We start from the raw sequence: 95,174 nt of genomic DNA on the forward strand, positions 1-95,174 counted from the left end.
GTGCAGCTCGGCAGCGGCGCGGCTGACCGAGAAGCTGTCGGCCACCGCCACGAAATAGCGGATCTGGCGAAAGGTGAAGTTCATCTGGGCGTCCTGCCGCGTGCGATCAAGGTGAGTGCCAGCTTAACCTCGAATCGCGCCCAGACAAAAGGCGCCGTGTTGGCGCCTTTGTCATGGTTTTTCCGGCGGTTAGCGGGAGCTGGCCGCCTCGATCACCGGGATCCGGTTCACCGCCTTGCCCAGATAGGCGAGGGTGATGGTCACAATGATGCAGGTGAAGCTGAGCCACATGTAGGGCAGGTAGTCGAGGGTGGCCACTCCCAGCACCCCGGCCATGAAGATGCCGTTGTCGCTCCAGGGCACCATGCCGCAGGTGAGGGTGCCGCCAAACTCGGCGTTGCGGGAGAGGTTCTTGCGCGCCAGTCCCAGCCGGTCGTAGTTCTTGGCCATGATCTTGGGGGTCAGGATCAGCGACACATACATGGCCGAGCCGAACACGTTGGCCAGGAAGGCGGTGCCTATGGTGTGGGTAGTCAGGCTGCCGGCACCCTTGATGCGCTTCTCGAAGGCACTGGCGATCACTTCCAGGATGCCGACCTTCTCCAGCAGGCCGCCAAAGCCCAGACCGAAGATGATGACCGCCACCGAGCCCAGCATGGACTCCATGCCGCCACGGCCCAGAATGTTGTCGATGAAGTCGACGCCGGAGGTGATGGCAAACGGGCTGTAGGCGGAGTGCATGGCCTTCACCGGATCCATGTCCTGGAACAGGATGGCCCAGACAAGGCCCAGCAGGGCGCCGAAGCTGATCACCGGGAAGGCGGGCTTGCGGTTGGCCAACAGGCCCAGCACCAGCACCACGGGCACTATGGCCAGCGGGGTGATGTTGAACTGCTTGTCGAGCGCCTCCATCACCAGGTTGACCTGCTCCAGGCTGACGTTGCCGGAGTACTGCATGCCGACCACGGTGAACAGGGCGGCGGTGATGACGTAGGAGAACAGGCTGATGGGCAGCATCCCCTTGATGTGCTCCATCACGTCGACGTTGGACATGGTCGAGGCCAGCACCACGGAGTCGGAGAGCGGAGAGAGCTTGTCACCGAAGTAGACGCCGGAGAGCACGGCCCCCGCCACCAGCGGCGCGGGCACCCCCAGGCTGTGGCCTATGCCCATCATGGCGATGCCGGCGGTGGCGGCCGAGCCCCAGGAGGTACCGGTAGCCAGCGAGGTCAGCGAGCAGATGATCAGGGTCGCCAGCAGAAAGATGGACGGGTGTATCACCTTGAGGCCGAAGTAGATGATGCTGGGGACTATGCCGCCGGCAATCCAGGTGCCGACCAGGGCGCCGACGGAGACCAGGATCAGGATGGCCCCCATCCCCTTGGCGACACCGTCGACGGCTGCCTGCTCCAGGGATTTGTAATCATGGCCGAGCTTGATGCCGAGCCCCATGATGACAAACCAGGCGATGAACAGTGCCAACTGGATTGGCAGGTCGAGCACGCTGGTGAAGGAGAAGGCCAGGGCCAGGAAAATGGCCAGACAGGCAAACACCTGCGACATGCCCGGCAATCGGATGTGGTTGTGTTGGTTTTGCATAGATACTTCCTAAACTCTTGCTCGCCAAGGTCGGTCCCTCTCGTCCTGTGGATACACGTATCCCGAGGGGCCCACCCAAAAAGAGGCCGCAATCTACCACAAACCAGGGGGGACAAATCCCAACTGATTTGGCAAAAATGCAATTTTGATTGAAAAACTTACAATTTAGTTGATCTCATAACCCGTTTTTGAGTGCTCTGTCTGCCCCGATGGGACATTCGACTCCGATAGGAAAGTCCGATTGCATACTCATAAAATACAAATGATAATTGTTATCATTTATTGGAGGGGAGTGTGTCATGAGATGGATAGTGAGGGCCATGCTGCTGATCGGGCTGCTGGCCATCCTGATCTGGGGTCAGGAGAGGGAGTACGGGGTATGGAGTCTGGGCTTCTTGCTGGCCGCCTGGGTCATGTTCGAACCCAGGCTGAGACCAGCGCTGATCCTGCTGCCGGTGGCCGGCATGACCGGAGTGGCGGCCCTTGTCTGGCAGCAGCCCTGGTTATGACGAGGTGGCCGGTGCGCTCTGCACCTTTTCCAGCGCCTGTTTGAGGGAGGTGATGACGTTCTTCTCCATCTCGTTGCGCTTGGCATCGGTCAGGAAGTAGATCATGTCGACGTCGTGGCGAATATAGTGGGAGGGGAGCTGGTTCAGGGTCAGGCAGCAGAGATCGGCCATCTGGTTGGCGCTCAGTGTCTGGCTGAGCCCCTGTTTCTCAATCTCCTTGAGCACCAGATGCTCGTAGAAGTTGTGAATGTCGGTATCCAGTATCATATGCATTCCTTGGCATGACGATGGGCGGTGAGTCGTCAAAAGCATAGTCATAACAAGGGGTAAAAACAAAAGGCCCGTCACTTTCGTGATGGGCCTTTTGCAGAATGAATGGTGCGAAGAGAGGGACTCGAACCCTCACATCCGTGGGACACTAACACCTGAAGCTAGCGCGTCTACCAATTCCGCCACCTTCGCACACTGATTTTCTCCAGCTGGTTTTTAAATGCGGTTGGAGCGCATTTTCTGCGTTTTACATGCCAGAAGCATGGTGCGAAGAGAGGGACTCGAACCCTCACACCCGGGGGGCACTAACACCTGAAGCTAGCGCGTCTACCAATTCCGCCACCTTCGCACATCGGGTTATCAGTCTGGATTTACATGCTGTCTGATAAAAGCATGGTGCGAAGAGAGGGACTCGAACCCTCACACCCGGGGGGCACTAACACCTGAAGCTAGCGCGTCTACCAATTCCGCCACCTTCGCACATCGGGTTATCAGTCTGAATTTACATGCCGTCTGATAAGAGCATGTTGCAGTATGGTGCGAAGAGAGGGACTCGAACCCTCACATCCGTGGGACACTAACACCTGAAGCTAGCGCGTCTACCAATTCCGCCACCTTCGCATCACTGCGGTGGGGGATTCTATAGAGTTTTGGGGGGGCGTCAACAGCCAGAAGGTACTTTTTTCGCTGTTGACGCCCAAAGCAGCATCAAGGGGACAAAACTTCAGCAATTAGCGTCACTGGCGAGCCAGGGCGTCCCGATACATCTGCTCGTACTGGATAACCGAATCAGGCCAGTTGAAGCGGGTGTTCATGGCATTGCGCTGAACCCGGGCAAACTGCTCGGGGTCCTGCAGGTAATAGAGCAGGCTGCGGCGCATGGCATCGAGCAGTATGTTGGCGGTCGGATCGTTGAAGCAGAAGCCGGTCGCATGTGCCGGATCGGCATCCCAGTCCACCACAGTATCCTTCAGACCGCCGACCGCCCTTACCAGCGGCAGGGTACCGTAGGTCAGGCTGTACATCTGGTTGAGGCCGCATGGCTCGAACAGGGAGGGCATCAGGAAGAAGTCGGCACCGGCCTCCACCAGGTGGGCGAGCCGGTCGTCATAGGTATTGATGAAGGCGAGCCGGTCCGGGAATTGCTGGGCCAGGGTGCGCAGCTGGGTGGCGAGGGAGGGATCACCCGAGCCGACGATCACCACCTGCACCTTGTGATGCAGAAACTTGTCCAGCACCGGCAGCAGCAGATGCACGCCTTTTTGTTCGGTCAGCCGGCACACCATGCCGTAGATGGGCAGGTCCACCACCGGCAGGCCCAGCTCCTGCTGCAGGCTCTGCTTGCAGACGCCCTTGCCGGCCAGGTTGTCGACGTCATAGGTGGCCGGCAGAAAGTCGTCGAAGGCCGGATCCCAGTCCTGATAGTCGCAGCCGTTGAGGATGCCACGCAGATCCGCCGCCCGCTGCTGGAAGACGCTGGCCATGCCGTGGGCCCCCAGGTGGGTCAGCAATTCGCTGGCATAGTTGGGGCTGACCGCGTTGATCTTGTCGGCATAGAGCACCCCGCACTTGAGCAGGTTGACGTGGCCGTAGTCATAGCTGATGCGCTGTTCGTAGTCGGCAATCTCGGGCACGGCCCAGAACTGCTGGCGCTCGAATACCCCCTGGAACGCCGCGTTGTGAATGCTGATCACGCTGCGAGTGTGCTGGAAGAAGGGGTTGTGGGCATGTCGGGTTTTCAGCAGCAGCGGCAGCAGGCCGGTGTGCCAGTCGTTGCAGTGCACTATCTCGGGGGCAAAGGCGAGCTGCTCGCAGGCGTGCAGCGCGGCGGCGGCCAGGAAGGCGAAACGCTCGCCGTTGTCCGGATAGGCCTGGTTGTTTTCGGCATAGAGCTGGGGGCGATCGAAGTACTGCGGGCAATCGAGCAGGTAGACACAGACCCCTTCGAGATCCATCTGATAGATGCGATAGCCGATATCCGGCAGGCCCGGGTGGGTTGGCAACCAGCGCGAGACCAGCAGTTTGGCCTCATCCCGTCGCTTTATCGTCTTGTAGAAGGGGAGCATGATCCTGACATCATGTCCCTTCTGGGCCAAGTACAGCGGCAGGGCTCTGGCTACGTCCGCCAGGCCCCCGGTCTTCACAAGCCCCTCAACTTCCGAGGCAACGAACAGGATTTTCAGTGGGTTAATAGCCAACTCTTGCTCCCTTAGGTACCACGACGATACCGCCTTCGGACACGGTAAATCGCTCTCTGTCATGGTCCAGATTTTCACCGATCACGGTGCCGGGCGCAATTTCAACGTTCTTGTCGATGATGGCGCGGCGGATGGAGCAGCCCTCGCCAATCTTCACATCACCGAGCAGAACCGACTCGCTGATATGGCTGCAAGGGCCTATGTTGCAGCGAAAACCCAGGATGGAGCGCTGGATCTGGCTGCCCTGGATGAAGCAGCCACCGGAGATCAAGGAGTTGGCGATCTTCACCTTGCAGTCGTCGGTGTCGACGAAGGTGGCGGGCGGCAGCGGTGGATAGTGGGTATGCAGCGGCCACTTGCGGTTGTAGAGGGAGAAGGGGGCATCGTCGGCCACCAGGTCCATGTGCGCCTGCCAGTAGGAGTCCAGCGTCCCCACGTCGCGCCAGTAGACGTTGGGCTTTTCGCCCGGGATCACGTTGGTGCTGTAGTCGTAGACATAGACGGGGGCGCGCGGGAACAGGCTGGGGATGATGTCCTTGCCGAAGTCATGGCTGGAGTTCTCCTCGGCGGCGTCGCGCTTGAGTTCGCGATAGAGCGACTCGGTCTCGAAGATGTAGTTGCCCATGGAGACCAGCGCCTGGGTGGGATCGCCGGGGATGTGCTTGGGCCGCTTGGGCTTCTCCTCGAAGCCGATCATCCGGCCCTCCTGATCCACCTCGATCACCCCGAAGGCGCTCGCCTCTTCGATGGGCATGCGCAGGGCGGCGACGGTCAGAGCGGCGGCCTTCTGCTTGTGGAAGCTCACCATCTGGCTCACGTCCATCTTGTAGATGTGGTCGGAGCCGAAGATGCAGACGTGCTCGGGGTCGGAGATCTCTATGAAGCGCAGGTTCTGATAGATGGCGTCGGCCGTGCCGTCATACCAGCGTTTTCCCATCCGCATCTGGGCCGGAATGGGGTCGATGAAGCGATCCGTGATGCCGACGATATTCCAGCCCTTCTTCATGTGCAGATAGAGGGACTGGGACTTGAACTGGGTGAGCACATAGATGCGTAGGAAGTCGGCGTTGACGAAGTTGTTGAGCACGAAGTCGATCAGTCGGTAGCTGCCACCAAAGGGAACCGAGGGCTTGCTGCGGGTGGTGGTGAGTGGCTGGAGGCGAGTACCTTCGCCGCCCGCCAGGATCATGGTGAGTATGCCTGCCATCGTATTTCTCTCCCTGAATTCATACTATGAAAAGGTTTTCAGCCTGATGCAAAAAAACACCCCTAAAGGGGTGGTTTGAGGTGTGTCAATTACCTTATCAGATCCCGTATGGGGCTCTCTACCTGTTTCCGGTGACTGCTTACACTTATTTACACTTTGCTCAGATAGACCTTGAATTTGGCATCGCCACTGATCACTTCCGTCCGTTTGAAGTGCGTCTCCAGTATAGGCTGATATCGCAGAAAGGCGTTGGCAACTATGGTGAGGGTGCCCTGCTGCGACAGATGCTCCGGCGCCTTGGCCAGGAAGGTTTCGGTGGCGGCGTAGAAGGTCTTGAGACCGGCGTGGAACGGCGGGTTGGAGACGATGCGGTCAAATTTTTCCTGGATGTCGGAATAGACGTCGGACGCCCGCACCGCGCCCTGCAGACCGTTGATAGCCAGGGTACGGCGGCTGGATTCCAGCGCCAGCGCGTTGATGTCCACCATGGTGACCCTGAGTTCAGTATTGCGCTTGGCCAGCACAGAGCCGATCACCCCGGCACCGCAACCGAAATCGAGCAGCGTTCCCTGCATGGCCGGCAGGCTGGCCAGCAGCATCTGGCTGCCCAGATCCAGCTCGGATGCACTGAACACGCCGGGCAGCGCCAGCACGGTCAGCTCGGTATCGCCAGCCTGGCACTGGTAGCGGCCAAACCAGGCGTCCAGCTCGAACGGGGCCACCGGTTTGCTCAGTTCGCCGTGATAGAGGGAGCAGCGGCGTGCCGAATCGCGTTTGACCGGCTTCTCGCCATAGGGAGCCAGCAGCTTGTCGGCCCCGTTGATGCCGCCGCGGTTCTCGCCGGCGAGGAACAGCTCGGCACCGGCGTCCAGCAGCGGGGTCATCATGGCCAGCAGGTATTGGGCCTCGGCCTTGGCCTTGGGCATCAGCAGCAGCAGGGCATCGAAGCGGGGGGCGCCACCCAGCTGGTGATCGAACAGGATGGCGTCGCCCAGCGCGGCCTGCTGGCTGCGGTAATAGCAGTAATCCGTGGTAAACACGGTGAGGGAGTGGGTCAGGGTTGCCAGCTGGCGCGGATAGTCATCCTCCAGGGCGCCGCACACCAGCAGCCGCTTGCCGACAAAGAGGGCTTGGTTTCGTTCCAGCATCTGGCTGACGGCACTGATCGGGCTGCTCATCGGGTCTCTCCACGCAATTTTGGGCGGCCATTATACATAGCCGCTTTCGCCTTGACATTTATGCCGTGTTCCCGAAATATGCCCAGACACCATTTTTTGAGCAGAGATGACGCAATGCGGTTCAACGGGTTGAAACGAAAGCATAAAAAAAGCCTGACATTCGGGCCTGCCGACGTTCGCGCGTAACCTCTCATCCCTGAGCAGATTCAAACCCCGGTTGCGCACATCGTACCGGGGTTTTTTATTGCCACATTCATGAGTCAACGGAGAAGGAAATTCCATGTTCAAAGGTTCAATCGTCGCCCTGATCACCCCCTTTCGACAGGGCAAGCTGGATGAAGAGGCGTTGGCGCGTCTGGTGGAGTGGCATATCGAACAGGGTACCCACGGCATAGTGCCGGTGGGCACCACGGGCGAGAGTCCGACCCTGACCCACGATGAGCATTGCCGGGTGGTGGAGCTGGTGGTCAAGCTGGTGGCGGGCCGCATCCCGGTGATCGCCGGGGCCGGTTCCAACAACCCGGTTGAAGCCATCGAATACACCCGTTATGCCGAGCAGATGGGGGCCGATGCCACCCTGCACGTGGCCGGTTACTACAACCGTCCCAATCAGGAGGGGCTCTATCACCACTTCAAGGCGGTGCACGACGCCACCAGCAAGCCCATCATCGTCTACAACATCCCGCCGCGCGCCATCGTTGACGTGCAGCCGGCGACCCTGGCCCGCCTGGCCGAGCTGCCGCGCATCGCCGGGGTGAAGGATGCGACCGGCGATCTGGCCCGCCCCTGGGTGGAGCGCCAGCTGATCAAGAAGCCATTCGCCTGGCTCTCCGGCGAAGATGCCACCGCCGTGGCCTACAACATCGGCGGCGGTCAGGGTTGTATCTCGGTGACGGCCAACGTGGCCCCCAAGCTGGTGGCCGAGGTGCAAAACCTGGCGCTGGCCGGCCAGTGGCAAGCTGCGCGTGAACTGCAAGACAAACTCATTCCGCTGCATCAGGCGATGTTTGCCGAGCCGAGCCCGGCCGGTGCCAAGTATGCCGTCTCCCTGCTGGGCTTTTGCAGCGAGGAGTGCCGCCTGCCGGTGATGCCGCTCTCCGAGGCAACGCGTACCCGCATCCGCGAGGCGATGCACGCCTTGAATTTGTTATAAAAAATGGGCTCTGGATCGCGCTTTTGACTGGCCAGTCAATTAAAGTGCAGGCTTTGCCGATATACTCGCTTGGATACAACCAAGGATGGCAGGCATGCAGGAATGGGATCCAGAGCACTTCACCAGCTTTGAACACCTCTGTGAAGTGACACTGGCGGCAATCAGGGAAAAAACCGAAGCCGAACAGATCTATTTGTGGCTGCGCGCCCCCGAGTCGCAGCTCTACAGCTTCCAGCTCGATCAGGGACTGGTCAGCCTGACGGCCGATGCCGTCGCCCCCCTCAAGTTACCGATCCTCTTCATCGAACACGCCCTCGACAAGGGACAACTGATGGTGGAGCCGCTCGCCCAGCACAACGAGCTCTGGGAAACGGTCGAGCCACAGACGGTGCGCCTGCGCGCCTGTTTCCCGCTCAAGCGCCACAAAGGGCTGGAGGCCGTGGTCTACCTGGAGACCCGCCGCCGTATCGATCGCCTGCCCCGGCGCCAGCAACAGGGCATCCAGCTGCTGATGCACTATCTTGCCGCCGAGCTCGAGAGCCGGTTGCTGGCCAGCCAGGTCGATCTGGAGCGGGATCAGCGGCTGCACACCCAGGCCGACCTCATCCGCAGCCAGGCGCTGCAAGGCTCCTTCCTCAGCATGCTGCAGGCGCTGCACCAGGTGGGAGTCAAGCTGGCGCGTTGTGACAGTGAACACCAGCTGCTGCACGATGCGGTGGCGCTGGCTCGTCAGGAGCTGCAGTTCGACCGCATCGCCATCTTCCTGGTGGATGCCGAGTTCAAGACCATGCACGGCACCTGGGGCACCAACGAGGTGGGCGAGTTGATCGACGAGCACCACTTCATCAGCCCGATCCCTGATCACCCCACGGTGCAGGAGGCGCTGCGCCGCAAGGATTATGTGCTGGTGCTGGAGGATGCGCCGCTCTACTACGAAAAGCAGGAGGTGGGGCGTGGCTGGAATGCCATGGTCTCGCTGTGGGACGGGGCCACTCCCATCGGCTGGATCGCCGCCGACAACCTGCTGTGGCGCCGGCCGCTCAAGGCTTATCAGAGCGAGATCTTCAAGCAGTATGCCGCCATGCTCTCCCAGTTGCTGATCCGCCAGCGTACCCAGGCGGCGCTTGAACGTTTCAACCGCGAGCTGGAGCAGCGGGTCAGCGAGCGTACCATGCAGCTGGCGGAGAGCAACCGGGCGCTGGCGGAGGCCAACAAACGGCTCTCCATGCTGTCGCTGGAAGATCCCCTCACCGGCATCGCCAACCGCCGTCAGTGGGATCTCACCATGCAGCGGGAGTGGGAGTGGGCGCGCCGGCACCAGAGTCTGCTGGCGGTGCTGATGATCGACGTGGACGAGTTCAAGTCCTACAACGACCACTTCGGCCATGCCAAGGGGGATCAGTGTCTGCAGCAGGTGGCCGCCCTGCTGCAGGATGCGGAACGGCGGCGTACCAACCTGGTGGCGCGTTACGGCGGCGAAGAGTTCGTGATCCTGCTGTGCGGTCCGCAACCCGGTGAGGCGGAGCGGCTGGCGGAACAGATTCACCAGGGGCTCAGTGAATTAAAAATCCCGCATCCAGCCTCCCGAGTTGCTGATTTCATTACGGTTAGCATAGGCTTTAGCTATCTGGTTCCCTCGCTGGATGGAACATGGCAGAGCCTGACCGAACAGGCCGATCAGGCGCTCTATCATGCCAAATCGCAGGGGAGGGCGTGTACGCTAGCCTATCGGTGAGCCCATGTTGTTACGTCGTTATCCCATCTTCAACCGTCGTCTCGCTCTCGTGGCCTATGGCATTGACTATCAGCTTGCCGACCCTGCCGAATGGCCCCTGCTGGCCGCCCAGTGCCGGCTGCTGGCACAGGGGCGCCAATATCTGCTGCCTTTCACCCACGAACAGCTCGATGAGCTGCGCCCTCTGCTGTTCGATCAGGACACCATTCCACTGGTAGAGGCTTCGGCCGAACGGTTGCCCACCTCTTTTCCCGTATTGGAGCAGTGGCGCGACTACCGGCGCCGGCTGGCGGTGCACGGTGCCCAGCGCGAGCAGCGCTGGCTCAGCGCCTCCCGTCTGCTGGTGTTCTGGATGGGGGAGGAGGGGATCCGTCAGCCGACCGAACACAAGCGGATGGCCCTCGGCATCGAGAGCTGGGGGGATTTTCTGCCGCTCAAGGAGGCAGGGGTCGATTTCTTTGCCGGCGGCTTCCTGGCGCGCCCCGAGCTGGTGAACCAGCGCGCCGCCCAGCCGGACATGAAGCTGGTGCAGGAGATACTGCAGCTCATCTGCCATGAGGAGTTCTCCTTCGCCCGAGTGGCGACCCTGCTGCAGCAGGATGCCTGGCTGCCGGGGCAGCTGTTGAGCTACGTCAACGCTCCCGGTTTCGATCATGCCAGCCCCATCGTTTCGGTTAACCGGGCGCTCTCCTATCTGGGGGAGCAGGAGATCCGCAAGTTCGTGCTTATCTACGGATTGGCCAGGGTCAGTCAGCACATTCCGGAGGCCTGCACCCGCATGGCCATTGCCCGCGGCCGCTTCTGCGAGCTGATCGCCCTGAGCGCACTCGGCAAGTCCGCCGCCAGCTGGGCCTTCCTGGTGGGGCTGGTGCTGGACGGCTCGCTGCTCTCCGAACAGCTCAAGGCCCATCTGCCCAAGGACGTGAAGCGAGCGCTGGAGTCTCGTGAGGGACCGCTGTTTCATCTGTTTCAGCTGGTGAAGTGCTATGAACAGGGCGACTGGCCACTGCTGGCCCAGCTGGCGCCTACTTATAAGCTGGATCCCGCCAAGCTGACTCCCATCTATTTTCAGGCACAAATGTGGGGGCAAGCGTTTCTCGCCACCTAGGCCGTGGCGAGCGAGAGGGGCTCTGGCTAGAATGGGGGCCCTTTTTCAGACACGGATCCCGCACCATGACCCTCTCCGGCTTTCAAGGCCTGGTATTCGACCTCGACGGCACCCTGGTGGACTCCATGCCGCTGCACCTCGCCGCCTGGGCGCACACGGCCCGGGAGTTTGGCTTTCACTTCGATCCCGACTGGTTCTATGAGCTGGGTGGCATGCCGAGCCGCAAGATAGCCCTGCTGGTGGCCGAGCAGCAGCAGATCGCGCTCGATCCGCTCATCGTGACCCGTTGCAAGACTGAGCACTACGTGGCCAACCTGCACAAGGCAACCGTCTTCCCGGCCATGCAGACACTGGTCGAGCGTTACCATGGCCGCATCCCCATGGGGATAGGCACCGGTTCACCGCGGGTCAATGCCGCCGCCGTGTTGCGCAATACCGGGCTGGATCGCTACTTCTCCGTGGTGGTGACGGCCGATGATGTCGAGCTGCACAAACCCCACCCGGATACCTTCCTGCTGGTGGCCAGCAAGCTGGGGGTCGATCCGGCGGGTTGTCTGGTGTTTGAGGATACGGGGATTGGCGTACAGGCCGGTCAGGCTGCGGGTATGCAGACCTGCATGGTCAGGGAGGGCAGACCGGTCGGCTTGCAGTATTGAAGCTGCCGCATTGAATCTGGGCAGAGAGCGTCATCATGGGCGCTGAGGTAGAAAGTCCATTCCCATACGGGACTGTCATGACAAATGGGAATGGACTCGGTCACCCTCTGACGCAGCGATGGTCGCGGGGTGACATGGGCATGGCCTTACTGGTCGCTGTTGCCGCCCTGGTTGTCGTCGTAACGACCGGGTGCGCCGTGGGGGCGCGGCGCCATGGAGACGCGAGGCTTGCGAGCACGCTGGATATTGACCTGCGGCCGGCCGGAGTGCATGGCGATGGTGGAGATCTTGGCCTTGTAGACCAGCTGCTGGTTGCCATGGGCATCGGTCAGCAGCACGCTGTACTGGTCGAAACCGCTGATGGTCCCCTCCAGCTTGATGCCGCTCACCAGGAAGATGGCGACCTGACTGCGGTTTTTGCGCAACCAGTTGAGGGCAGAATCTTGCCCGTTCCCGAGGGAGAAGGCTTGCTCGATCGTGGAGTAGCTTGGGGATTCAGTTGTCATAAATTATTGTCCCGCGGAAAAAAAGTGGCGTTTGATTGTGCTAAATGGTCACTTGCTTGTCAAAGTCATTCTCACGCCCGGTCGGGGTGGTGCAACGAGAGGGCTGGTCGGCACGGGCCGCTGCTGTAATAATTGGCGGTTCTGGCCCCGTGGCGGGCCTAATGCTGGGGTTTCATCTTGCATCCGGTTTCACACCAACATCAACTCACCTATACCCATGACGCCACCGCGTGCGAAGAGTGCGACCTGCTGGTGCCGGCCACCACGCTGGCCGTGGGGGAGGCGAGCAGCTGTCCGCGCTGCGGTCATACCCTGAGCCGCCATCTGCCGGAGCAGGAGCGCAGGCCCATCGCCTACGGCTTTGCGGCCATCATCATGTTCGTGCTCTCCAACGCCTTTACCTTCATGTCCTTCTCCGCCAAGGGGGTGGGGCAGGAGATGACCTTCCTTCAGTGCATCACCACCCTGGTGGATCAGGGCTACCTGTTCCTCGGGGCCGTGCTGAGCCTGACCCTCATCGGCCTGCCGCTGGTCTATATCGGTTCCATCATGCTGGTGCTGTGGCGGGTCGACAAGGATCTGCACAGCAATGCCCTGCGCTCTCTCGGTCGGCTGCTGTGCCGGATCAAGCCCTGGCTGATGGTGGATGTCTTCCTCATCGGGGTGCTCATCTCCCTGGTCAAACTGATGGGGATGGCCGACATCAAGATGGGGTTGTCGTTCTGGGCCTTCGTCGGTTACACCCTGCTGCTGATCAAGATGATCTCGTCGCTGGACCGGATGTGGCTGTGGCAGCGGCTGTTCGGGCCGAGCGAGCCGCATGGCGTGACGGTGGATGACGACGAGGCCAGCGCCATGAGCGCCGGCCTGGTGGGTTGCCACATCTGCGGCGCGCTGAGCGAAGCCGGTGCCGACAGCTGCAAACGCTGCGGCGAGCATCTGCACAGCCGCAAGCCGGGTGGACTGAACCGTACCTGGGCGCTGCTCTTTACCTCCATCATCCTCTACGTGCCGGCCAACCTTTATCCCATCATGGATACCGTCTTCCTCGGGGATGACAGCCCCTCCACCATTCTGGGCGGGGTGCTGGTGCTGTGGGCCATGGGCTCCTATCCCATCGCGGCGGTGATCTTCTTCGCCAGCGTGGTGGTGCCGCTGGTGAAGATCCTGGCGCTGTTGTGGCTCTGTTACATGGTGCAGCGCGGGCAGGGCACCTCGCCCCTTGGCAAGCTCAAGCTTTATCGCATGACTGAATTTGTGGGGCGCTGGTCGATGATCGACGTCTTCGTGGTGGCCATCCTGGCGGGTCTGATCCGGCTCGACAACCTGATGACCATCTATCCGGGCCCTGCGGCCGTCGCTTTTGCAGGTGTGGTTCTGGTGACCATGGTGGCTGCCATGAGTTTCGATTCCCGCCTGATCTGGGATTTACAACAAGGAGAACGCGAACGTGAGTGAGCGTAAGAAGAGGTGGAAACCTGGCTCGGACTTTCTGAGCTCGGCCGCCGCAATCTGGATGGTGCCGCTGCTGGCGCTGTTCATCGGGATCTGGATGCTGTTCCAGCACTGGTATTCGCAAGGTCCCAGCTTCACCCTGACGGTGGCAACAGCCGAAGGGATAGTGGCGGGCAAGACCATGATCCGCTCCCGCGAGGTGGAGGTGGGTCGCATCGAGGCGGTGGAGCTCAGCGATGACTACAGCCACGCGGTGCTGAAGGCCCGCCTGACCAATGCCGCCGCCGGCATGCTCAAGAAGGACAGCCAGTTCTGGGTGGTCAAGCCGCGGGTGGGACGCGAAGGGGTGTCGGGCCTCGGCACCCTGCTCTCCGGCGCCTACATCGAGCTGGCCCCCGGCAAGAAGGGCAAGGCGCGCGACGAGTACGCCATGCTGGACAAGCCGCCACTGGCCTCGCAGGACGCCAAGGGGCTGCGATTATCGCTGAGCAGCCGGGATACCCGAGCACTCGGGGTGGGTTCGCCCATCAACTACCAGGGCTTCACCATAGGCCAGGTGGAAGAGGCGAAGTTCCTGCCCGAGAAGAGCGAGATGCAGTATCAGATCTTCATCAACGCCCCCTATGACGTGCTGGTGAGCAGCAACTCCCGCTTCTGGATGACCCCGGGCTTTGAGGTCTCCATGAGCAGCGAGGGGATGAAGGTGAAGATGGATTCGCTGGAGAGCCTGCTGGATGGCGGCATCACCATGGGGCTGCCCCCTGGCTGGGCACCCGGCGAGCCGGTCAAGCAGATGGACGACTTCACCCTGTTCCAGGATCAGGCCAGCGTACTGGCCGGTAGCCTGGATCAGTTCATCGACTACGTGTTCCTGTTCGAGGACAGCGTCGGCGGCCTGCACCCGGGCGCGGCGGTGGAGTATCGCGGCATTCGGGTCGGTACCGTCATCTCGGCGCCCTATCTCATCGACGAGAAAGGGGTGCAGATGTTCCAGAGCCGGCAGATCCCGGTACTGGCGCGGATCGAGGTGCAGCGTCTCTCCCATCGCTATGCCAACGCGGAGAAGGAGCAGTGGCGCGCCCTGTTCGGCAAGCAGTTCAAGGAGGGGTTGCGGGCGACGCTCAAGACCTCCAGCCTGCTGACCGGGGGCAAGGTGGTGGATCTGAACTTCTACCCCGATGCGCCCAAGTTCCAGCCCACCAAACTGGCGGGCTATCAGGTATTCCCGACCGTGCAGGCAGGGCTGGATCAGATCGAACGCAAGGTGAACCAGATCCTCGACAAGTTCGTCGACATGGACACCGCCCAGACCCTGAACCAGGTCAACCACACCCTGGCGACCCTGGATCAAACCCTGAAGAATGTCAGTGCGCTGAGTGCCAACCTGAACAAGTTCACCGGTCAGAGCGCGACCCAGCAGTTGCCGGCGTCCCTCAACGACAGCCTGAAACAGTTGCAGAGCACGCTGCAGGAGTATGATGCCAACTCCCAGACCAACCAGGATCTGCGGCAGTCGGTGCAGTCGCTCAACCAGCTGATGCGCGAGTTGCAGCCGTTGGTACATTCGCTCAACGAGCAGCCGAGCTCGTTGATTTTCGATCGGGCTCGTCCCCGTGATCCCGAGCCCAAGCGAGGTCAATGATGAAGAAACGGATGATGACGCTGGCCTTGCTAGGCCTGCTGGCGGGTTGCAGCGCGGCACCGACGCAGCTGCACTACTACTCCCTCGACGCCGAGGCGCAGCAACCGGCCCCCGTGGTGGCGCAGCCGCAGCATCAGCTGGTGCTCAAACCTGTCTCTCTGTCCGGCCAGCTGGATCGGATGAGCCTGGTCTATCAGCTGGAGGGCAAGGAGCTGCACTTCGCCGAGTACCATCGTTGGGCGGGGTCGCTGGATGCCCAGCTCGATCAGCTGACCCTGAACGGTCTCTCCAGCCGCTTGCCGGGCTGGGTGGTACGGCAGGACGGTGCCCGCAAAGGGCCGGTGCTGACCATCTCGGTGGAGCGCTTCCAGGGCCGCCACGATGGTCGCGCCGTGCTGAGCGGCCGCTGGCGCCTGCTGACCGAAGAGGGCACTGTCCTGCGTGACGTCCCCTTCCAGCAGGTGCGGGTGCTGCCTGCCGACGGCTACGGCACTCTGGTGAGCGAGCTGGGGGCTGGTTGGCAGCAACTGCTCGACCAGATTGCGTCCGAGGTGCGCAAGGGCGCCTGACGACATGTCGATGCACCGACTCAAAATGAAACGGGAGGCCTTGGCCTCCCGTTTTTTTGTATTGGGGTGGTTACCCACCGGCGAGGATCACTGCTGCACTTCGGAGATCCCTTCGACCTTGACCTCGACCCGGCGATCCGGGGCCAGGCAGACGATCAGCTCGCGCTTGGACTTGCTGGTGCAGCTGTCGCCGGTGACCGGATTGCCCTTGCCGCGCCCTTCCACGTTGACCTTGTCTGCCGGCAGCCCCTTGCCGACCAGGTAGTCGGCGACGGTCCGGGCACGCTGTTCGGAGAGCTTCTGGTTGTAGGCATCGGAACCGATGCGGTCGGTGTAGCCGATCACGGTGGCGACGCCATCCTTGGGTCTGGCCTGCTCGATCTGGCTGTAGAGGTTATCCAGCGCCTGACCACCGGCCGGCTTGAGGGTCGCCTTGTTGAAGTCGAACAGCACGTCCGAGCTCAGGGTGAACTGCTTGTCGACCATCACGGGTTCGGGGGCCGGAGCCGGCATCGGCGCCGCCACCACGGGGGCGACCTGGCCGAAGCGATAGACCACGGCGACCGCCAGCAGGCCGTTGTCGAGTTCGGCCCCGGTCTTGTCGAGCGAGTTGTCGCCGAGCGGGGTGGTGTATTGGTACTCGAGGCGGGCGGCCCAGTCACGGTTGAAGGCGTATTCCGCCCCCAGCGCCCCGACAAAGGCGGCGCCGTTGTCATTGTCGAACTGCTTGCTGTCGGTCCAGGCGTAAGCGCCACCGAGGCGGGTATAGAGATCCAGGTTGTCACTGACCGGCATGCCGATCTTCATGGTGAGCTGGGCCAGTTGGGCTTTTATCTCGTCCCGGCCGATGTCGGTGGGGATCAGCTTGTCGGTCGCCGTGTATTTGTACTTGCCGAGCCAGTCGTAACCCAGTTCGAAGCCCAGGTTCTGGTTGACCTGGTAGCCGAGGAAGGCGCCGGCGCCGACATCGTTCTTGTCCTCTTCGCTGATGGCGTAGTTGTCCTTGATATCCTGGTTGTGATCGACGCCATAGAAGTTGGACCAACCCAGCTTGGCACCGCCATACCAGGTGTTGTCCTGTCCGGCTGCCTGGGCGTTGGCCGCAAGCAAGCCTGAAACCAGCAAGGTAATCAGTGTTTTATTCATGTTGAGCCTCTGCAATTTCATATTGTTGAGGGGAGGTTGACGGGGTCGCCTCTCCTTATGGGTCGGGCTTATAGCACAGCCACAACAGAGTAAGGGTAGTCGCTTTCTCCGGGTTCTCAAGCAACTGATATAAAACATAATGTGATTTTCATCGCCGCAATTTGCCGCCGTGATTTGCGCTCTGCCGAGGGGGCGCAATAGTTAATCGAGGCGGGTCTGCAGCGAGGTGAGCATGAACATCAGGTGGATATGGCTGTGCTGGGCGTTATGGCTGGTGCAGGGCTGGGCGGCCGAGACCCTGCAGGTGGTGACCGAAGACTATGCCCCCTACAACTATCTGGAAGAGGCCGAGGTCAAGGGGCTGGGCACCGAGGTGGTGGAGGCCATGCTGGAAGAGGCCGGCTTCGAATACAGTCTGGACATCTACCCCTGGGCGCGGGCCATCTCGTTGGCGCGCAGCCGTCCCAACGTGCTCATCTACAGCATCAGCCGCTTCCCCGAGCGCGAGGCGCAGTTCCAGTGGATCGGGGTGATAGCGCGTATCGACTTCCATGTGTTCGCCCTGGCCAAGCGCGACGATATCAAGCCCTTTAGCCAGCTGTCACAGGCGCGAGCCTGGTCCATCGGCACGGTGCGCAACGACGCGCTGGAGCAGTACCTCATCAGCCGCAATTTTTCCAACCTGCAACGCAACAACAACCATGAAGCCAATCTGCTCAAACTGTTGATGGGACGCATCGATCTCTGGCCGGTGTCGCAGGAGACGGCCTACTACTATGCGCGCCAGGCGGGCTATGGGCCGTCCACCCTCAAGATAGTGCACGACATCGAGGATTTTACCGGGGGGGATCTCTACGTGGCGGCGAGTCTGAAAACCTCGCCCGAGGTGGTCAAGCGGCTGCAGGAGGCGCTGGCCACCATCAAGCAGAACGGCATCTACGACGGCATCGTGAAGCGCTATCGCTGAGTGGTGCCAGTCTGTGAGGGCTGGGCCATGTAACAAGAAGGGCCGACTGTCGTCGGCCCTTTGTCATCAGTGGGCGAGGAACTCGTACTGAGCCTCGATGAAGGCACCGGCCCGCTCGCTCAGGGCGGCGTGCACGACAGTGGTGGGGTGAACCTGATCCCAGAACATCTTGCCTTCGCAGTCGAGGGTGCTGGCGCTGCGACGCACCATGGGGCTGGCCACGGCCTGGGCCAGCAGCGGGTTGCCGGCGATGGCGAGGCGTTCCTGCGGGTTGAAGGCGGAGAGGCTGCTGTCGCTGGCGACACTGGTGGCACTGCGGGAGGCAAACGGCTTCCACACATAGCCGCCGCCGTAGCAGGCGTTCTCGGTGTCGCTCAGGCCGAAGTTCTGCGGCTCGCGCAGCATCTCGGCGAACTGCTTGTCGATCTCGAACAGCTTGACGATGCCGGTGGGGGCCAGCTGGCGTGCCAGGTTCAGCAGCAGCTGGTTGTGGTAGGCGGAGACATGGCTGGCCGCCTCGACCACCTTCTGGCTGCGGGCCGAGGGGTTCTGGCCCAGATCCGGCAGGTTGAACAGCAGAATATGCTTGGCGCCATTCAATACCATGCGGTTGGCCGCATCGCTGATGGCGTCGCGCACCCGTTTGGCATCCTGCTCGGTGTTCCAGCCATAGGCCAGGTAGTCGTTGGCACCGACCCAGAGGATCACCAGATCATCGGGTTTGAAGCTGTCCTTTTGCAGGAACTGGGTGACCTCGTAATCCAGGTTGTTGATGACCTGATACTTGGGATTCCAGGAGATCTTGTTGTAGGCCACCGCGGTGGCGCCCCCCTCCGCCTCGTTGGCGATGGTCAGCCCCGGGAACTGCCGGGTCAGCTGCTCCAGCCAGACCGGCCCGTTGGAGAAGCGGCCCTGATAGTAGGGAGGGCTGGAGGGGAGATAACCGCGCATCTTGCTGTACATCTTGCCGGTGTCGGAGAGGCTGTCGCCAAACATCACGATCCGGGAGAAGGCGGGGCGACTGTCGGCTGCCTGAACTGTCAGCGCGAAGAGTCCCAATAAACACACAAACCATTTCTTCATCTTGTTGTTCTCATTGATTGGAAGCAGGTGGTGCCTGCAGGCTGTTCCTCGATAGGCAAAGGTGCTGGGAAGCTGTTTTGCCATCTTTCAGGGTATAAGGCCGAATTTTATTTCGCAGCAGTGGGGGCTGATTAAATCGATTACGGTCACATCCCCTTCACCCAGATGGGGAGGCTTCACGTTTGTTTCACGCCCCGGCAGGCAGACTGCACCCGTACCCAATGACAGGAGCATGAAATGAACAAGGCAAGCGTAATCGGTCTGTTGACCCTGATGTCCATCTCTTCTTTCGCCATGGCGGCCTATACCGGCCCGCAGGAGCAGAACAAGGTGTCCGTCGCGCAGTTGAAGGATCTGGCCGATGACAGTTGGGCCACCCTGGAAGGGAAGCTGGTCAAGCACCTGGGCGGAGAGAACTACCTGTTCCGCGACGCCAGTGGCGAGGTGGAAGTGGAAGTGGATCAAGACGTGTGGCGTGGCACCGAAGTGGGCCCGGACGATCTGATCCGCATCCGTGGCGAGGTGGACCACAGCTGGAACAAGACCGAAGTGGAGGTGGAGAAGCTGGAGAAGGTGGGCGCCGCCCCACAGAGCAAGGGTGGTTTCATCGCCAAATAAGGGCTGACTCCGCACGCCAGACGTAACAAGGGCGCCTCCATGAGGCGCCCTTTTGCTTTGGTCTGCTTAGCCGGTGCGGGCCAGCGTGCGCTTGAACCCTTTCTCGGCCTGATTGACCTTGTAGAGATAGCGGCGGGCTTCCGCCTTGGGGTGCTGCTCGGTCAGGATCTGGTAGACCGCCTCGGGGGAGAGCTGATTGATCATGCCGGGCGCCGCCTTGCGATCGCTGGAGAAGGTGTTGAGCACCCCGCCGGCACCGCCGTTGTAGGCCGAGATGACGGCGTAGCGACGCGAGCGCGGATCCTGGATATCCCCCAGATAGACGGTCTGCAGCAGGTGCAGATAGGCGGTCCCGACGTCGATGTTGTAGGCCGGGTTGAACAGGTCCTCCCGGGTCGGCTGGCCGCTCTTGCCCTTGACCCGCACGTAGACGTCCCGCCCGGCGGTGGCCGGGATCACCTGCATCAGGCCGTAGGCGTTGGCATGGCTGACCGCATAGGGGTTGAAGCTGCTCTCGGTCTTGATCACCGCGTAGATCAGGCTCTCCGCCACCCCGTACTTGCGGGAGGCTTCCCGGATCAGGCTGGCGTACTTGTAGCCCCGTCGGTCCTCGTGGTTGGCCACCATGGGGATGTCGACGAAGAAGATGGTACGGATGCCGAGGGTGCGCTTCTTCATCGCCGTGTTGAGCAGGTAGTCGGCATAGCGCTCGGCACGCCAGTCGAAGCGGATCGGCTGGCCCTGGTTGTCCAGCACCTGACCGTAGAGGAAGGGCTCGCCGCCGGGCAGGATCTCGGCGTCGGAGTAGAGATCCACTTCCGCCGGATCGTCCGGGGTGAGCAGGGTTTCGATGATGGCGCGGCGCAGATGGGAGCGCGGGTCGATGCCGGAGACGGTCTCGACCATGATGTGGCCGCTGGAGAAGTCGATGTGGGCCCGGCTCTTGTATTGATCCGTGTATTTGACGTAGTCAAACTTGCCCGCAAACAGCGCCTCACGCCCCCAAATCTCGTTCACATTGTGGGAGAGCGCGCTAATCATGTGTTCAAAGCCGCGGATGTCCTTGCCGTTGACGAGATCGTCATCCTCGCTGCCATTGGGCTTGGGGGAGGATGAACAGGCAGAGAGAAACAGCAGGGTGCACAGCAGCCAGAAAATTCGGCCCATAGAGTCCTCAAACTGGGCGGCGGGCCGCCCGTCACTTCCGTCGTTGCCGTGAGTCGACGGGGCCGGCCTGCGCAGGCCGGCCCCGCTCACGGGTTATTTGCTGGGCGGGGTATAACCGTCGATGGCCACTTCACCCGCTTCAAACAGGTAGTTCACCATCTCTTTCTCCAGCAGCTGGCGATGCTCGAGGTTCATCATGTTCAACTTCTTCTCGTTGATCAGCATCACCTGCTTCTTCTGCCACTCAGTCCAGGCTTCCTTGCTGATATTGTCAAAAATGCGCTTGCCGAGTTCACCGGGGTAGAGCTGGAAATCGAGACCCGGGCCCTCTTTTTTCAGGCGCTGGCAAAATACGGTACGGCTCATGTTGACCTCTATGGTTGTAAGTCCGGATAGGCGAGCAGACGGGCCGTGGCGGCCGCCAGACCCACCTCTGCAGGATGGCGTAAGTTATACCAGAGTCGGTTATCCGCTTCCATGAGCAGGGGGGCTGGCGGCGCGTCGGTTTCGATCAGCATGGGCCGGATGTCTAGGTGAAAGTGGCTGAAAGTATGGCGAAAACCGGCCAGTTCGCGGGGTTCGCTGCCGGTCAGGCCGAGCCGCTGCAACAGCCCAGCCACCTCGGTGTCCGACTCCACCTGGGGGAAGCAGTAGAGCCCGCCCCAGATCCCCTGCGGCGGCCGCTTCTCCAGCAGCAGCTGATCGCCGTGGCGGATGAGCAGCATGATGCCGGTACGGGCCGGGATGCTCTTCTTGGGCTTGCTGTTGGGGTAGGCGGTGGGGTTGCCCTGCGACAGCCCCTGGCAATCCTCCCGCACCGGGCAGCGCTCGCAAGCGGGCTTGCTGCGGGTGCAGACGGTGGCCCCCATGTCCATCATGGCCTGGTTGTAGTGGGCCACCCCGAGCTTGGGGGTGAGGCGGATGGCCAGCTCCCACAGATCGTTTTCTACCTGCTTCTGGCCGGGCCAGCCGGGCAGGGCCAGCCAGCGGGTGAGTACCCGCTTCACGTTGCCATCCAGGATGGCGTGGGGCTGGCCAAGGGAGAGGGAGAGCACGGCACCCGCGGTGGAGCGGCCGATCCCCGGCAGCGCCATCACCTCCTCCAGCCGCTCCGGGAAGAGGCCGCCATGGAGGTCGCGGATCTGCTGGGCCGCCTTGTGCAGGTTGCGGGCGCGGGCGTAATAGCCGAGCCCGGTCCAGTGGTGCAGCACCTCGTCGATGGGGGCATCGGCCAGTGCCAGCACGTCGGGAAAGCGGGCCATGAAGCGCTGATAGTAGGGAATGACCGTAGCGACCTGGGTCTGCTGCAGCATGATTTCCGAGACCCAGACCCGGTAGGGGGTCTTCTCCTGTTGCCAGGGCAGGGTCTTGCGACCGTGGAGCTGATACCAGTCCAGGATCCTGGTGGCGAAGGTCACGTTATCTGAGTTGTTCACATTATGCTCATGTTATTGATTTAAAACTAAATTGACTAACGTGTAGCGGTCTTGGCGCTGATACCAGTGCAACGTCCGGTTGGCGAAGGTGGTGTTGCTCGGACTGCTCCCTTTGTTCTCATGTCATTGATTAAAAAGGGGAGCTCTCAGGCTCCCTCTTGAAATGGCGGTGGTATGCGCGGTTTAGCCGCGCCAGTCCTGCAGCGCCTTGAGGCTGGCATTCTGCCCACCTACCTGCAGGATGATGTAATCCTGGGCGATGGCGAGCAGGGTGACTCCGGGGGCGACTTCGCTCCCTTCCCGGTAGGTGCGCCCGTTCAACCTCACGGCCCGGTTGGCCGGGTTGGAGGAGAAGACGTGGGCGCCGTAGGCCAGCGGCGGTACCTGCTGGCGGAGCGCCTGCGGCAGAGCGCTGAGCGGCGTGGCCTGCAGCTCGGCCGGCACCTGCGGCGGCGCGCCCTGCTCCCGCAGCGGAGTGTTGTTGAGGGCATTGAGGATGCGCTCGGCCAGCCCCTGGCTGCTGTCGGCGGGCGCTGGTGCGGGCTGTGCATCGACCTTGGGGGTGACCACGGGTTCGGGCGGCGGCGGTGGCAGCGGCCGGGTGATCATCGGTTTGGGCTCGACCCGCACGAAGGGCGGGGTCACCACCTCCTTCACCTCCACCGTCTTCTCGATGGGGCGGTTGTTGAGCAGGTGCCAGCCATAGTTGGCGGCGGCCCCCATCACCAGCGCCAGCGGGGCCAGCAGCCACCAGATCCAGCGCCTGGGTTGTTCCTCATCCTGGCTGAACGGCAGCCCCATCGCCGGAATGTGCGGGGTGAACTGGGGCTGATCGGCCCGCCGCAGCGCCTTGAGCAGGGTGGACATCAGGAAGCCTCCTCCGACAGTGTGTTGATGGCATCGTCCTCTGCCGGATCCAGCTTGGCCGGCTTGCTGGCCCGCTGGGCGTCATCCTCCAGCTTCGGCATGGGTTCGCCGGCCATCACGTTGAGGCGCAGCAGGGTGTTGCTGCCGGCGATGCCGTCCGGCGTCAGCCCCTGCTCGCGCTGGAACTGCTGCAGCTTGGTCTTGAGCTCGGCATCGAAGCGACGGACCTTGCGATCCGGCTGCTGCAGGGCCCGGCTGAGGGCGTTGTCGAGCCACTGCACCTGGCTGGGGCCTGCGTTGTTGCCGATCAGGGTGACGCCGCCCTTGGGCATGCGCCACAGCAGGGTGTAGCTGCCACCCCAGTAATCGTTCAGCCACTGCCGGTCCACCTGCCAGCTCTGGTTGCCGATGAGCAGGTTGGCCTTGTCGGGGCCGAGGTTGACCAAGGTGGCGTAATAGGTGCCGCCGGTCTCGTCGGTCAGGCTGACGAGGGCGGGATACTGCAGGGCCTGCAGATCGGCCAGGGAGGCTTCCCCCTCCTGGCAACGCAGGCCGGCGCGCGGTGCGTTGTCGCAGGTCGCCTCTTCCAGTTCGGTCTGGTAGCCCCACACCTTGTAGAGATTCTGCATGGCGCTGTCCGGCTCCAGCGCCTGGTTGATGGCGCGGGTCAGCTGCTCCTGCTGCTCCGGGGTGTCGTCCACCTTGACCGGCACCTCCACCGTGACCACCGGGCGGGTCGGGAAGACCCCGAAGAACTGCCAGCCCCACCAGCCGGTGGCCACCAGCAAGGCGCCAACCAGCGCCACCATCAGGCCGGACTGCCAGGTGCCCTCGTCACGGATGCCGCTCACCTCGAAGGCCGCCAGGCTGATGTCGCCGTGCACTATCTTGTGGCTGCCGCGGGCGAAGGCGGCGATCAGGGCGCGGTCGCAGATGAGGTTGATGAGGCGCGGAATGCCGCCGGAGAGGCGGTGCAGGGTCTGGATCGCCTTGGGGGTAAAGATGGGCTGCACGCAGCCGGCCACCTGCAGACGAAAGCGGACATAGGCATCCACGTCCTGGCAGGAGAGCGGCAGCAGGTGGTAGCGGGCTGTGATGCGCTGGGCCAGCTGGCGCAGCAGGGGCTGGCGCAGCATCTGCTGCAGCTCGGGCTGGCCGATGAGCACCACCTGCAGCAGCTTCTTCTCGTCGGTCTCCAGGTTGGTGAGCAGGCGCAGCTGTTCCAGCACGCCGGGCAGCAGGTGCTGGGCTTCGTCCACCAGCACCACGCTGCGCTTGCCTGCCGCCAGATTGGCCAGCAGGTGATCGCGGATAAGGTCGAACAGCTGCTTGAGGCCGGCATCCTGGCCATAGCCCAGCTGGAACTCGTCGCAGATGGCCGCCAGCAGGTCCCGTTCGGTCAGGGATGGATTGAGGATGTAGGCGATCTCGGTCTCGGCCGGCAACTGCTGCAACAGGCAGCGGGAGACGGTGGTTTTGCCGGTGCCCACTTCCCCGGTCAGCAGCACGAAGCCGCCCCCATCCTGCAACCCGTAGTTGAGGTGGGCGAGGGCTTCCCCGTGCCGTTCACTCATGTAGAGGTATTTGGGATTGGGCGAGATGGAGAACGGGTGCTCCGACAGACCGAAGAACTGTGTGTACATAAGGATCCATTCCGTTGTTATGGGCGGCAGGTTAAAGCCTCCCCCAAGGGATGTCAAAGACCCGGATGCCATAAGGGGGGCCAGCGCGCACCCTGATCTCCCGGTGGGGAAATCAGGGCTGCGGCCATGGCGGCTGGCGGTGGGAAAAAGGGCCAGAAGTATCGAGGGCGGCCCCGCCAACCGGGTTCACATGGCATCGATGTCGGGCCGGGAATAGTCTCCATCGGTCAAACCGGTATAATCGGGACAGGTTTATCAAGGGAGACAGAGCTTGCAGACTTATCTGGTTGGGGGCGCGGTGCGGGATCGCCTGCTGGGATTGCCGCAGGGGGACAGGGATCACCTGGTGGTCGGGGCGACCGTGGAACAGATGCTGGCACTGGGTTTTACCCAGGTGGGCCGCGACTTTCCCGTGTTTCTGCACCCCAAGACCCAGCAGGAGTACGCGCTGGCCCGCACCGAGCGCAAACAGGGGCAGGGTTACACCGGCTTCGTCTGCCACGCCTCGCCGGAGGTGACGCTGGAGCAGGATCTGCTGCGCCGGGATCTCACCGTCAACGCCATCGCCGAAGATGAGGCGGGGCAACTGCACGATCCCTATGGCGGCATCGAGGATCTGAAGCAACGGGTGTTGCGCCATGTCTCCCCCGCCTTTGCCGAAGATCCGTTGCGCATCCTGCGGGTGGCCCGCTTCGCCGCCCGCTTCCACGCCCAGGGTTTCGTGGTGGCTCCCGAGACGCTGGCGCTGATGCGCGAGATGACCGAGGCCGGCGAGCTGGCCCACCTGACCCCTGAGCGGGTCTGGAAGGAGCTGGAGAAGGTGCTGTTGGGGCCGACCCCGCAGGTGTTCTTCGAGGTGCTGCGCGAGTGCGGCGCTCTGGCCGCCCTGTTCCCCGAGCTGGACGCCCTGTTCGGGGTGCCAGCTCCCCCCAAGTGGCACCCGGAGATCGATACCGGCATCCACACCATGATGGTGCTGGCGCAGGCCTGCCGCCTCTCCCCCGAGCTGGCGGTGCGCTTCGCGGCGCTGTGCCACGACTTTGGCAAGGGGCTGACCCCGCCGGAGTTCTGGCCGAGTCACCACGGCCACGGCCAGAAGGGCTTGCCGCTCATCCGCGATTTCTGCGAGCGGTTCCGGGTACCGAACGAGTGCCGCGATCTGGCGCTGCTGGTGAGCGACCTGCACACCCATATCCATATCGCCTTCGAGCTCAAGCCGGCGACCCTGCTCAAGGTGTTCGACAAGGCCGACGCCTGGCGCAGGCCCGAGCGCTTCGCCCAGCTGCTGGACGCCTGCCGGGCCGACTTCCACGGCCGTACCGGCTTCGAGGAGCGGGTCTATGCTGAACCCGACTATGTGGCGCAGGCGCTGGCGGCCGCCCAGGCGGTGCCGGTGAAGGAGATAGTGGCGGCCGGCTTCAAGGGGGAGGCTATTCGCGAGCAGCTGGCCAAGCGCCGGCTCGACGCCATCAGCCGGGTGCGCGACGAGTGGACCTTCCTCGAGGATTGACGAGGTATGGAGACGAGGCATGGACAAAAAGCCCGGGTCAGTGACCCGGGCTTTTTCATGGTCGCGCCGGCATGGCGGGGGGCCGCCTAGTCACCGGGGCCGAAGCGCTCATGCACCGGGTCGTAGAAGTAGGCCTGGTAGTTGAAGTCGATCCCCTTGATGTAGGGGTTTTCCAGCCGGAACAGCCGGCGGGTATTGAGGTGGGCGAAGCTGAGGGAGGGCTTGAATGCTTTCAGCCAGAGCGCCTGCAGGGAGCCGTCGCGCCAGGCGGCCTTGAGCCCCTGCTGCACCCGGTCGATGGCTTGCCGGTTGCCGTTGTGGGTGAAGAAGACCCGGGGCAGGGGGTAGTAGAGGGCCAGGCTCTCATCCATCATCAGCCCTTCCACTTCTTTGTGGTTCAGCTTTTCCTGAGGCAACTCGTTGATCCCGCGACAGAAAAGATCGAAACGGCCGCGAGCCACCATCTTGAAAAGCTGCTCGTAGCCCTCCACCTCCAGCACCTTGAAGCCGGCCCGGCGCAGGATCTCTACGTCGAGCCAGCCCTTGCCCTGGCCGATGTCGAAGCGCTTCAGCTCATCCAGGCTGGTGGCCTTGGCAACCTCATCCTTGCGGGTAGGGCTGACGAAGCAGATGCGGTAGCTGACAATGCCGATATGGATGGGGAAGCGCACGTAGTCGATGCCGCTCATGTCCCGGTCGGCGCGGTAGCTGTCCATGGCGAACAGGTTGGGGTAGTGGTTGAAGCGCAGGCTGACCCACATCCGGGCCAGGGTCATGGGGGGGGCGGCCTGCATCCGGTAGTCGCCATGGCTGGCGCGGGTCTTCTCCAGCGCCAGGCGCAGGACTTCGCGATCATAGGTGCTTCTGGGGTCGTGCTCGCTCTCCGGACTCATGTAGGTGAACAGGGTCGGGCCGGCCAGCACGGGCATGGCCGTCAGCAGGGCGAGCAGCGGGGTCCAGTGCATCATGCGCTCCTGTGAAAAGCAGAGACTCTTCTGAGTGTAGTGACTCTCCCGGCCGTGAGCGGGCAGAGCCAGGGTCAGGGTTTGCCGGTGGCGGGCTCGCCCGGTCCGAAGCGCTGGGTGAGGGGATCGTAAAGATAGGGGTGGTAATCGAAGTCGAGTCCCTGCAGCAGGGGGTTGTCCAGTCTGAACAGTTGCCGCTGGTCGAGCCTGGCAAATGCCAGCGCCGGCTGGTAGGTCTTGAGCCAGAGCGCCTGCAGTGAACCATCCTGCCAGGCCAGCTGCAGGCCGGCCCGGATCCGGTGCAGGGCCCGCTGGTTCTCCTTGTGGCTGTAGAAGAGGTGGACGAAGGGGTAGTAGAGCGCCAGGTGCTGGTCGACCGTCAGCGGCCCCAGATCCTTGTGGGTATCCAGCTCGCTCAGCAGCTCGTTGGCACCCCGGCAGAAGAGGTCAACTCGGCCGCGCACCACCAGCTTGAACAGCCGCTCGTAGCCCTCAACCTCCTGTACCTTGAAGCCGGCGGCGCGCAGTATGTCGGCATCCTGCCAGCCGCGGCCCTGGCCATGGGTGAACTGCTGCAGATCGCTGAGGGTGCGCACTCGGGCCACGGCCTGCTGCTGCTTGGGGCTGACGAAGCAGATGCGATAGCCGAGAATGCCGAGATCCACCGGGAAGCGGACATAGTCGAGGTCGTGGCTCCCCTCCGGGCGCGGGAAGCTGTCGATGGCCAGCAGGTTGGGGTAGAGGTTGTATTGCAGCACCTGACGCAGCCGGGTCCGGCTCATGGACGGGGCCGGGCGCAGTTCGTAGTCGCCGAAGCTGTCGCGGGTCTTCTCCAGGGCCAGCTGCAGCAGCTGCTGACCGTAGAGGGAACGCAAATCCCGGTCACTCTCCGGGCTGACATAGGTCACTATGTCCGCGGCCGGCAGCAGGGGAGAGAAGAGCAGACTACCGGCCAGCAGCCCCAGGATCATCGTTCTGTGGTTCATCATACCGCTCACAACTGTCACATTGAGTTGAGTGTAGCGGTTGATGGCGTCGGGACGGGCTCTCCGGCGCCGGAACCTGTGGCCTTGACCTGCCGCGCGATCGCTACCAGAACAGCTGACCCAGCAGAGGCGCCAGCAGCACTGTCACCATGCCGGCTATCATCATCACCATGCTGGAGACCACCCCCTCCTCGTTGCCCATCTGATAGGCCTTGGCGGTACCGGCGCCGTGGGCCGAGGCACCAAAGCCCGCCCCCTTGCCGAGCCGGCTGCGAATGGCCAGCAGGGTGAGCACGCTCTCCCCCACCGCCATACCAATGACCCCGGTCAGCACCACGAACAGGGCGGTGAGATCGCTCTGACCGCCGATGGCGCGGGTCGCCTCCACCGCGAAGGGGGTGGTGATGGAGCGCATCGCCAGACTGCGCTGCAGCATGTCGGAGAGATCGAGCCAGCGGGCCAGCAGCACGGTACTGCCCACCGCCATCATGACGGAGGCGACCACCCCCACCGACAGTGACAGCCAGTGGCGGCGAATGAGCCGGCGGTTCTCGTAGACCGGCACCGCGAAGGCCACGGTGGCCGGCCCCAGCAGCCAGAGCAGCCAGTGGGATTCGGCCATGTAGTCCTGATAGGGGATGTGAAACAGCATGACGACCGCCACCAGCAGGGTCGGCGCCAGCAGCAGCGGCATCAGCGGCAGGATGCGCTTCTTGCCGTAGAGCCATTTGCTGGCGTAGTAGAAGAGCAGGGTCAGGGCGAAGCAGAGCAGGCCGAGCAGGGTATCAGACATGACGACGACTCCGGCGGGCCAGTTTCAATTCGAGGCGGTAGACCCTGTCCACCACCAGTGCCGTGGTGCCGAGCACCAGGGTTGTGCTCACCAGCAGCACCACCATGATGCGCCACCCCTCCTGCAACAGCAGCTCCTGATAGTTGACCACCGCCACCACGGCGGGGACGAAGAACAGCAGCATCTCCGCCAGCAGCCAGCGGGCGCCAGCTTCAAACCACTGGGCCTTGACCACCCCGAGCAGGATGCAGGCCAGCAGCAACAGCATGCCGGTGAGGTTGGCAGGCAGCGGCAGGTGGAGGGTGCGCACCGCGGTATCGGCCAGCAGCCAGATGGCGGCCAGCAGGGCGATTTGGAAGGGAGTCTGGAACCAGCGAAGGGAGAGGGCTTTCATGATATGGGTCTTTCTGTGAACTTGCTCACAGTATAGAGATGGGTTAAACCTGCAAAAAATGAATTAAAATTATCAGAATCATGCCAAAGAGGCATGATTTGGTTTTGCCGTCTGTCAGGAGATCGCCATGGACATCCGCGCCCTGCGTTACTTTGTCGAACTGGTGCGGGAACAGAGCTTCACCCGCGCCTCCGAGAAGCTGTTCGTCACCCAGCCCACCATCAGCAAGATGATCCGCAACATGGAGGAGGAGCTGGGCCAGCCCCTGCTGAGCCGCGCGGGACGCCGCTTCACCCTAACCGACAGCGGCCGGGTGCTGTTCAACCGGGCCCAGACCATTCTGGCCGAAATGCAGCAGCTGGAGGCGGAACTCACCGATCTGCAGAGCCTGCAGTTTGGCCGGCTGGCCCTCGGCATTCCGCCCATGGTGGGTCACGTCTATGCGGATCTGATCCGCGCCTATCGCAGCCGCTACTCCAAGGTCGAGCTCTCCATCGTCGAGTACGGTGGTCGGCGCATCGAGCAGGCGGTGTTGGAAGGGGAGCTGGATCTCGCCATCACCATGCTGCCGACCAGGGAGGAGGGGGCTTTGAGCGTCCTGGAGCTGGATCAGTATCCCATTCAGGTGGTGCTGCCCGATCTGCCGCGCTGGCGGGATTGCGGCGAGATCCGGCTGGAGGCGCTGCGGGACGAGCCCTTCCTGCTCTACACCCAGGCCTTCACCCTGAGCGAGCGGCTGGAACAGGCGTGCCGGGCGGCCGGTTTCGAGCCCCAGGTGGCGGCGCGCAGCAGCCAGTGGGACTTTCTCACCGCCATGGTGCGCAGCGGCATGGGGGTCGCCTTCCTGCCCGAGCCCATCTGCCGCCGGCTGGCACCGGACGGCCTGGTGTTGAGGCCGCTGGTACCCGAGCTGAGCTGGCGACTCGGGGTGATCTGGCCGAGCGAGCGCTATCTCTCCCGCACCGCCGAGGCCTGGCTGGCGCTCTGCCGCGAGCAGGGCTGAGTCTCATCAGGGTTTGCCGAAGCGATCCGTCACCGGGTTGTAGAAGTAGTGCTGGTAATCGAAGTTGATGCCCTTGAGGAAGGGGTTTTCCAGCTTCAGCATGCGCCTCTGCTTGAGCCCGGCGAAGGCGATGGCAGGGCCGAAACTGCGGCGCCACAAGGCTTGCAGCGAACCATCCTGCCAGGCTTGCTGCAGCCCCGTCTCCACCCGCCTCATGGCCTCGCCGTTGGCGGCATTGGTATAGAAGACCCTGGGCAGCGGATAGTAGAGCAGCAGGGAGCTGTCCATCTTCAACCCCTTGATCTCCTTGTGGGTGAGCAGTTCGCTGCGCAGCTCGCTCGCCCCGCGGCACAGGAGATCGAAGCGGCCGCGAGCCACCATCTTGAACAGCATCTCGTAGCCGTCGACCTCCACCACCTTGAGGCCTGCATGGCGCAGTATCTCCACGTCCAGCCAGCCCTTGCCCTGACCGAAGCTGAAGCGACGCAACCCCTCGAGGTCGTGCACCTGTGCCATGGCCGCCTGTTGGCCTGGACTGACGAAACAGATGCGGTAGCTGACGATGCCGAGATGGACAGGAAAGCGGACATAGGCCAGCCCTTTCTCGTCCCGCGCGCTGCTGTAGCTGTCCATGGCGAACAGGTTGGTAAAGCTGTTGAGCTCCAGACTGAGCCGGACCCGAGCCTTGGTCATGGGCGGCGCTGGTTGCAGCTCATAATCGCCAAAGGTGTCGCGGGTCTTGTCGAGGGCGAGGCGGAGCAGCTCCCTGTCATAGGTCATGCGCGGGTCCTTCTCGCTCTCCGGGCTGATATAGGTAAAGCGGGTCGCCGCCAACGACGTGGAGGAGAGGAAGAGGGAGAGAAGCAGGAACAGGAGTCTATACATCCAGGCTAGGCTCTATGATTTTGTTTCATCCATTATAGTTCGGCCCCCAGCCGTTCAGGTGTGTCGGTCGCTTGCCAGCTGGCTGCCCAGCTGGCGGCAGAGGCGGCGTAGGGTCTGGTTGTCGAGGGAGGCAAAGCCGAGCAGCCACCCCTCCTGCGTCGGCGGGCCCAGGTAGAACTGGCCGAGGGGGCGCAGCCCCAGCCCCTCGGCGTTGGCGGCCTCTGTCCAGCGCGCCTCGCCGCCCGGGGGGAGCCGTACGGCGCACTGCAGGCCGGCCCCGGCGTGGATGGGGATGAGGGCGGGGCAGTGGCTGGCCAGCTCGGCCAGCAGCAGGTCGCGGCGGCTCTGATAGACCAACCTGCTCTGGCGTAGGTGGGTGGCGAAGTGGCCGGCGCGGATGAAGTCGGCGGTGACCGCCTGCAGCAGCTGGTTGCTGTGGCCGTCGACCGCGGCCCGGGCCCGGCAGAAGGACTCCATCAGCGGCCTGGGCAGCACCAGGTAGGCGAGGCGCAGCGAGCCGAACAACACCTTGCTGAAGGTGCCCACGTAGAGCACCCGCCCCTGGCCATCCAGCCCCTGCAGGGCGGGGAGCGGCCGCTGATCGTACTGGTACTCGCCGTCGTAGTCGTCTTCCAGGATCCAGGCGCCGTGCCGCTCGGCCTCGGCCAGCAGCGCCATCCGCCGCGGCAGGCTCATGGGCACGCCGAGAGGATACTGGTGGGCCGGCGTGGTGTAGATGAGCCGCGGCGCCGGGTGATCCCCCTGCGGGTTGAGCCCCTCCTCATCCACCGGCACCGGGTGCACCCGGGCGCCGGCACTCTCCATGGCGGTGCGGGCCCCGGGGTAGCCGGGGTCCTCCACCCAGACGGTATCGCCGGCATCGATCAGCAGCTGGGTCGCCAGCAGGATCCCCTGCTGGGAGCTGGTGAGGATCAGGATCTGGTCCGGCTCGCACACCACGCCGCGCGACTGCACCAGATAGCTGCTGATGGCGCCGCGCAGCGCCTCCAGCCCCTGCGGATCCCCGTAGTTCATCCAGTCGCCGGCGTGCCGGCGCCACTGCTGCTGCATCAGCCGGCCCCACAGGGCCTGGGGGAAGAGGCGGGGATCCGGCTGGCTGGAGGCAAAGGAGCGGCCCACCTCGGGCACGTCGTGGCAGGCGCCGCTGTCGGCCATCTCCTGACCACGGCGTGACAGACCGGCCGCCGACTGGGGCGGGCGCGGAGCCGGGGAGACCGCCGCCAGCGCCACGAAGCTGCCGGCCCCCACCTTGCGTACCAGATAGCCTTCCGCCTCCAGCCGGCCATAGGCCAGCTCCACCGTGCTGCGAGAGACCCCCAGATCCGCGGCCAGCATGCGGCTGGCGGGCAGCCGGCTGTGCTGGGGCAGGTGGCCGGCCAGCATGGCCGAACGCAGGGTGCGCACCAGCTGTTCGTGCAGCGGCAGATCGCTGGCTTGCTGGGTGGCAAACAGGGTGGGCAGGGCAGGCATGGGGAGCTCCCGGGCGCTAATTGGTCTGCTCATATTGGCAAAATTGGTCGGCGTGGCAAGGCCATTATGTCGCTACATTGAGGCTCAAGGTTCGGGATCCACAGCGATTGGCAATTGAGAAAGGAGTCTGCATGTCGGAATACAGCGCCACCATCAGCTGGCAGCGCGGGGCTAGCGAGCCCTTCGTCGATCAACGCTACAGCCGGGCCCACTGGTGGGAGTTCGACGGCGGCATAAGGGTGCCGGCGTCCTCATCCCCCCACGTGGTGCCGCTACCCTGGTCGGTGGCCGAGCACGTCGATCCGGAAGAGGCCTTCGTCGCGGCGATCTCCAGCTGTCACATGCTCACCTTCCTCTGGCTGGCGGCCAGGGCGGGCTATCGGGTGGAGAGCTACCGGGACGAGGCGGTGGGCATCATGGAGGCCAATGTACGCGGTCGTCAGGCCATCACCCGGGTCACCTTGCAGCCGCTGGTGCAGTTTAGCGGTGAACGTCAGCCGGATCTGGCCGCGCTTGAGCAGTTGCACCACCAGGCCCACGAGGAGTGTTTCATCGCCAACTCGGTCACCACAGTCATCACCACCCGGATCCGGGTGTGAGTACAAGGAGCGCCACTATGAGTCATGTATTGAGCAGCGGACTGGCCAGCGCCGAGCAAGCCCGCCTCTTCTTCGAGGCCCAGCTGGCCTTTCGCACCGATCCGGCGGATCTGGCCGCCGATCTGCTGGCCGGGGAAGAGCGGATCGTGGTCATCGACACCCGCTCTGCCGGTCACTACGCCGAGGGGCACATCCCCGGTGCCATCAGCTTCCCCCACGCCACCATGAACCCGGCCAGCACGGCCGCACTGGCGCGGGACAAGGTCTATGTCTGCTATTGCGACGGCATCGGCTGCAACGGCTCGACCCGTGGCGCCTGCAAACTGGCGGCGCTCGGCTTTCAGGTCAAGGAGCTGATCGGTGGCCTGCACTGGTGGCGGCAGGACGGTTTTGCGGTCGCTACTGGTAGCGAACCTGGCGTGCTACAAACGGGAGGGATTGCCTGTGGCTGCTGATATCCATCTGAACGAGTTCGACCAGCCGGTCGGAGCGCCGCTGCCCGACTGGCGGGGCGCTGAGTTTCCGCCCCGCCGCACGCTCAACGGCTGGGGCTGTCGGCTGGAACCGCTGGATCCCGAGCGTCACGGCCCCGGCCTGTGGCAGGCTTTCAGTGCCGACAACGGGGCCATGTGGACCTATCTGACCACAGGCCCTTACGCAGAGGAGGCGGATATGTTGGTCTGGCTGCGAGAGTGCGCCGCCAAGACAGACCCCCAGTTCTACACCATCTTCGACGAGCATGGCGAACAGCCGCTGGGGCTGGCCAGCTACCTGCGCATCGACCCTCTGGCGGGCAGCATAGAGGTGGGCTGGCTGCACTTTTCCCCCGCCCTGCAGCGCTCAAGGCTGGCGACGGCGGCCATGGCGCTGATGATGGCCAATGCCTTTGCCCTCGGCTACCGTCGTTACGAATGGAAGTGCAATGCCTTGAACAAGCCCTCCTGGCAGGCGGCGCTGCGGCTCGGTTTCAGTTACGAGGGGACCTTTCGCCAGAGCAGGGTGGACAAGGGGCGGACGCGCGATACCGCCTGGTTCTCGGTGATCGACCGTGAGTGGCCGGCGCTGCAGGATTGCTTTGCGCGCTGGCTGGCGTCCGACAACTTCGATGAGCGCGGCAGGCAGCGGTTGCGGTTGTCCGAACTGACCACCGCTTGTCGTGGCGATGGCCAGTTGCCGTGACAAGACAAACGAGGCCCCGCTCGCGGGGCCTCTGTCGTTTCAGGCGTTATTCATGGTGCTCGCCGATGGGGGCGGCAATCCACTTCATCAGGCGCAGCATGTCAGCGGGGGCCACGCCGACCGAGAGGCCGCGCTTGCCGCCGCTCACCAGGATCTCGTCAAACTGCATGGCCGAGTCGTCGAGCACGGTGGGCAGCAGCTTCTTCTGGGCCAGCGGGCTGATGCCACCCACCTTGTAGCCGGTCAGCTTCTCGGCCTCCGCCGGTTTCATCATCTCCACCTTCTTGAGACCGGTGGCCTTGGCCAGCTGCTTGAGGCTGCACAGGCCGGACGAGGGGACGATGGCCACCACCGCCTGCTTGTCGTGATGGGCGATCAGGGTCTTGAACACCTGGGCTTCCGGCAGGCCGAGCTGGGTCGCGGCATGCTTGCCGAAGTCGTCGTGGGCTTCGCACTCGTAGGGGTAGAGTTTGTGGGGGATCTTGAGCTTTTTCAGCAGGTTGATGGCTGGTGTCATGATGAGAGCCTTGAGTCGAAACAAGGCCAAACAGTCTGCGCCTGCCGGGCGGGTGATGCAAGCAGCCTGCATTGACAGGGATGGATAAGGGAAGAGAGACAAAAAAGCCCGGGTCAATGACCCGGGCTCTTCACTGCGGTGCGCCTCAGGAGAAGCAGATCTGCAGTACGTAGAAGATGGCGATGGCCAGGATGGCACCCGCAGGCAGGGTGATGACCCAGGAGACCACTATGTTGCGCAGCACGCCCAGGTTCAGGGCCGCGATACCGCGGGCCAGACCCACGCCCATGACAGCACCGACCAGGGTCTGGGTGGTGGAGATGGGCAGGCCGGTACCGGAGGCGATCACCACGGTGGCGGCGGTGGCCAGCTGGGCGGCGAAGCCACGGCTCGGGGTCAGGTGGGTGATGCCGGTGCCGACGGTCGCCATCACCTTCTCGCCCATGGTGGCCAGACCGATCACGATGCCGATGCCGCCGAGCGGCAGGATCCACCAGGCGATGTGGGAGCTGCCGCCGATCTCGCCGCCGGCCGCCACGATGGAGGCGACCGCGGAGAGCGGACCGATGGCGTTGGCCACGTCGTTGGAGCCGTGGGCAAAGGCCATGGCACAGGCGGTGATGATCATCAGGATGCCGAACACCTTCTCCACGTTGGCGAAGTGCATCTTGCTGTCATCCTGCGGGTTGTACTGCTGGCCACGGATGTAGATCCAGCCGGCAAAGGCCACCGCGATGGAGATGGCGACGGAGAGCAGGATACCCTCGCCATCGCTCAGGTGCAGACCGACGTGGGTCAGCCCCTTCTTGATGGTGACCAGGCAGATCACCAGCGCGGTCAGGAACATGTAGAAGGGGACGTAGCGCTTGGCGTTGTTGAGGGGATCATCGGTGTTGAAGATGAGCTTCTGCACGCTGATGAACATGAAGTAGGCGATGACGCCGGAGATGGCCGGAGTGACCACCCAGGAGCCGACGATGCCGCCGAACTTGCTCCACTGCACCGCTTCCGGGCCCACGCTCACCACGGCGAAGCCGACGATGGCGCCGATGATGGAGTGGGTGGTGGAGACGGGCCAGCCGAAGTAGGAGGCCAGGATCAACCAGGCGCCGGCGGCCAGCAGGGAGGCGATCATGCCGAGCACCAGCAGATCCGGGGTGGCGGCAAAGGCGTTGCTGTCGATGATGCCGTTGCGGATGGTGGCGGTGACTTCACCACCGGCCAGATAGGCACCGGCAAATTCAAAGATCATGGCGATGATGATCGCCTGACGGATGGTCAGGGATTTGGTGCCGACCGACGTGCCCATGGCGTTGGCCACGTCATTCGCACCAATGCCCCAGGCCATCAAAAAGCCGAACAAGGCCGCCACGAGCACCAGAGTGGTGCCGTAATTCGCGATAATGTCCATTCAGTGTTTTACCCAGTCAGTCGATTACGAACGAGCCAGCATCAGTTCCAGACGGGCGCCTACACGCTCGGCCTGATCTGCCAGGTCACCTACCCATTCGAGGATCTTGTAGAGGAACATAACGTCGATCGGATTGTATTTCTGCTCAACGGCTTGCAGCTGTTGGCGCAGCCCGATCTGCATGGTGTCAGTATCGTCCTCGATAAGATCCAGCTGGTGGATCATCTCGGCAACCATTTCAACTTCACGTCCTTTAAAGCCGGTTTCGAGCAGCTCATCGAGTTCTCCGATGGCTTTCTCGGCTTGGGCGGTCGCATCGATACAGCGTTTGAGATAGGCCATGAAATCGGCCCGCATCTCGGAGGGGAATTCCATTTTGCGGCCAAGCATGCGGCCGGAAATATCCTTGGCACGGTTGGCGATCTTGTCCTGCTGGGTCAGCAGTTCGAGCAGGTCGGTACGGGCGACCGGCAGGAACAGACCACGGGGCAGCTTCAGACGGATTTCACGCTTGAGGATGTCCGCTTCTTTCTCCAGCTGGGCAATCTGCTGCCGGATCTTCTCGGCATCTTCCCAACGGTCTTCGGCAACGGCATCAAAGAAGGGAACCAACTGCTGGGAGCACTGGTGAACCTTGACGATATGCTTCTGCAGCGGCTTGATGGGGGACTTGGCAAAAAGCCCCAAAATAGTATTTACTGGCATGGCCAAACCTGTGTCGGTGAAAAAACACTCGATACGATTTTATGAGGGGCGCATGGTAACCGAACTGCGCCATCAATAAAACCGTGAATTAATCCTGATGTATCGCAGGCATTATATCCTCGCGCTTAGCATCACGCCCCCCAAAGTTGCCTGCCAGCCCGGAATGACTATGCAAACTGAGATCGAGATAAAGTTTTTTGTCTCCCGAGATATTCGACAGCCTTTTTTCAACCTTCTGAATTCACTGGAAATTATATCCAGCTCCCAAGCCGAGCTCGGCAATGTCTATTTTGATACGCCCGCGCTGGATTTACGCCGACTGGAAATGGGATTGCGAATTCGTCGCAGCGATGATTTTGCCGAACAGACGATTAAATGTCGGGGCCAGGTGGTGGGCGGATTGCATGCCAGACCCGAATACAATGCCCCCGTCGAGGGCGATCTGCCTGCCTTGGCCGCCTTCCCCGATGCGATCTGGCCAAGCCTGGCGGTGCGCGACGGGATCCAGGGCGAGCTGGTGGCCCAGTTTCGCACCGACTTTCTGCGTCGCCACTGGCTGATCGCCTTCGAGGGGGCCGAAATCGAGCTGGCCTGGGATCAGGGGGAAATCGTCGGCGTGCTCGGCAAGAGCCCCATCGACGAGCTGGAGTTGGAGCTCAAATCTGGCGAGGCGAGCGCCCTGTTTGGCTTGGCTGAGCAGCTGGCTGGGTTGGGTGGCCTGCGCCTCGGGGCTCAGTCCAAGGCCCAGCGCGGGTATCGGCTGGCGGGGCTTGGCAAGCCGCTGGCGCTGCAGTCCCTGCCCGCGGTCACCGAGCTGAGTGCTGTAGCGCGCATCACCCTGGGTCTGCAGCACTGGCAGCACCATGAACAGTTCTGGCTGGAGCAGACGGACGCCGCGCAGCAGACGCTGGCGTTGCAGCAGCTGCGCCTGGGGATGGATCTGGTTGCCGAGGCGGCCGACCTGTTGCCGAGCCCGGCCTGGCTCGACACCCTGACCCGGCTCGGGCAGCGGCTGGCCTTGGTCGCCGGGCAGGCCGACTGGCAGCAGGCGTTGCCGGCGCTGTTTCTGCAGGCCGATTACGTGGTCCTGCAGCTGGCCATCGCCGCCTGGCTGCACCGGCAAAGGTGATCAGCCGAGCGGTGTCGCGCCTGCAATGCAAAAAAGGTGAGCCTGGCTCACCTTTTTCTTTGGTTGGCGATGGGCGCGTCGCCGGCAGGCAATCGGGGCCGGATCAGACCTGGGTGTAGACCAGCCCGGTGCTGCGCACCACGTCTTCCCCCTGACAGCGCTGTTCCAGTGCACTGGTGTCGCAGGGCTGGCCGTTGTGTTCGATGCAGAATTCGAAGCGGGTGCGGGATTTGACCGGACTGTGCTGCGGGTTGGCGGCGGTGGCCTGCCATTGCCACTGCTGCAGCACGGCGATGGCGGCATCGCTGAACTGTGGGTCGCTGCTCTCCAGCACCCGGATCTGCTCGGCCCGCCCTGCCGGGCTGATCACGTACTCGAGGGAGCTGCAGCCGGTCTGCTCCGCCAGTATGGCCTCTCTGGGGTAGCGGGACTCCATGCGGGTGAGCGGGCTCCACTGGGCGTTCACTTCCTTGAGATCGCTTAAGGGGAGGGAGGTCAGGTGGACTGTGTGGCTCTGCTGGCTGCAGCCGGTCAATGCGCACAGGGCGCCCAGCAAAAGAGTGGCTTTCATGTTCGCTTCCCTTCGTTATTGGTATTGCAGGCGGGCCGGGGCCCACCGCTCGGCAGGGCCATTAATAAAATATTCAGCCACGAATGAAAACCCTTTACCGGCAACAGGCCAGAAAAAACCGCCTTTCGGCGGCTTTCTGCTCTGATTGGCTCAGTAGTAACCCGCATCCTCCGGGTTGGGCCTGGTCTTGAAGCGGCGGTGCAGCCACATGTACTGCTCCGGCGCCTTGCGCACGGCGGCCTCGATCTCGCGGTTGGCTCGGGCCGCATCGGCCAGGTCGTCGCCGCTCGGATAGTCGGCGAGCGGCGCCCCGATATGCAGGGTGTAACCCTCGCTGGTGCGGATGTTGTAGCAGGGCAGGGTGACGGTGTTTTTCACCCGCGCCAGGGTGGCGGTGCCTGTGATGGTGGCGGCCTGTTCTACCGCGAAGTAGGGTACGAACACGCTGGCATGGCTGCCGTAGTCGTGATCCGGCGCGTACCAGAGCGCATCGCCGTTGCGCAGCGCCTTGATCATCCCCTTCACGTCCATCCGGTCAACCAGGTATTTGTTGGAGGCGCAGCGGCCGTGATACTGGGCATACTCCAGCACCGGATTGGTGTTGGGGCGATAGACGCCGACCCCGGGCCGCACCAGGCCGAAACAGCGGGCGTTGAGCTCCAGCGTCAGGAAGTGGCAGGAGAGCAGCAGCATGCCCTGACCCTTCTCCATGGCGGCGATGACGTGCTCTTCCCCTTCCACCTTCATCAGGTTGCGCATCCGCCAGTCTGGCCAGAACCAGGCCATGCCCACTTCGAAGATGGCGCAGCCCACGCTCTCGAAGTTCTGCTTGAGCAGCGTTTCGCGCTGATCCCGGCTAAGCTCGGGCATCGCCAGCTCCAGATTGCGGCGGGCAACCTTGACGCGGGATTTCAAAACCTTGCGGGCCAGGTTGCCGAGCTGGCGACCCAGCCACATCTGGCTGCGCCAAGGCAGCAGCACCAGCAGCCAGAGCAGGCTGAGGCCGAACCAGCTGGCCCAGTAACGGGGATGAAACAGGCGGGGTTCTAGACGGGGAGCATTGTCGTGGGCCATGAAAAGTCTCTTGTTCGCAATCGCCATGGGCAGGGAAGACCCGGCCGGATAAGGGGAGGCGATAAAGGCACGTGGATATCCAGAGCGGATCGTTTTACTCGCAATCGGGGGATTCTAGCCGAAAAGCGGGTCCGGGTGCGAATGGCCTCTGCCCTGGTCAGAGCTGAAAAGCACCAAGCGGCGCCCTTGCGCTTTTTTCACACCCAATAAAAGAGTGTGATAAAATCGGCGGCTGATTTTTCAGGTTTTGAGAGTCGATACAGATGAAGATCACCCTGCCCGAGTTTGAAAAAGCCCGCATTCTGGTCGTTGGCGATGTCATGTTGGACCGTTATTGGCATGGCCCCACCGGCCGGATCTCGCCCGAGGCACCGGTGCCCGTGGTCAAGGTCGAACACATTGAGGAGCGTCCGGGTGGCGCCGCCAACGTGGCGCTCAACTCCGCCGCCCTGGGGGCTCACGCCGTGCTGCTGGGTCTGACCGGTCAGGATGAGGCTGCCGATGCCCTGGCTGGCCAGATGGCCGGTGTCAAGGTCGCCTGTGATTTCGTTCGTCTGGCCGACTATCCGACCATCACCAAGCTGCGGGTGCTGTCGCGCAACCAGCAGTTGCTGCGCCTCGATTTCGAAGAGGCCTTCCACGATGTGGATGCCACCCTGCTGATGGGCAAGGTGGAGCAGGCGCTGCCGAACAGCGACGTGATGATCCTCTCCGACTACGGCAAGGGCGCCCTCAACGACGTGCCCGGCATGATCCAGCGTGCCCGCGCCGCCGGCATCCCTGTACTGGTCGATCCCAAGGGAACCGATTTCGAAAAGTACCGCGGCGCCACCCTGCTGACCCCCAACATGTCCGAGTTCGAGGCTGTGGTGGGCAAGGTGAAGAGCGAAGAGGAGCTGGTTGCCAAGGGGCTGGAGCTGGTCAAGCGCTTCGAGCTGGAGGCCCTGCTGGTCACCCGTTCCGAAAACGGCATGACCCTGATCCGCGAAGGTCAGCCCGAGCTGCATCTGCCGGCCCAGGCCCACGAGGTGTATGACGTGACCGGTGCCGGTGATACCGTCATCTCCACCCTGGCCACCTCGCTGGCCGCCGGCAAGAGCCTGGACGAGGCCTGTGCCCTGGCCAACACCGCCGCCGGCATCGTGGTCGGCAAGCTGGGGACCTCCACCGTCAGCCCGGTGGAGCTCGCCAATGCGCTCTACACCGAGCAGGAGACCGGTTTTGGCGTCATGTCCGAAGCCCAGCTCAAGATTGCCGTGCAGGCCGCCCGTCTGCGCGGTGAGAAGGTGGTGATGACCAACGGTTGCTTCGACATCCTGCACGCCGGTCACGTCTCCTACCTGGCCAATGCCGGCAAGCTGGGGGATCGCCTGATCGTGGCGGTCAACACCGACGAGTCGGTGCGTCGCCTCAAGGGGCCGGGTCGTCCGGTCAATCCGACCGAGCGCCGGATGGCTGTGCTGGCCGCGCTGGGCGCCGTGGACTGGGTGGTGCCCTTCTCCGAGGAGACCCCGCAGCGGCTGATCGCCGAGGTGCTGCCGGACCTGCTGGTCAAGGGCGGCGACTACAAGCCGGAAGAGATTGCCGGCTACGCCGAGGTGACCGCCAACGGCGGCGAGGTGCGGGTCCTCAACTTCGAGGATGGCTGCTCCACCACCGACATCATCAAGACCATCCGCGAACGCGGATAAGCGAAAACCCGGCCAAGGCCGGGTTTTTTTATGCTCTGCGGCGGGAGCTCGACGGTGATTCGAACCCGCGGAATCTCGCAGGCCAGAGATGAAAAAGGCGACCCTGGGGTCGCCTTTTTGTTGCCATCAATCGGCTCAGGATTTGCTCTTGGCCTGGCTGGCGGGCATCAGCCCCTGGTTAACGTCTTCCAGATCCTTCTGTTCAAGCGTGCCGGCGGCCTGCTTGAGGGAGAGGATGCTCAGGATGTAGTTGTAGCGGGCCTCGGAGAGCTTCTGCTTGGCCTGGTACAGCTTGCGGGTGGAGTCCAGCACATCGACTATGGTGCGGGTGCCGACCTCGTAACCCGCTTCGGTCGCCTTCAGGGCGCTGTCGGCGGAGATGACTGACTGGCCGTAGGCACGGACCGAGCCGATGCTGGCGTTCACGTTGTTGTAGGAGGAGCGCACCGTGCTCTGCACGTTGCGGAAGCTGCGCTCCAGCTGCTCGCTGGCGGCCACGTAGTTGAACTGGGACTGCTTGACCTGAGAGGTGGTCGCCCCGCCGGTGTAGAGCGGCAGCTTGAAGTTCAGACCGATGTTGGCCTGATTGGCGTTGCTCTCCGGGTTGCGGATCTCGTCCTTGTAGTCGCTGTAGGTGCTGGAGAGGCCGGCGCCCAGATCCAGGGTCGGCTCATGACCGGTCTTGGCCAGATCGATCTGCTCCTTGGCGATATCCTTGCCGATGCGGGCGCTGTGCAGTTGCAGGTTCTTGTCCAGCGCCAGCTCCAGCCACTTGTCGGAGTTGAACGGAGTCTTCTGCGGGCTGAAGCGATCTGTGTTGAGCACGTCCAGTTGACGGTGATCGATACCGGTCAGCTCGCGCAGGCTCTCGTAGCTGTTGTCCAGGGTGTTCTCGGCGTTGATCTCGTCCGCCAGCGCCTGGTCGCGCTCGGCCTCGGCCTCGTGCACGTCGGTGATGGCGGTCAGGCCCACTTCGAAGCGCTGCTGGGTCTGTTCCAGCTGACGTTCCACCGCGGCCTTGTTGGCGCGCACGAACTCCAGGGTGTCCATCGCCTTGAGCACGTTGAAATAGGCCTGGGCGGTACGCAGCATCAGGTTCTGGATCTCGAGGTTGTAGGCCACGTCGGACTGGGTGGCGCTCTTCTCGGTCAGGCTCAGGTTGACCCAGTTGCTGCGGCGGTAGATGGATTGATCCAGCGACAGGGAACCGGTGGCGTTGCTGTTGGTCTGGGTGTCACCCTTGTTCTGCAGGTAGTTCAGCCCGGCACCCAGGTTGATCTGTGGCAAGAGGGCTGCGCGGGACTCGTTGATCTTCTCGAAGGCCTGGTCGCGCTTGGCTTTGGATTCCAGCAGCTGGGTATCCTTGATCTGGGCCTGTTGGTAGATATCGAGCAGGTTTTCGGCATGGGCGCCGGCGCTGACGCCCAACAACACCATGGCTGACAAGAGTGTTCTTTTCATAGATCGTTTTAACCTTATGTATTAACCCAAAGCTGTCGCTGGATGAAGGAGGGTATTGTCATTGAGCAAGCTTGATTTCAGCTTAATCACTCTACTATAAGCAAAATTTTATGCTAACTGTCTCTTTTCCAGCGACAGGAACGTCAAGGACGAGGGTGAGTTTTCTCCCCCTCGCGCCTAGCCAAATGCCCTGTGGCTGCTAAAATCCATCCCTCTTCTCCGACGGGAGCGAGTGAATGAATGTTCATTCATGTTCCCGGATTTTATGGTCTAACCGAGCCAAGTCAAGCTGGTGGGAGTCTCGTATGTCGCAGCAAGCCTTGCCCCAAACCCGTCACTACTCTGCCGATGACGTAAAAATCATCGATAAATCATCGGGATATAACGGCTTCTTCAAGGTGAACATCTATCGCCTGCAGCACAAGTTGTTTGCGGGAGGCTGGAACGAGCCCATCGTCCGCGAGCTGTTCGAGCGTGGCCATGCCGCCGCCCTGTTGCCCTACGACCCGGTACGCGATCAGATCGTGCTGGTGGAGCAGTTTCGCATCGGCGCCATCGAGACCAGTGCCACCCCCTGGCTGCTGGAACTGGTGGCCGGCATCATAGATGAAGGGGAGACCGCTGAGGCTGTGGTGCGGCGCGAAGCGGTGGAAGAGGCGGGCATCGAGGTCGGTCGCTGCGAGCACGCCATCAGCTATCTGGTGAGCCCGGGCGGCAGCACCGAACGGATCGAGGTCTACGTGGGCGAAGTGGATGCCAGCCAGGCCGAGGGGATCCACGGTCTGGCGGAAGAGGGGGAAGACATCCGGGTGCACGTGGTGAGCCGCGAGCAGGCCTATGCCTGGCTCAAAGAGGGGCGCATCGACAACGCCGCCTCGGTCATCGCCCTGCAGTGGCTGGCTCTCAATCACGGCGAGCTGCGTGCCCGCTGGCTGGCGGAGCGCTGAGGTGGCGCTCGTTCATACCCAGGCCAAGCGTTATGTGCCTGATTTGATGTCCTTGCAGCGTACCTGCGAGGTGAACTACATGACCCTGATGAAGCTGCTGCCCCCAGGCGGCAGTGTGGGGGCGGAACGTCGTTATCAGGTGGGCAACGGCCTGCAGTTCCAGCTCACGGTGAGCGAGGAGAGCCGCTTCACCAGCCAGGTGATCCTGGCCCAGCACAACCCGGAATTACCGAGTTATTTGCAGGCCCGGATAGAGATTCGTTTGTACCATGACGTGCGGATGGCGGAAGTGTGTGCGGCGCAACAGATTTCAAGGTTGCAACCACGTTATGATTATCCCAATAAAAATATGCACCAGCGGGATGAAAAGGAGCAGGTAAACCTGTTTCTGGCCGATTGGCTAAAATTTTGTCTCAGACATGGTACCAGCCTGATAAATATCCTCTAGTTGAACTCATAAAAAGAAGCGTGATTTTGGAAACAGAGCTACCCCAGGCGCAGGACGGCAGTGTGCGCCTGTTGCAAATTACCGACACCCACCTCTTCGCGAGTGCCGAGGGGCGGCTATTGGCCGTGCGCACTGCCGAGAGCCTGGCTGCCGTGCTGGAACGGGTGCAGGCCAATGACCACCCGTTCGATCTGATCCTCGCTACCGGGGATCTCTCCCAGGATCACAGCCCGGAGTCCTACCAGCGTTTCGCCTCCATGATGGCGCCGCTGGCGCGCCCCATCTATTGGCTGCCCGGCAACCACGACGACGGCCCCTTGATGACCGAATACCTGCATGCGGCCGGCATCAGCGAGGCCAAGCAGCTGGTAGGCGAGCACTGGCAGGTGATCCTGCTGGATACCCAGGTGCGCGGCAAACCCCACGGGGTGCTGGGGGATCACCAGCTGGCGGCGCTGGATCAGGCGCTGCGCCAGCATCCCGAGCGTCATGCCCTGATCGCCCTGCACCATCAGGCGGTGCCGGTGGGCTGTGCCTGGCTCGATCAGCACAATCTCAAGAATGCCGACGACCTGTTTGCCGTGCTGGCCCGCCACCCGCAGCAGAAGACCATACTGTTCGGCCACGTCCACCAGGAGTTTGACGAGGTGCACCGCGGGGTGCGGCTGATCGCCAGCCCCTCCACCTGCATCCAGTTCAAACCGCTCTCTGATGGCTTCGCGCTGGACGAGTCCGGCCCGGGCTGGCGCTACCTCACCCTCTACCCGGATGGCCGCATCGCCAGCCAGGTATGGCGTCTGCCGGTGGGGCAGTTCGTGCCCGACCCCAATGCCACCGGTTATTGAGGAGTCGCGATGAAGCCCGTTCTCCTCTACCTGCACGGTTTCAACTCCTCGCCCGGTTCTGCCAAGGCGCAGCAGATGGCTGCCTGGGTGGCTGAGCACAGACCCGATATCGAGGTGGTGATCCCGGCCCAGCCCAACACCCCGGCGGCGGCCTGGGCGGCCATCGAGCAGACCATTGCCGATCTGCAGAGCCGTTATGGCAACGAATTCAAACTTGGCGCCGTGGGCAGCTCCCTCGGCGGCTTTATGGCGACCCGGGTCAGCGAGCGATACGGCTGCCACGCCGCCCTGATCAATCCGGCGGTGCGCCCGCACGAGCTGCTCTGCGACTACCTCGGCCCCCAGACCAACCCCTACACGGGGGAGCAGTATCAACTGCTGCCTGAACACATGGATGAGCTGCGGGCGCTGGCGGTGCCTGTGGCTGCCCCCGAGCGACTCTGGGTGCTGCAACAGCAGGAGGACGAGGTGCTCGACTACCGCAAGGCGCTGGACGAATACCGTTTTGCCCGTCTCTCGCTGGAGTGCGGCGGGGACCACGCCTTTGTGGCGTTCGAGCGCTACCCCGCCCAGATCGTCCGCTTCCTCGGGCTTTAATAATGCAACCGCCGTTGGCCGCCTTTCTGGAACAGGTGCTGGCCACGGCGCAGGCGGGTCTCACCTACTCCAAAGATCCCTTCGACATCGGCCGCTTCGAGGCGCTGCGCGCCGCCACTGTGGCGCTCATCGCCAGCCAGAGCGAGCTGGCACCACAAGCCATCGGCGACTGGATCGCCCTCGATCGCGGTTATCCCACCCCCAAGCTCGATGTGCGGGCCTTCATTCAGAACGATGCGGGCCATATCCTGCTGGTGCAGGAGCGCAGCGACGGCTACTGGACTCTGCCGGGGGGCTGGTGCGACATCGGCGATTCGCCGGCGGGGGCCGTGGTGCGCGAAGTGGTGGAGGAGACCGGCCTGGCGTGTCGGGCCGTGCAGCTGCTGGCGCTGTTCGACAAGCTCAAGCACCCCCATCCACCCCAGCTGCCCCACGCTCACAAGGCGTTCTTTCTGTGCGAGGTGACCGGTGGACAGCTGCTGGACGAAACCGATGAAACCAAAGGGGCGGGTTACTTCCCCATCGACGACTTGCCCCCGCTCTCTCGCCATCGGGTTGTGGAATCCCAGCTGCGCACCCTGTACGACCATCTTTTGCAGGGGCGGCAGGATACCCTGTTTGATTGACATCTGAGGATGTGACCCCGTCTGCAAGGAGGCAGCATGATCAAGCGCATCGGCAATACCCCCATTCAGGAGAAACACAAGGCCAGCTGTCACTGCGGCGCCGTGGTGCTGGAGCTGACCCTGCCGGATGGCGTGGTGGATCCGCGCCGTTGCGACTGTTCGCTCTGCCGGCGGCGGGGCGCCATCGTCGCCTCGGTGCCGCTCTCCGGCATCCGCATCCTGCAGGGGGAGGCGGTGCTGCGCTGCTACCAGTTCAATACCCGCACCGCCAAACACTACTTCTGCAGCATCTGCGGTATCTATACCCACCATCAGCGCCGCTCCAATCCGGCCCAGTATGGTTACAACCTCGCCTGCCTCGAAGGGATCAATCCATTCGAGCTGGGCGAGGTGCCGACGCGCGACGGCATCAACCATCCGGCGGATCGGCTGGTCTGACCGGCAGGGGCTCATCTGCTTCTGTAGCGCCCTGCATGGCTGTGATAATCTTGCCCGACCCGCCGCAGGGCGGGCCTTGAGTCCGCATTATCTCGCTTGCCAACAGGGAGCCCGCTTGTGACAACTTCAGCCCTGCCGGATCTGATCCTGGGCGCCTCTCTCTACTTTCCGCCCCTGTTCAAGGCGGTCCTGCTCGGTCTGCTGGGCTGGCTGCCGGTGCACCACCTGCTGCGTGACTGGCTCTACGGCGGGGATGTCTGGCATCCCCTGCTGATGGATCTCTCCCTGTTTATCCTCGCCGTCAGCGGCGCCCTATGGATATTGCTACATGGCTAAATCACCCCTCGCGACCCTCAAATACTTCTCTACCCTGCTGGTCTGCGCGCTGGCGCTGGCGGCGGGCTGGTGGCTGTGGAACTACTACATGCAGGGGCCCTGGACCCGGGATGGCAAGGTGCGGGCCGAGCTGGTCAGCATCACCCCCGAGGTATCGGGCAAGATCATCAAGATAGCGGTGAAGGACAACCAGCTGGTCAAGGCGGGGGAGGAGATCTTTACCCTGGATCCCGAGCCCTACCGGATTGCACTGGACAACGCCCAGGCGGCGCTGGCCAAGGCCAAATCGGATCTCGACAAGGCCGAGCACGAGGCGAGCCGGCGCAGCGGCCTGTCGCGCAGTGTCATCTCCGCCGAGGCGGTGGATGAGGCCCGCCTCAACGCCCAGGCGATGAGGGCGGCCTACCAGGTGGCTCAGGCCAATCTGGAGCAGGCCAAATGGTCGCTGGCCAAGACCCGGGTGCATGCCGCGAGCGACGGTTACATCACCAACCTGCAGACCCGGGTCGGCAACTATGCCAGCGCCGGCGTGCCGCTGGTGGCACTGGTGGACATCCACTCCTTCTACGTGCAGGGCTACTTCGAGGAGACCAAGCTCAGGCACATAGCGCCGGGCAAACCGGCCGAGGTGGTGCTCTACAGCGGGGAGCAGCGGCTGCGCGGCGAAGTGGAGAGCATAGGGCGCGCCATCCACGATCAGAGTGTGGAGGGGGCCGACAACCTGTTGCTGGACGTCAAACCCAACGTGCCCTGGGTGCGGCTGGCCCAGCGGGTGCCGGTGCGGATCAAGCTGCTGGAGGTGCCGCCTGGGTTGACGCTGATTGCAGGCACCACCTGCACCATCACCATAGGGGAGTAAGGTGGCCGCCTCGCTCTGGCGCCAGACCCCCTGGGGCAAGGCCAATGGCGGCCAGTGGCGCTACGCCCTGCGCAACAGCCTGGCCATGTGCCTGTCGCTCTGGCTGGCCTTCGTGCTGGAGCTGGACTCCCCCTACTGGGCGATGACCTCAGCCGCCGTGGTGAGCTTTCCCACCGTGGGCGGCGTCATCAGCAAGAGTCTGGGGCGGGTGGTGGGCAGTCTCATCGGCGCCATGGCGGCGGTGGTGATCACCGGCCTTGGCATCAGCGACCCCTGGCTGTTCAGTTTCCTCATCGCGCTCTGGCTGGCGCTCTGTACCTATATCTCCAACCACCATCAGAACAACGTCTCCTACGCCTTTGCGCTGGCGGGCTACACCGCCGCCATCATCGCCTTCTCCTGCGTCAACGTGACCGATCCGCAGCACATCTTCGACATCGCCCAGGCGCGGGTGAGCGAGGTGATCATCGGCATCCTCTGCGGCGGCCTGCTGATGATGATCCTGCCCAGCACCTCCGATGGCGAAACCTTGCTGCAGTCGCTGCAAAAGACCCAGGCCCGCCTGCTGGATCATGCCCAGCTGCTCTGGCTGGGGGAGACGAGCCCGGAGGTGCGCACCGCCCACGAGGGACTGATCGGCCAGATCCTCACCATGAACGTGCTGCGCATCCAGGCGGTCTGGAGTCACCACCGGCTGCGGCGACACAACAAGCTGCTCAACTTCCTGCTGCACCGCCAGCTGCGGCTCATCAGCCTCATCTCCAGCCAGCGCCGCATGCTGCACAACTGGCCGACGCAACCGGAAGGGCTGCAGGCGTTGCTGGAGCGGCTGCTGGCCGAGCTGGGCCAGCCCGGTTGCGACAAGTACCGCATCGCCCGGCTGCTGGCCCCCTTGGTGCCGACGGCGGCCAGTGACTACCGGCTGCACACCTTCTGGCGACGGCTGCGCCACTTCTGCTGGAGCTATCTGGAGTGTCAGCGCTGGCTGGATCGGCTGGCCCGTTACGACGATCAGGAGTGGCCGGCACCGCCGCGTCACTCTTCGCTCACCAGCCACACCGACACGCTGGAAGCGGCCTACAACGGCGGGCGCACCTTCCTCTGCGTGCTGCTGGGCTGCGCCTTCTGGATCCACAGCCAGTGGGATGCGGGCAGCTCTGCGCTGACCCTGCTCTCCATCTGCTGCGTGCTCTACTCGGCCACCCCGGCGCCCGCCAAGGGGGCCAACACCATGCTCAAGGCGATCCTGCTGCTCAGCCTCATCTGCTTCGCGGTCAAGTTCGGCCTGATGATCCGCCTCGACGACTTCTGGCTCTTCTGCGCCCTGCTGTTCCCCGTGCTCATCACCATGCAGCTGTTCAAGCAGCAACAGCCCAGGCAGGCGGTGTTGTGGGGCCAGCTCATCGTGCTGCTCGGCTCCTTTCTCGCCATCACCAATCCGCCGAGCTACGACTACCAGCAGTACATCAACGGCAGCCTGGGACAGGCGCTGGGGGTGATGAGTGCCGGACTGGCGTTCCAGCTGCTGCGGCCGAGCTCGGATCGGCGCAAGAGCCGCCGCCTCATCCGCTCCCTGCGCCGCCACTTCATGGATCAGCTGGAGCCGGCCCCGCGCCAGAGCGAGAGTCAGTTCGAATCGCTCATCTACCACTGCATCAGCCAGCTCAGCCAGAGTCAGGATCAGACCGCCCGCCTCTGGGTGCTGCGCTGGGGCGTGGTGCTGCTCAACTGCAGCCACATCGTCTGGCAGCTGCGCCAGTGGCGCGGCGAGGATCAGCCCCTCTATCTGGTGCGCGACAACTGCATCCGCTCTCTGCAGGGGATCCTCACCGAGCAGGGGGTGCAGCACGCCTCCCTGGATCGCACCCTGGCCGAGCTGCAGCGGATCAGCGCGGCCCTGGCCAACCACAGGGAGCCGACGGCGCGGGAGCTTGCCGGCATGGTGTGGCGGCTGCACAGCTCGCTCTCCCAGTTGCAGCAGGCGCTGCCGGTGGCGGCCGAGGCGCGCTGAACGGGCCGGCGGGGCGACTTACCCCGTCCGGATCAAGCTTTGCCGCCGCCGGGTTTGTCCAATACCCTCCCAACGAGTAAGATTCTCCCCAAACGTCAATTCGCAAGGCCCTCCATGTCTACTCAATACAATGCGGATGCCATTGAGGTCCTCAATGGCCTTGAACCGGTGCGTCGCCGCCCCGGCATGTATACCGACACCACCCGGCCCAATCACCTCGGCCAGGAGGTCATCGACAACAGCGTCGACGAGGCGCTGGCGGGTCACGCCCGTACCCTGGAGGTGACCCTGTATGAAGATCAGTCCCTCGAGGTGATCGACGACGGCCGCGGCATGCCGGTCGACATCCACCCGGAGGAAGGGGTGTGCGGGGTGGAGCTGATCCTCTGCAAGCTGCACGCGGGCGGCAAGTTCTCCAACAAGAACTACCAGTTCTCCGGCGGTCTGCACGGGGTGGGCATCTCGGTGGTGAACGCCCTCTCCGAGCGGGTCGAGGTGACAGTGCGCCGCGATGGTCAGGTCTACGACATCGCCTTCGAGAAGGGCGAGAAGGTGCAGGAGCTGACCATCACCGGCACCTGCGGGCGCCGCAACACCGGTACCCGGGTGCGCTTCTGGCCGGAAGCCCACTACTTCGATTCGCCCCGTTTCTCGGTCTCCAAGCTGGAGCACCTGCTGAAAGCCAAGGCGGTGCTCTGTCCGGGCCTCACCATCAAGTTCCTCGACAAGAACACCGGCATCAAGCTGGAGTGGTGCTATGAAGACGGCCTCAAGGATTACCTGGTCGACGCGGTCAAGCAGTTCACCTGCCTGCCGGAGCAGCCTTTCGTCGGTGCCTTCAGCACCGAGCAGTCGGCGGTGGACTGGGCCCTCTGCTGGCTGCCGGAAGGGGGCGAATGCCTCGCCGAATCCTATGTGAACCTGATCCCCACCGCCCAGGGCGGTACCCACGTCAACGGTCTGCGCCAGGGGCTGCTCGACGCCATGCGCGAGTTCTGCGAGTTCCGCAATCTGCTGCCGCGCGGGGTCAAGCTCACTCCGGAAGATATCTGGGATCGCTGCGCCTACATCCTCTCCATCAAGATGCAGGATCCGCAGTTTGCCGGCCAGACCAAGGAGCGGCTGTCGTCCCGACAGAGCTCGGCGTTTGTCTCCGGCGTGGTGAAGGATGCCTTCAGTCTTTACTTGAACAGCAACACCGAGCTCGCCGAACAGCTGGCCGAGCTCTGCATCTCCAGCGCCCAGCGCCGGATGCGCGCCGCCAAGACGGTAGTGCGCAAGAAGATAACTCAAGGCCCGGCATTGCCCGGCAAGCTCACCGACTGCGGCTGCGCCGACCCCATGCAGGGGGAGCTGTTCCTGGTGGAGGGTGACTCCGCGGGCGGCAGTGCCAAGCAGGCACGGGATCGCGAGTTCCAGGCCATCATGCCGCTGCGCGGCAAGATCCTGAACACCTGGGAGGTGGAGGCCGGTCAGGTGCTTGCCTCGCAAGAGGTGCACGATATCTCGGTAGCCATCGGGCTCGACCCGGACTCCGACGATCTCTCTGGCCTGCGTTACGGCAAGGTGTGCATCCTGGCGGATGCGGACTCGGACGGTCTGCACATCGCCACCCTGCTCTGCGCCCTGTTCGTGAAACACTTCCGCGCCCTGGTGGAGAAGGGGCACGTCTATGTGGCCATGCCGCCCCTCTACCGGATCGATATCGGCAAGGAGGTCTACTACGCCCTCGACGAGGACGAGAAGAACGGCGTGCTGCAGCGGGTCGAAGCCGAGAAGAAGAAGGGCAAGGTGATGGTGACCCGATTCAAGGGCCTGGGTGAGATGAACCCGAAACAGCTGCGGGAAACCACCATGGATCCCAACACCCGCCGCCTGGTGCAGCTCACCATGGGCGAGGAAGGGGACGAGGGGGATGAGACCCTGCAGCTGATGGACATGCTGCTGGCCAAGAAGCGCGCGAGCGATCGCCGCGAGTGGCTGGAGGAGAAGGGCAACCTCGCCATCATCTAGGTCAGCCCGCTCTCGTCATCATCCAAGCCATCGGCTGGCCCGGACAGGGCCAGCAAGCATTTAGCCGGAGTCGCCCTGTGGCGGCTCCCGAACCGAAAGAGATAATCACATGAGTGATGCTATCGAGCTCAGTCTGGACGGGGTAGAGCGCCAGCCAATGCGCACCTTTACCGAACAGGCTTACCTGAACTACTCCATGTACGTCATCATGGATCGGGCCCTGCCGCATATCGGTGACGGCCTCAAGCCCGTGCAGCGGCGCATCATCTACGCCATGAGCGAGCTGGGCCTGTCGGCCCTCTCCAAGCACAAGAAATCCGCCCGTACCGTGGGTGATGTGCTGGGTAAGTACCACCCCCACGGCGACAGCGCCTGTTACGAAGCCATGGTGCTGATGGCCCAGCCCTTCTCCTACCGCTACCCGCTGGTGGACGGTCAGGGCAACTGGGGTGCGCCGGACGATCCCAAATCCTTCGCCGCCATGCGTTACACCGAGGCGCGGTTGTCACGCTTCTCCGAGCTGCTGCTCTCCGAGCTCGGCCAGGGCACGGTAGAGTGGACACCCAACTTCGACGGCACCATGAAAGAGCCGGTGGTGCTGCCCGCCCGCCTGCCGCACATCCTGCTCAACGGGGTGACCGGCATCGCGGTAGGCATGGCGACCGATATCCCGCCCCACAACGCGCGGGAAGTGGCCCACGCCTGTGTGGAACTGTTGGACAACCCGAATGCCGGCCTGGATGCTCTGATGGCCCATGTGCAGGGGCCGGATTACCCGACCAACGCCGAGATCATCACGCCCCGCGACGACATCCGCAAAATCTACGAGACCGGCAAGGGCTCCATCAAGCAGCGGGCGGTGTGGAGCGAGGAAGATGGTGACATCGTCATCACCGCGCTGCCCCATCAGGCCTCCGGCGCCAAGATCATGGAGCAGATTGCCGCCCAGATGGTGGCCAAAAAGCTGCCCATGGTCACCGATCTGCGCGATGAGTCGGACCACGAAAACCCGACCCGCCTGGTGATCGTGCCGCGCTCCAACCGGGTGGACGTGGAGGGGCTGATGGCCCACCTGTTCGCCACCACGGATCTGGAGAAGAACTACCGGGTCAACCTCAACATCCTGGGTCTGGACAACCGGCCCCAGGTGAAAGATCTCAAGACCATCCTCACCGAGTGGCTGAGCTTTCGCCGCGAGACGGTGCGCCGCCGCCTGCAATATCGCCTCGACAAGGTGCTGGCCCGCCTACACATCCTCGAAGGTTTGCTCATTGCCTACCTCAACATCGACGAGGTGATCGAGATCATCCGCACCGAGGAGGAGCCGGGCCGGGTGATGATGGAGCGTTTCAACATCAGCGAGACCCAGGCCGAGGCGATACTCGAGCTCAAATTGCGCCACCTGGCCAAGCTCGAAGAGTTCAAGCTGCGCGCCGAGCAGAACGAACTGGCGGAAGAGCGCGACAAGCTGGAACTGATCCTGGGTTCCGAGCGCCGTCTCAGCACATTGCTGAAGAAAGAGATCCTGGCGGACGCCGAGAAGTACGGCGACGATCGCCGCACCCCGCTGGTGGAGCGTGCCACCGCCGTGGCCCTGACCGAGAAGGAGCTCACCCCGAGTGAGCCGGTCACCGTGATCCTCTCTGACAAGGGGTGGGTGCGCGCCGCCAAGGGCCACGACGTGGATGTGGAGGGTCTCTCCTACAAGGCGGGGGACAACTATCTCGCCCACGCCCATGGCCGCAGCAACCAGCAGGCGGTGTTCCTCTCCACCCTGGGGAGAACCTACTCGCTGGAGGCCCATACCCTGCCCTCCGCCCGCAGTCAGGGCGAGCCGCTCACCGGTCGCTTTGCGCTGGGGGCTGGCGAAGAGGTACGCCATCTGGTGATGGGTAACGAGGGCGAGCCGTATCTGATCTGTTCCGACGCCGGTTACGGATTCGTCTGCAAATATGACGACCTGATCGGTAAGAACAAGAACGGCAAGGCGCTGCTGACCGTGCCGGAAGGGGGCCTGGTGATGGCACCCCAGAAGATAGGCGCACCGGAGACCGATCTCTGCATGGCCATCTCCAACGAGGGGCGCATGCTGCTGTTCCCGCTGAGCACATTGCCGGTGCTCGGCAAGGGCAAGGGCAACAAGCTCATCAGCATCCCCTCGGCTCGCGTGAAGGCGCGGGAGGAGTTTGTGGTGATGGCTGCCGTCATTCCGCAGGGCCAGTCCGTCACCCTGTTTGCCGGCAAGCGCAAGCTCACTCTTAAGCCATCTGACCTTGACTACTACCGCGGCGAGCGCGGCCGCCGCGGCGCCAAGCTGCCCCGCGGTCTGCAGCGGGTCGATCGCATCGAGATTGAAACTGTCGCCGGTGCCGAGCCGATAGCCGGGGAAAATCAGGAAGGGTAATTAACAGAAGGGAGCGATTAGTCGCTCCCTTTTTACTGAATTAATTTACTCTGTGGTTGTTTTTTTTCTGGATAGAAAGGGATCACTTTCAATTTGATCGCTAAGTTTATTTACCATCTCAACGATATCTCTGTATTTATTTAAGTGTTCCATTTCAATGCTTGATAATTGCTTTTTAATAAAAGAGTAATGAGTGCTAAAACTCCCTTTGTTAATATTAATTTGAGCGAGGTTTTTTAACTGCTCCATAATATAATCAAGTTCATCGTAGTCATGAACTTTTGCAAGAATAAGATTAAGCCCATATATTATTGTTTTTTCATCAATGGTCATGCCTTTAAGCTCAATATAAGTGGTCTTCAACAGGTTAGCTACATTTTCATGAAGTTGACCTGATGATAGAGTGTAAATAGAAAAAACAAATCTTTCAATAATTGCTAGTCGAGAAAAAATGTCATACGTCATAATGTTATTAATAAATGCGTATAACTTTTTATTCTTGCTAATTATTTCATTGACTTGATTCTTTTCATTCAAAATATAAAGGAGGTTGGAGAATAGTAAGCCATCTTCTCTTAGCGGATGCCAGTCTAAATTGGAAAGCTTATCAATTTGCTTGTTAAGGATTGCTTCCAGAGTTTCAGGTGTGAAGTTAAATTCATATTTATTAATTTGAAAGACAAGAAACTTATTTGTTGACTCCGTTAGCTCTGTCCACCTTGTGGTCTCAAATATTTCAGATAATATAGATGTTATTTGGGACATCATGTCATTATTATGAGAAATAAAGGATAGCAGAGCAAGAGTATTGTTCCACACCCTGATGGAGTAATCAATTATCGAGCTATTATCACTTATTTTTATTGCATGTATACAATTCTTTAGTATTGTCAGTAGATAGTCAGTAGTATCATTATCTGCATCTAATGATTGTTTATCCTTCAATAAGGATGATAAGAAGTCTGATAGTTCATTTCTTTGGAATGAAATAATAGCTGCATAGGATAAAAACTTATCGACAAATGTTCTCTTATCTAGAACCATCCGTTTGGATATGAATTCAAAAGTGGTTCTTGCTATGTATTTAAAGTCTGATGAGTACAGAATTGATAATTTGTTTTTGATGACAAAGAGTACGGTGCAATACGAGTAGTTATATAGAGAAATGTATTTATTGCTGAAAACCATACTGCCATTATTAATCTGGTGTATTTCATCGTCTAACTCTCTACTCTTATGAGAGATTGTTTTAAATCTTTCCAATATAAAGGAGTTATTTGCGTCCAAGCCATTAAGTAGTGCTTTTTGTTGATATAAAGCCTGCTTAGGGAAACGATCTATCATCTCTGATATATTATCGTTTTTAGATAGTTGCTCTCCCATAGATATATCATAGAATGACATTGCGCTCTCAAGTGGAATTTCACCAAAGCATAAATGTTTTTTATTATATGAGGCAAGCAATGATTTAACAAAAAATGACTTTGAAAAAAACAAATTAGCAAGGTGAGAGAATGTATCTCTTGATAACTCTAATTTTTTGAGAAAATAGTAATCAAAGGCTAAATCATAAGTTTCATCCAAACTAAGCTTGAAGTTAATAGATGAGCTTCGCTGACTTATCTTCATGAAGTCGAAGGTTGTATACTCATCAATAAAGTTAATTTCATGTGGGTTTCTTATTCTATAGAATTTTCTGTTTCTTCTGTCGATATGTAACCTGACTTCAGAAACTGATACTGTTTTTAGTATCTTTATTATACTTTTTCTTATTTCTCGTATATCAGACCTAGAATAGTGAACGTCATCATCTACTTTATACTCAATCGAATCATTGCTAGCATCATAATATATTTTATTGAGCTCTGTAGAGTCCAATTTGTCTCTCAGTAGTCTTATTAAATTGGTTGGGTATATATTGTTCCAATCAGAAGTATATGAAGAAGCCTCTGATAGAATATCGCAAATAGCTACTGTAGTACTTGGGTTTGCAATTTCCTCTAATACTCTCGCGACTCCAGAGCTTTTTCTAGATAAGTCATGATAAGAAAGAGTGTTAGATGTAGTGTCATTCAATAATGGGTAAATTCCTTTTTCTTTAAGGTAATTGTCTTCAGATAAGGACAAAGAGCTTTCAGTAAGCAGAGTAAATGCTGGTGGTGCATCAGTGGTTCTATTTCTAACCCAAGTTAATATTTGGTTTAAGTTGTAATCACTAATGCTATATCCTATAAATAAAACGACATGAGTCGAAAATAAACTTTTTATAAAGTTCTCAATCAGTGGGAAATTATCAGAATATGCATGGTAATCGGATTCCTTAAATACAATATTTCTAAGGGATAAATCGCCATGCATTTTTATTAATAACTTAGAGCTTGGAGATGATGCAAGCTCATGATCATTAGCGACTTTAAAATATAGTTCGTTTTTTGTATGGATGGTTTTCTCTAGAAGGTCATCCCAATTAGTAGTTACTATATGCTGAGGCCTTAATGAAATAATCAAGTCATGTAGCTTGTTTGGTATGCTTTCCTTTGGAAAGAATTCATTTATTTTATTGTAGTATGTATTTCTTCCATACTGTAAATGATAGTGTTCCGCGATTTTCAAATAATCATCTGTTCTAGGTTTATCTAGAGCGGCCTTCATGGAATCAATTAGCTTTTTCCATGATGGTAGTTTTGAATCATAAGAAACTGCGGAGCCTACGAAAATGACAAGTTTATTATTGTCTATTGCTCTTCGAATTGTTTTTATGTTCTCTCTATTTATCGCTTCCATGATGACCTTCTGTTGGCGGATAAGTGAAATTTATAGAGAGTTTATAGATAATTGACTCACTTATGAAACGAAATCGTATGGGTCCATATCCGTACGTGAGAGGGGGTAGGCCTCATTAGCCCGTAGGTTTGATTAGCGAAGCGTAATCAGACGTTCGCGAAAACCGGCTTCCACTGTCCCGCTGCAACCCCTCTTATCTCCCTTTTCTCATCGCCACGTTGCCAATGGCGTGGACGATTACGCTGCGCTAATCGACCCTACGCCTCCCCGCTCGCTAAGCTTAAAGGGAGCAGCACAGTGCCAGGAGGCCAATCATGGAGATCGACAAAGCCATCGGACTGATCGAGGCCCACGGAGTCTTTCACGGAGATCACTACAGCTTCAACAGCGGCGAGTTCGTGCAGTGGTGCCAGGAAGATGCCCACCAGACCCTCAGCCTGGAGCAGGCCAATCACGAGTTGGCACCCTTCTGCATCCGGGTCGGTTTCGCCGAACCGGTCCGGTCGTGGCGTTACTATCTCACTTGAACTACCTCACCTGAGATGTGAAGCAGAGGGCGGGACGAGCCGCGCGATACGGTGAGTCAGTGAAAAAGGAGCCGACAAGGCTCCTTTCTTGTGATGGGCTGGACGCTGAGCGAAGGCGGGGAGTGGCCCTAGTTGTCGACGTTCCAGGCAATGGGCAGCTCAAGATCGAAGATCAGCTGATCCCCGTCGAGGGTAAAAGCCACGCTGGTCTGGTGCTGGTCATATTCGTCGATAAGCCGGCAGCTCTCGGCGAAGTTGGACTCGTAGTTGAGGCGCGCACTGCCGCCGGTGTTAGCCTCGTCGAGTTCCACCTCCAGTACCCGCAGTGGATCTTTCTGGCTGAGCTTGACCCGACTGTCACCCACATCCACCAGCCGCTCCAGCAGGGGGAAGAAGTCCTGTTTGTGGGCCTCGATGGCCTGGGCGATGGCCTGCTCCAGCTCGGTGCGGCTGGCAAGGGGGCCATTTAGCGTGTAGCGGGTCTGTATCCTCTCCTGGGTCATGCTCAGTACCTCTCAGATGTTGCCAGCGGGGGTCTTAGTCCTGGCTGCGATGGGGCGCTCAGGCGGGAATGCGGCCATTGCGCACCAGGGCCCGGCGGATGTTCTTGCACAGCTTGCCGAAGCTGTAGAGCTCGTCGAAGGTGGGCGGGATGCCGCGATCGATCTGATATTGCCAGTAGCAGAGGTCCGTATCCACTAGCTCCATCAGCTTCTTGGGGCAACCGATGCAGGTGTTGTCAGGCCCGCACTTGAAGGTATCCGGTTGGTAGAGCGGAAATTCCGCCTTCACGGCGTCGATGATCTGCTGCATCGCGGTGATCCTGTCGGGCTTTCTGCTCACGGTCTTGCTCCCCTACGGCTTGTATGGGGGAGTCATTATATCCCTGTCAAAAATGTGGCCAATGATGCTTACGGGGTAGTTTTCTGCCGAGCTCGGTGTTCACGGCCAGGGCTTGTGCTGAAAACGGGACGCTGGATAGCACAACGCCCGGCAAGCCGGGCGTTGTGGGAGGAGAGGCAAGAGCCGTCCTGCAAGGGTGCATGGCCCCTTAGAAGTCGTGATAGAGCGGCCAGCCGAGCAGGGGGTGTTTGAGCCCGGCGCGCATCTCCATGTTGTCGAGCTTCTCCGGGGAGGCGTCCTCTTTTTGCAGCTGCTGGTACTGGCGCACGAAGCCGAGGGTGTGCAGCAGGTTCGGCACAAAGCCCGGGCTCAGCTCCTGGCGCAGGGCGGCGGCCATGTCGGCGGGCAGCGCGCTCAGCATCAGGGTGAGCTGGGTCGCCAGATAGTCGGTGTCGTACCAGCCCTCGTCGAGCTCAATTTCCCGCGCCAGCTTGCGCTTGAGATCCTGCTTCACCTTGAGCGGGGCGGCGCCACTGCCCTTGCCGCAGAGGATGCGGTAGAGCAGCGCTTCGGCCAGCTTGTCCTCCATGGTGGGGTGGTCGCTCTCGCAGGCGAAGAAGTGCTGGTCGATGAGCTCCATCAGGCGGCTCTTGTTGTGCTCGGTCAGCGCCTTCTCGTACTCCTGCCACCCTTGCCACTCTTCCACGTCCGGGGGGCTCGAGATCTTGTCCAGCAGGCGGGCATCCACGTCACCGTAGAGGCTGTTGCCAGCCTGCTTGGGGCTGACGGTGATCAGCATCGACCAGCCCTTCTGGAACGGCTTGATGGGGCCTTCCGGCGCCTGCAGCAGCGCCAGCGCCTTGGCCGGATCCCGCGCCGAGAGCTCCTGCAGGCCGAGGCTCACCACACCGATGACGTCGTGGGCGGCCTGCTCCAGCAGGTGCATCTTGTACTTGTTGTAGTACTTGTCGGCGAATTTGAGGCTCATCAGCACCGCCTTGCCCTTGATGGCGGCCAGCTGTTGCTCGGTCAAACGTTCATTGTCGCGGCCAAAGCGCAGCACCTGGGTCAGAAAGGGGCCCTGGTTGGCATCGCGAATGACTAACTGCATGAATGGGCTCCTTAATCCAGAAAGCTGAACATGTCGTCGACGTCGCCGTACTCGTCTTCCTCGACCTTGTTCTTCTCTTTGGCCTGCATCACCAGCTCGGCGGCAAACTTGTTGATGATGCCATCCCAGGTGGAGTGCTCGTTGCGCAGCAGCGCCTTGATGGCTTTCTCCACCTCGGGGGCCAGCTCGCGAATGAGCATCAAGAGGCTGCGCGGGTCGTCCAGCGCGTAGTCGTGGCTGTCTTCGGCCTGCTGGCGCTCGCTGTAGCGCAGGGACTCTTCGAGATCTTCCTCTTCGGCGTGCAGCACGTCGCGATAGCCCTCGTCCTCTTCATAGCGATCGCCGCGATAGAACTCGATGAAGGGGATGGCGAGGTAGAAGAGACCGGCCGGATCCTCGGCCACGCACTCGAGGATCTCGCGCTGCTTGGCTTCGCTATCCTGGGTGCGGATCAGGTAGTTGAGGAAGTCGAAGGTGTGCTGTTGCAGCTCGTCGGCGTTGTTCTTGATCGCCTCTTCCCAGTAGAGCGGCTGCTGGCAGACGATGTCGCGGATCCGCTCCGGGGTCATCAGCTCGGAGATGATGGAGGGGAAGGAGATGTCGTGCTGGCCGTTGATCTGGGTCAGGGTAACGATATCAATGTTTTCAATCACTTCTGCCAGCTGGTCGTCAGACATGGTCTTGGCGATCAGCTCGAACTTCTCGCTGGCCTGCTTCGGCTCGATGACGGCCAGCTCTTTGATCTCGATGGCGGTAATTTCTATCAGACTGTTGCTCATGCCTTGCCCCAATTAGAAACGGACTTCGTCGTACATATCCTGCTCGCCCTGGTCGTCGCCATAGCGGTCGCTGCCGCCGTGATAATCGGCGTCGGCATCTTCCCCGTCTTCCTCTTCTTCATCGCGCAGCTCATAGTCGTCATCGCCGCGGTGGCTGCCGCGCGGCAGCGGGTTGTCGAGCAGGAACAGCACGGCGCAGGCTTCCATCAGCTGATCTTCGCTCTGGGCCCGCACCGCCTTGACCAGCGGCAGGGCGGCGTTGTTGAAGCCGACGCTCACCTTGAACTCGTCCCAGCTCGGCTGCTCGCCGCTGGTAAGCCACTTGTTCCACTGCCCCTTGGCCTTGGGGGGGAACTGCACCCGGCCATAGAGGGCGAGCGGCAGGTATTCGGGCATGAATTCCAGCATGCTCATGTCGGCCAGCAGCAGGGCCTTCATCTGGTCGGTGAACTGCTCGAGCCCCTTGGGGTCGTCCTGATCCCGGTAGGATTCGATATTCTCGCTGGCATCGCTTTGCAGGGCCTTGAGCCGTGCCTGGTCCCATTTTTTTTGCATAGTCGCTCTTCTTGCCTGGTGGCTCAGGGGTAGAACTGGTCCCACATCTCCTGCATGGCAGCAGCGGGATCGGTCACGATGACGTTGTTGAAATCCTTGATAAAGGCGGCCCGCTGTTTCGGATCGGACAGCACTTCATAAGCCTGCTTTACCTGGTGCAGCTTGAGGGCTGCCTGCTCTTTCTCTTCTTCGCTCGCCCCGTGCAGTTTGTCGGGATGGTACTGGTTCGACAGCCGACGATAGGCTTTCTTGATGTCGTTTTCACTGGCGTTGGACTTGACGCCCAACACCCGGAAGTAGTTGTTCATGACGGATCCTGCCTCACTGGCATCGTGGAATTGACCCTGCGCTGGCCTGGTGGCGGGGATCTTGGCAAACCAGGCTCGGCAAAAACCCGACATTTTAACGCAAACAGGCGGCCATCGCCATGAATAGGAAGAAAAGTAACCAGGGGGAGGCGCGGTCGGTGCACCTTGCGATCTGCCTCCCGGTAGGGAGTGGCACCGGGGCTACACTACAGGAGGCGCCGGGCGTTGCCCTGGCGATCTTCAGCAGGCCTCGGTCGGGCCGAGACCCTTACTAAGGAATGGACAGCCATGCTCAAATTTTATCTTCTGCCTATGGTACTGCTGGGCGGCCTTGCCATCGCCGCCGATGAGAGCATCGACGAGCCCTTGATGTTCATCAAGGGGGACATCACCAAGGCCCAGTTCATGGAAAGAGCCGAGCAGCGCTTTGCCCGGCAGGACACCGACAAGGATGGCACCCTGTCGGTGGCCGAGAGAGAGGCCGCCATGGCCAAGATGCACGAGGCGATGCAGCAGTCGGGCCAGGCCATGCCGGGCAAGATGGGAAACATGGGCAACATGAGGGCTATGCAGGACACGACCAAGGCGCAGTTCATGGCACGCCATGAGGCCCTCTTCACCCGGATGGACAAGAACGGGGACGGGGTACTCGACGAGGCCGAGCGGGCCAGCGCCAGGGGACGGCTCGGTCAGGGCGCCATGGCGCCCACGAAATAGGTTTGTCAGCCTTCAGATGAAAAAGAGCCCGGTCGTGATACCGGGCTCTTTGCATACATTGCTGGGCGGACGGGATTACCAGCCGGCCCACAGCAGACGGGCCTTGAGCCCGAGCCACGAGCTCCAGCCGGTGGTGCTGCTCACCAGCGTCCCATCCTTGATGATGAGGAAGGTGGGGGTGACCCCCACCTGCCAGCGTGCGGCCAGATCTCCCCGCTCATCGTTGTGGGTGGGAAAGACGAGCCCCTTCTTCGCCATCCCGGCGCGCAACTGCTCATCGCTGCCGGAGCGCAGCGCCACCGTCAGCACGTTTTCACCCTCCTGCCACAGGTTCTCCACGGTCGGTGTGGTGAAGCGGCACACCCCGCACCAGCTGGCCCAGTAGTAGACCAGCAGCGGCTTGCCGCGGCTCTGCTCGGCCAGACTGGTGATGGTGCCATCCTGCAGGGTGAAGGGAGCCTCCATGGCCCCCGCCGGCAGGCTGGGGCTGCGCCACAGATCCAGCAGGGTGGAGATGACCAGCACCATCAGCAGCAGCCAGAGGGCCTCCTTGCCCCAACGGCGCCAGCGGGGTGGTTTTACGACTGCATCCTCCGCCATGGCTTAGCTCCGCTTGGCCAGCTCGGCCTTCACCAGCTGCTCCAGCTCGTCATAGGGGAGGGCGCCCGGCACCAGCTGGTTGCCGATGAGCGTCGCCGGGGTGCCCTGCACGCCCAGGAGGGTACCGATGCGCAGGCTGTTGCGCAGCTCCTCGGTGGCCTTGGCATCGGGCTTGAGGGCCGTGTTGCCGGTGGCCGCCAGCGCCTTGTTGATGTCCGCCTCGGTCAGCATCCCCTGCTTGCTCATCAGCTTGTCGTGCAGGGCGAGGAAGCGGGCCGGATCCTGTTGCCACAGGGTGAGGCTGTACTGGGCCGCCTTGGCCGAGCTCTGTCCCTTGAACGGCAGCAGCTTGACCACCAGCCCCAGATCGTCGGGATAGGCCTCGAGCAGCTTGGTCAGGCGGGGATCGAACTGCTTGCAGTAGGGGCAGTTGTAGTCGGTGAACAGCACCAGGGTCAGCTTGGGATTCTTGGCGCCGAGCCGCGGGCTGGTGGCGCTGTTGAACAGCACATCCTGATTGCCTTTGATGAAGTTACCGAGCTGGGCCTCCTGGGCCGCGGCGTTCTGTTTCTCCCAGGATTCGGCCGCCTCGTCGAGGATGGTCGGGTTCTGGACCAGGGTCTCGCGAATGAGCTCCTTGATGCGCGCCTCCTGCTCTGGGGTGAAGGGCGCCGCCTGCAACAAGGGGGCACTCAGGGTGCCGGCAAGCAGGGCGGTGCAGAGGGTCAGGGTGCGCAGTCTCAGGGTACGCAGGGTCATGGGATTCTCCTTAAAAATGGGTGACATCGGCCTGGACTAGGCCGGCCTGGTGCAACACGTCGAGCAAGTTGGCCTTGTCCAGCAGGGGGGAGAGGATCTCTCCCTCTGGCAGGCCGGGCCCGTAGATCTGGTTGAAGGGGACGGCAGCCGCGCCGCGCTGGCGCAGGAAGGCGGAGATGGTGTCGCTCGGCCGGCTCCAGTCACCGCGCAGGGCCACCACGTCCGGGGCCGTCAGGGCGTTCTGCACCTCGTCACGTAGCAGCACGTTGTACTTGTTGGCCTTGCAGGTGACGCACCAGTCGGCGGTGACGTCGACGAAGACCCGCTTGCGCTGGGCCAGCGCATCGACGATGGCCTGCTCGGTGAGCGGCTGCCAGGCGATGCGATCGACGCTGCCCGCCCCCTGCGCCGTGAGGGCGCCACCCAGCAACAGGGCGCCGCCGATGAGGGCCGAGAGGGAGAGGGCCAGCGTGAAACCGCGCATGCCATAGCGCCAGAGGATGCCGATCAGCAGCGTCAGCAGCATGGCGGCCATCAGCCAGCCGGTAGCCGTGCTGCCCAGATGGTTGCCAAGCAGGCTCGCCAGCCAGAGGCTGGAGCCCAGCATCATCAACCCGAGCAGGATGCGCAGCCGCCCCATCCAGCGGCCCGGTTTGGGCAACCAGAGGGCGAGGCGCGGCAGGGCCGCCACCAGCAGCCAGGGCAGGCTCATGCCAAGGCCGAGCGCCGTGAAGATGAGCCAGAGCTGGCCGAGCGGTGCCGCCAGCGCAAAGGCCACCGCGGTGCCGAGGAAGGGGGCCGAGCAGGGGGTGGCCAACAGGGTGGCGAAGCTCCCCTGCAGGAAGTGGCCACCGAGCCCCTTGCCGCCGCTGGTGGCGAGGCGAGTATTGAGATTGCTGGGCAACCTTATCTCGAACAAGCCCAACAGGTTGGCGCAAAACAGCAGGGTCACCGCCACCATGAAGCCGATGAAGCCGGCGCTCTGGAACTGGATCCCCCAGCCGACGGCGCCCTGAGTCGCGCGCAGCAGGCTGCTCATGGCCGCCAGCACCCAGAAGGAGGCAATGATCCCGGCACTGGCGGCGAGGAACTGCTTGCGCACCTGTCGCTGTTCGCGCTCCTGCTGCTGCAGCACGGTACCCAGTTTCAGGGCCAGCACCGGCAGCACGCAGGGCATCAGGTTGAGGATGAGGCCGCCGAGCAGCGCCGCCCCCAGCAGCCAGATGAGTGGCTGGCCTGGGGCCGGCAGGGCGAGAGGTCCGGCGATGGTGGCGCTGGTCTGCCAGGCTTCATCGCCGCTGCCGAGCAGCAGGCCGAGGGATTGGCCACGCAAGTCAGGCGCATCCCCCTGCCAGCCGTCGCTGACCGGCACCCGGGCGATCAGGGTGTTGCCGCTCACCTCGAGCGCCGGCTTGCCGAACTCGGCCCCCTCCAGGGCATCGATGAAGAGCGCTGGCTCCTGCCAGCCCTCTGCCCGCTCGGCGCGCAGCTGCAGCTGGTTGTGCTGGTAGCCGAGCTCGACCCGGGTATCGGCGGGCAGCGTTTGCGGCAGGGTGCTCATGGCCTGGGCCCAGGCGAAGTCGAAACCGGCCGGCGCCTGCCCATCCGCCGCCAGGGTGAAGGGGTAGTCGGTCAGGATGCAGACGTTGCTGCAGGTGGAGAGGCGCAAGGTGCCCTTGAGCGGCTGCCCGGCGGGGTAGTTCAGGCTCAGGGGGAAGCGCACCTGTTGCTGATAGCCCTGGGTGCTCAGCCCGGCCACCTCGAAGGGGCGCGGCGTGGGCCAGTTCCACTGGAAGTTGCCGACCGGCTGCTCCCACAGGATCTGGGGCGCTATGCCCCCTTCACCCGGGCTGCGCCAGTAGGTTTTCCAGCCGGATTCGAGGGCCACCTCGAGCAGGATGCGGGTCTGGTCAGGGGCGCTGCGGTCGGCTTGCAGCCTGACCTTGGCGTGATCGTTCTGGGGGCTGGTGAGCCAGCCCGTATCGCTGGCCAATCCAGTGGATTGCCACAGCAGGCAGCCCAGCAGCAGGCTCGCCTTGAAGAGAGTTGACATAGATGTTGTCTCGCAAAAAATGAATGACAGCAGGCTGAAAAAGCGTGGCTGAACTCATTCCCGCCAGACACAGAGGGTGAGGTGAAGTCGTCGTTCGGGAGGCGAAACGGCCCGTGGCGGCGGCAGTGGCGGCGTGTAGCGCCAGAGCGGGGCCAGCAGCGCGATGAGCAGGGCCACCGCAAAGAACAGTTGCTCAAGGCAGAGCAGGGTGGCGGCGCTCAGCCACTTGCCGTTGAGCTGGCAGCTGTTGGGCTGCGGGCTGGCGGGCGTGCCCTTGTCGGCCTGGTCGTCGGCTGAGGCGAACTGGGGCAGGGCCTGACAGCTGATGGCGTGATCGAGCAGGGCCAGCCGTGCCAGCGGCTGGGCAGCGCAATTGAGCACCAGCAGGCAGACCAGCAGCAGGAGTCGTTTCGCCACGCGTTGTTGGTGAATCATGCTCGCCCCGTTCATCAAGATGGCCACATCCTAACGGCCAATGCCGGGTGGGGCAAGCCGCCGTCCGTTTTATGGCTCAGGGGCGAGTGGCGAAGGGTGGTCGGTTCTGTCTGGCGAACGCTTGTTCGCTAAAAGGGGGACCAGTATACTGCGCCGAGTCAAAATCCGAGGTGTTCGATGCTCAAAATTGCCCGTGTGCTGCTGCTTGGTCTGCTGCTCATTTTCTGGTTCCTGTTCGGTCTGCTGCTGTGCCTGGTGCGTCCGCGCCATCCCAACAACGTCTATGTCTTTGCCCGCATGTATCACGCTGTCTGTCCGCTCATCGGCCTCAAGGTCCGGGTGACGGTGGCCGACGAGGTGAAGTCGGTGGGGCCGGCCGTCTACGTCTGCAACCACCAGAGCAACTACGACATCTTCACCGTGACCGGCGCGGTGCAGCCCGGCGTGGTGGCGGTGGGCAAGAAGAGCCTGCTGTGGCTGCCCTTCTTCGGCCTCATCTTCTGGCTCTCCGGCAACGTGCTGATCGACCGCTCCAACCGCTCCCGTGCCATCGGCACCATAGGCCAGGTGGTGGATCGCATCAAGGCGCGTGGCACCTCCATCTGGATGTTCCCGGAGGGAACCCGTTCCAAGGGGCGCGGCCTGCTGCCATTCAAGGCGGGTGCCTTCCATACCGCGGTGCAGGCTGAGGTGCCGGTGGTACCCATCGTTTGCTCCAGCTACTTCGGCCAGATCGATCTCAACCGCTGGGACAACGGCGAGGTGCTGCTGGAAGTGATGGCCCCTGTCTGCAGCAAGGAGCACGGCGCCGCCGGCATCCGCGAACTGTCCGAAATCTGCCGCAGCCGGATGGAGGCCAAGCTGGTCGAACTGGACAGCAAACTCGGTCATACCCGCGCCGCCTGAGCCTGTCACTGATTGCATGAGGGAGCCACCGGCTCCCTTTTTTATTGGTGAAAATCGCCACAAAATCGGTATTTTTCGCCACTAAGACGGTGTTAAAAATACCTGATAAAACCTCATCTATATGTAAGTAAAGGAAAAATCATCTTGGCACGGCTCTTGTAACGTCATGGGAAGAGATAGCCATCCCATCAACAAGGAGCCAGACCATGAGCGTATTTAGCCGCCTGACCGACGTGATCAATGCCAACCTGCACAGCCTGCTCGACAAGAGCGAAGAGCCGGAGAAGATGCTGCGGCTGATGATTGAGGAGATGGAGCAGGTCCAGGTCGAGATGAGAACCCAGGCCGCCCGCGTCATCGCCGAACAGAAGCAGCTGGAGCGCCATCAGCAGGCGTTGCAACACCAGATCCTGGAGTGGTCGGCCAAGGCCGAGCTCGCCATCCAGAAGGGACGCGAGGATCTGGCCCGGGCCGCGCTGACCGAGAAGCTGGCCGAGGTCAAAAAATGCGAACAGCTGGAGCAGGACAAGGCGCGGGTCGCCGAGGTGCTGGCCCAGCTCACCGCCGACAGCGAGCGGCTGGCCGCCAAGCTGACCGAGGCGCGTGAGAAGCAGAAGCTGCTGACCCTGCGCGAGCAGACCGCCCACAGCCGGCTGCGAGCCCGTGCCCAGGTGGACAACCAGCGCATGCACGAGCTGATGGCCCGTTTTGACGGCTTTCAGGGCAGAGTCGATCAGCTGGAAGCTCAGCTGGAGGCGGCAACCCTGGGGCAGAACCCCTCGCTGGAGGCCCAGTTCCGCGAGCTGGAGCTGAACGACGAGATTGAACGGGAACTGGCCCGCCTCAAGGGTCAAAAGGTGGAGGCATAACCATGACGCCCTGGCCGAAGGATCTTGCCCATCGCAAGCTGACCGGAGTCTGCGCCGGCATCGCCAATGGGCTGGGGCTCTCCAGGGTGACGGTGCGGGTCGCGGCCCTGATGGCGCTGATCCTGATGCCGCCCCTGGCCCTGGCCATCTATCTGCTGGCGGTGCTGATCATGCCGCCCCGTCGTGAATTGAAGCGTTGGCTGGATTGACCCCGGGTCATCTGGCCGCATCAACCCAGTGAGGAGCACAACATGCTGGAATTTATCGTCTTGATGCTGGTCTTGGTCGGCATGGCGCTGGCCGGATTCACCGTGCTGGCCATGTTGCTGGTGAGCGGCGTCTTCGTGCTGTTTGGCGCGTTGGCCGGCATGTTTGCCCTCATCATCAAGCTGGCGCCCTGGTTGCTGGTGCTGCTGGTGGTGTGCTGGTTCATCAGCAGTCGGCGCAAGCAAGCCAATACCTACCGTTGACACTCCCTGTTATCGGATCCTTCCTTGGTCGCTGCATGCAGCGGCCTTTTTTGCGTTTGCTGGCTCATTAGCAGTCGGCGCAAGCAGGTTAATGCCTACCGTTGACACTCCCTGTTATCGGATCCTTCCCTGGTCGCTGCATGCAGCGGCCTTTTCTGTGGCCGGGCGGCGGCCAGCCATGATTCGCTGCAGGCGAGCCAGCGCTCCGGCTGGCTGATCAGCTGCTCCTTGAAGGCCTTGCTCTGCTGCTTGAGTCGGTATTCGAGGCGCAGCGCCGTGCCTTTCTCACCGACGGCCTGCTGCCATGCCAGGGTCAGTGGCCCCTTGCCGCGCAGGGCGCGGGCTCCCTTGCCACTCTGGTGCTGGCGCAGGCGGCGGAGCGGATCCGTGCTGATCCCGGTATAGAGCAGGCCGCCGGCGGTGCGCACCATGTAGATGAACCAGTGGCGGGTGGGCGGGCTGGCAGTTGGTTTGGCGCCGCTAGGGGGTTTTCTCATTCGATCTCTCTGTGCCACACTCAAGAGCAGCCCAAGGAGGTGCGATGCGAGCATGGTGGTGGTTGTGGTGTCTGCTGTCGATATCGGCTCATGGCGAGACGCTGCGTCTCTACGACTATCATCAGCACCCCCCTTTCATGACCGGGGAGCAGAGCGGTCTGAGCCGGGATCTGGTCAAGTATCTCAATGAAAAGCTTGGCGGAGAACCCAAGCTGGAACTTTGGCTGGTGAATCGTGCCAGACTGGCGCTGGAGATGTCGGATCCTGGCTTTGATGGTCTGGTGGCCTGGGTTAATCCCGCTTGGGTGGGGGATCCCCAGCGCGAGCGCTACCTCTGGACCTTTCCCATCATGCGCGATACCAACGAGCTTATCTCGAGTGCCGACAGACCGGTCACCTATCGCGGGCCCGATTCGCTCAAAGGGATGACCTTCGGCGGCATCGAGGGGTACCACTATCAGGGGATCGACGAGGCGTCGGCCAGAGGCGATCTGGTGCGGGTGGATGCCAAGAAGGTCAAGACCAACTTCAGCCTGCTGGTGCGCGGCCGCATCGACGTGACCCTGGTGCCGGGCTCGGCGCTCACCTTCTTTACTCACGACCCCGCCTTTGAGGGCAAGCTGTTCGTCTCGCCCTTCGCCCAGTCCAGCTATACCCGCCACATACTGTTGCCCAAATCCCGCAGCGATCTGCATGACAGGCTGAACGACATCGCCGAGCAGATGGACCGGGATCCCAAGTGGCACGCCATCCTGGAGTCCTACCGCGGCAGACCCTGAGCGTCGGCGTTGCGGCGCAGATGGCGCCCGAGCCTGTGTAGCGGCAGCAGGCTCACCAGCAGGCCGGCCCAGACGAAGGCAAACCCCACCGATTTCACCGGATCCGGCGTCTCGCCAAACCAGAAGATGGCGAGCAGGAAGGCGAGGCTGGGCTCGATATATTGCAGCAGACCCACCGTGCTCATGCGGGTGCGCATCATGCCATAGCAGAACAGCCCCACCGGCAGCAGGGTGGCGGGGGCACTGCCCATCAGCAGCAGTCGCTCGGTCCAGTCACCGGCCATAAATTGGCTGGCGCCGCTCACCGCCAGAGCGCCGATGATCAGCAGGGCGACGGGCAGCTGCACCAGCGCCTCGAGGTAGAGGCTGACGCCGGCGTCATAGTGCACCTTCTTCTTGAGCAGGCCATAGAGGGCGAAGTTGGCCCCCATGACCAGGGAGAACCAGGGCAGCTGGCCGTAAGAAAAGAGCATGTAGGCCAACCCCGCCAGGGCTAGCGCCACCGCCAGGTGTTTTTGCGGGGTGAGCTTCTCTTTGAGGAACAACACGGCGAAGACGATGTTGAACAGTGGCGTCATGAAGAAGGCGAGGCTGGTGGCCAGCACCTGACCGGTGGTGAGGCACCAGGTGAACATGCACCAGCTGATGGACATGACGGGGCCGGCCAGCAGGATGAGGCCGAGCTGGCGCGGTTCGCTGCGCAGCCGCGCCCAGGGCACCCGGTAGCCGACGAGGAGGAACAGGATCCCCAGCAGCACCGCCGACCAGAGTACCCGGTGGGAGAGCAGCTCCCACATGTTGACCGCGGGCATGAACTGGTAATAGAGGGGCAGCATGCCCCACAGCACGAATGAGAGGGCCGCGCTGCCGGTGCCCATCCAGTTCTTCATCTCGCTCCGTTTATTAAATTAAACAAATGTGGCTGCATGATAAGTATCTGCTGAATCTTTCACAAGCAGGATCCGGCGGAAAACTCTGCTACTATCGGGCCCATGAACCGACTCGACAGTTTGTTTGCACAGATCCATGCCTGCCGCCTGTGCGAGGCACACTTGCCGCTCGGGCCCAGACCGGTGATCCGTGGCAGCGAGCACGCTCGCCTGCTGATCATCGGCCAGGCGCCCGGCACCCGGGTGCATGCCAGCGGCATCCCCTGGGACGACCCCTCCGGCGATCGCTTGCGCCAATGGCTCGGAGTGGACAAGGCCACCTTCTACGATGAATCCCGCATCGCCATCATGCCGATGGGGCTCTGTTACCCCGGCAAGGGCAAGTCGGGGGATCTGCCGCCGCGCCCCGAATGTGCCCCCATCTGGCACGACAAGGTATTGATGCTGCTGCCCAACATCGAGCTGACCCTGCTCATCGGCCAGTATGCGCAAGCCTACTACCTGCGGGATGCGGCGAAAGGGTCGCTGACCGAGACGGTACGCAGCTGGGCGGACTATGGCCCAGCCTGGTTGCCGCTGCCGCACCCGTCACCGCGCAACACCTTCTGGCTCAAGAAGAACCCCTGGTTCGAGCAGGATGTGATCCCCCATCTGCAACAAAGGGTCGCCCCACTGCTGGGGTGACCCTCGTTGGCTAGAGTGCCGGTTCGACCTGCGGTTTGGGCTTGCTGCGGGCCATGGCGATGAGCGGCAGTATGATGCACAGGCACCCCAGCAGCAGCGGCAGGCCCGGCTGCTCATCGAACAGCCATACCCCGATGGCGACCGCCATCAGCAGGCCGGTGTACTCCGCCGAGGCTATTTTGCTCGCCTCCGCCTTGCGATAGGCCACCACGCACAACCCCGCATAGACCATGATCAGCGCCGAAGAGCCGAAGGCGGGCCACCACATCTGCCACTGCCAGTCGCCCCCTTCCCACCAGGCCAGCGCCAGGATGAAGGGCATGCTCAGCACGTTGGTAAAGAACAGGGTCTGGGCGATGGGCTGCTGGAGTGGGATCCGCTTGATCAGCAGATTGTTGAGCGCCATGGAGAGCGCTACCCCGAGCGCGGCCAGCGCCGCCCAGTTCACCTCGGTGGGGCGCAGCACGATCAGCACCCCGACAAAGCCGATAAAGGCGGTCAGTACCTTCTGGCGCGAGATGGCTTCCCCCGCCAGCCACACCGCCAGCGGCACCATCATCAGAGGCGCCGCATAGAAGAGGGCGTTGGCGGTGGCCAGCGGCAGCCGGGTGAGGGCGATCACCATCAGGCAGACGCCGATGGCCCAGATATGGGCGCGCAGCAGGTGCCACTTGAGCGCCACCGGCGGGTTGCGACGCCATGACCAGAGCAGCCAGGGGGTCAGCAGGATGGCGGCGGAGAGCTGGCGGAAGAAGACAAACTGAAATACCGGCTGATCCGGCTCCAGCACCTTCACCAGCGCGTCGGAAAAGACTGCCACCATATTGCCCAGCACCAGATAAAGGATGCCGATCCCCACTGCATTCATGCTACCTCCTGCGTCAGATGAGGGAAGGGTAGCCCGCGCTTCGTTATCCAGTAAAATGATAAAAAATCACCATGCATGAGAATTTTGGATAATGAAGCTACCTCCCCTGCGCGCCGTTCAATACTTCGAAGTGGTTGCCCGCCTGCTCAGCTTTTCCCGCGCGGCCCTTGAGTTGAACGTCAGTCAGAGCGCGGTCAGCCATCAGATCCGCCTGCTGGAGGATTTTCTGGGGGAACGGCTGCTGCTGCGTCAGGGGCGGCTGCTGTCGCTGACGGCGCAGGGCGAGGTCTATTTCGAGGGGATCTCCGCCGGGCTCGGCCAGATTGCCCAGAGCAGCGAGCAACTGCGTGGCGGCGGCGAGATGCGGCTGCGGCTCGCGGTCTACAGCTCGTTTGCGGTGAAGTGGCTGATCCCGCGCCTGGCGGGGCTGCGCCAGCTCTATCCCGAGCTGGATCTCAGCCTGGAGATGGTGGCGGAGGATCCCGAACTCTCCGATCGAGTGGCGGACTGCTTCATCACCGTCTCGCCCCACGGTCGGGGCTATTGTCACGATCTCATCTACCGGGAGCGGCTCTTCCCGGTCTGCAGTCGCCGCTTGCTGCAGCAGGTGGAGGGGGAGTGGCCGGATGCCATCTGGCAACTGCCGCTGCTGTCGGTGCAGTCCATCTACAAGGCGCGGGGAGAGGATTGGCAACGTTGGGCCAAGGCCGGCGGACTGGTGATCCCGGCGGAGGCACGGATGCACCACTTCAGCCATGTGTTGCTGGCGATGGAGGCCGCGGCCTGGGATCAGGGGGTGGCATTCGTGAACGACTACATGCTGCGACCGGATGATCCCCAGCTGGTGGCCTTGCCGGTACACCAGCTGGAGACGGGGGATGCTTTCTACTTCACCTGCAAGCGCTCGCGGGCCCATGAGCCCGCCATCAGCCGGCTGCGCCAATGGCTGATGATGGAGACACGCCAGAGCATGCCTCTCTAGGCTCAGGCTTTCTTGAACTGGCTCAATACGAACAGGCTGGTGGCGCAGACCACCACCGACGGGCTGGGATGTGGAGTGACCTGATTACAAGGATCAGGCCACTTTAGGCTTAGGCTTTCTTGAACTGGCTTAATACGAACAGGCTGGTGGCGCAGACCACGACAGACGGGCCTGCCGGCGTGTCCTGGTACCAGGAGAGCAGCAGTCCGCCGAGTACGGCAAGGCAGCCGATGAGCGCGGCGAAGCCGGCCATCTGCTCCGGTGTCCGGCTGAAGCGGCGGGCGGTTGCCGCAGGGATGATCAACAAGGAGGTGATGATCAGCGCCCCGACGAACTTCATCGCCACCGCGATCACCAATCCGATCAGCAGCATCAGCACGCAGCGCAGCACATCGACCCTCACCCCTTCCACCCGGGCCAGCTCCTCCGAGATGGTCATGGAGAGCAGGGGATCCCACAGCCGCCACAGGGTGAGCAGCACCAGGGCGCCGCCGCCGTAGATCCAGAGCAAGTCCATCGGCTGCACCGAGAGCAGGTCACCGAACAGGTAGGCCATCAGATCCACCCGCACGTTGTCCATGAAGCTCAAGGTGACCAGACCGAGCGACAGGGCGCTGTGGGCCAGGATGCCGAGCAGGGTATCGGTGGCCACCTGCTGGTTGCGGCTCATGATCACCAGCAGCATGGCCATGGCGAGGCAGCAGACCACCACCGCCAGGGTGAGATCCACCTGCAGCAGGATGCCGAGCGCGATGCCGAACAGGCAGGCGTGGGAGAGGGTGTCGCCAAAATAGGCCATCTTGCGCCACACCACGAAACTGCCGAGGGGGCCGGCCAGCAGGGCGATGCCGAGGCCGGCCGCGAGGGCGTATAACAGAAAGCTGTCCACTTGATGATCCTGTCGGGTACGTTATTGATTGCGGGAGGGCAGGCGAATGACGGGGGCCTGCGGTTCATGATGATGGTGTTCGCCGTCGCAGTGGTGATGGTGGGTGTAGACCGCCAGCACCTCCTGCTCCGGTCGGCCGAACAGACGGGCAAACTCGGGGTGGCGGGCCACGCTCTCCGGTTCGCCGTGACAGCAGACGTGGCGATTGAGACAGATCACCTCGTGGGTGCTGGCCATCACCAGATGCAGATCGTGGGAGACCATCAGCACGGCGCAGTTGAACTCGGCGGCCAGCTGGCTGATGAGGGCGTAGAGCTCGATCTGGCCGTTGATGTCCACCCCTTGCACCGGTTCGTCCAGCACCAGCAGCTCGGGTTTGACCAGCAGGGCGCGGGCCAGCAGGACCCGCTGCATTTCGCCGCCGGAGAGCTTCTGCATCCGGTTGTCCAAGAGATCTTCCGCACCGACCCGGTTTAGTGCCTCCTCGATGGAGAGGCGGCCATTCTTGCCAAGCTGCAGGAAGCGACGCACCGTCAGCGGCAGGGTGGGATCCAGATAGAGGCGCTGGGGCACATAGCCGACCCGCAGGTCGCGGCTGCGGGTGATTTGGCCCGAATCCGGCGTGAGCAGGCCCAGTACCAGCTTGCTCAGGGTACTCTTGCCTGCCCCGTTGGGGCCGACTAGGGTAGTGATTTTGCCTTTGTTCAGGGTAAAGGAGACCTTGTCGAGCACGAGTCGTCCATCAAATGAAAGACAGACCTCTTTCAGCTCCACCAGTTGGGTCATGACAGCTCCGGGGTTTACAGCCTGTGAGAGTTATAATATAACAATAATGTTGGTTTGTTATATTATCACACACACACTTCCTGACGAGATCTCTATGCGAATTCTTGCCCTGATCACTGCCCTGCTGGCGGTGAGTCTGCCTGTCCGCGCCCTCGAGGTGCTGACCACCATCAAGCCGCTGGGTTTCATCGCCGCTGCCATCACCGACGGCGTGAGCGAGCCCAAGGTGTTGCTGCCGACCGGCGCTTCGCCCCACGATTTCTCCCTGCGCCCCTCCGATATTCGCAGCATCAACGAGGCCGATCTGGTGGTGTGGGTCGGCCCCGAGCTGGAAGGTTTCATGGCCAAGCCGCTGGCCAAACATCCCCATGTGCTGACCCTGACCCGGGTGGAAGGGATGCCGCTGTTTGATTACAGCAAGCAGGCCGGTCATGAAGAGCATGCCGACGAGGGGCATGAAGGTCATGATCACGACGGTCATGAGGGGCACCACCATGAGGGCGTCGACCCCCACATCTGGCTGGGGCCGACCCAGGCGCTGGTCATCGCCAAAGCCCTGAGCGAAACGCTGAGCGCCCAGGATCCGGCCAATGCCGAGCGTTATCGTGCCAATCTGCTGGCGTTCAAGGCCAAGGTGGAGGCCAAGGACAAGGTGATCGCCGAGCAGATGAAGGCGGTGAATCAGAAGGGCTACTTCGTGTTTCATGAAGCCTATGGCTACTGGGAGCGCCACTACGGCATGAGCTCCAAGGGCCACTTCACCGTGAGCCCGGAGCGACGCCCCGGCGCCAAGACCCTGGTGGAGATCCGCAAGGCGCTGGAAGAGAAAAAAGCGAGCTGCATCTATGCCGAGCCGCAGTTCTCGCCGGCGGTTATTGAGTCGGTCGCCCGCAATACCGGCGCCAAGGTGCTGTTGCTGGACGAAGTCGGTGAACAGGTGCAACTCGGTCCGGATGGCTATCCCCGCTTCATGCAGCAGCTGGCCGACGCCTTCGCCGAGTGCCGTTGACCGCGTCGCAGCACCCGCGTGCTCGCCACTGGGGCAGCCAGGGGCACTATACTGACCTCCAGCATCTGACAGGGAGTGTCTTGTATGAAATGGCTGCTCGTTCCCACCTGCACGTTGGCGCTCTGCTGTGCCAGCGTGCAGGCTTCCCGCCTCTCCGAATACATGGCCAGCCCTGCACTGCAGGCAAAATTGCAGGAGGTCTATGGCGGTCGAGCCCTCCAGCGGGCGGAGGCCTTCTCGCGCCTGCTGACGCCAAGGGCCGGCACCACGGATCAGCAGAAGATCGAGCTGGTGAACAACTACTTCAACAACCTGACCTACAGCGATGATCCCAGATTGTGGGGAGAAACGGATTACTGGGCCAACCCGCTGGAGTTTATCGGTGCCCGTGGTGGCGACTGCGAGGATTACAGCATCTCCAAGTACTACACCCTGATGGAGCTTGGGGTGGACGAGAAGAAGCTGCGGCTGGCTTACGTCAAGGCAGTCAAGTACAACCAGTTTCATATGGTGACGCTCTACTTCGCGACCCCCAAGTCGGATCCGATGGTGCTCGACAACATCAACAACCGGATCCTGCCCGGCAGCAAGCGGACCGATCTTATCCCCGTCTACAGTTTTGATGCCAAGAGCATCTGGATCATGAAGTCGCGCCGGGAAGGGACCCTGGCAGGCAGTGCCGACAGGCTGGCGCAGTGGACCTCGATGAAGACCCGCTTCTCCAGCGAGCAGTTGCGCTCCCCCCGCCGTCAGCTATAGCTTGCCCGCCGCTTTCAGCTCCTCGAAATATTTTGCCGCGCCCGGATGCTGTTCGATGCTCAGCACCGGGCCGGTTTTATTGCGCGCCTGGTGAAACAGGTTGGCGTAACCGTAGGTTTGCTCATTGAACTTGGTTTGCTGGGCCAGCATGGCCTTGGTCAGGCGGTACACATCGGCTTCCGGCGTGCTGGCGGTGGTCACCAGGGTAGCTGCGATGGCAAAGGTCGGCGTCGCCTTGAGGTTGCCCGGGTAGATGCGCGCAGGCACCTGGCTGCGCTGGTAATACTTGACCCCCTTGAGCAGCTGATCCCGGGTTGCCCCCTCGATCGGCAGGAAACGCACGGGGCAGCGTTTGGCGGTATCCAGCACGATGCGGTTGGGGTGACCCATCACCAGGCCATAGGCGTCGATCTGTTTGCTGCACAGGGACTCGGCCAGATTGGCCACGCTCTTGAGATCGAGATCCTGCTCCTTGGCGCCCAGCACGTTGAACAGGGCGAGCGCCGTCTGGCGGGTACCAGAACTCTTGAGCCCCATGTCGATGGGGGCCAGCTTGAGTTGCTCCAGGCTGGTGATGTCGCCGTCGGCCCTTACCACTATGGTAAAGGGCTCGGCGTGAGTGGCGAAGATGGCCCTGAGCTCTGGTTGCGGCTGATTGGCATACGGACCCAGGCCATTGCTGGCCTGGTAGAGCCAGTCCGACTGCACCAGCGCATAGCTTGTCTCGCCGCTTTTCAGTTGGCGCAGATTTTCGATGGAGCCCGAGGTCGCCTGCGGCTTGCACTGCAGTCCGGCATCGCTTTTGTTGGCGAGCCGGCAGAACTCTTTGGCGATCTGGTGATAGATCCCCTGTTCACCGCCGGTGGCTATGGTGGTGGGGTTGGCCAGCAGCGGCAGTGGCCACAGCAGGGCGAGCAACAATCCAGTCCTGTTCATCATGCCTCCTTGCCGGCGTAGCCATCGATGCCCCAGTTGCGCAGGGTGTCGATATCCTGAATGTCGCCGGCCTCCGCCAGCAGGGTGTAGCCCGCACTGTGCAGGCACTGGGCCACCAGGTTCCAATAGAGCGGAGCCTGGGTCGGTTGGCAGCTGATGAAAACGGGATTGATGGGGTCGAGCTGATTGAAGGTCTCGTTGGTCATCGGGATGGCGCTGAAGGCCATCTCCACCCCTTGTTCCTGCAAGGCGGCCAGCCGCTCCTGGGCAAGGGGTGGCACATGCTCCTGATCCCAGCGCCAGTCGAGGGTCTTGCCTCTGCCCTTGGCCAGCAGAGGTGCGAATTGTGCCCAGTCGGGGTGGCCGAGCAGGCTGAGCGGCAGTTGCAGCCCCTCGACTGCATGGTGCAGCCAAAGATCGAGCAGGTGCCGGATCTCGTCCGGTGAACTGTTCAGTGACGGGGTGACTTCCGGAATGAGGCGGCTGTAGAGACGAATGCTGCCCTGGGTCGAGAAGAAGTGTTGCTGCAACAGCCCCTCTCCTGCGCAGGTCAGAGTTTGCAGCGGCTCATTGACCATGGGGAGCTGTTTGCCGAGCTGGCTTATCTTGAGCCGTTGCTGCAGCAGATCCCGCTTGCGTTCGGACACCAGCTGGTTGACCGAGCCGGCCAGCTCCTTGAGATCCTGCAGCCAGGGAGCGTCCAGGGTGCCACTGAACTGGCGCTTGCGGATCTTCACCAATTGCAGATTGATCTGCTCGAGCGGGCGCAGCAGTCGTTTGCAGACCCAGGAGATCACCAGGGTGAACACCAGCAGACCTGCCAGCAGCGCCGTGCCGGTACGGCTGATCGCATTCCACAGATGCTGGTAGGCATAGCCCGTGTGCCCTTCCAGGGTGAGGGTGCCCAGCATGCGCCAGCCATCGGTCAGCTCCTGCTCAATTTTTACCGGCGGCATGTCGATAACAGAGGGGAGCCAGGTCGGCACGTTCTGTTGCGCGGTGTGGAAGACCTTCTGAAACAGCACCTGGCCATCCGGATCCAGCAGGGTGACCGCGCTGACGAAGCCTCCATCGAACATGGCGTTGACGATGGTCTCGGCCAGTACCTTGTCATCGTTGAGCAGGGTGCCTTGCAGCACCAGCCCGAGGGCGGTGATGGCGGTTTCCAGGTTGGCGGACATCTGATCGAGGATGGATTGCCGCACCGTGGTGACTTCCAGCATGAACAGCAGGACGGCGCCAATCAGGAACAAAATCAGGATGATTCGATTTAACAGTTTCGCTAACGACATATCCACTCCATGGAAAAGTTATCGCAACATGTTGAAACCTGGGGTCGGAGGTGAGCTGACCCGGCTCTTAAAAATAGGAAAAAATGGTTAAAAAAGACGATCATTTCTGCCCATGAAGGAATGTTATGCATAAAATGTGAGGTTCATGCAGATTGCTATGAACTAATTGTGAGTATTTAGGTCAAACAATCAGTTTTATACGGTTTCATAACAAACAGACTGACCACTAACACCCTTGGATCTAATGACAGGATAGCGGATGAAACGTCTCCGTCCCTTGGTAGCGCAGGCCGCCAATTGGGAACCCCCGGTTCCCCGCAAACACTTTTACGCCATGCTACTGCTGACGGCCATGACGCTGTCAGCGGTAGCCATATTGCCAGCCCCGGGTGACATCCTGGAGCGGCCGCTGCGACTGGAGTTGCCGATCGCCACCAATGGCACCGCAACCAACGAAGACAATACGGACTTCAACGACATCCCGGATCACGAGCTGGTAGAAGCCGCGACACCGGAAGATGACATCCCGGCTGACGCCACCCCCCAGTGGCAGGATTACCGGGTTCGCAATGGCGAGAATCTGACCACCATCTTCAACAACCTGGGTCTCTCCACCACCACCCTCTACAAGGTGCTGGATGCCGACACCAAGAACAATCTGGCACGGCTCAAGCCGGGCCAGACCATCGAGCTGTTGATCGATCAGGACAACATACTGCAGCAGATGAAGATCCGCCTGAACATCAAGCAGACCCTAGTGCTGGAGCGTACCGACGACACTTACAGCGCCAACATGCTCAATGAAGAGGTGGAGTGGCAGAAGAAGAGCTATGACGGCGTCATCAATGGCAGCTTCTACGTGAGTGCCCGCAATGCGGGGATCCCGGCCAACCATATCCAGAAAATTGCCAACCTGTTCCAGTGGCGGCTCAACTTCGCCAAGGATCTGAAAAAGGGTGACAAGTTCAAGGTGCTGGTGCGCCAGGAGACGGTCGAAGGCAAGAGCACAGGCAACACCCAGCTGCTCGGGGTGGAAGTGTTCAGTCAGGGTCAGAACGTCTCCGCCTGGTTGTCCGAAGATGGCAACTACTACGATGGGCAGGGCAACAGCCTGGAGCGCGGTTTCCGCCGTTACCCGACCCACAGCCGCTACCGGGTCAGCTCCAGCTTCAACCCGAATCGCCGTCACCCGATCACCGGCCAGGTGCGGCCTCACGAGGGCACCGACTTTGCCCTGCCGGTCGGCACCCCCGTGATGGCGACCGGTGACGGTGTCGTGCTAAAGGCGACCAGCCACCCGCTGGCCGGCACCTATGTGGTGATCAAGCACGGTCGTACCCTGATGACCCGTTACCTGCACCTGAGCAAGCTGCTGGTCAAACCGGGCCAGAAGGTGAAGATGGGTGACAAGATTGCCCTCTCCGGCAACACGGGTCGCTCCACCGGTGCTCACCTGCACTACGAGGTGCGGATCAACAATCGTCCGGTGGATGCCATGAAGGTCAAGCTGCCGATGGCGGAGCCGCTCTCCGGCAAGGAGAAGCGCCAGTTCCTCGCCAAGGTGAAGAGCTATCGCAAGGAGATGGAGGCCGGTTGATGCCTCTCTCGCCGAAACAAAAAGGCCCCGCCACTCTGGCGGGGCCTTTTTGTTGGCTGGCGACCATCAATAGCCCTTGTCGAAGTCGATCTTGCCGTCCAGCGGTTGGCCGTCGATGAAGCGGATGTAGTTGCGCACGAAGATCTGGGCCACGTCCTCGGGGAAGCTGTAGGCGCTGTTGTGCGGCGTGACGATGAGGTTGGGCTGGCCCCAGAGCGGGCTGTCGGCGGGCAGCGGCTCCTGCGCGAATACGTCCAGCACCGCCATCCCCAGCTTACCGGTGCGCAGTGCCGTGAGCAGATCCCCTTCGTGGATGGCGTTGCCGCGCCCCACGTTGAACAAGATGGCTCCCGGCTTGCAGTGCTCGAAACGGGCGGCGGTGAAGAGGTGATGGGTCTCGCGGGTGGCGGGCAGCACGCTGACGATGACGTCGGCCTGCGCCAGCATCTTGTTGAGGGCGGGCAGCTGATATACCTGGTCGAAACCAGCCCGTTCGCGACCACCGCGGCTGACGCCGAGCACCTTCATGCCGAAGTGCTTGCCGGTGTGGGCGATGTGCTGGCCTATGCTGCCGGTGCCCAGGATCAGCAAGGTGCGTCCCTTGAGACCGTGATAGGGGTGGCTCTGCCACAGCCGCTGCTTCTGCTGTTCCCTGTAGAGGGGGATCTGGCGCATCAGGCTGAGCAGATGACCGAACACGTACTCGCTCATCAGCGGGCCGAAGATGCCGCGCACATTGGTGAGCTGGTAGTCACGGCGGCAGCTGGCATCCAGCAGCACGTCGACCCCGGCGTAGGTGGATTGGAGCCAGCTGAGTTTGCCGGCCTTGGCCAGCAGCGGCTTGGCCCGCGCCGGTTCGGCCATCAGGATGTGGGCCTCGCCGATCACTTTCTCGGCGTCGCTCTGGTTGTCGGCTCTCAGAATGCGCAGATGAGGGAGGTGGGCCGCCTTGAGCAGGCGCTCGTAGTGAGCATTGTCCTGGCTGAGCAAAAGAAGGGTACGTTGACTCATACTCTTGTTCCTTATCAGATTTGCGGCGCGGGAGAGAGGCCGCTCTGCCTTCATCTTACCCGAGTTGACCGGCCAACATAGCCGACCAGGCCGCTTTTTCGTTTTCGCGCGGCCCCTCGTGGGCTACAATCTGCCCCACATTTTGCAAAGGATCCGACTCCAGTGTTTGGTGACAAGTTTTATAAGCGACTGGCCGAGCTACAGCCTTGGCAACAGACGGTCTACACCCTGGCGCTGGCAGAGCGCATGTACCCCAACTATGCGCTGTTTTCCCAGGCCTCCGGTTTCGGGGATGCGAAGGCATTTCGTCACGCCCTGGATCAGATGTGGAACTACCTGACGGTGAAAGGATCCCGGGTCAATCTGGGGGCGATTCTGGAAGCGTTCGAAGTCTACATTCCGGAACCCAGCAAGTTCGAATCCTACGGTGCCTATCCGGCGCTTGATGCCTGTGTCGCCTTGGGCTGCGCCTACAACTCGGTGATCTGCCGGGTGGGGGAAGAGGCCAACGACGCCAGCCATGCGTCGGTCGGTACGGTCGCCGGTTTCATCGAGATGCTGGAAGAGCGCGACCTCACCGACGAGGAGCTCTACGAGCACGAATACATGGAGGCCGAGCTGGAGTTCCAGGTCGAGCTGCTCAAGCGGGTGGCCCACGAGCGTGACAGCGACCGCATCCTGGCGGTGCGAGCCTTCGCCGCCCAGGACGGTGTCTCCAATATCGGCATCAGCCTGGAAGAGTGATCCCGCTCGCCTCGGCCCATAAAAAAAGCTCCCGTTCGGGAGCTTTTTTTATGCCCGCTCTTCGGTGAGGGGCCGGACGCTCAGCACCGGGGCTGCGTCTATCTCATCGGCATTCATCATGGTGGAGATACGCTGCAAAGAGGAGAGCAGCAGGGTCTGCTCCCAAGTCTCAAGTGCTTGAAAACGCTGAATGAAGCGCTCCTGCAGCGGGGTCGGCGCCTGGGCCAGCAGGGCACGACCTGCGTCAGTCAGTGTCGCATGCACCTTGCGCTTGTCGGTTTCGCTGCGGATGCGTTGCACCAGCTGGCGGCTCTCGAGGCGGTCCATGATGGTGGTGGCGGTGGCCTGGCTCATGTTGGTGTGATCCGCCAGCTGACGCATGGAGATCTGACCCAGCTCGTCGATCCCCTTGAGCAGCAAGAGCTGGGGCGAGGTCAGGCCTGCCTCCTTGATCAAGCGCTTGGAGTGCATGTCGATGGCACGAATGATCTGGCGCAGGGCGACCAGCACTTCATCATGTTTTTCCATGGGGTATGAAATCGTCGAGGGGTGATTGGGAGGCGCAAAATTCTCCGCCTAATTCGTCACAAGGTCAATATGGTTTTTACTGTAATCTTTTCTGCTCTAATTATTTTGTGTTAGGGTAATGAGCTTTCCCCCTATTTTCCCCTGCTGTTTCGAGGAGCAAGATGATGAGTGACGAACTGGACATCAAAGCGCTGGTGGCCGACCTTCGAGTGGTCAGAGTCCGCTATGAACTGCCTGATACCTCGGCTTTCGTGCGTTACCAGCCCGCCTATGACGAAGACCCCAACAACCTCAAGGTGCATCACTACGACGGTGAGTTGCCGCTCTCCTGCAGTGAGACTGGTTCTTTCAACCTAAAGGAATTGGTGAACGAATTGCGCTATGCCTATGTGCTGGTGCACCTCTTCCCGGACGAGAGCGCCATGAACTTCTACCTGACCGGCCTCGATACCGGGCTGGCCCAGCTGGAGTTCATCGGCGGCTCCTACGACTTCAACCGGCTCTGGATCACCAGCGGCATCTCCAACCTGGGCGTGCCCATGGCCATCTTCCTCGGCAAGCGCCACGCGGTGAACGGTCAGCCCTCCGTCAGCCTGGTGGACCACAGAGCGCAGACGGCCGGCAAGCTGGTCTACCGCGCCATCGGCGGCGCCGGTGATCACGTGGGTGAAGACTTTTTCAACAACGACTAAGGAGGCCAGATGAGAGCAAACAAAGGGCTGTTCAAAGGCCTCAACCCGACCATGGCCATGACGGCGCTCACCGTCATCACCCTGTTCCTGCTGTTCGGGATGTTCGTCCCCGAAACCGCCGCCACCTGGTTCGTGGGGGCCAAGGACAAGATCATCGCCGGGTTCAAGTGGTACTACATCCTGGTGGTCGCCCTGTTCCTGTTCTTCGCCATCTATCTGATGTTCAGCCGCTTCGGCAGCATCCGGCTGGGTGACGACGACCAGGTACCGGAATTCGGCTACTTCGCCTGGTTCGCCATGTTGTTCAGCGCCGGCATGGGGATAGGGCTGGTGTTCTGGAGCATCGCCGAGCCCATGTACCACCTGCAGGGCAACCCCTTCGTCACCGAAGGGATGACCCCGGAGGCGGCCCAGATCGCCATGCGTCTCACCTTCTTCCACTGGGGCCTGCACCCTTGGGCCATCTACGTGATCGTCGGCCTGTCGCTCGCCTTCTTCAGCTACCGGCGCAAGCTGCCGCTGGCCATCCGTTCCGTGCTCTATCCGCTGCTCGGCGATCGCATCTACGGCTTCTGGGGTCATGCCGCCGATGTGCTGGCGGTGTTTGGTACCGTGTTCGGGGTGGCGACCTCCCTTGGCCTGGGGGTCTCCCAGATGAATACCGGCCTCAACCAGATGTTCGGCATGGAAGTCTCGCAGGCGAACCAGCTCTGGCTCATCGGCGGCATCAGCCTGATCGCCACCCTGTCGGCGGTCTCCGGTGTCGGACGCGGGGTGAAGATCCTCTCCGAGCTCAATATCTGGCTGAGCGTGTTCGTGCTGGGCCTCTTCCTGGTACTGGGGCCGACCACCTACATCCTCAACGCTTATGTGCAGAACATCGGTGACTACCTGCAGAACATCGTCAAGCTGAGCTTCTGGACCAACACCGAGGCCAACGGCACTTCGGCCTGGCAGTCGAGCTGGACCGCCTTCTACTGGGGCTGGTGGATCGCGTGGGCGCCCTTTGTCGGCATGTTCATCGCCCGTATCTCCAAGGGGCGTACCATCCGCGAGTTCGTGCTCGGTGTCTTGCTGGTGCCCTCCCTGCTCGGCATGTTCTGGCTCACCGTGTTCGGCGGCACCGCCATGAATCTGGAGCTGTTCGGCAGTGGTGGCGTGGTGGCCGCGGTCAATCAGGATGTCACCCTGGCGCTCTACAAGACGGTGGAGCTGCTGCACTGGGAGACCTTCGGCTGGATCGCCAAGGGGGTGCTGACCCTGCTCATCTGCACCTACTTCATCACCTCCAGCGACTCGGGCACCCTGGTCATTACGACCCTGCTCTCCATCGGGGATCAGGATCCCCCCGTGCTGCACCGCGCCGTCTGGGGGCTGGGTCAGGGGCTGGTGGCCGCCATTTTGCTGGTCTCCGGCGGACTGGCCGCCCTGCAGGCCGCCAGCATCATAGCCGCGCTGCCCTTCTCGGTGATCATGCTGGCCATGTGCTACTCCCTGATGCTGGGCCTCAAGCAGGAGAGTCAGCACCAGTTCGAGTATCGCCAGAAGCTCAAGCGCCACGACGGCTCAACCCACATGAGCCTGATGGACAGGATAGGGCCGGCCTGACGACAGGCCGAACCATGAAAACGAAAAGGGGAACCTCACGGTTCCCCTTTTTATTGCTGTGTTGGTGACGGTTTACAGCATCTGCTTGAGGCGATAGAGCAGGTCAAGCGCCTGGCGCGGGGTCAGCTCGTCCGGGCGCACCGCTTCCAGCTCATCAACTACCGGATGGCTCTGGGACGGCAGGGCGACCGGGGCCGGGCGCACTTCGCCGGCGGCCACCGGGGTGGCGCTCTCCAGCTCGTGCAGCTTGTGACGGGCCTGCTGGATCACCGATTTGGGCACCCCGGCCAGCGCCGCTACCTGCAGGCCGTAGGAGCGGCTGGCCGCCCCCTCTTGTACCGCGTGCATGAAGGCGATGGTGTCACCGTGCTCCACTGCATCGAGGTGGACGTTGGCCAGCCCGCTCATCAGCTCCGGCAGCCGGGTCAGCTCGAAGTAGTGGGTGGCAAACAGGGTGTAGGCGCCAATCTTGCTCGCCAGCTGTTCTGCGCAGGCCCACGCCAGGGAGAGGCCGTCGTAGGTGCTGGTGCCGCGGCCAATCTCATCCATCAGCACCAGGCTGCGGGCGGTGGCGTTGTTGAGGATGTTGGCGGTCTCGGTCATCTCCACCATGAAGGTGGAGCGGCCGGAGGCCAGATCGTCCGACGCCCCGATGCGGGTGAAGATGCGGTCGATGGGGCCGATGCGGGCACTGTCGGCCGGCACGAAGGCGCCGATATGGGCCAGCAGCACGATCAGCGCGGTCTGGCGCATGTAGGTGGATTTACCGCCCATGTTGGGGCCGGTGATGATCAGCATCCGCCGCTCCCGCTCCAGCCGGATGGGGTTGGCGATAAAGGGGTCGGTCATCACTTGCTCCACCACCGGATGGCGGCCCGCTTCGATCAGGATCTGATCTTCGTCGATGAGTTGCGGGCAACGGTAGTCGAGGGTCTCGGCCCGCTCGGCCAGGTTGGCCAGCACGTCCAGCTCCGCCAGGGCGGCAGCGGATTCCTGCAGATCGCCAAGGTGCGGCAGCAGGGCATCGAGCAGCTCCTCGTAGAGGCGTTTCTCCAGCGCCAGCGCCTGGGCCTGGGCGGTGAGTACCTTGTCCTCGTACTTCTTGAGCTCATCGATGATGTAGCGTTCGTTGTTTTTCAGCGTCTGGCGACGGATGTAGTGGGCCGGCACCAAATGGCTGTTGGCGCGGCTCACCTCGATATAGAAGCCGTGCACCTTGTTGTAGCCCACCTTGAGGGTGTTGATGCCTGTCAGCAGCCGCTCGCGCTCCTCGATGCGGGCCAGGCTGGCGGTGGCGCCGTTGGCCAGATCCCGCAGCTCGTCCAGCTCGATGTTGAACCCTTCGCGGATCACGCCGCCGTCGCGAATGAGCACCGGCGGTACCTCCATCACGGCGCGCTCCAGCAGGTCGAACAGCTCGGGGAAGGTGCTGGCCCGCTCGCGCAGCTGCTGCACCGCCTCGTGCTCGCTGCCCGCAAGCAAGCGCTGCAGTTCCGGCAGTTGGGCAAAGGCCTGGCGCAAACGGGTGAGGTCGCGCGGACGGGCCGAGCGCAGGGCCAGGCGCGCCAGCACCCGCTCCACGTCGCCGACCTGGCGCAGCAAACCGCCCAGCTCGTCGTAGAGGTTCTGCTCGATGAGCTCCTTGATGGTGCTCTGACGGCCTTTGAGGATCACCCGGTCGCGGATCGGCTGGTGGATCCAGCGCTTGAGCAGCCGGCTCCCCATGGGGGTGGCGGTGCAGTCCAGTACGGCGGAGAGGGTGTTGTCATGGCCGCCGGCCAGATTCTGGGTCAGCTCCAGATTGCGGCGGGTGGCGGCATCCATGATGACCGCATGATCGGGCTGCTCGAGGCGCACGCTGCGAATATGGGGCAGGGCGGTGCGCTGGGTGTCTTTCACGTACTGCATCAGGCAGCCGGCAGCGCACAGGGCGGTCTCGCTCTGCTCGACCCCAAAGCCCACCAGATCCTGGGTGCCGAACTGCTGGCATAAGAGCTTGCGGGCGGTACCCAGCTCGAATTCCCACTCCGGGCGGCGGCGCAGACCGCGGCGACCTTCAACGTGATGCAGGAAGGCGAAGGATTCGGGGTAGAGCAGCTCGGCCGGGTTGGTGCGCTGCAGCTCGGCCAGCAGCGTCTCTTCTTTCTCGAACTGGTTGATGAAGAAGCGGCCGGAGCCTATGTCCATGGTGCCATAGCCGAAGCGGCGTCCATCGTGGTAGACGGCTGCGATCAGGTTGTCCTGCCGCTCGCTGAGCAGCGCCTCGTCGGAGACGGTGCCCGGGGTGATGATGCGAATGACCTTGCGCTCCACCGGTCCCTTGCTGGTGGCGGGATCCCCCACCTGTTCACAGATGGCGGCCGATTCGCCGAGTTGCACCAGCTTGGCGAGATACCCTTCGATGGCATGATAGGGCACGCCGGCCATCGGAATGGGGCTGCCGGCCGACTGGCCACGCTTGGTCAGGGAGATGTCGAGCAGTTGGGAGGCCTTGCGAGCATCGTCGTAGAACAGTTCGTAGAAGTCGCCCATCCGGTAGAACAGCAGGATCTCCGGGTTCTCGGCCTTGAGGGTCAGATACTGCTGCATCATGGGCGTGTGGGCGCTGAGGTTGGCGCCTGGCGTGGCGCCGGTGGCTTGGTGTTGTGCGGTCATGTGCTATTCCAGAAGGGGCCTCTGCGGGCCTGTGTCTGCGGTGATGAGCCTTGAGCTTGATGGCGCCATTCTACACATAAGCGGCGTGGCGGGGGAGGTCGGGGATCACGACCCTCCGTGTAGGCAGAGGCATCAGCCTGGTGAGCGGCGTTCAGTTGCGGCAGGCGGCGGCGGGATCGCATAATGTGCCTCTTGCACGCATCAGAGGGAGTCGCGATGAAACTGGACGCAGAGATAGAGCACCTCGCCATCGAGCTGGGGCGGGCCCTTGGCCAGCGAGGCTGGCTGGTGGCCACCGCCGAATCCTGTACCGGCGGCGGAGTGGCCACGGCTATCACCGACATCGCGGGCAGCTCAGGCTGGTTCGATCGTGGCTTTGTCACCTACACCAACGAGGCCAAGCAGCAGATGCTGGGGGTGAGCGACGAGAGCCTGGAGCAGCACGGAGCGGTGAGCGAGGCGGTGGTGCTGGAGATGGCCCGCGGCGCGTTGGCCCACTCGTCGGCTTCCATCAGTGTCGCCATCAGCGGCATCGCCGGCCCCGGCGGCGCCACCGAGGGCAAACCGGTCGGGACCGTCTGGTTTGCCTGGGCCGACTGCAACGGCCGCCACCACTCCCTGCTGGCCCGTTTCGACGGGGATCGCCGGCAGGTGCGTCAGCAGGCGGTGAGACAGGCCTTGTCGGGTCTGTTGGCCCTGCTCAGATAAATTGGGCTTGATACTGTATGAATAGACAGTATACTTAGCCCAACTTCATTTTTACTCACGATTTCCAGCGGAGATTGGCATGGATCAGAACAAACAGAAGGCACTGGCGGCTGCGCTGGGTCAGATTGAAAAGCAGTTCGGCAAAGGTTCCATCATGCGTCTGGGCGACAGCAAGACCATGGATATCGAAGCCATCTCCACCGGCTCCCTCTCTCTGGACGTGGCGCTGGGGATCGGTGGTCTGCCGTGCGGTCGTATCGTCGAGATCTACGGCCCGGAATCGTCCGGTAAAACCACGCTGACCCTGCAGGTGATCGCCGAAGCCCAGAAGAAGGGCAAGACCTGTGCCTTCGTCGATGCGGAGCACGCACTCGACCCCATCTATGCTGCCAAGCTGGGCGTCAACGTTGACGACCTGCTCATCTCCCAGCCGGACACCGGTGAACAGGCGCTGGAGATCTGCGACATGCTGGTGCGCTCCAATGCAGTTGACGTCATCATCGTCGACTCCGTGGCGGCCCTGACCCCGAAAGCGGAAATCGAAGGCGAGATGGGTGACTCCCACGTCGGCCTGCAGGCTCGTCTGATGTCCCAGGCGCTGCGCAAGCTGACCGCCAACATCAAGAACGCCAACTGTCTGTGCATCTTCATCAACCAGATCCGGATGAAGATCGGCGTCATGTTCGGCAGCCCGGAGACCACTACCGGTGGTAACGCGCTCAAGTTCTACGCCTCCGTACGTCTGGATATCCGTCGTACCGGCGCCATCAAGGAAGGTGACGAAGTGGTCGGTAACGAGACCCGCGTCAAGGTAGTGAAGAACAAGGTGGCCCCTCCCTTCAAGCAGGCCGAATTCCAGATCTTCTACGGTGCCGGCATCTCCAAAGAGGGCGAGCTGGTGGATCTGGGCGTCAAGCACAAGCTGATCGACAAGGCCGGTGCCTGGTACAGCTACAACGGCGAGAAGATCGGTCAGGGCAAGGCCAACGTCATGAAGCTGTTCGCCGAGAACAAGGCGCTGGCTGGCGAAGTGGAAGCCAAACTGCGCGAGTTGCTGCTCTCCGGTGCCACGCCGGTGGAGGAAAAGCCCTCCGCTGCCGAGTACGACGAGTTTGAAGCCGAAAACGAACAAGAGTTCGAATAAGAGCGAAAGGAAGGCCGGGTTGATACCCGGCCTTGTCATTTATGGTTGATGAATCTGTTACCGAACCGGTCGAGCCCGCCGAACCGAGCTTTGCAGAGCAGCTGGCGGCCGCCCGTGCCTACGCCATGCGCAGCCTGGCCCGTCGCGAGAGTGCCGAGTCGGAGCTGGCCAGACGCCTGCGCCAGCAGGGCTATCAGGAAGAGGTGATCGAGGCGGTGCTCGACTACTGCCGCGGTTACAACTGGGTCAATGACGAGCGCTATGGTGCCATGGCGGTGCGGGCGGGCGCCGCCAAGGGGCATGGCCCGCTCAAGATCCGTTTCGAGCTGCGCCGCAAGGGGTTGGACGATGGCCAGATCGATGCCGCTTTCGAGCAACCCGAGCTGGACTGGTTCGAACTCGCCCTCGAGCTGTTGGAACGACGGGCCAACCTAGCCGACCTGGCCGACTTCAAGCTGCGGATGAAGTGGCTCAAGTATCTGCTGGGGCGCGGCTTTAGCCAGGATCAGGCCCGTTACGCCATCTCTGCCCTGCAGGAGCGGGAGGAGTAGAACGGCGATGTTTGTGCTGGGATCTTGAGATGACTCGAGAGACGAGAGCCCCATCGCCGTACACCCGCTCTCTTCATTTCCGGTTTGCCGGCGCCTGGTCGCCGGCTTACACCTGCCGGCCAGGCCATTATGACGCCTGTGTCAGATTTTCCCTGCCTGTTCATAGGCTTGTCAGCTCAGATTGACGAAAGCCGGGTTCTCCCCGTCTTGACCCTCTTTTCATGCCGCTTTTTCTCCTGTTGATGGTGAAAAAAGCCGCGGTTGGCCGCGGGGCGCTTTCCCGGCCCGTTTATGTGCGCTTTTTCGCCCGTGGCGGCCCTGTCCGTTTTACTTTACCCCGCAGAAAACTTACATTAATGCGGTTAAAAGTCCGTATTCGAATCAAGCAGGATTTTCCATGTATATGTCCACGTCTGAGATACGCGCTGCGTTTCTCGAGTATTTCCGTTCCCAGGGGCACCAGGTTGTCTCCTCCAGCTCGCTGGTACCGCATAACGACCCGACCCTGTTGTTTACCAACGCGGGTATGAACCAGTTCAAGGACGTGTTCCTTGGCGCAGACAAGCGTGCCTACAACCGCGCGACGACCTCCCAGCGTTGCGTGCGTGCCGGTGGTAAGCACAACGATCTGGAAAACGTCGGCTATACCGCTCGTCACCACACCTTCTTCGAGATGCTGGGCAACTTCAGCTTCGGCGACTACTTCAAGCAGGATGCCATCAAGTTTGCATGGGGCTTCCTGACCGAGGTGCTGCAACTGCCGAAAGAGCGCCTGCTGGTGACCGTCTACGCGACTGATGATGAAGCCTTCGACATCTGGGAAAAAGAAGTCGGTGTACCGGCCGATCGCATCGTGCGCATCGGTGACAACAAGGGCGCCCCGTACGCCTCCGACAATTTCTGGGCCATGGGCGATACCGGTCCGTGCGGTCCCTGCACCGAGATCTTCTACGATCACGGCGATCACATCTGGGGTGGCCGTCCCGGTTCACCGGAAGAGGATGGCGACCGTTTCATCGAGATCTGGAACGTGGTGTTCATGCAGTTCAACCGTCAGGCTGACGGTACCATGGAGCCGCTGCCGCGTCCGTCCGTGGATACCGGCATGGGTCTGGAGCGTATCTCCGCCATCATGCAGGGGGTGCACTCCAACTACGAAATCGACATCTTCCAGGCGCTAATCAAGAAAGCGGCCGAGATTGTCGGTACCACCGATCTGAGCAACCAGTCCCTGCGCGTCATCGCCGACCACATCCGCTCCTGCGCCTTCCTGGTGGCTGACGGCGTCATGCCCTCCAACGAAGGTCGCGGCTACGTGCTGCGCCGCATCATCCGCCGCGCCGTGCGTCACGGTCGCAAGCTGGGCGCCACCGATGTCTTCTTCTACAAGCTGGCCGCCGAGCTGGCGGTGCAGATGAAGGATGTCGCTGCCGAGCTGATCGCCCAACTGCCGCTGGTGGAGCGCGTGCTGCGCATCGAAGAGGAGCAGTTCGTCCGCACCCTGGACCGCGGTCTGCTGCTGCTGGAAGACGCTCTGGCCAATCTCGGCGATGCCAAGGTCATTCCGGGCGAAGTGGTGTTCAAGCTGTATGACACCTATGGCTTCCCGGCCGACCTGACTGCCGACGTGGTGCGCGAGCGCGAGATCGGCATCGACGAAGAGGGCTTCAAGGCCGAGATGGAGAAGCAGCGTGCTCGTGCCAAGGAAGCATCCAGCTTCGGCGTGAACTACAACGAGATGCTCAAGCTCGACTTCGAGACCCCCTTCACCGGTTACAAGACCCTGACCGAGCGCACCCGTGTGGTCGGCATCTACAAGGGCGTGGACGAGGTGAGCGGTCTCATCGCCGGTGACGAAGCTGTCATCGTGCTGGAGCAGACCCCCTTCTACGCCGAGTCCGGCGGCCAGATCGGCGACAGCGGCACCCTGAAAGTGGACGACGGCATCTTTGCCGTGACCGATACCGTCAAAGCGGGCAAGGCGATCATCCACAAGGGCTACATGGAGCTGGGCACCCTGGAGAAAGGGGCCGAGGTCGAGGCCGTGGTCGATGGCGACCGTCGTCAGGCCATCGCCCTGAACCACTCGGTGACTCACCTGCTGCACGCGGCCCTGCGTCAGGCACTGGGCGAGCACGTGACCCAGAAAGGCTCTCTGGTGGGGGCCGAGCGCATGCGCTTTGACTTCTCCCACTTCGAGGGGATGACCATGGCGACCATTCGCCGGGTCGAGGAGCTGGTCAACAACCAGATCCGCGCCAACCACGAAATCATCACCCAGCTGATGGGCCTGGAAGAGGCCAAGTCGGCCGGCGCCATGGCGCTGTTCGGTGAAAAATACGAAGACGACGTGCGCGTGGTGCGCATGGGCGACTACTCCACCGAGCTGTGCGGCGGTACCCACGCCAAGCGCACCGGCGACATCGGCTTCTTCAAGATCATCGCCGAGAGCGGCATCGCCGCCGGCGTGCGCCGCATCGAAGCGGTAACCGGCAAGGCCGCCATCGACTTCATGCATCAGGTCGGCGAGCAGATCGAAGAGGCTGCCGCGCTGGTGAAGGGCGATCAGTTCAGCATCGCTGACAAGGTTCGCCAGGTGCTGGACAAGGCCAAGATGATGGAACGCGAGCTGGAGCAGCTCAAGGCCAAGCTGGCCGCCCAGGCCGGTAACGACCTGCTGGGTCAGGTCATCGAGATCAAGGGTCAGAAGGTGCTTGTTGCAGCGCTGGAAGGAGCCGATCCGAAATCCCTGCGCGGCATGCTGGACGAACTGAAGAACCAGATGAAGTCTGGCGTGGTGCTGCTGGCCACCAGCGGCGAGGGCAAGGTCAACCTGATCGCAGGCGTCACCAACGACCTGACTGGCAAGGTGAAGGCCGGTGAGCTGGTCAATCTGGTGGCCCAGCAGGTGGGTGGCAAGGGCGGTGGTCGTCCCGACATGGCCCAGGCGGGTGGTACCCAGCCTGAGGCAGTGCCGGCGGCTCTGCAATCCGTACACTCCTGGCTGGAAGAGCGCCTGTAATCGGGCGAGGTGATCTGTGGCACTCTATGTACAGAAGTACGGCGGCACCTCGGTCGGCACGCTGGAGCGGATCGAGGCGGTAGCTGAGCGGGTCGAACAGACCCGCGCCCAGGGACATGACGTGGTGGTGGTGGTCTCCGCCATGTCGGGCGAAACCAACCGGTTGCTGGGCATGGCCCAGCAGCTGGATCCTGATGCCAACCGGCGCGAGATGGATGTGCTGGTCTCCACCGGTGAACAGGTCACCATAGCGCTGCTGGCCATCGCGTTGAACAAACGCAGTTGCCCCGCGGTCTCGATGACCGGTGATCAGGTTCGCATTCACACGGATTCCGCCTATGGCAAGGCGCGCATCACCCACATCGACACCGACCGGGTTCAGGCTGAACTGGGCGCGGGCAAGGTGGTGGTGATCGCGGGCTTCCAGGGTCGTGACGAGCACAATGCCATCACCACCCTGGGGCGCGGTGGCTCCGACACCACGGCGGTCGCCGTGGCGGCGGCCATCAAGGCCGATGAGTGCCAGATCTTTACCGATGTGGACGGGGTCTATACCACGGATCCGCGCATCGAACCCAAGGCGCGTCGTCTCGACACCATCACCTTCGAGGAGATGCTGGAGATGGCCAGCCTGGGCGCCAAGGTGCTGCAGATCCGTTCGGTGGAGTTCGCGGGCAAGTACCGCGTGCCGCTGCGGGTGCTGTCGAGCTTTGTCGAGGGAGAGGGAACGTTAATCACATATGGAGGTGAGAGGATGGAAGCTCCCCTGGTATCCGGGATAGCGTTCAATCGCAACGAAGCCAGCCTGACCATTCTGGGTGTGCCGGACCGGCCCACCGTGGCAGCGCAGATCCTGAATCCGATCAGCGACGCCAACATTGATGTCGACATGATAGTGCAGAACACGCTGGGCGATGGCACCGCCGATTTCACCTTCACGGTGAATCGCGATGACTATCGCCGGGCGCGCGCCCTGCTGGAGGAGACCGCCAGCGAGCTGGGGGCCGCCTGCGTGCAGGGCAACGGTGAGATCGCCAAGGTTTCCATCGTCGGAGTCGGGATGTGGAACCATCCTGGCGTCGCCCGCACCATGTTCAAGGTATTGGGCGAGGAGGGGATCAACATGCAGTTGATTTCCACCTCTGAAATCAAGATATCCGTGGTGATTGACGAGAAGTACCTGGAGCTGGCAGTGCGTGCCTTGCACTCCGCTTTTGGGCTGGATCAGGAGCCTCATGAGCAGCCCTTGGGAAACAATCCCTGATTGATTTAGTTTCAACCATTTACCATATCGGTATCTTTGTAAGATAATGTCGCATATCGATATAAATACAAAACAGGATACAGGAGCAAGCGAATGCTTATTTTGACTCGTCGTGTAGGGGAAACCCTGATGATTGGTGACGAAGTGACTGTCACCGTGCTGGGCGTGAAAGGCAACCAGGTTCGTATCGGCGTGAACGCACCGAAAGAAGTTTCCGTGCACCGCGAAGAGATCTATCAGCGCATCCAGGCCGAGAAAGTACCGGGTCAATCCGGCTTCTAAGCGGCATCAATGGCTGTGACAAGGCGACACCTCATGTGTCGCCTTTTGTTTTTTCGGAGCGCTGAAAATGGCGCCGCAGGGGGCGAAAGAGCGGGATAAGTGTCGATATTGCTTGAATATTCCACGCTTTGGCCAAATACCGAGCGAACGCACTTTTTTCTCCAAAAAAGTGTTTGACTAAAAATCCCTGTGAAGTATTATCAGCCCCGCAAACGGAGAGGTGGCCGAGAGGCTGAAGGCGCTCCCCTGCTAAGGGAGTATGCGGCTTATACCCGCATCGGGGGTTCGAATCCCCCCTTCTCCGCCATTTGCGCCCGTAGCTCAGCTGGATAGAGTACCTGGCTACGAACCAGGTGGTCAGAGGTTCGAATCCTCTCGGGCGCACCATATTAGACTCACGATGAGTCATGTACTGGCAATCAGCAAGCCGGTACAACTGAAAAAGGCTTACTGTTGAGTAAGCTTTTTTTATCGCTTTAAATCAGGGCGCCCGTAGCTCAGCTGGATAGAGTACCTGGCTACGAACCAGGTGGTCAGAGGTTCGAATCCTCTCGGGCGCACCATTTAAAGCAAAATCAAAAGTTTATGAGCGCCCGTAGCTCAGCTGGATAGAGTACCTGGCTACGAACCAGGTGGTCAGAGGTTCGAATCCTCTCGGGCGCACCATTTTGAAAGCAGTAC

At 61.7% G+C, this 95,174-nt stretch carries 96 protein-coding genes and 8 tRNA genes (1 of these 104 running past the window's edge); 53 read left to right on the top strand and 51 right to left on the bottom strand.

Translation table 11 applies throughout. The features are described from left to right. Together AB5Y94_RS17620 and nhaC are read right to left on the bottom strand one after the other, a co-directional pair. Positions 1–84 carry the start of a LysR family transcriptional regulator gene (locus tag AB5Y94_RS17620; RefSeq protein WP_005305481.1) on the bottom strand. Its footprint begins 840 nt before the window's first position, so only the first 84 of its 924 coding nucleotides appear in the window; the start codon lies at positions 82–84; the stop codon falls past the left edge of the window. A gap of 105 nt (positions 85–189) precedes the next feature. After that, on the bottom strand, positions 190–1,599 hold the full coding sequence (gene nhaC / locus AB5Y94_RS17625; protein ID WP_005305478.1) for a Na+/H+ antiporter NhaC: 1,410 nt from the start codon (positions 1,597–1,599) through the stop codon (positions 190–192). A 299-nt stretch (positions 1,600–1,898) separates the two neighbouring features. On the opposite strand from nhaC, the gene AB5Y94_RS17630 reads away from it, so the two are divergent. Continuing rightward, positions 1,899–2,108: a hypothetical protein gene (locus AB5Y94_RS17630; RefSeq protein WP_017766456.1), complete on the top strand. Its 210-nt coding sequence runs from the start codon at positions 1,899–1,901 to the stop codon at positions 2,106–2,108. Here the strand turns inward: AB5Y94_RS17630 and AB5Y94_RS17635 are convergent. The 8 genes from AB5Y94_RS17635 to rsmC form a co-directional block, all read right to left on the bottom strand. Further along, positions 2,103–2,375, bottom strand: a complete 273-nt coding sequence (locus tag AB5Y94_RS17635; RefSeq protein ID WP_005305474.1) for a late competence development ComFB family protein — start codon at positions 2,373–2,375, stop codon at positions 2,103–2,105. The genes AB5Y94_RS17630 and AB5Y94_RS17635 overlap by 6 nt on opposite strands. A 109-nt stretch (positions 2,376–2,484) precedes the next feature. Beyond that, a tRNA-Leu gene (locus AB5Y94_RS17640) sits at positions 2,485–2,570 on the bottom strand. A 71-nt stretch (positions 2,571–2,641) separates the two neighbouring features. Beyond that, positions 2,642–2,727 (bottom strand) — tRNA-Leu (locus AB5Y94_RS17645). A gap of 45 nt (positions 2,728–2,772) precedes the next feature. Further along, positions 2,773–2,858, bottom strand: a tRNA-Leu gene (locus tag AB5Y94_RS17650). 55 nt (positions 2,859–2,913) lie between these two features. After that, positions 2,914–2,999, bottom strand: a tRNA-Leu gene (locus AB5Y94_RS17655). A gap of 116 nt (positions 3,000–3,115) precedes the next feature. Continuing rightward, positions 3,116–4,576, bottom strand: coding sequence for a glycogen synthase GlgA (glgA, locus tag AB5Y94_RS17660; RefSeq protein WP_201899987.1), 1,461 nt, complete (start codon positions 4,574–4,576; stop codon positions 3,116–3,118). Continuing rightward, positions 4,566–5,783 carry a glucose-1-phosphate adenylyltransferase gene (glgC, locus tag AB5Y94_RS17665; RefSeq protein WP_005305468.1) on the bottom strand — a complete coding sequence of 406 codons (1,218 nt, stop codon included), beginning with the start codon at positions 5,781–5,783 and terminating at the stop codon, positions 4,566–4,568. Before glgC ends, glgA begins: the two co-directional genes overlap by 11 nt. A gap of 149 nt (positions 5,784–5,932) precedes the next feature. Beyond that, a complete protein-coding gene (gene rsmC / locus AB5Y94_RS17670) occupies positions 5,933–6,961 on the bottom strand; it encodes a 16S rRNA (guanine(1207)-N(2))-methyltransferase RsmC (protein ID WP_368206240.1) in 1,029 nt (342 codons plus the stop codon). A gap of 280 nt (positions 6,962–7,241) precedes the next feature. Between rsmC and dapA the strand changes: the two genes are divergently transcribed. From dapA to AB5Y94_RS17690, 4 genes are all read left to right on the top strand, one after another. Continuing rightward, positions 7,242–8,114, top strand: a complete 873-nt coding sequence (gene dapA / locus AB5Y94_RS17675; RefSeq protein WP_010636009.1) for a 4-hydroxy-tetrahydrodipicolinate synthase — start codon at positions 7,242–7,244, stop codon at positions 8,112–8,114. Positions 8,115–8,208: 94 nt separating this feature from the next. Continuing rightward, positions 8,209–9,849: a diguanylate cyclase gene (locus AB5Y94_RS17680; RefSeq protein WP_017788195.1), complete on the top strand. Its 1,641-nt coding sequence runs from the start codon at positions 8,209–8,211 to the stop codon at positions 9,847–9,849. Positions 9,850–9,853: 4 nt separating this feature from the next. Further along, positions 9,854–10,957 (top strand): HDOD domain-containing protein, encoded by a 1,104-nt coding sequence (locus AB5Y94_RS17685; protein ID WP_017785013.1) that lies wholly within the window; start codon positions 9,854–9,856, stop codon positions 10,955–10,957. Positions 10,958–11,022: 65 nt separating this feature from the next. Next, positions 11,023–11,613 (top strand): HAD family phosphatase, encoded by a 591-nt coding sequence (locus tag AB5Y94_RS17690; RefSeq protein WP_024943147.1) that lies wholly within the window; start codon positions 11,023–11,025, stop codon positions 11,611–11,613. Between the two features lie 146 nt (positions 11,614–11,759). Here AB5Y94_RS17690 and hfq read toward each other — a convergent pair whose 3' ends face one another. After that, positions 11,760–12,119, bottom strand: coding sequence for an RNA chaperone Hfq (gene hfq / locus AB5Y94_RS17695; protein ID WP_005305447.1), 360 nt, complete (start codon positions 12,117–12,119; stop codon positions 11,760–11,762). Between the two features lie 177 nt (positions 12,120–12,296). On the opposite strand from hfq, the gene AB5Y94_RS17700 reads away from it, so the two are divergent. Genes AB5Y94_RS17700 through AB5Y94_RS17710 form a run of 3 tightly spaced genes read left to right on the top strand, consistent with a single transcriptional unit; the run spans position 12,297 to position 15,785 of the window. Beyond that, the gene (locus AB5Y94_RS17700; RefSeq protein WP_368206241.1) at positions 12,297–13,577 is read left to right on the top strand and encodes a PqiA/YebS family transporter subunit; all 1,281 of its coding nucleotides are present in this window, start codon (positions 12,297–12,299) and stop codon (positions 13,575–13,577) included. Beyond that, complete coding sequence (pqiB, locus tag AB5Y94_RS17705) at positions 13,570–15,216, top strand: intermembrane transport protein PqiB (protein ID WP_005305443.1); 1,647 nt, start codon at positions 13,570–13,572, stop codon at positions 15,214–15,216. Before AB5Y94_RS17700 ends, pqiB begins: the two co-directional genes overlap by 8 nt. Further along, a complete protein-coding gene (locus AB5Y94_RS17710; RefSeq protein ID WP_368206242.1) occupies positions 15,216–15,785 on the top strand; it encodes a membrane integrity-associated transporter subunit PqiC in 570 nt (189 codons plus the stop codon). The genes pqiB and AB5Y94_RS17710 overlap by 1 nt, the downstream gene beginning before the upstream one ends. A gap of 87 nt (positions 15,786–15,872) precedes the next feature. On the opposite strand, the gene ompA is transcribed toward AB5Y94_RS17710, so the two are convergent. Further along, positions 15,873–16,931 (bottom strand): porin OmpA, encoded by a 1,059-nt coding sequence (ompA, locus tag AB5Y94_RS17715; protein ID WP_123246664.1) that lies wholly within the window; start codon positions 16,929–16,931, stop codon positions 15,873–15,875. 232 nt (positions 16,932–17,163) lie between these two features. Between ompA and AB5Y94_RS17720 the strand changes: the two genes are divergently transcribed. Beyond that, on the top strand, positions 17,164–17,898 hold the full coding sequence (locus AB5Y94_RS17720; RefSeq protein ID WP_368206243.1) for a substrate-binding periplasmic protein: 735 nt from the start codon (positions 17,164–17,166) through the stop codon (positions 17,896–17,898). A gap of 66 nt (positions 17,899–17,964) precedes the next feature. Here AB5Y94_RS17720 and AB5Y94_RS17725 read toward each other — a convergent pair whose 3' ends face one another. Then, positions 17,965–18,981: an SGNH/GDSL hydrolase family protein gene (locus AB5Y94_RS17725; RefSeq protein WP_368206244.1), complete on the bottom strand. Its 1,017-nt coding sequence runs from the start codon at positions 18,979–18,981 to the stop codon at positions 17,965–17,967. Between the two features lie 237 nt (positions 18,982–19,218). On the opposite strand from AB5Y94_RS17725, the gene AB5Y94_RS17730 reads away from it, so the two are divergent. Beyond that, a complete protein-coding gene (locus tag AB5Y94_RS17730) occupies positions 19,219–19,599 on the top strand; it encodes a YgiW/YdeI family stress tolerance OB fold protein (protein WP_005305426.1) in 381 nt (126 codons plus the stop codon). A gap of 66 nt (positions 19,600–19,665) precedes the next feature. On the opposite strand, the gene mltC is transcribed toward AB5Y94_RS17730, so the two are convergent. The 5 genes from mltC to exeA all read right to left on the bottom strand — a co-directional run bounded on the left by mltC (position 19,666) and on the right by exeA (position 24,712). After that, entirely contained in the window at positions 19,666–20,766 is a 1,101-nt protein-coding gene (gene mltC / locus AB5Y94_RS17735; RefSeq protein ID WP_368206245.1) for a membrane-bound lytic murein transglycosylase MltC, read from the bottom strand. A gap of 93 nt (positions 20,767–20,859) precedes the next feature. Further along, a complete protein-coding gene (locus AB5Y94_RS17740; RefSeq protein ID WP_005305420.1) occupies positions 20,860–21,132 on the bottom strand; it encodes an oxidative damage protection protein in 273 nt (90 codons plus the stop codon). Positions 21,133–21,140: 8 nt separating this feature from the next. Beyond that, positions 21,141–22,202 carry an A/G-specific adenine glycosylase gene (gene mutY, locus AB5Y94_RS17745; protein WP_043171339.1) on the bottom strand — a complete coding sequence of 354 codons (1,062 nt, stop codon included), beginning with the start codon at positions 22,200–22,202 and terminating at the stop codon, positions 21,141–21,143. A 183-nt stretch (positions 22,203–22,385) separates the two neighbouring features. After that, complete coding sequence (exeB, locus tag AB5Y94_RS17750) at positions 22,386–23,069, bottom strand: GspB family T2SS assembly factor variant ExeB (RefSeq protein WP_279462402.1); 684 nt, start codon at positions 23,067–23,069, stop codon at positions 22,386–22,388. Next, positions 23,069–24,712: a type II secretion system protein ExeA gene (exeA, locus tag AB5Y94_RS17755; protein ID WP_368206246.1), complete on the bottom strand. Its 1,644-nt coding sequence runs from the start codon at positions 24,710–24,712 to the stop codon at positions 23,069–23,071. Before exeA ends, exeB begins: the two co-directional genes overlap by 1 nt. A 271-nt stretch (positions 24,713–24,983) precedes the next feature. Between exeA and AB5Y94_RS17760 the strand changes: the two genes are divergently transcribed. After that, the gene (locus AB5Y94_RS17760; RefSeq protein WP_368206247.1) at positions 24,984–26,222 is read left to right on the top strand and encodes a multifunctional CCA addition/repair protein; all 1,239 of its coding nucleotides are present in this window, start codon (positions 24,984–24,986) and stop codon (positions 26,220–26,222) included. Between the two features lie 86 nt (positions 26,223–26,308). On the opposite strand, the gene AB5Y94_RS17765 is transcribed toward AB5Y94_RS17760, so the two are convergent. The 4 genes from AB5Y94_RS17765 to AB5Y94_RS17780 form a co-directional block, all read right to left on the bottom strand. Continuing rightward, positions 26,309–27,187, bottom strand: coding sequence for an ABC transporter substrate-binding protein (locus AB5Y94_RS17765; RefSeq protein WP_017778380.1), 879 nt, complete (start codon positions 27,185–27,187; stop codon positions 26,309–26,311). Positions 27,188–27,261: 74 nt separating this feature from the next. Further along, positions 27,262–28,158: a hypothetical protein gene (locus tag AB5Y94_RS17770; protein ID WP_368206266.1), complete on the bottom strand. Its 897-nt coding sequence runs from the start codon at positions 28,156–28,158 to the stop codon at positions 27,262–27,264. A 118-nt stretch (positions 28,159–28,276) separates the two neighbouring features. Beyond that, on the bottom strand, positions 28,277–28,966 hold the full coding sequence (locus AB5Y94_RS17775; protein ID WP_042050192.1) for an LrgB family protein: 690 nt from the start codon (positions 28,964–28,966) through the stop codon (positions 28,277–28,279). Further along, positions 28,959–29,360 carry a CidA/LrgA family protein gene (locus AB5Y94_RS17780; RefSeq protein ID WP_019839011.1) on the bottom strand — a complete coding sequence of 134 codons (402 nt, stop codon included), beginning with the start codon at positions 29,358–29,360 and terminating at the stop codon, positions 28,959–28,961. Before AB5Y94_RS17780 ends, AB5Y94_RS17775 begins: the two co-directional genes overlap by 8 nt. Positions 29,361–29,487: 127 nt before the next feature. Here AB5Y94_RS17780 and AB5Y94_RS17785 point away from each other — a divergent pair, with 127 nt between their 5' ends. Beyond that, positions 29,488–30,363, top strand: a complete 876-nt coding sequence (locus AB5Y94_RS17785) for a LysR substrate-binding domain-containing protein (RefSeq protein WP_368206248.1) — start codon at positions 29,488–29,490, stop codon at positions 30,361–30,363. Between the two features lie 6 nt (positions 30,364–30,369). Here the strand turns inward: AB5Y94_RS17785 and AB5Y94_RS17790 are convergent, their stop codons facing one another. Both AB5Y94_RS17790 and AB5Y94_RS17795 read right to left on the bottom strand, forming a co-directional pair. Continuing rightward, the gene (locus AB5Y94_RS17790) at positions 30,370–31,248 is read right to left on the bottom strand and encodes a hypothetical protein (protein ID WP_019839009.1); all 879 of its coding nucleotides are present in this window, start codon (positions 31,246–31,248) and stop codon (positions 30,370–30,372) included. A gap of 54 nt (positions 31,249–31,302) precedes the next feature. Then, complete coding sequence (locus AB5Y94_RS17795) at positions 31,303–32,739, bottom strand: PLP-dependent aminotransferase family protein (RefSeq protein WP_368206249.1); 1,437 nt, start codon at positions 32,737–32,739, stop codon at positions 31,303–31,305. A 131-nt stretch (positions 32,740–32,870) separates the two neighbouring features. Here AB5Y94_RS17795 and AB5Y94_RS17800 point away from each other — a divergent pair, with 131 nt between their 5' ends. Genes AB5Y94_RS17800 through AB5Y94_RS17810 form a run of 3 tightly spaced genes read left to right on the top strand, consistent with a single transcriptional unit; the run spans position 32,871 to position 34,517 of the window. Continuing rightward, on the top strand, positions 32,871–33,338 hold the full coding sequence (locus AB5Y94_RS17800; RefSeq protein ID WP_368206250.1) for an OsmC family protein: 468 nt from the start codon (positions 32,871–32,873) through the stop codon (positions 33,336–33,338). A 17-nt stretch (positions 33,339–33,355) separates the two neighbouring features. Further along, entirely contained in the window at positions 33,356–33,793 is a 438-nt protein-coding gene (locus AB5Y94_RS17805) for a rhodanese-like domain-containing protein (RefSeq protein ID WP_017765374.1), read from the top strand. Further along, on the top strand, positions 33,783–34,517 hold the full coding sequence (locus AB5Y94_RS17810; RefSeq protein ID WP_368206251.1) for a GNAT family N-acetyltransferase: 735 nt from the start codon (positions 33,783–33,785) through the stop codon (positions 34,515–34,517). The genes AB5Y94_RS17805 and AB5Y94_RS17810 overlap by 11 nt, the downstream gene beginning before the upstream one ends. Positions 34,518–34,563: 46 nt before the next feature. Here the strand turns inward: AB5Y94_RS17810 and ybaK are convergent, their stop codons facing one another. From ybaK to AB5Y94_RS17825, 3 genes are all read right to left on the bottom strand, one after another. After that, positions 34,564–35,034, bottom strand: a complete 471-nt coding sequence (ybaK, locus tag AB5Y94_RS17815) for a Cys-tRNA(Pro) deacylase (protein ID WP_005305363.1) — start codon at positions 35,032–35,034, stop codon at positions 34,564–34,566. A gap of 145 nt (positions 35,035–35,179) precedes the next feature. Continuing rightward, the gene (locus AB5Y94_RS17820) at positions 35,180–36,445 is read right to left on the bottom strand and encodes an inorganic phosphate transporter (protein ID WP_005305360.1); all 1,266 of its coding nucleotides are present in this window, start codon (positions 36,443–36,445) and stop codon (positions 35,180–35,182) included. A gap of 24 nt (positions 36,446–36,469) precedes the next feature. Further along, positions 36,470–37,150, bottom strand: a complete 681-nt coding sequence (locus AB5Y94_RS17825) for a TIGR00153 family protein (protein WP_005305357.1) — start codon at positions 37,148–37,150, stop codon at positions 36,470–36,472. A gap of 169 nt (positions 37,151–37,319) precedes the next feature. Between AB5Y94_RS17825 and AB5Y94_RS17830 the strand changes: the two genes are divergently transcribed. Then, complete coding sequence (locus tag AB5Y94_RS17830) at positions 37,320–38,279, top strand: CYTH domain-containing protein (RefSeq protein WP_337079880.1); 960 nt, start codon at positions 37,320–37,322, stop codon at positions 38,277–38,279. Between the two features lie 103 nt (positions 38,280–38,382). Here the strand turns inward: AB5Y94_RS17830 and AB5Y94_RS17835 are convergent, their stop codons facing one another. Together AB5Y94_RS17835 and lpxL are read right to left on the bottom strand one after the other, a co-directional pair. Then, complete coding sequence (locus AB5Y94_RS17835) at positions 38,383–38,850, bottom strand: energy transducer TonB (RefSeq protein ID WP_005305352.1); 468 nt, start codon at positions 38,848–38,850, stop codon at positions 38,383–38,385. 150 nt (positions 38,851–39,000) lie between these two features. Next, the gene (gene lpxL, locus AB5Y94_RS17840; RefSeq protein ID WP_005305350.1) at positions 39,001–39,924 is read right to left on the bottom strand and encodes an LpxL/LpxP family Kdo(2)-lipid IV(A) lauroyl/palmitoleoyl acyltransferase; all 924 of its coding nucleotides are present in this window, start codon (positions 39,922–39,924) and stop codon (positions 39,001–39,003) included. A gap of 263 nt (positions 39,925–40,187) precedes the next feature. Here lpxL and hldE point away from each other — a divergent pair, with 263 nt between their 5' ends. After that, positions 40,188–41,615, top strand: coding sequence for a bifunctional D-glycero-beta-D-manno-heptose-7-phosphate kinase/D-glycero-beta-D-manno-heptose 1-phosphate adenylyltransferase HldE (gene hldE / locus AB5Y94_RS17845; protein WP_010636035.1), 1,428 nt, complete (start codon positions 40,188–40,190; stop codon positions 41,613–41,615). A 135-nt stretch (positions 41,616–41,750) separates the two neighbouring features. On the opposite strand, the gene tolC is transcribed toward hldE, so the two are convergent. Continuing rightward, positions 41,751–43,076: an outer membrane channel protein TolC gene (tolC, locus tag AB5Y94_RS17850; protein ID WP_026139169.1), complete on the bottom strand. Its 1,326-nt coding sequence runs from the start codon at positions 43,074–43,076 to the stop codon at positions 41,751–41,753. Between the two features lie 305 nt (positions 43,077–43,381). Between tolC and nudF the strand changes: the two genes are divergently transcribed. The 11 genes from nudF (at position 43,382) to parC (ending at position 54,600) form a co-directional block, all read left to right on the top strand. Then, positions 43,382–44,023: an ADP-ribose diphosphatase gene (gene nudF, locus AB5Y94_RS17855; protein WP_026139168.1), complete on the top strand. Its 642-nt coding sequence runs from the start codon at positions 43,382–43,384 to the stop codon at positions 44,021–44,023. A 1-nt stretch (position 44,024) separates the two neighbouring features. Continuing rightward, entirely contained in the window at positions 44,025–44,471 is a 447-nt protein-coding gene (locus AB5Y94_RS17860) for a DUF1249 domain-containing protein (protein WP_005305333.1), read from the top strand. 26 nt (positions 44,472–44,497) lie between these two features. After that, entirely contained in the window at positions 44,498–45,316 is an 819-nt protein-coding gene (cpdA, locus tag AB5Y94_RS17865) for a 3',5'-cyclic-AMP phosphodiesterase (protein ID WP_011707475.1), read from the top strand. A gap of 9 nt (positions 45,317–45,325) precedes the next feature. Then, positions 45,326–45,913 (top strand): YqiA/YcfP family alpha/beta fold hydrolase, encoded by a 588-nt coding sequence (locus AB5Y94_RS17870; protein ID WP_368206252.1) that lies wholly within the window; start codon positions 45,326–45,328, stop codon positions 45,911–45,913. Positions 45,914–45,915: 2 nt separating this feature from the next. Then, a complete protein-coding gene (locus AB5Y94_RS17875) occupies positions 45,916–46,539 on the top strand; it encodes an NUDIX hydrolase (protein ID WP_017788172.1) in 624 nt (207 codons plus the stop codon). Positions 46,540–46,575: 36 nt separating this feature from the next. Continuing rightward, the gene (locus tag AB5Y94_RS17880; RefSeq protein WP_368206253.1) at positions 46,576–46,977 is read left to right on the top strand and encodes a GFA family protein; all 402 of its coding nucleotides are present in this window, start codon (positions 46,576–46,578) and stop codon (positions 46,975–46,977) included. A gap of 117 nt (positions 46,978–47,094) precedes the next feature. After that, a complete protein-coding gene (locus AB5Y94_RS17885) occupies positions 47,095–47,313 on the top strand; it encodes a DUF1656 domain-containing protein (protein WP_005305321.1) in 219 nt (72 codons plus the stop codon). Beyond that, on the top strand, positions 47,306–48,172 hold the full coding sequence (locus AB5Y94_RS17890) for an efflux RND transporter periplasmic adaptor subunit (RefSeq protein WP_368206254.1): 867 nt from the start codon (positions 47,306–47,308) through the stop codon (positions 48,170–48,172). Before AB5Y94_RS17885 ends, AB5Y94_RS17890 begins: the two co-directional genes overlap by 8 nt. A gap of 1 nt (position 48,173) precedes the next feature. After that, entirely contained in the window at positions 48,174–50,183 is a 2,010-nt protein-coding gene (locus AB5Y94_RS17895; protein ID WP_368206255.1) for an FUSC family protein, read from the top strand. 114 nt (positions 50,184–50,297) lie between these two features. Further along, positions 50,298–52,196, top strand: a complete 1,899-nt coding sequence (gene parE / locus AB5Y94_RS17900; RefSeq protein WP_017778363.1) for a DNA topoisomerase IV subunit B — start codon at positions 50,298–50,300, stop codon at positions 52,194–52,196. 109 nt (positions 52,197–52,305) lie between these two features. Beyond that, positions 52,306–54,600 carry a DNA topoisomerase IV subunit A gene (parC, locus tag AB5Y94_RS17905; RefSeq protein ID WP_368206256.1) on the top strand — a complete coding sequence of 765 codons (2,295 nt, stop codon included), beginning with the start codon at positions 52,306–52,308 and terminating at the stop codon, positions 54,598–54,600. 45 nt (positions 54,601–54,645) lie between these two features. On the opposite strand, the gene AB5Y94_RS17910 is transcribed toward parC, so the two are convergent. After that, the gene (locus AB5Y94_RS17910; protein WP_368206257.1) at positions 54,646–57,384 is read right to left on the bottom strand and encodes an SIR2 family protein; all 2,739 of its coding nucleotides are present in this window, start codon (positions 57,382–57,384) and stop codon (positions 54,646–54,648) included. Between the two features lie 314 nt (positions 57,385–57,698). On the opposite strand from AB5Y94_RS17910, the gene AB5Y94_RS17915 reads away from it, so the two are divergent. Next, positions 57,699–57,911: a hypothetical protein gene (locus tag AB5Y94_RS17915; RefSeq protein ID WP_201975642.1), complete on the top strand. Its 213-nt coding sequence runs from the start codon at positions 57,699–57,701 to the stop codon at positions 57,909–57,911. A 128-nt stretch (positions 57,912–58,039) separates the two neighbouring features. On the opposite strand, the gene AB5Y94_RS17920 is transcribed toward AB5Y94_RS17915, so the two are convergent. The 6 genes from AB5Y94_RS17920 to AB5Y94_RS17945 all read right to left on the bottom strand — a co-directional run bounded on the left by AB5Y94_RS17920 (position 58,040) and on the right by AB5Y94_RS17945 (position 61,507). Then, the gene (locus AB5Y94_RS17920) at positions 58,040–58,414 is read right to left on the bottom strand and encodes a hypothetical protein (protein WP_368206258.1); all 375 of its coding nucleotides are present in this window, start codon (positions 58,412–58,414) and stop codon (positions 58,040–58,042) included. A 58-nt stretch (positions 58,415–58,472) separates the two neighbouring features. After that, complete coding sequence (locus AB5Y94_RS17925) at positions 58,473–58,724, bottom strand: hypothetical protein (RefSeq protein WP_005305289.1); 252 nt, start codon at positions 58,722–58,724, stop codon at positions 58,473–58,475. 238 nt (positions 58,725–58,962) lie between these two features. Further along, a complete protein-coding gene (locus tag AB5Y94_RS17930; RefSeq protein ID WP_123246644.1) occupies positions 58,963–59,865 on the bottom strand; it encodes a hypothetical protein in 903 nt (300 codons plus the stop codon). 11 nt (positions 59,866–59,876) lie between these two features. Continuing rightward, a complete protein-coding gene (locus AB5Y94_RS17935; RefSeq protein ID WP_026458895.1) occupies positions 59,877–60,644 on the bottom strand; it encodes a hypothetical protein in 768 nt (255 codons plus the stop codon). Positions 60,645–60,656: 12 nt separating this feature from the next. Continuing rightward, positions 60,657–61,199: a hypothetical protein gene (locus tag AB5Y94_RS17940; RefSeq protein WP_025201125.1), complete on the bottom strand. Its 543-nt coding sequence runs from the start codon at positions 61,197–61,199 to the stop codon at positions 60,657–60,659. Between the two features lie 23 nt (positions 61,200–61,222). Beyond that, positions 61,223–61,507 (bottom strand): DnaJ domain-containing protein, encoded by a 285-nt coding sequence (locus AB5Y94_RS17945; RefSeq protein ID WP_005305278.1) that lies wholly within the window; start codon positions 61,505–61,507, stop codon positions 61,223–61,225. 288 nt (positions 61,508–61,795) lie between these two features. Between AB5Y94_RS17945 and AB5Y94_RS17950 the strand changes: the two genes are divergently transcribed. Further along, a complete protein-coding gene (locus AB5Y94_RS17950; protein WP_025201126.1) occupies positions 61,796–62,224 on the top strand; it encodes a hypothetical protein in 429 nt (142 codons plus the stop codon). Positions 62,225–62,299: 75 nt separating this feature from the next. On the opposite strand, the gene AB5Y94_RS17955 is transcribed toward AB5Y94_RS17950, so the two are convergent. From AB5Y94_RS17955 to AB5Y94_RS17970, 4 genes are read right to left on the bottom strand one after another with little or no spacing between them, the layout of a single operon-like run. Beyond that, positions 62,300–62,824, bottom strand: a complete 525-nt coding sequence (locus AB5Y94_RS17955; protein WP_206220819.1) for a protein disulfide oxidoreductase — start codon at positions 62,822–62,824, stop codon at positions 62,300–62,302. Between the two features lie 3 nt (positions 62,825–62,827). Then, on the bottom strand, positions 62,828–63,583 hold the full coding sequence (locus tag AB5Y94_RS17960) for a DsbA family protein (protein ID WP_368206259.1): 756 nt from the start codon (positions 63,581–63,583) through the stop codon (positions 62,828–62,830). Between the two features lie 10 nt (positions 63,584–63,593). After that, positions 63,594–65,636: a protein-disulfide reductase DsbD family protein gene (locus AB5Y94_RS17965; RefSeq protein WP_368206260.1), complete on the bottom strand. Its 2,043-nt coding sequence runs from the start codon at positions 65,634–65,636 to the stop codon at positions 63,594–63,596. 54 nt (positions 65,637–65,690) lie between these two features. Then, on the bottom strand, positions 65,691–66,071 hold the full coding sequence (locus AB5Y94_RS17970; protein ID WP_025201130.1) for a hypothetical protein: 381 nt from the start codon (positions 66,069–66,071) through the stop codon (positions 65,691–65,693). Between the two features lie 177 nt (positions 66,072–66,248). On the opposite strand from AB5Y94_RS17970, the gene AB5Y94_RS17975 reads away from it, so the two are divergent. The 4 genes from AB5Y94_RS17975 to pspG all read left to right on the top strand — a co-directional run bounded on the left by AB5Y94_RS17975 (position 66,249) and on the right by pspG (position 68,316). Beyond that, positions 66,249–66,977 carry a 1-acylglycerol-3-phosphate O-acyltransferase gene (locus AB5Y94_RS17975; protein WP_005305253.1) on the top strand — a complete coding sequence of 243 codons (729 nt, stop codon included), beginning with the start codon at positions 66,249–66,251 and terminating at the stop codon, positions 66,975–66,977. 206 nt (positions 66,978–67,183) lie between these two features. Beyond that, the gene (gene pspA / locus AB5Y94_RS17980) at positions 67,184–67,846 is read left to right on the top strand and encodes a phage shock protein PspA (RefSeq protein ID WP_017782532.1); all 663 of its coding nucleotides are present in this window, start codon (positions 67,184–67,186) and stop codon (positions 67,844–67,846) included. Positions 67,847–67,848: 2 nt separating this feature from the next. Then, positions 67,849–68,055, top strand: coding sequence for a PspC domain-containing protein (locus tag AB5Y94_RS17985; RefSeq protein WP_005305247.1), 207 nt, complete (start codon positions 67,849–67,851; stop codon positions 68,053–68,055). A 42-nt stretch (positions 68,056–68,097) separates the two neighbouring features. Beyond that, positions 68,098–68,316: an envelope stress response protein PspG gene (pspG, locus tag AB5Y94_RS17990; protein WP_010636066.1), complete on the top strand. Its 219-nt coding sequence runs from the start codon at positions 68,098–68,100 to the stop codon at positions 68,314–68,316. 95 nt (positions 68,317–68,411) lie between these two features. Here pspG and AB5Y94_RS17995 read toward each other — a convergent pair whose 3' ends face one another. Further along, positions 68,412–68,813 (bottom strand): GIY-YIG nuclease family protein, encoded by a 402-nt coding sequence (locus AB5Y94_RS17995; RefSeq protein WP_017778345.1) that lies wholly within the window; start codon positions 68,811–68,813, stop codon positions 68,412–68,414. Between the two features lie 44 nt (positions 68,814–68,857). On the opposite strand from AB5Y94_RS17995, the gene AB5Y94_RS18000 reads away from it, so the two are divergent. Beyond that, the gene (locus AB5Y94_RS18000; protein WP_005305238.1) at positions 68,858–69,592 is read left to right on the top strand and encodes an ABC transporter substrate-binding protein; all 735 of its coding nucleotides are present in this window, start codon (positions 68,858–68,860) and stop codon (positions 69,590–69,592) included. Here AB5Y94_RS18000 and rarD read toward each other — a convergent pair. Further along, a complete protein-coding gene (gene rarD / locus AB5Y94_RS18005; protein WP_099359888.1) occupies positions 69,574–70,482 on the bottom strand; it encodes an EamA family transporter RarD in 909 nt (302 codons plus the stop codon). The genes AB5Y94_RS18000 and rarD overlap by 19 nt on opposite strands. A gap of 102 nt (positions 70,483–70,584) precedes the next feature. Between rarD and AB5Y94_RS18010 the strand changes: the two genes are divergently transcribed. Next, entirely contained in the window at positions 70,585–71,166 is a 582-nt protein-coding gene (locus AB5Y94_RS18010; protein WP_368206261.1) for a uracil-DNA glycosylase family protein, read from the top strand. 10 nt (positions 71,167–71,176) lie between these two features. Here AB5Y94_RS18010 and AB5Y94_RS18015 read toward each other — a convergent pair whose 3' ends face one another. After that, the gene (locus tag AB5Y94_RS18015) at positions 71,177–72,034 is read right to left on the bottom strand and encodes a DMT family transporter (RefSeq protein ID WP_362818004.1); all 858 of its coding nucleotides are present in this window, start codon (positions 72,032–72,034) and stop codon (positions 71,177–71,179) included. Positions 72,035–72,125: 91 nt separating this feature from the next. On the opposite strand from AB5Y94_RS18015, the gene AB5Y94_RS18020 reads away from it, so the two are divergent. Beyond that, positions 72,126–73,016, top strand: a complete 891-nt coding sequence (locus AB5Y94_RS18020; RefSeq protein ID WP_017778342.1) for a LysR substrate-binding domain-containing protein — start codon at positions 72,126–72,128, stop codon at positions 73,014–73,016. Between the two features lie 109 nt (positions 73,017–73,125). On the opposite strand, the gene znuB is transcribed toward AB5Y94_RS18020, so the two are convergent. Further along, positions 73,126–73,905, bottom strand: a complete 780-nt coding sequence (gene znuB, locus AB5Y94_RS18025) for a zinc ABC transporter permease subunit ZnuB (RefSeq protein ID WP_017765340.1) — start codon at positions 73,903–73,905, stop codon at positions 73,126–73,128. Between the two features lie 21 nt (positions 73,906–73,926). Next, a complete protein-coding gene (znuC, locus tag AB5Y94_RS18030) occupies positions 73,927–74,691 on the bottom strand; it encodes a zinc ABC transporter ATP-binding protein ZnuC (protein ID WP_019838979.1) in 765 nt (254 codons plus the stop codon). A gap of 94 nt (positions 74,692–74,785) precedes the next feature. Here znuC and znuA point away from each other — a divergent pair, with 94 nt between their 5' ends. Continuing rightward, the gene (gene znuA, locus AB5Y94_RS18035) at positions 74,786–75,700 is read left to right on the top strand and encodes a zinc ABC transporter substrate-binding protein ZnuA (RefSeq protein WP_337077051.1); all 915 of its coding nucleotides are present in this window, start codon (positions 74,786–74,788) and stop codon (positions 75,698–75,700) included. An 84-nt stretch (positions 75,701–75,784) separates the two neighbouring features. Then, positions 75,785–76,459, top strand: a complete 675-nt coding sequence (locus tag AB5Y94_RS18040; protein ID WP_017788145.1) for a transglutaminase-like cysteine peptidase — start codon at positions 75,785–75,787, stop codon at positions 76,457–76,459. On the opposite strand, the gene AB5Y94_RS18045 is transcribed toward AB5Y94_RS18040, so the two are convergent. Together AB5Y94_RS18045 and AB5Y94_RS18050 are read right to left on the bottom strand one after the other, a co-directional pair. Beyond that, positions 76,454–77,395 (bottom strand): TAXI family TRAP transporter solute-binding subunit, encoded by a 942-nt coding sequence (locus AB5Y94_RS18045; RefSeq protein WP_368206262.1) that lies wholly within the window; start codon positions 77,393–77,395, stop codon positions 76,454–76,456. The two genes, AB5Y94_RS18040 and AB5Y94_RS18045, sit on opposite strands and share 6 nt — an antisense overlap. Further along, positions 77,395–78,687, bottom strand: coding sequence for a LapD/MoxY N-terminal periplasmic domain-containing protein (locus tag AB5Y94_RS18050; protein ID WP_005305206.1), 1,293 nt, complete (start codon positions 78,685–78,687; stop codon positions 77,395–77,397). Before AB5Y94_RS18050 ends, AB5Y94_RS18045 begins: the two co-directional genes overlap by 1 nt. A 259-nt stretch (positions 78,688–78,946) precedes the next feature. Here AB5Y94_RS18050 and mepM point away from each other — a divergent pair, with 259 nt between their 5' ends. Next, a complete protein-coding gene (gene mepM, locus AB5Y94_RS18055) occupies positions 78,947–80,284 on the top strand; it encodes a murein DD-endopeptidase MepM (RefSeq protein WP_005305203.1) in 1,338 nt (445 codons plus the stop codon). Positions 80,285–80,350: 66 nt separating this feature from the next. On the opposite strand, the gene AB5Y94_RS18060 is transcribed toward mepM, so the two are convergent. Then, positions 80,351–81,295 carry a D-2-hydroxyacid dehydrogenase gene (locus AB5Y94_RS18060; protein WP_017778336.1) on the bottom strand — a complete coding sequence of 315 codons (945 nt, stop codon included), beginning with the start codon at positions 81,293–81,295 and terminating at the stop codon, positions 80,351–80,353. Positions 81,296–81,457: 162 nt separating this feature from the next. Between AB5Y94_RS18060 and AB5Y94_RS18065 the strand changes: the two genes are divergently transcribed. Continuing rightward, a complete protein-coding gene (locus AB5Y94_RS18065; protein WP_005305197.1) occupies positions 81,458–82,039 on the top strand; it encodes a YjaG family protein in 582 nt (193 codons plus the stop codon). 48 nt (positions 82,040–82,087) lie between these two features. Here AB5Y94_RS18065 and AB5Y94_RS18070 read toward each other — a convergent pair whose 3' ends face one another. Continuing rightward, positions 82,088–82,567, bottom strand: a complete 480-nt coding sequence (locus AB5Y94_RS18070; protein ID WP_005305194.1) for a MarR family winged helix-turn-helix transcriptional regulator — start codon at positions 82,565–82,567, stop codon at positions 82,088–82,090. 164 nt (positions 82,568–82,731) lie between these two features. Between AB5Y94_RS18070 and AB5Y94_RS18075 the strand changes: the two genes are divergently transcribed. Together AB5Y94_RS18075 and AB5Y94_RS18080 are read left to right on the top strand one after the other, a co-directional pair. Then, positions 82,732–83,259, top strand: coding sequence for a hypothetical protein (locus AB5Y94_RS18075; protein ID WP_017765335.1), 528 nt, complete (start codon positions 82,732–82,734; stop codon positions 83,257–83,259). Positions 83,260–83,268: 9 nt separating this feature from the next. After that, positions 83,269–84,867 carry a BCCT family transporter gene (locus AB5Y94_RS18080; protein ID WP_010636079.1) on the top strand — a complete coding sequence of 533 codons (1,599 nt, stop codon included), beginning with the start codon at positions 83,269–83,271 and terminating at the stop codon, positions 84,865–84,867. Positions 84,868–84,939: 72 nt separating this feature from the next. Here the strand turns inward: AB5Y94_RS18080 and mutS are convergent, their stop codons facing one another. Then, complete coding sequence (mutS, locus tag AB5Y94_RS18085) at positions 84,940–87,522, bottom strand: DNA mismatch repair protein MutS (RefSeq protein ID WP_368206263.1); 2,583 nt, start codon at positions 87,520–87,522, stop codon at positions 84,940–84,942. A gap of 216 nt (positions 87,523–87,738) precedes the next feature. Between mutS and pncC the strand changes: the two genes are divergently transcribed. The 10 genes from pncC (at position 87,739) to AB5Y94_RS18135 (ending at position 95,159) form a co-directional block, all read left to right on the top strand. Beyond that, the gene (gene pncC / locus AB5Y94_RS18090; RefSeq protein WP_005305181.1) at positions 87,739–88,230 is read left to right on the top strand and encodes a nicotinamide-nucleotide amidase; all 492 of its coding nucleotides are present in this window, start codon (positions 87,739–87,741) and stop codon (positions 88,228–88,230) included. Positions 88,231–88,309: 79 nt separating this feature from the next. After that, complete coding sequence (gene recA / locus AB5Y94_RS18095) at positions 88,310–89,374, top strand: recombinase RecA (protein WP_024943310.1); 1,065 nt, start codon at positions 88,310–88,312, stop codon at positions 89,372–89,374. Between the two features lie 41 nt (positions 89,375–89,415). After that, on the top strand, positions 89,416–89,925 hold the full coding sequence (locus AB5Y94_RS18100; protein WP_024943311.1) for a regulatory protein RecX: 510 nt from the start codon (positions 89,416–89,418) through the stop codon (positions 89,923–89,925). A 397-nt stretch (positions 89,926–90,322) separates the two neighbouring features. Next, positions 90,323–92,947 (top strand): alanine--tRNA ligase, encoded by a 2,625-nt coding sequence (gene alaS / locus AB5Y94_RS18105; protein WP_017765330.1) that lies wholly within the window; start codon positions 90,323–90,325, stop codon positions 92,945–92,947. A gap of 16 nt (positions 92,948–92,963) precedes the next feature. After that, positions 92,964–94,211: an aspartate kinase gene (locus AB5Y94_RS18110; protein WP_368206264.1), complete on the top strand. Its 1,248-nt coding sequence runs from the start codon at positions 92,964–92,966 to the stop codon at positions 94,209–94,211. Between the two features lie 93 nt (positions 94,212–94,304). Continuing rightward, entirely contained in the window at positions 94,305–94,493 is a 189-nt protein-coding gene (gene csrA / locus AB5Y94_RS18115) for a carbon storage regulator CsrA (RefSeq protein WP_005305164.1), read from the top strand. 214 nt (positions 94,494–94,707) lie between these two features. Beyond that, positions 94,708–94,800, top strand: a tRNA-Ser gene (locus tag AB5Y94_RS18120). A gap of 3 nt (positions 94,801–94,803) precedes the next feature. Further along, positions 94,804–94,880: transfer RNA gene (locus tag AB5Y94_RS18125), tRNA-Arg, on the top strand. Positions 94,881–94,979: 99 nt separating this feature from the next. Next, a tRNA-Arg gene (locus AB5Y94_RS18130) sits at positions 94,980–95,056 on the top strand. Between the two features lie 26 nt (positions 95,057–95,082). Beyond that, positions 95,083–95,159 (top strand) — tRNA-Arg (locus AB5Y94_RS18135). Positions 95,160–95,174: the final 15 nt, after the last annotated feature.

This window comes from Aeromonas sp. s5 (assembly GCF_040907865.1).
Taxonomy (GTDB): Bacteria; Pseudomonadota; Gammaproteobacteria; order Enterobacterales; family Aeromonadaceae; genus Aeromonas; species Aeromonas dhakensis.

Coding starts and splice junctions, on each gene's coding strand:
- AB5Y94_RS17630 (WP_017766456.1), top strand. CDS start 1,899: ATGAGATGGATAGTGAGGGCCATGCTGCTGATCGGGCTGCTGGCCATC.
- AB5Y94_RS17835 (WP_005305352.1), bottom strand. CDS start 38,850: ATGAAAGCCACTCTTTTGCTGGGCGCCCTGTGCGCATTGACCGGCTGC.
- AB5Y94_RS17775 (WP_042050192.1), bottom strand. CDS start 28,966: ATGTCTGATACCCTGCTCGGCCTGCTCTGCTTCGCCCTGACCCTGCTC.
- AB5Y94_RS18020 (WP_017778342.1), top strand. CDS start 72,126: ATGAAGCTACCTCCCCTGCGCGCCGTTCAATACTTCGAAGTGGTTGCC.
- znuA (WP_337077051.1), top strand. CDS start 74,786: ATGCGAATTCTTGCCCTGATCACTGCCCTGCTGGCGGTGAGTCTGCCT.
- AB5Y94_RS17720 (WP_368206243.1), top strand. CDS start 17,164: ATGAACATCAGGTGGATATGGCTGTGCTGGGCGTTATGGCTGGTGCAG.
- pncC (WP_005305181.1), top strand. CDS start 87,739: ATGAAACTGGACGCAGAGATAGAGCACCTCGCCATCGAGCTGGGGCGG.
- pspA (WP_017782532.1), top strand. CDS start 67,184: ATGAGCGTATTTAGCCGCCTGACCGACGTGATCAATGCCAACCTGCAC.
- glgC (WP_005305468.1), bottom strand. CDS start 5,783: ATGGCAGGCATACTCACCATGATCCTGGCGGGCGGCGAAGGTACTCGC.
- AB5Y94_RS18100 (WP_024943311.1), top strand. CDS start 89,416: ATGGTTGATGAATCTGTTACCGAACCGGTCGAGCCCGCCGAACCGAGC.
- AB5Y94_RS17780 (WP_019839011.1), bottom strand. CDS start 29,360: ATGAAAGCCCTCTCCCTTCGCTGGTTCCAGACTCCCTTCCAAATCGCC.
- csrA (WP_005305164.1), top strand. CDS start 94,305: ATGCTTATTTTGACTCGTCGTGTAGGGGAAACCCTGATGATTGGTGAC.
- AB5Y94_RS17935 (WP_026458895.1), bottom strand. CDS start 60,644: ATGAGCAACAGTCTGATAGAAATTACCGCCATCGAGATCAAAGAGCTG.
- AB5Y94_RS17995 (WP_017778345.1), bottom strand. CDS start 68,813: ATGAGAAAACCCCCTAGCGGCGCCAAACCAACTGCCAGCCCGCCCACC.
- nudF (WP_026139168.1), top strand. CDS start 43,382: ATGTCGCAGCAAGCCTTGCCCCAAACCCGTCACTACTCTGCCGATGAC.
- parE (WP_017778363.1), top strand. CDS start 50,298: ATGTCTACTCAATACAATGCGGATGCCATTGAGGTCCTCAATGGCCTT.
- parC (WP_368206256.1), top strand. CDS start 52,306: ATGAGTGATGCTATCGAGCTCAGTCTGGACGGGGTAGAGCGCCAGCCA.
- mepM (WP_005305203.1), top strand. CDS start 78,947: ATGAAACGTCTCCGTCCCTTGGTAGCGCAGGCCGCCAATTGGGAACCC.
- dapA (WP_010636009.1), top strand. CDS start 7,242: ATGTTCAAAGGTTCAATCGTCGCCCTGATCACCCCCTTTCGACAGGGC.
- AB5Y94_RS17710 (WP_368206242.1), top strand. CDS start 15,216: ATGAAGAAACGGATGATGACGCTGGCCTTGCTAGGCCTGCTGGCGGGT.
- tolC (WP_026139169.1), bottom strand. CDS start 43,076: ATGAAAAGAACACTCTTGTCAGCCATGGTGTTGTTGGGCGTCAGCGCC.
- pspG (WP_010636066.1), top strand. CDS start 68,098: ATGCTGGAATTTATCGTCTTGATGCTGGTCTTGGTCGGCATGGCGCTG.
- AB5Y94_RS18040 (WP_017788145.1), top strand. CDS start 75,785: ATGAAATGGCTGCTCGTTCCCACCTGCACGTTGGCGCTCTGCTGTGCC.
- AB5Y94_RS17945 (WP_005305278.1), bottom strand. CDS start 61,507: ATGAACAACTACTTCCGGGTGTTGGGCGTCAAGTCCAACGCCAGTGAA.
- AB5Y94_RS18060 (WP_017778336.1), bottom strand. CDS start 81,295: ATGAGTCAACGTACCCTTCTTTTGCTCAGCCAGGACAATGCTCACTAC.
- AB5Y94_RS17635 (WP_005305474.1), bottom strand. CDS start 2,375: ATGATACTGGATACCGACATTCACAACTTCTACGAGCATCTGGTGCTC.
- AB5Y94_RS17690 (WP_024943147.1), top strand. CDS start 11,023: ATGACCCTCTCCGGCTTTCAAGGCCTGGTATTCGACCTCGACGGCACC.
- AB5Y94_RS17795 (WP_368206249.1), bottom strand. CDS start 32,739: ATGCCTGCCCTGCCCACCCTGTTTGCCACCCAGCAAGCCAGCGATCTG.
- hldE (WP_010636035.1), top strand. CDS start 40,188: ATGAAGATCACCCTGCCCGAGTTTGAAAAAGCCCGCATTCTGGTCGTT.
- AB5Y94_RS17880 (WP_368206253.1), top strand. CDS start 46,576: ATGATCAAGCGCATCGGCAATACCCCCATTCAGGAGAAACACAAGGCC.
- AB5Y94_RS17955 (WP_206220819.1), bottom strand. CDS start 62,824: ATGGCGGAGGATGCAGTCGTAAAACCACCCCGCTGGCGCCGTTGGGGC.
- AB5Y94_RS18070 (WP_005305194.1), bottom strand. CDS start 82,567: ATGGAAAAACATGATGAAGTGCTGGTCGCCCTGCGCCAGATCATTCGT.
- znuC (WP_019838979.1), bottom strand. CDS start 74,691: ATGACCCAACTGGTGGAGCTGAAAGAGGTCTGTCTTTCATTTGATGGA.
- AB5Y94_RS17870 (WP_368206252.1), top strand. CDS start 45,326: ATGAAGCCCGTTCTCCTCTACCTGCACGGTTTCAACTCCTCGCCCGGT.
- exeA (WP_368206246.1), bottom strand. CDS start 24,712: ATGTACACACAGTTCTTCGGTCTGTCGGAGCACCCGTTCTCCATCTCG.
- AB5Y94_RS17930 (WP_123246644.1), bottom strand. CDS start 59,865: ATGCAGTTAGTCATTCGCGATGCCAACCAGGGCCCCTTTCTGACCCAG.
- AB5Y94_RS17925 (WP_005305289.1), bottom strand. CDS start 58,724: ATGCAGCAGATCATCGACGCCGTGAAGGCGGAATTTCCGCTCTACCAA.
- AB5Y94_RS17685 (WP_017785013.1), top strand. CDS start 9,854: ATGTTGTTACGTCGTTATCCCATCTTCAACCGTCGTCTCGCTCTCGTG.
- AB5Y94_RS17915 (WP_201975642.1), top strand. CDS start 57,699: ATGGAGATCGACAAAGCCATCGGACTGATCGAGGCCCACGGAGTCTTT.
- AB5Y94_RS17800 (WP_368206250.1), top strand. CDS start 32,871: ATGTCGGAATACAGCGCCACCATCAGCTGGCAGCGCGGGGCTAGCGAG.
- AB5Y94_RS17875 (WP_017788172.1), top strand. CDS start 45,916: ATGCAACCGCCGTTGGCCGCCTTTCTGGAACAGGTGCTGGCCACGGCG.
- AB5Y94_RS17965 (WP_368206260.1), bottom strand. CDS start 65,636: ATGTCAACTCTCTTCAAGGCGAGCCTGCTGCTGGGCTGCCTGCTGTGG.
- nhaC (WP_005305478.1), bottom strand. CDS start 1,599: ATGCAAAACCAACACAACCACATCCGATTGCCGGGCATGTCGCAGGTG.
- AB5Y94_RS17740 (WP_005305420.1), bottom strand. CDS start 21,132: ATGAGCCGTACCGTATTTTGCCAGCGCCTGAAAAAAGAGGGCCCGGGT.
- AB5Y94_RS17725 (WP_368206244.1), bottom strand. CDS start 18,981: ATGAAGAAATGGTTTGTGTGTTTATTGGGACTCTTCGCGCTGACAGTT.
- AB5Y94_RS17970 (WP_025201130.1), bottom strand. CDS start 66,071: ATGATTCACCAACAACGCGTGGCGAAACGACTCCTGCTGCTGGTCTGC.
- AB5Y94_RS18015 (WP_362818004.1), bottom strand. CDS start 72,034: ATGAATGCAGTGGGGATCGGCATCCTTTATCTGGTGCTGGGCAATATG.
- ybaK (WP_005305363.1), bottom strand. CDS start 35,034: ATGACACCAGCCATCAACCTGCTGAAAAAGCTCAAGATCCCCCACAAA.
- AB5Y94_RS17680 (WP_017788195.1), top strand. CDS start 8,209: ATGCAGGAATGGGATCCAGAGCACTTCACCAGCTTTGAACACCTCTGT.
- exeB (WP_279462402.1), bottom strand. CDS start 23,069: ATGTCCACCCTGCTCAAGGCGCTGCGGCGGGCCGATCAGCCCCAGTTC.
- AB5Y94_RS17975 (WP_005305253.1), top strand. CDS start 66,249: ATGCTCAAAATTGCCCGTGTGCTGCTGCTTGGTCTGCTGCTCATTTTC.
- AB5Y94_RS18045 (WP_368206262.1), bottom strand. CDS start 77,395: ATGAACAGGACTGGATTGTTGCTCGCCCTGCTGTGGCCACTGCCGCTG.
- hfq (WP_005305447.1), bottom strand. CDS start 12,119: ATGACAACTGAATCCCCAAGCTACTCCACGATCGAGCAAGCCTTCTCC.
- alaS (WP_017765330.1), top strand. CDS start 90,323: ATGTATATGTCCACGTCTGAGATACGCGCTGCGTTTCTCGAGTATTTC.
- AB5Y94_RS17825 (WP_005305357.1), bottom strand. CDS start 37,150: ATGCCAGTAAATACTATTTTGGGGCTTTTTGCCAAGTCCCCCATCAAG.
- ompA (WP_123246664.1), bottom strand. CDS start 16,931: ATGAATAAAACACTGATTACCTTGCTGGTTTCAGGCTTGCTTGCGGCC.
- AB5Y94_RS17890 (WP_368206254.1), top strand. CDS start 47,306: ATGGCTAAATCACCCCTCGCGACCCTCAAATACTTCTCTACCCTGCTG.
- AB5Y94_RS17820 (WP_005305360.1), bottom strand. CDS start 36,445: ATGGACATTATCGCGAATTACGGCACCACTCTGGTGCTCGTGGCGGCC.
- AB5Y94_RS17805 (WP_017765374.1), top strand. CDS start 33,356: ATGAGTCATGTATTGAGCAGCGGACTGGCCAGCGCCGAGCAAGCCCGC.
- rarD (WP_099359888.1), bottom strand. CDS start 70,482: ATGAAGAACTGGATGGGCACCGGCAGCGCGGCCCTCTCATTCGTGCTG.
- AB5Y94_RS17770 (WP_368206266.1), bottom strand. CDS start 28,158: ATGATCCTGGGGCTGCTGGCCGGTAGTCTGCTCTTCTCTCCCCTGCTG.
- AB5Y94_RS17940 (WP_025201125.1), bottom strand. CDS start 61,199: ATGCAAAAAAAATGGGACCAGGCACGGCTCAAGGCCCTGCAAAGCGAT.
- AB5Y94_RS17765 (WP_017778380.1), bottom strand. CDS start 27,187: ATGCACTGGACCCCGCTGCTCGCCCTGCTGACGGCCATGCCCGTGCTG.
- AB5Y94_RS17790 (WP_019839009.1), bottom strand. CDS start 31,248: ATGTATAGACTCCTGTTCCTGCTTCTCTCCCTCTTCCTCTCCTCCACG.
- AB5Y94_RS17785 (WP_368206248.1), top strand. CDS start 29,488: ATGGACATCCGCGCCCTGCGTTACTTTGTCGAACTGGTGCGGGAACAG.
- AB5Y94_RS17985 (WP_005305247.1), top strand. CDS start 67,849: ATGACGCCCTGGCCGAAGGATCTTGCCCATCGCAAGCTGACCGGAGTC.
- AB5Y94_RS18010 (WP_368206261.1), top strand. CDS start 70,585: ATGAACCGACTCGACAGTTTGTTTGCACAGATCCATGCCTGCCGCCTG.
- AB5Y94_RS18000 (WP_005305238.1), top strand. CDS start 68,858: ATGCGAGCATGGTGGTGGTTGTGGTGTCTGCTGTCGATATCGGCTCAT.
- rsmC (WP_368206240.1), bottom strand. CDS start 6,961: ATGAGCAGCCCGATCAGTGCCGTCAGCCAGATGCTGGAACGAAACCAA.
- AB5Y94_RS17920 (WP_368206258.1), bottom strand. CDS start 58,414: ATGACCCAGGAGAGGATACAGACCCGCTACACGCTAAATGGCCCCCTT.
- AB5Y94_RS18075 (WP_017765335.1), top strand. CDS start 82,732: ATGAGTGACGAACTGGACATCAAAGCGCTGGTGGCCGACCTTCGAGTG.
- recA (WP_024943310.1), top strand. CDS start 88,310: ATGGATCAGAACAAACAGAAGGCACTGGCGGCTGCGCTGGGTCAGATT.
- mutS (WP_368206263.1), bottom strand. CDS start 87,522: ATGACCGCACAACACCAAGCCACCGGCGCCACGCCAGGCGCCAACCTC.
- AB5Y94_RS17910 (WP_368206257.1), bottom strand. CDS start 57,384: ATGGAAGCGATAAATAGAGAGAACATAAAAACAATTCGAAGAGCAATA.
- AB5Y94_RS17950 (WP_025201126.1), top strand. CDS start 61,796: ATGCTCAAATTTTATCTTCTGCCTATGGTACTGCTGGGCGGCCTTGCC.
- AB5Y94_RS18080 (WP_010636079.1), top strand. CDS start 83,269: ATGAGAGCAAACAAAGGGCTGTTCAAAGGCCTCAACCCGACCATGGCC.
- AB5Y94_RS17830 (WP_337079880.1), top strand. CDS start 37,320: ATGCAAACTGAGATCGAGATAAAGTTTTTTGTCTCCCGAGATATTCGA.
- AB5Y94_RS17960 (WP_368206259.1), bottom strand. CDS start 63,583: ATGACCCTGCGTACCCTGAGACTGCGCACCCTGACCCTCTGCACCGCC.
- lpxL (WP_005305350.1), bottom strand. CDS start 39,924: ATGGCCCACGACAATGCTCCCCGTCTAGAACCCCGCCTGTTTCATCCC.
- AB5Y94_RS18050 (WP_005305206.1), bottom strand. CDS start 78,687: ATGTCGTTAGCGAAACTGTTAAATCGAATCATCCTGATTTTGTTCCTG.
- AB5Y94_RS17730 (WP_005305426.1), top strand. CDS start 19,219: ATGAACAAGGCAAGCGTAATCGGTCTGTTGACCCTGATGTCCATCTCT.
- mltC (WP_368206245.1), bottom strand. CDS start 20,766: ATGGGCCGAATTTTCTGGCTGCTGTGCACCCTGCTGTTTCTCTCTGCC.